90 protein-coding genes, 1 tRNA gene and 1 pseudogene (1 of these 92 running past the window's edge) are annotated in these 91,695 nt (G+C 65.4%); 51 read left to right on the top strand and 41 right to left on the bottom strand.

All coding sequences use genetic code 11. The features are described from left to right. Positions 1-113: 113 nt before the first annotated feature. Complete coding sequence (locus AC3WVS_RS22100) at positions 114-617, bottom strand: hypothetical protein (protein ID WP_010814761.1); 504 nt, start codon at positions 615-617, stop codon at positions 114-116. Positions 618-912: 295 nt separating this feature from the next. On the opposite strand from AC3WVS_RS22100, the gene secA reads away from it, so the two are divergent. The 5 genes and pseudogenes from secA to AC3WVS_RS22075 all read left to right on the top strand — a co-directional run. Next, positions 913-3,690 carry a preprotein translocase subunit SecA gene (gene secA / locus AC3WVS_RS22095; protein ID WP_492320376.1) on the top strand — a complete coding sequence of 926 codons (2,778 nt, stop codon included), beginning with the start codon at positions 913-915 and terminating at the stop codon, positions 3,688-3,690. Positions 3,691-3,853: 163 nt separating this feature from the next. Next, on the top strand, positions 3,854-5,080 hold the full coding sequence (gene argJ / locus AC3WVS_RS22090) for a bifunctional glutamate N-acetyltransferase/amino-acid acetyltransferase ArgJ (RefSeq protein WP_492320375.1): 1,227 nt from the start codon (positions 3,854-3,856) through the stop codon (positions 5,078-5,080). 42 nt (positions 5,081-5,122) lie between these two features. Then, the gene (locus tag AC3WVS_RS22085; protein WP_492320374.1) at positions 5,123-6,028 is read left to right on the top strand and encodes an ATP-binding protein; all 906 of its coding nucleotides are present in this window, start codon (positions 5,123-5,125) and stop codon (positions 6,026-6,028) included. After that, positions 6,025-6,471 (top strand): NUDIX domain-containing protein, encoded by a 447-nt coding sequence (locus AC3WVS_RS22080; protein ID WP_492320373.1) that lies wholly within the window; start codon positions 6,025-6,027, stop codon positions 6,469-6,471. Before AC3WVS_RS22085 ends, AC3WVS_RS22080 begins: the two co-directional genes overlap by 4 nt. 122 nt (positions 6,472-6,593) lie before the next feature. After that, positions 6,594-6,803: pseudogene (locus tag AC3WVS_RS22075) on the top strand (OPT family oligopeptide transporter); the annotation flags it as partial. Positions 6,804-6,833: 30 nt separating this feature from the next. Here the strand turns inward: AC3WVS_RS22075 and AC3WVS_RS22070 are convergent. The 6 genes from AC3WVS_RS22070 to pilB form a co-directional block, all read right to left on the bottom strand. Further along, entirely contained in the window at positions 6,834-7,022 is a 189-nt protein-coding gene (locus AC3WVS_RS22070) for a DNA gyrase inhibitor YacG (protein WP_013958063.1), read from the bottom strand. Between the two features lie 17 nt (positions 7,023-7,039). After that, entirely contained in the window at positions 7,040-7,798 is a 759-nt protein-coding gene (gene zapD, locus AC3WVS_RS22065; protein ID WP_035826777.1) for a cell division protein ZapD, read from the bottom strand. Between the two features lie 208 nt (positions 7,799-8,006). Further along, complete coding sequence (gene coaE / locus AC3WVS_RS22060; protein WP_492320372.1) at positions 8,007-8,633, bottom strand: dephospho-CoA kinase; 627 nt, start codon at positions 8,631-8,633, stop codon at positions 8,007-8,009. 63 nt (positions 8,634-8,696) lie between these two features. Further along, a complete protein-coding gene (locus AC3WVS_RS22055; RefSeq protein WP_492320371.1) occupies positions 8,697-9,611 on the bottom strand; it encodes a prepilin peptidase in 915 nt (304 codons plus the stop codon). A 3-nt stretch (positions 9,612-9,614) separates the two neighbouring features. Continuing rightward, on the bottom strand, positions 9,615-10,886 hold the full coding sequence (locus tag AC3WVS_RS22050) for a type II secretion system F family protein (protein ID WP_492320370.1): 1,272 nt from the start codon (positions 10,884-10,886) through the stop codon (positions 9,615-9,617). A gap of 65 nt (positions 10,887-10,951) precedes the next feature. Then, positions 10,952-12,676 (bottom strand): type IV-A pilus assembly ATPase PilB, encoded by a 1,725-nt coding sequence (gene pilB, locus AC3WVS_RS22045; RefSeq protein WP_492320369.1) that lies wholly within the window; start codon positions 12,674-12,676, stop codon positions 10,952-10,954. A gap of 220 nt (positions 12,677-12,896) precedes the next feature. Between pilB and AC3WVS_RS22040 the strand changes: the two genes are divergently transcribed. Then, complete coding sequence (locus AC3WVS_RS22040) at positions 12,897-13,055, top strand: hypothetical protein (protein ID WP_492320368.1); 159 nt, start codon at positions 12,897-12,899, stop codon at positions 13,053-13,055. 75 nt (positions 13,056-13,130) lie between these two features. On the opposite strand, the gene AC3WVS_RS22035 is transcribed toward AC3WVS_RS22040, so the two are convergent. Next, positions 13,131-13,207 (bottom strand) — tRNA-Pro (locus AC3WVS_RS22035). A 130-nt stretch (positions 13,208-13,337) separates the two neighbouring features. Next, positions 13,338-14,267: an octaprenyl diphosphate synthase gene (gene ispB / locus AC3WVS_RS22030; RefSeq protein ID WP_049800579.1), complete on the bottom strand. Its 930-nt coding sequence runs from the start codon at positions 14,265-14,267 to the stop codon at positions 13,338-13,340. Positions 14,268-14,797: 530 nt separating this feature from the next. Between ispB and rplU the strand changes: the two genes are divergently transcribed. The 4 genes from rplU to proB all read left to right on the top strand — a co-directional run bounded on the left by rplU (position 14,798) and on the right by proB (position 17,856). After that, positions 14,798-15,109 (top strand): 50S ribosomal protein L21, encoded by a 312-nt coding sequence (gene rplU, locus AC3WVS_RS22025; RefSeq protein WP_006576525.1) that lies wholly within the window; start codon positions 14,798-14,800, stop codon positions 15,107-15,109. A 39-nt stretch (positions 15,110-15,148) separates the two neighbouring features. Then, positions 15,149-15,409 carry a 50S ribosomal protein L27 gene (gene rpmA / locus AC3WVS_RS22020; protein ID WP_010814747.1) on the top strand — a complete coding sequence of 87 codons (261 nt, stop codon included), beginning with the start codon at positions 15,149-15,151 and terminating at the stop codon, positions 15,407-15,409. A gap of 133 nt (positions 15,410-15,542) precedes the next feature. Beyond that, positions 15,543-16,640: a GTPase ObgE gene (obgE, locus tag AC3WVS_RS22015; RefSeq protein ID WP_492320367.1), complete on the top strand. Its 1,098-nt coding sequence runs from the start codon at positions 15,543-15,545 to the stop codon at positions 16,638-16,640. Between the two features lie 97 nt (positions 16,641-16,737). Beyond that, positions 16,738-17,856 carry a glutamate 5-kinase gene (gene proB / locus AC3WVS_RS22010; RefSeq protein WP_492320366.1) on the top strand — a complete coding sequence of 373 codons (1,119 nt, stop codon included), beginning with the start codon at positions 16,738-16,740 and terminating at the stop codon, positions 17,854-17,856. 80 nt (positions 17,857-17,936) lie between these two features. On the opposite strand, the gene AC3WVS_RS22005 is transcribed toward proB, so the two are convergent. Both AC3WVS_RS22005 and AC3WVS_RS22000 read right to left on the bottom strand, forming a co-directional pair. Further along, the gene (locus AC3WVS_RS22005; RefSeq protein ID WP_492320365.1) at positions 17,937-18,518 is read right to left on the bottom strand and encodes a CNP1-like family protein; all 582 of its coding nucleotides are present in this window, start codon (positions 18,516-18,518) and stop codon (positions 17,937-17,939) included. Then, entirely contained in the window at positions 18,511-19,194 is a 684-nt protein-coding gene (locus AC3WVS_RS22000) for an RNA pyrophosphohydrolase (RefSeq protein WP_010814743.1), read from the bottom strand. Before AC3WVS_RS22000 ends, AC3WVS_RS22005 begins: the two co-directional genes overlap by 8 nt. Positions 19,195-19,386: 192 nt before the next feature. Between AC3WVS_RS22000 and AC3WVS_RS21995 the strand changes: the two genes are divergently transcribed. The 5 genes from AC3WVS_RS21995 (at position 19,387) to AC3WVS_RS21975 (ending at position 24,319) form a co-directional block, all read left to right on the top strand. Continuing rightward, positions 19,387-21,108, top strand: coding sequence for a proline--tRNA ligase (locus AC3WVS_RS21995; protein WP_035817091.1), 1,722 nt, complete (start codon positions 19,387-19,389; stop codon positions 21,106-21,108). 5 nt (positions 21,109-21,113) lie between these two features. Then, on the top strand, positions 21,114-21,857 hold the full coding sequence (locus AC3WVS_RS21990) for a lytic transglycosylase domain-containing protein (RefSeq protein WP_492320364.1): 744 nt from the start codon (positions 21,114-21,116) through the stop codon (positions 21,855-21,857). Beyond that, on the top strand, positions 21,854-22,747 hold the full coding sequence (locus AC3WVS_RS21985) for a 2OG-Fe(II) oxygenase (RefSeq protein WP_492320363.1): 894 nt from the start codon (positions 21,854-21,856) through the stop codon (positions 22,745-22,747). The genes AC3WVS_RS21990 and AC3WVS_RS21985 overlap by 4 nt, the downstream gene beginning before the upstream one ends. Further along, positions 22,744-23,574 carry an AraC family transcriptional regulator gene (locus tag AC3WVS_RS21980; RefSeq protein ID WP_492320362.1) on the top strand — a complete coding sequence of 277 codons (831 nt, stop codon included), beginning with the start codon at positions 22,744-22,746 and terminating at the stop codon, positions 23,572-23,574. The genes AC3WVS_RS21985 and AC3WVS_RS21980 overlap by 4 nt, the downstream gene beginning before the upstream one ends. Positions 23,575-23,656: 82 nt before the next feature. After that, positions 23,657-24,319 (top strand): LysE family translocator, encoded by a 663-nt coding sequence (locus AC3WVS_RS21975; protein ID WP_492320361.1) that lies wholly within the window; start codon positions 23,657-23,659, stop codon positions 24,317-24,319. Between the two features lie 3 nt (positions 24,320-24,322). Here AC3WVS_RS21975 and AC3WVS_RS21970 read toward each other — a convergent pair whose 3' ends face one another. Further along, positions 24,323-24,514 (bottom strand): hypothetical protein, encoded by a 192-nt coding sequence (locus tag AC3WVS_RS21970; RefSeq protein ID WP_492320360.1) that lies wholly within the window; start codon positions 24,512-24,514, stop codon positions 24,323-24,325. Between AC3WVS_RS21970 and AC3WVS_RS21965 the strand changes: the two genes are divergently transcribed. Then, the gene (locus AC3WVS_RS21965; RefSeq protein ID WP_492320359.1) at positions 24,513-24,674 is read left to right on the top strand and encodes a hypothetical protein; all 162 of its coding nucleotides are present in this window, start codon (positions 24,513-24,515) and stop codon (positions 24,672-24,674) included. The genes AC3WVS_RS21970 and AC3WVS_RS21965 overlap by 2 nt on opposite strands. 106 nt (positions 24,675-24,780) lie before the next feature. Then, on the top strand, positions 24,781-25,404 hold the full coding sequence (locus tag AC3WVS_RS21960; RefSeq protein WP_492320358.1) for a LysE family translocator: 624 nt from the start codon (positions 24,781-24,783) through the stop codon (positions 25,402-25,404). A gap of 88 nt (positions 25,405-25,492) precedes the next feature. On the opposite strand, the gene AC3WVS_RS21955 is transcribed toward AC3WVS_RS21960, so the two are convergent. Both AC3WVS_RS21955 and ffh read right to left on the bottom strand, forming a co-directional pair. After that, positions 25,493-26,035: a hypoxanthine-guanine phosphoribosyltransferase gene (locus AC3WVS_RS21955; RefSeq protein ID WP_492320357.1), complete on the bottom strand. Its 543-nt coding sequence runs from the start codon at positions 26,033-26,035 to the stop codon at positions 25,493-25,495. 55 nt (positions 26,036-26,090) lie between these two features. Beyond that, the gene (gene ffh, locus AC3WVS_RS21950) at positions 26,091-27,485 is read right to left on the bottom strand and encodes a signal recognition particle protein (protein ID WP_010814737.1); all 1,395 of its coding nucleotides are present in this window, start codon (positions 27,483-27,485) and stop codon (positions 26,091-26,093) included. Between the two features lie 141 nt (positions 27,486-27,626). On the opposite strand from ffh, the gene AC3WVS_RS21945 reads away from it, so the two are divergent. The 8 genes from AC3WVS_RS21945 to AC3WVS_RS21910 all read left to right on the top strand — a co-directional run bounded on the left by AC3WVS_RS21945 (position 27,627) and on the right by AC3WVS_RS21910 (position 39,579). Then, a complete protein-coding gene (locus AC3WVS_RS21945) occupies positions 27,627-28,565 on the top strand; it encodes a cytochrome C assembly family protein (protein WP_492320356.1) in 939 nt (312 codons plus the stop codon). A gap of 6 nt (positions 28,566-28,571) precedes the next feature. After that, positions 28,572-28,874 carry a PP0621 family protein gene (locus AC3WVS_RS21940; protein ID WP_010814735.1) on the top strand — a complete coding sequence of 101 codons (303 nt, stop codon included), beginning with the start codon at positions 28,572-28,574 and terminating at the stop codon, positions 28,872-28,874. After that, positions 28,871-30,976 carry a sensor histidine kinase gene (locus tag AC3WVS_RS21935; protein ID WP_492320355.1) on the top strand — a complete coding sequence of 702 codons (2,106 nt, stop codon included), beginning with the start codon at positions 28,871-28,873 and terminating at the stop codon, positions 30,974-30,976. The genes AC3WVS_RS21940 and AC3WVS_RS21935 overlap by 4 nt, the downstream gene beginning before the upstream one ends. 25 nt (positions 30,977-31,001) lie before the next feature. After that, positions 31,002-32,612, top strand: a complete 1,611-nt coding sequence (locus AC3WVS_RS21930; RefSeq protein ID WP_492320354.1) for a sigma-54-dependent transcriptional regulator — start codon at positions 31,002-31,004, stop codon at positions 32,610-32,612. Next, positions 32,609-33,226 (top strand): 1,6-anhydro-N-acetylmuramyl-L-alanine amidase AmpD, encoded by a 618-nt coding sequence (gene ampD, locus AC3WVS_RS21925; RefSeq protein WP_492320353.1) that lies wholly within the window; start codon positions 32,609-32,611, stop codon positions 33,224-33,226. The genes AC3WVS_RS21930 and ampD overlap by 4 nt, the downstream gene beginning before the upstream one ends. Positions 33,227-33,720: 494 nt before the next feature. Further along, positions 33,721-36,654: a ribonucleoside-diphosphate reductase subunit alpha gene (locus AC3WVS_RS21920; protein WP_492320352.1), complete on the top strand. Its 2,934-nt coding sequence runs from the start codon at positions 33,721-33,723 to the stop codon at positions 36,652-36,654. A 158-nt stretch (positions 36,655-36,812) separates the two neighbouring features. Further along, a complete protein-coding gene (locus AC3WVS_RS21915) occupies positions 36,813-38,000 on the top strand; it encodes a ribonucleotide-diphosphate reductase subunit beta (protein WP_492320351.1) in 1,188 nt (395 codons plus the stop codon). Positions 38,001-38,292: 292 nt separating this feature from the next. After that, on the top strand, positions 38,293-39,579 hold the full coding sequence (locus tag AC3WVS_RS21910) for a hypothetical protein (protein ID WP_492320350.1): 1,287 nt from the start codon (positions 38,293-38,295) through the stop codon (positions 39,577-39,579). A gap of 125 nt (positions 39,580-39,704) precedes the next feature. Here the strand turns inward: AC3WVS_RS21910 and AC3WVS_RS21905 are convergent, their stop codons facing one another. Then, the gene (locus AC3WVS_RS21905) at positions 39,705-39,920 is read right to left on the bottom strand and encodes a SymE family type I addiction module toxin (protein WP_492320349.1); all 216 of its coding nucleotides are present in this window, start codon (positions 39,918-39,920) and stop codon (positions 39,705-39,707) included. Between the two features lie 300 nt (positions 39,921-40,220). Then, entirely contained in the window at positions 40,221-41,063 is an 843-nt protein-coding gene (locus AC3WVS_RS21900; RefSeq protein ID WP_492320348.1) for a PGN_0703 family putative restriction endonuclease, read from the bottom strand. A 327-nt stretch (positions 41,064-41,390) separates the two neighbouring features. On the opposite strand from AC3WVS_RS21900, the gene AC3WVS_RS21895 reads away from it, so the two are divergent. Beyond that, the gene (locus tag AC3WVS_RS21895; RefSeq protein WP_492320347.1) at positions 41,391-42,404 is read left to right on the top strand and encodes a M35 family metalloendopeptidase; all 1,014 of its coding nucleotides are present in this window, start codon (positions 41,391-41,393) and stop codon (positions 42,402-42,404) included. Positions 42,405-43,327: 923 nt separating this feature from the next. Continuing rightward, the gene (locus tag AC3WVS_RS21890) at positions 43,328-43,849 is read left to right on the top strand and encodes a helix-turn-helix transcriptional regulator (protein ID WP_492320346.1); all 522 of its coding nucleotides are present in this window, start codon (positions 43,328-43,330) and stop codon (positions 43,847-43,849) included. Between the two features lie 386 nt (positions 43,850-44,235). On the opposite strand, the gene AC3WVS_RS21885 is transcribed toward AC3WVS_RS21890, so the two are convergent. Together AC3WVS_RS21885 and AC3WVS_RS21880 are read right to left on the bottom strand one after the other, a co-directional pair. After that, positions 44,236-44,799: a hypothetical protein gene (locus AC3WVS_RS21885; protein ID WP_492320345.1), complete on the bottom strand. Its 564-nt coding sequence runs from the start codon at positions 44,797-44,799 to the stop codon at positions 44,236-44,238. Between the two features lie 2 nt (positions 44,800-44,801). Next, positions 44,802-45,350: a PAAR domain-containing protein gene (locus AC3WVS_RS21880; RefSeq protein ID WP_492320344.1), complete on the bottom strand. Its 549-nt coding sequence runs from the start codon at positions 45,348-45,350 to the stop codon at positions 44,802-44,804. 296 nt (positions 45,351-45,646) lie between these two features. On the opposite strand from AC3WVS_RS21880, the gene AC3WVS_RS21875 reads away from it, so the two are divergent. The 4 genes from AC3WVS_RS21875 (at position 45,647) to AC3WVS_RS21860 (ending at position 47,884) form a co-directional block, all read left to right on the top strand. Next, a complete protein-coding gene (locus AC3WVS_RS21875) occupies positions 45,647-45,877 on the top strand; it encodes a hypothetical protein (RefSeq protein ID WP_492320343.1) in 231 nt (76 codons plus the stop codon). A 315-nt stretch (positions 45,878-46,192) separates the two neighbouring features. After that, positions 46,193-46,645 carry a hypothetical protein gene (locus AC3WVS_RS21870; RefSeq protein WP_492320342.1) on the top strand — a complete coding sequence of 151 codons (453 nt, stop codon included), beginning with the start codon at positions 46,193-46,195 and terminating at the stop codon, positions 46,643-46,645. Positions 46,646-46,701: 56 nt separating this feature from the next. Further along, positions 46,702-47,685 (top strand): phosphotransferase enzyme family protein, encoded by a 984-nt coding sequence (locus AC3WVS_RS21865; protein WP_492320341.1) that lies wholly within the window; start codon positions 46,702-46,704, stop codon positions 47,683-47,685. Positions 47,686-47,716: 31 nt separating this feature from the next. Then, positions 47,717-47,884 carry a hypothetical protein gene (locus AC3WVS_RS21860; RefSeq protein WP_492320340.1) on the top strand — a complete coding sequence of 56 codons (168 nt, stop codon included), beginning with the start codon at positions 47,717-47,719 and terminating at the stop codon, positions 47,882-47,884. 58 nt (positions 47,885-47,942) lie between these two features. Here the strand turns inward: AC3WVS_RS21860 and AC3WVS_RS21855 are convergent, their stop codons facing one another. Then, positions 47,943-49,496 carry an acyl-CoA synthetase gene (locus AC3WVS_RS21855; RefSeq protein WP_492320339.1) on the bottom strand — a complete coding sequence of 518 codons (1,554 nt, stop codon included), beginning with the start codon at positions 49,494-49,496 and terminating at the stop codon, positions 47,943-47,945. 348 nt (positions 49,497-49,844) lie between these two features. Here AC3WVS_RS21855 and AC3WVS_RS21850 point away from each other — a divergent pair, with 348 nt between their 5' ends. Then, positions 49,845-52,055 (top strand): penicillin-binding protein 1A, encoded by a 2,211-nt coding sequence (locus AC3WVS_RS21850; RefSeq protein ID WP_492320338.1) that lies wholly within the window; start codon positions 49,845-49,847, stop codon positions 52,053-52,055. A gap of 107 nt (positions 52,056-52,162) precedes the next feature. Here the strand turns inward: AC3WVS_RS21850 and AC3WVS_RS21845 are convergent, their stop codons facing one another. The 3 genes from AC3WVS_RS21845 to dapA form a co-directional block, all read right to left on the bottom strand. Then, positions 52,163-52,369, bottom strand: a complete 207-nt coding sequence (locus AC3WVS_RS21845) for a helix-turn-helix domain-containing protein (protein WP_492320337.1) — start codon at positions 52,367-52,369, stop codon at positions 52,163-52,165. Positions 52,370-52,449: 80 nt separating this feature from the next. After that, positions 52,450-53,634: an IQM protein middle domain-containing protein gene (locus AC3WVS_RS21840; RefSeq protein ID WP_492320336.1), complete on the bottom strand. Its 1,185-nt coding sequence runs from the start codon at positions 53,632-53,634 to the stop codon at positions 52,450-52,452. A gap of 472 nt (positions 53,635-54,106) precedes the next feature. Then, entirely contained in the window at positions 54,107-55,003 is an 897-nt protein-coding gene (dapA, locus tag AC3WVS_RS21835; RefSeq protein ID WP_492320335.1) for a 4-hydroxy-tetrahydrodipicolinate synthase, read from the bottom strand. Positions 55,004-55,407: 404 nt separating this feature from the next. Here dapA and AC3WVS_RS21830 point away from each other — a divergent pair, with 404 nt between their 5' ends. The 10 genes from AC3WVS_RS21830 to AC3WVS_RS21785 all read left to right on the top strand — a co-directional run bounded on the left by AC3WVS_RS21830 (position 55,408) and on the right by AC3WVS_RS21785 (position 63,319). Continuing rightward, on the top strand, positions 55,408-55,869 hold the full coding sequence (locus AC3WVS_RS21830; RefSeq protein ID WP_492320334.1) for a lysozyme inhibitor LprI family protein: 462 nt from the start codon (positions 55,408-55,410) through the stop codon (positions 55,867-55,869). A 4-nt stretch (positions 55,870-55,873) separates the two neighbouring features. Then, the gene (locus AC3WVS_RS21825; protein ID WP_492320333.1) at positions 55,874-56,653 is read left to right on the top strand and encodes an N-acetylmuramoyl-L-alanine amidase family protein; all 780 of its coding nucleotides are present in this window, start codon (positions 55,874-55,876) and stop codon (positions 56,651-56,653) included. A gap of 233 nt (positions 56,654-56,886) precedes the next feature. Further along, a complete protein-coding gene (locus AC3WVS_RS21820; RefSeq protein WP_492320332.1) occupies positions 56,887-57,825 on the top strand; it encodes a LysR family transcriptional regulator in 939 nt (312 codons plus the stop codon). Positions 57,826-57,887: 62 nt separating this feature from the next. Next, complete coding sequence (locus AC3WVS_RS21815; protein ID WP_492293737.1) at positions 57,888-58,853, top strand: Bug family tripartite tricarboxylate transporter substrate binding protein; 966 nt, start codon at positions 57,888-57,890, stop codon at positions 58,851-58,853. A 76-nt stretch (positions 58,854-58,929) separates the two neighbouring features. Beyond that, positions 58,930-60,165, top strand: a complete 1,236-nt coding sequence (locus AC3WVS_RS21810; protein ID WP_492320331.1) for a CaiB/BaiF CoA transferase family protein — start codon at positions 58,930-58,932, stop codon at positions 60,163-60,165. Then, a complete protein-coding gene (locus AC3WVS_RS21805; RefSeq protein WP_492320330.1) occupies positions 60,162-60,977 on the top strand; it encodes an enoyl-CoA hydratase/isomerase family protein in 816 nt (271 codons plus the stop codon). The genes AC3WVS_RS21810 and AC3WVS_RS21805 overlap by 4 nt, the downstream gene beginning before the upstream one ends. A gap of 314 nt (positions 60,978-61,291) precedes the next feature. Then, positions 61,292-61,765, top strand: coding sequence for a cupin domain-containing protein (locus AC3WVS_RS21800; protein ID WP_492320329.1), 474 nt, complete (start codon positions 61,292-61,294; stop codon positions 61,763-61,765). Positions 61,766-62,124: 359 nt separating this feature from the next. Beyond that, positions 62,125-62,409 (top strand): hypothetical protein, encoded by a 285-nt coding sequence (locus AC3WVS_RS21795; protein ID WP_492320328.1) that lies wholly within the window; start codon positions 62,125-62,127, stop codon positions 62,407-62,409. Positions 62,410-62,411: 2 nt separating this feature from the next. Continuing rightward, positions 62,412-62,933, top strand: a complete 522-nt coding sequence (locus tag AC3WVS_RS21790; RefSeq protein WP_492320327.1) for a helix-turn-helix transcriptional regulator — start codon at positions 62,412-62,414, stop codon at positions 62,931-62,933. A gap of 224 nt (positions 62,934-63,157) precedes the next feature. After that, on the top strand, positions 63,158-63,319 hold the full coding sequence (locus tag AC3WVS_RS21785; RefSeq protein ID WP_492320326.1) for a hypothetical protein: 162 nt from the start codon (positions 63,158-63,160) through the stop codon (positions 63,317-63,319). A 58-nt stretch (positions 63,320-63,377) separates the two neighbouring features. Here AC3WVS_RS21785 and AC3WVS_RS21780 read toward each other — a convergent pair whose 3' ends face one another. Beyond that, positions 63,378-63,926, bottom strand: a complete 549-nt coding sequence (locus AC3WVS_RS21780; RefSeq protein ID WP_492320325.1) for an ureidoglycolate lyase — start codon at positions 63,924-63,926, stop codon at positions 63,378-63,380. 347 nt (positions 63,927-64,273) lie between these two features. Here AC3WVS_RS21780 and AC3WVS_RS21775 point away from each other — a divergent pair, with 347 nt between their 5' ends. Together AC3WVS_RS21775 and AC3WVS_RS21770 are read left to right on the top strand one after the other, a co-directional pair. Next, positions 64,274-65,608, top strand: coding sequence for an MFS transporter (locus AC3WVS_RS21775; protein ID WP_492320324.1), 1,335 nt, complete (start codon positions 64,274-64,276; stop codon positions 65,606-65,608). 91 nt (positions 65,609-65,699) lie between these two features. Then, complete coding sequence (locus AC3WVS_RS21770) at positions 65,700-66,407, top strand: FadR/GntR family transcriptional regulator (protein WP_492320323.1); 708 nt, start codon at positions 65,700-65,702, stop codon at positions 66,405-66,407. Between the two features lie 12 nt (positions 66,408-66,419). Here AC3WVS_RS21770 and AC3WVS_RS21765 read toward each other — a convergent pair whose 3' ends face one another. The 4 genes from AC3WVS_RS21765 to AC3WVS_RS21750 all read right to left on the bottom strand — a co-directional run bounded on the left by AC3WVS_RS21765 (position 66,420) and on the right by AC3WVS_RS21750 (position 71,024). Then, on the bottom strand, positions 66,420-67,922 hold the full coding sequence (locus tag AC3WVS_RS21765) for a methyl-accepting chemotaxis protein (protein WP_492320322.1): 1,503 nt from the start codon (positions 67,920-67,922) through the stop codon (positions 66,420-66,422). A gap of 225 nt (positions 67,923-68,147) precedes the next feature. Continuing rightward, complete coding sequence (locus tag AC3WVS_RS21760; RefSeq protein WP_492320321.1) at positions 68,148-69,191, bottom strand: TauD/TfdA family dioxygenase; 1,044 nt, start codon at positions 69,189-69,191, stop codon at positions 68,148-68,150. Positions 69,192-69,227: 36 nt separating this feature from the next. Next, positions 69,228-69,998 carry a class II aldolase/adducin family protein gene (locus AC3WVS_RS21755; RefSeq protein ID WP_492320320.1) on the bottom strand — a complete coding sequence of 257 codons (771 nt, stop codon included), beginning with the start codon at positions 69,996-69,998 and terminating at the stop codon, positions 69,228-69,230. 27 nt (positions 69,999-70,025) lie between these two features. After that, positions 70,026-71,024 (bottom strand): tripartite tricarboxylate transporter substrate binding protein, encoded by a 999-nt coding sequence (locus AC3WVS_RS21750; protein WP_492320319.1) that lies wholly within the window; start codon positions 71,022-71,024, stop codon positions 70,026-70,028. A gap of 243 nt (positions 71,025-71,267) precedes the next feature. Here AC3WVS_RS21750 and AC3WVS_RS21745 point away from each other — a divergent pair, with 243 nt between their 5' ends. Further along, complete coding sequence (locus tag AC3WVS_RS21745; protein ID WP_492320318.1) at positions 71,268-72,167, top strand: LysR family transcriptional regulator; 900 nt, start codon at positions 71,268-71,270, stop codon at positions 72,165-72,167. 23 nt (positions 72,168-72,190) lie between these two features. Here AC3WVS_RS21745 and AC3WVS_RS21740 read toward each other — a convergent pair whose 3' ends face one another. Continuing rightward, positions 72,191-73,183, bottom strand: a complete 993-nt coding sequence (locus AC3WVS_RS21740) for a Bug family tripartite tricarboxylate transporter substrate binding protein (RefSeq protein ID WP_492320317.1) — start codon at positions 73,181-73,183, stop codon at positions 72,191-72,193. 285 nt (positions 73,184-73,468) lie between these two features. On the opposite strand from AC3WVS_RS21740, the gene AC3WVS_RS21735 reads away from it, so the two are divergent. Continuing rightward, positions 73,469-73,912, top strand: a complete 444-nt coding sequence (locus AC3WVS_RS21735; protein ID WP_492320316.1) for a thioesterase family protein — start codon at positions 73,469-73,471, stop codon at positions 73,910-73,912. A 55-nt stretch (positions 73,913-73,967) separates the two neighbouring features. Here the strand turns inward: AC3WVS_RS21735 and AC3WVS_RS21730 are convergent, their stop codons facing one another. Together AC3WVS_RS21730 and AC3WVS_RS21725 are read right to left on the bottom strand one after the other, a co-directional pair. Beyond that, the gene (locus tag AC3WVS_RS21730; RefSeq protein ID WP_492320315.1) at positions 73,968-74,867 is read right to left on the bottom strand and encodes a recombination-associated protein RdgC; all 900 of its coding nucleotides are present in this window, start codon (positions 74,865-74,867) and stop codon (positions 73,968-73,970) included. A 107-nt stretch (positions 74,868-74,974) separates the two neighbouring features. Continuing rightward, a complete protein-coding gene (locus AC3WVS_RS21725; RefSeq protein ID WP_492320314.1) occupies positions 74,975-75,553 on the bottom strand; it encodes a BPSL1445 family SYLF domain-containing lipoprotein in 579 nt (192 codons plus the stop codon). 203 nt (positions 75,554-75,756) lie between these two features. On the opposite strand from AC3WVS_RS21725, the gene AC3WVS_RS21720 reads away from it, so the two are divergent. Beyond that, positions 75,757-76,179 (top strand): hypothetical protein, encoded by a 423-nt coding sequence (locus AC3WVS_RS21720; protein ID WP_492320313.1) that lies wholly within the window; start codon positions 75,757-75,759, stop codon positions 76,177-76,179. A gap of 22 nt (positions 76,180-76,201) precedes the next feature. On the opposite strand, the gene AC3WVS_RS21715 is transcribed toward AC3WVS_RS21720, so the two are convergent. From AC3WVS_RS21715 to AC3WVS_RS21705, 3 genes are all read right to left on the bottom strand, one after another. Further along, on the bottom strand, positions 76,202-77,035 hold the full coding sequence (locus AC3WVS_RS21715) for an aldo/keto reductase (protein ID WP_492320312.1): 834 nt from the start codon (positions 77,033-77,035) through the stop codon (positions 76,202-76,204). A gap of 99 nt (positions 77,036-77,134) precedes the next feature. Further along, entirely contained in the window at positions 77,135-78,526 is a 1,392-nt protein-coding gene (locus tag AC3WVS_RS21710) for a GntP family permease (RefSeq protein ID WP_010813171.1), read from the bottom strand. A 204-nt stretch (positions 78,527-78,730) separates the two neighbouring features. Next, on the bottom strand, positions 78,731-79,123 hold the full coding sequence (locus tag AC3WVS_RS21705; RefSeq protein ID WP_492320311.1) for a tautomerase family protein: 393 nt from the start codon (positions 79,121-79,123) through the stop codon (positions 78,731-78,733). A 130-nt stretch (positions 79,124-79,253) separates the two neighbouring features. On the opposite strand from AC3WVS_RS21705, the gene AC3WVS_RS21700 reads away from it, so the two are divergent. Together AC3WVS_RS21700 and AC3WVS_RS21695 are read left to right on the top strand one after the other, a co-directional pair. After that, positions 79,254-80,126 (top strand): LysR family transcriptional regulator, encoded by an 873-nt coding sequence (locus AC3WVS_RS21700; protein WP_492320310.1) that lies wholly within the window; start codon positions 79,254-79,256, stop codon positions 80,124-80,126. A gap of 193 nt (positions 80,127-80,319) precedes the next feature. Further along, entirely contained in the window at positions 80,320-82,443 is a 2,124-nt protein-coding gene (locus AC3WVS_RS21695; protein ID WP_492320309.1) for a TonB-dependent receptor, read from the top strand. A 135-nt stretch (positions 82,444-82,578) separates the two neighbouring features. Here the strand turns inward: AC3WVS_RS21695 and AC3WVS_RS21690 are convergent, their stop codons facing one another. Next, on the bottom strand, positions 82,579-83,043 hold the full coding sequence (locus AC3WVS_RS21690) for a DUF2147 domain-containing protein (RefSeq protein ID WP_492320308.1): 465 nt from the start codon (positions 83,041-83,043) through the stop codon (positions 82,579-82,581). On the opposite strand from AC3WVS_RS21690, the gene AC3WVS_RS21685 reads away from it, so the two are divergent. Beyond that, positions 83,032-83,289, top strand: a complete 258-nt coding sequence (locus AC3WVS_RS21685; protein WP_492320307.1) for a hypothetical protein — start codon at positions 83,032-83,034, stop codon at positions 83,287-83,289. The genes AC3WVS_RS21690 and AC3WVS_RS21685 overlap by 12 nt on opposite strands. A gap of 1,281 nt (positions 83,290-84,570) precedes the next feature. Further along, positions 84,571-85,155: a histone H1-like DNA-binding protein gene (locus tag AC3WVS_RS21680; protein WP_492320306.1), complete on the top strand. Its 585-nt coding sequence runs from the start codon at positions 84,571-84,573 to the stop codon at positions 85,153-85,155. Positions 85,156-85,442: 287 nt separating this feature from the next. Here AC3WVS_RS21680 and AC3WVS_RS21675 read toward each other — a convergent pair whose 3' ends face one another. From AC3WVS_RS21675 to accB, 7 genes are all read right to left on the bottom strand, one after another. Then, positions 85,443-85,910, bottom strand: a complete 468-nt coding sequence (locus tag AC3WVS_RS21675; RefSeq protein ID WP_492320305.1) for an outer membrane lipoprotein — start codon at positions 85,908-85,910, stop codon at positions 85,443-85,445. A 37-nt stretch (positions 85,911-85,947) separates the two neighbouring features. After that, positions 85,948-86,895 carry a carbohydrate kinase family protein gene (locus AC3WVS_RS21670; RefSeq protein WP_035817163.1) on the bottom strand — a complete coding sequence of 316 codons (948 nt, stop codon included), beginning with the start codon at positions 86,893-86,895 and terminating at the stop codon, positions 85,948-85,950. Positions 86,896-87,039: 144 nt separating this feature from the next. Beyond that, positions 87,040-87,540 carry a thiol peroxidase gene (gene tpx / locus AC3WVS_RS21665; protein WP_010813180.1) on the bottom strand — a complete coding sequence of 167 codons (501 nt, stop codon included), beginning with the start codon at positions 87,538-87,540 and terminating at the stop codon, positions 87,040-87,042. Between the two features lie 99 nt (positions 87,541-87,639). Next, the gene (locus AC3WVS_RS21660; protein ID WP_492320304.1) at positions 87,640-89,133 is read right to left on the bottom strand and encodes a DUF3426 domain-containing protein; all 1,494 of its coding nucleotides are present in this window, start codon (positions 89,131-89,133) and stop codon (positions 87,640-87,642) included. Between the two features lie 9 nt (positions 89,134-89,142). Continuing rightward, positions 89,143-90,045 carry a 50S ribosomal protein L11 methyltransferase gene (gene prmA / locus AC3WVS_RS21655; protein ID WP_492320303.1) on the bottom strand — a complete coding sequence of 301 codons (903 nt, stop codon included), beginning with the start codon at positions 90,043-90,045 and terminating at the stop codon, positions 89,143-89,145. Positions 90,046-90,088: 43 nt separating this feature from the next. Next, positions 90,089-91,441 (bottom strand): acetyl-CoA carboxylase biotin carboxylase subunit, encoded by a 1,353-nt coding sequence (accC, locus tag AC3WVS_RS21650; RefSeq protein ID WP_010813183.1) that lies wholly within the window; start codon positions 91,439-91,441, stop codon positions 90,089-90,091. A gap of 246 nt (positions 91,442-91,687) precedes the next feature. Next, on the bottom strand, positions 91,688-91,695 hold the 3' portion of the coding sequence (gene accB / locus AC3WVS_RS21645; RefSeq protein ID WP_492320302.1) for an acetyl-CoA carboxylase biotin carboxyl carrier protein. Its footprint extends 457 nt past the window's final position; 8 of the gene's 465 nt are visible here — the last part of the coding sequence; its start codon lies beyond the right edge, outside the window; it ends in the stop codon at positions 91,688-91,690.

The following is a 91,695-nucleotide window of genomic DNA, read 5'->3' as shown; positions in this document are numbered from 1 at the left end:
GCGCACGGATCGTTAAGTCGCGACCTTCTCGCTACACCGTTCGGTACCTGAAGAAGGACCTTAACTGAACGGCATTAGACCCGAGGGTCGGCTTTTTCGTGTTCGGCACCGGGCTAGCGGTGATGGGCGAGCAGCGTATTGAGCGCGTCGCGCAGCGGCGAATCCGGCAGGCTGCGCGCCAGCTGGTCGAGGTTGGCGAGTCCTGTGGGCGTCATGCGGCCGCCGGTGCGCTGGCGTTGCACGGGCTCCACTTCCCAGTCCGCGTGGCGCGACACCTCCGGCTGCACCCGCACCCGGATCGCGGTGATGTGCGAGCCGCGCTGCTGCAGCCGTGCCAGCAGCGTCGGCACCACCTGGCGCACGCGGGCAGCGGCGGCGCCGTGCGCGGCCAGCAACAGCAGCACCTGGGCGTTCGGGTCGGTGGCGTCACGCTTGACGCCGGCCACGGCCAGGCCGTCGCGCATGCCGGCGGGCAGCAGTGCCAGCACCTCGGCCTCAAGCACCGACAGCTGGCGCGCGGTCTGCATCAGCGTCGAAACCGGGCCGGCCTTGGCCAGCCAGTCGTTGAGCGGCTTGGCGGCGGGGGTCTGCAGGGCGTGATGGGTGAAGCGGCGCATGCATGCATTCTAGCAAGGGGCGCGGGGGCCGCCTTGCCCGACTGCGGATTGAAGCTGCGGCGGCCGCCCCAAACTGTGGCTGACGGGGCGCGCGGGCAATCATGAGCACGACACGCGTGGTCAACATTCGGCAGGCTTGCCTGCCCTTGCGGGATGGGGCCAGGCGCGTTCCGGCCGTGACCCCGGCACATGATAAACTCGGCGTTTTGCGCCAATCTATCCATTCCTCGCCCGGCCGCCGGAGCAGCCCGCATCCCTGGGGTGCCACCCGGTTCCGCGCAGGTGAAAGCAATCGATGATCACCGGCCTTCTCAAGAAAGTCTTCGGCAGCCGCAATGAGCGGCTGATCAAACAATATCGCCGCACGGTGGCGCAGATCAATGCGCTGGAGCCGAAGTTCGAGCAGCTCTCGGACGACGAACTGCGCGGCATGACGGAGACCTTCCGGCAGCGCCACGCCGGCGGCGAATCGCTCGAGGCGCTGCTGCCCGAGGCCTTCGCCGTCTGCCGCGAGGCCAGCAAGCGTGTCATGAAGATGCGCCACTTCGACGTGCAGCTGATCGGCGGCATGGTGCTGAACGACAACAAGATCGCCGAAATGCGCACCGGCGAAGGCAAGACGCTGACCGCGACGCTGGCCGTGTACCTGAATGCCATCACCGGCCAGGGCGTGCACGTGGTCACCGTCAACGACTACCTGGCGCAGCGCGATGCCGAGTGGATGGGCCGGCTGTACAACTTCCTGGGCCTGTCGGTGGGCGTGAACCTGTCGCAGATGCCGCACGATGCCAAGCAGGCGGCGTACAACTCGGACATCACCTACGGCACCAATAACGAGTTCGGCTTCGACTACCTGCGCGACAACATGGTCTACGACCCGTCGCAGCGCGTGCAACGCCCGCTCAACTACGCCATCGTCGATGAAGTGGACTCGATCCTGATCGACGAGGCCCGCACCCCGCTGATCATCTCCGGCCAGGCCGAGAACCAGACCGACCTGTACCAGCGCATGAACGGCATCCCCAAGCTGCTCGAGCGCCAGATCGGTGAAGAGAAGGCCGACGGCACCGGCGTCGAGAAGCCGGGCGACTACTACGTCGACGAGAAGGGCCACCAGGTCTACCTGACCGAAGCCGGCCACGAGAAGGCCGAAGAGATCCTGTCGCAGCAAGGCCTGATCGGCGAGGGCGAGTCGCTCTACGCGCCGCAGAACATCACGCTGATGCACCACCTGTACGCCGCCCTGCGCGCGCACAGCCTGTTCCATCGCGACCAGCACTATGTGGTGCAGAACGACGAAGTCGTGATCGTCGACGAGTTCACCGGCCGCCTGATGACCGGCCGCCGCTGGTCCGACGGCCTGCACCAGGCCGTGGAGGCCAAGGAAGGTGTCACCGTCCAGCAAGAGAACCAGACGCTGGCGACGATCACCTTCCAGAACTACTTCCGCATGTACAACAAGCTGGCCGGCATGACCGGCACGGCTGACACCGAAGCGTATGAGTTCCAGGAGATCTACGGCCTGGAAGTGGTGGTGATCCCGACCAACCGCCCGGCCCAGCGCAAGGACCAGCAGGACCAGATCTACAAGACCGGCAAGGAGCGCTATGACGCCGTGGTGCGCGATATCCGCGACTGCTACGAGCGTGGCCAGCCGGTGCTGGTGGGCACCACCTCGATCGAGACCTCGGAATACCTGTCGGGACTGCTCGATCGCGAGCAACTGCCGCACCAGGTGCTCAATGCCAAGCAGCACGCGCGCGAAGCCGAGATCGTGGCCCAGGCCGGCCGCCCCAAGATGATCACCATTGCCACCAACATGGCCGGCCGCGGTACCGACATCGTGCTGGGCGGCAATGTGGAGAAGCAATCCGGCTTTATCGAGGCGGACCCGAACCTGTCCGACGCCGAGAAGGCCGCGCGCATCAAGCAGCTCGAGGATGAGTGGCATTCGCTGCACGAGCAGGTCAAGGCCGCCGGCGGCCTGCATATCGTCGGCACCGAGCGCCATGAGTCGCGCCGTATCGACAACCAGCTGCGCGGCCGTGCCGGCCGCCAGGGCGACCCGGGTTCGTCGCGCTTCTACCTGTCGCTGGACGACCAGCTGCTGCGCATCTTCGCCGGCGACCGCGTGCGCGCCATCATGGAGCGCCTGAAGATGCCCGAGGGCGAGCCGATCGAAGCCGGCATCGTCACGCGCTCGATCGAATCGGCGCAGCGCAAGGTCGAAGGCCGCAACTTCGACATCCGCAAGCAGCTGCTGCAGTACGACGACGTCGCCAACGACCAGCGCAAGGAAATCTACAAGCTGCGCAACGACGTGCTGGAAGCCCAGGATGTCGGCGACATGGTGACCAACCTGCGCGAGAGCGTGCTGGTTGAGCTGTTCCGCGACCACGTGCCGGCCGACACCATGGAAGAGCAGTGGAACATCGCCGGCCTGGAAACGCGCCTGCGCGAGGACTGGGGCCTGGAAGTGCCGCTGGCGCAGACCATCGAGGGCGCGCAGAGCATCGAGGACGAAGAGCTGCTCAACCTGATCATGAAGGCGGCCGCGGAGCGCTACGACGGCAAGGTCGCGATGGTCGGCCGCGAGTCGTTCGCCGGCTTCGAGCGCTCGGTCATGCTGCAGAGCATCGATACGCACTGGCGCGAGCACCTGGCCGCGCTGGACCACCTGCGCCAGGGCATCCACCTGCGCGGCTATGCGCAGAAGGATCCCAAGCAGGAATACAAGCGCGAGTCGTTCGAGCTGTTCGCGCGCCTGCTGGACCTGATCAAGAACGAAGTCACGCGCGTGACCTTCAACGTGCAGATCCAGTCGCCGGAAGAGCTGGAGCAGGCTTCGGAAGAGATCGAGGAAGGCCTGTCGCACCTGGAGAACATCCAGTACAAGCACGACGAGTTCGCCGAAGGGCGCGAGCCGGTCGAGGAAGCGCCGTCGCCGCGCACCGGTGCGGCCATGGCCGCCGCCGAGCTGGCGCTGGCGGGCATGCCCAAGGTCGGCCGCAATGACCCGTGCCCGTGCGGCTCGGGCAAGAAGTTCAAGCAGTGCCACGGCAGGCTCAGCTGAACTGAGCCCGGCCGGGTACCCGGCATGACGTCGTTCCCGCTGTGTGGGGAGTGACGCGAAAGGAAACGACATGCCCGCCCTTAGCGGGCATGTTCGTCTGATGACAAGCAAGTTGCGAGCAGAAGCCGCAAGCAGATAACGCAAGCAGGAAAGAGGAGTCCACATGCCCGTCAATCTTCCGCTGCCCCAGGCAGAGAACCTGAAATCCGTCGCCGGCGTGGAGCTGGGCTGGGCCGAGGCGGGCATCCGCAAGGCCAACCGCAAGGACGTGCTGGTGGTGCGCGTGGCCGATGGCAGCACCGTGGCCGGCGTCTTCACCAGCAACCGCTTCTGCGCCGCGCCGGTGCAGGTCTGCCGCGAGCACCTGGCCGCTGGCAAGGGCATCCGCGCGCTGGTGGTCAACACCGGCAATGCCAACGCCGGCACCGGCGAACCGGGCCTGGCCAATGCCCGCGCCAGCTGCGACGCGCTGGCAGCGCAACTGGGCATCGCCGCCGAGCAGGTGCTGCCGTTCTCGACCGGCGTGATCCTGGAACCGCTGCCGGTCGACCGCCTGGTGGCCGGCCTGCCCGCCGCCATCGCCAACGCGAAGCCGGACAACTGGCTGGCCGCCGCCGAAGCCATCATGACCACCGACACGCAGCCCAAGGCCGCGTCGCGCACGGTGCAGATCGACGGCAAGACCGTGACGCTGTCGGGCATCAGCAAGGGCGCCGGCATGATCCGCCCGAACATGGCGACCATGCTCGGCTTTATCGCCATGGACGCCGCCGTGGCCCAGCCGGTGCTGCAGGCGCTGGTCTCCTACGCCGCCGACCATTCGTTCAACAGCATCACCATCGACGGCGATACCTCGACCAACGACTCGTTCGTGCTGATCGCCACGGGCAAGTCCGGCGCCGTGGTCGAGCGCGCCGAAGGCCCTGCCTTCGAGGCGCTGCGCGACGCGGTGACCGCGCTGGCGCAGGAACTGGCGCAGATGATCGTGCGCGACGGCGAAGGCGCCACCAAGCTGATGACCATCCGCGTCGAAGGCGGCAAGGACGTCGCCGAGTGCCGCCAGATCGCCTATGCGGTGGCGCACTCGCCGCTGGTCAAGACCGCGTTCTATGCGTCGGACCCCAACCTGGGCCGCATCCTGGCCGCGGTCGGCTACGCCGGCGTGACTGACCTCGACGTCGGCCGCGTCAACCTGTGGCTGGACGATGTCTGGGTGGCCCGCGACGGCGGCCGCAACCCCGACTACCGCGAGGAAGACGGCCAGCGCGTGATGAAGCAGGCCGAGATCACCGTGCGCATCGCGCTCGGCCGCGGCAAGGCCGAAGCGACGGTCTGGACCTGCGACCTGTCGCACGACTACGTGTCGATCAACGCGGATTACCGCTCATAACTGCCAGCAACACGCTGACCCCTACTGCCACACGCCCCTGCCATGTCTGACCTCGCCGCCCGCCTCGACAACTTCCTCGCCCGACTCGAACAATGGCTGCCGCCGCAACTGAGCGACGCCGACTGGCAGGAGGCCGTGGCGTTCCGCTGGCGCAAGCGGCAGAGCCTGTTCGGCAATATCGGCTACCTGCAGCCGGTGCGCCAGCTGCCGCCGATCCACCTGGACGACCTGAAGAACATCGAGCGCCAGAAGGACGCCATCGTCGCCAACACGCGCCAGTTCGTGAGCAAGCTGCCGGCCAACAACGTGCTGCTGACCGGCGCGCGCGGCACCGGCAAGTCGTCGCTGATCAAGGCCTGCCTCAATGCCTTCGTCAGGGACGGGCTGCGGCTGGTCGAGGTGGACAAGGATGACCTGGGCGACCTCGGCGATATCGTCGAGCTGGTTGCGCAGCGCCCCGAGCGCTTCGTGATCTTCTGCGACGACTTGTCGTTCGAAGAAGGCGAGTCGGGCTACAAGTCGCTCAAGTCGGCGCTGGACGGCTCGGTGGCGGCGCAGTCGGACAACGTGCTGATCTACGCCACCTCCAACCGCCGGCACCTGCTGCCGGAGTACATGAAGGACAACGAGACCTACCGTCACACCGACGATGGCGAGATCCATCCCGGCGAAGTGGTGGAAGAGAAGATTTCGCTGTCCGAGCGCTTCGGGCTGTGGCTGTCGTTCTACCCGCCCAAGCAGGACGAATACCTGGCCATCGTCGGCCACTGGCTCAGGCACTTCGGCTGCACCGACGAGGACATCGCCGCGGCGCGCGGCGATGCGCTGGTGTGGGCGCTGGAGCGCGGCTCGCGCTCGGGCCGCGTGGCGTGGCAGTTTGCGCGCGACTGGGGCGGCAAGCATGGCAAGCCTTATATCGCCGACGTGGACGGCGACGCCAAGGCATGAGCGCATCCATGCAAAGCCCCGCAGACACGGCCGGCAATTCTCCGCGCAAAGTCACCGAGGTCGCCGTGGGCGTGATAGTGCAGCCCGACGGCCGCTTCCTGTTGGCGCAACGCCCTGCGGGCAAGCCCTACGAGGGCTATTGGGAATTCCCCGGCGGCAAGCTGGAGCCCGGTGAGTCGGTGGAGGCAGCACTGGCCAGAGAACTCCATGAAGAGCTGGGCCTTGATGTAACGCAATGCGAGCGCTGGCACATCCTTGAACATGACTACCCGCACGCCTATGTGCGGCTGTACTTTTGCAAGGTCACGGCCTGGCGGGGCGATCCCATCGGCCGCGAAGGCCAGGCCTTCTCCTGGCAGCAGACGCCCGTGACAGTCGGGCCGCTGCTGCCCGCCACCATTCCGGTGGTGGAATGGCTTGCCGAGGAAGCGCGCGACAGCTGACCTTGCCCTTTGCCGCCGGTGGGCTGCGCCTGCTGGCCGAGGGCGCCAACTTCTGGCTGTCGGCCGGGGCCTCGGTGGTGCGGCTGTCGACGCGCTTCTCGCTGGCGCTGGAACATGCCGAGCGACGCGGCACGCTGCTGGCCTCGGGCCTGATCGTGGGGGAAAGCCTGGTCGGGGTGATGCTGGCCGCGCTGATCGGCCTGTCGGGCAAGGATGCGCCGCTGGCGCTGGTCGGGGCCGGGTTTGAAGCGACCGCGCAGTGGCTGGGCCTGGCGGTGTTCGCACTGGTGTGCGTGGGCTTCTACCGCCGCGTGCTGGCGGCGGCGCACTGAACCACGGGGGGCGCTGAAGGCGCGGGCGCTTCAGTCGTCCTCGTCTTCAGGCTGGTCGGCGGAGGTTTCGCCCGGCTTGCCGCCGATCACGTATTTCTCGGACGCCCAGGCGCCGAGATCGATCTGCTTGCAGCGCTCGGAACAGAAGGGCCGGAATTTGTTGTCGGGCACCCAGGCCACCTCGGTGCCGCAGGTGGGGCATTTGACGACAGCAGGCATAGCGTTCAGCGCAGGCTTCAGAAATTGCAGAGTTTCAGCAGGAACGGGATATCCGCATCGACCGAGCGCGGACGCAGGTCGCCGTCCTGCTGCGTAAAGCGCACCCACAGCATGTACTTGTTGGCGCTCATCTCCGGGATAAACGCCAGCAGCGAATCGTCCAGGTAGACCTGCATCAGCTGGTAGCTGCGTCCGGACAGCATCTGCTGGTAGCTGCCGCCGGTGGCGATCACCTTGCCGCTCTGGCCGGCTTCGCGCAGCAGGCGCAGCACGATGGTGGTGCCCATGCGCAGCGACAGCAGCGGACGTACCCACTTCAGGATATCGGCGCGGCGGTCTTCGGCGGGGCGGTGCTGCCAGGCATAGTAGGCCGGCAGGTCGAACTCGCAGGTGCCGCCGGGAATGATCGCGCGGCTGCGGATGCTGGTCAGCCACTCATTGTCGGCCAGCAGCTGGCCGGCCTTGCCCACGGTCTGGTTGAGCATGGCGATGCCTTGCTCAATCTCGCCGATGATGGCGTCCAGCGCCTCCTGGTCGATCTGCGGGCTGGCACGCAGCGGCGCCAGTGCCTGGCGCTGGCGTTCCAGTTCCTTGATCAGGTCGGTCTTGAGGTCGGCGCGGCCGGCCACGTCGATGATCTCGAACAGCGTGGTCAGCGCGACATGGTGCTGGTGGGCATGATCCTGGCCGAGAAAGTATTCCAGCCGATCGAACAGGTCCTCCAGGCGCAGGAGTGTCCTGATGCGTTCGTTGAAAGGGTATTCGTACAGAATCAAGTGCAATGTCCGTGCAGGGCGTCGGGCGCTTCAGGAGCGGCCCGGTGCAGAATGAGGCCCGGGAAATGCCGGAAGGGGCGATATATGACAGGCGGTTGCCGGCAGTATGCGGTGATTTCCCCGCATATTCCAGCGCATTCTATGCGAGACAAGGGCCGAGGACAATGTCGCGTGCATGATGCAATGCGCCGGCGCGCCGGGTTGCGCGTTATGGATGGACCCTGGCCGCCGCCGACAGTTCACGATAGTAGCGGTCGAGCCGGTCTACCTGGTCCACCAGCGCCTCAACCGGGCCGTCGTTGTCGATGACGTCGTCGGCACATGCCAGGCGCGCGGCGCGGGTGGCCTGTCTGGCCATGATGGCCTGCACCTGCTCGCGGCTGAAGCCGTTGCGCGACATCACGCGCGCAACCTGGGTGGCCTCGGTGCAGTCCACCACCAGCACGCGGCCCACGCGCTCGCGCCATGAGCCCGATTCCACCAGCAGCGGCACCACGTAGATCAGGTACGGATGCTCGCCGGCATCGCGGATCGCGTGGGCGCGCTCGGTAGTCAGCGCACGGATCAGCGGGTGGGTGATGGCTTCAAGCCGCGCCTTGGCTGCGGGGTCGGCAAACACCAGTGCGCGCATCGCGTCGCGGTCCATGGCGCCGTCGGGGCGCAAACAGGCCGGGCCGAAGGCCTCGACCAGTGCCGGGATGGCGCGCCCGCCCGGGGCGGTGATCTCGTGCGCGAGCAGGTCGGTGTCGATGATCGCGGCACCGCGCGCGGCAAACATGTCGGCCACGCGGGTCTTGCCGCTGCCGATGCCGCCGGTCAGTCCGATTTCCAGCATGTGAGGCTCTGTTGACGATGTTGCCGCAACGATACCAGCTTCAGCGGAGATCGTCGGACACCGTCATGGCCATGCAAACAGCGGCAGCACGCCGGGGCCGAACAGCAGCACCACCACGCCGGCCAGCGCGATGAAGGGCCCGAACGGGAACGGCGTGTCGCGTTCCTGGCGGCGCAGCGCGATATTGGCCAGCCCGAACAGCACGCCGACCACCGACGACAGCAGCACCAGCGCCGGCAGCGCCTGCCAGCCGAACCAGGCGCCCAGTGCCGCCATCAGCTTGAAGTCGCCAAAGCCCATGCCTTCCTTGCCGCGCACGAGCCGGAACAGCCAGTAGGCCGTCCACAGCACCAGGTAGCCGGCAGCCGCGCCGATCACGGCGTCGGGCAGCGCCACGAACACGCCGCCCAGGTTCAGCAGCAGGCCCAGCCACAGCAGCGGCAGGGTGATCTGGTCCGGCAGCAGTTGCGTATCGGCATCGATCATGGTCAGCGCCAGCAGCGCCCACACCAGCACCAGCGCGGCCAGGGCCTGTCCGCCGGGGCCGAAGCGCCACGCCGCCAGCGCGCTCAGCACGCCACAGGCCAGCTCGACCAGCGGATAGCGCACACTGATCGGCGCCTTGCACGCCGAGCAGCGCCCGCGCAGGAGCAGGTAGCTCAGCACCGGCACGTTCTCCCAGGGTGCAATCGCGTGGCCGCAATGCGGGCAGGCCGAGCGCGGCACCATCAGGTTGTAGCGGCCGGGGTAGGGCAGCGGGTCGCCGCGCAGCTCGGCGATATAGTTGGCCTCGTCGCGCTCCATCATGCGTGGCATCCGGTGGATGACCACGTTGAGGAAGCTGCCGACCACCAGCCCGAGCAGCGCGGCGGCCGCCACCAGGAAGGCGGGCGGCAACGCCGTCAGCGCCTCGACCAGCGGCGCGCCGCCGGTGGAGGCCGACGAAGGGTAGGGAGAAGCAGACCACGCAGGCAACATCGCTTACACCACCTGTCCCAGCTTGAAGATCGGCAGGTACATCGCCACCACCATGCCGCCGATCAGCACACCCAGCACCACGATGATCAGCGGCTCGATCAGGCTGGAGATCGCGGCGACGGCATCGTCGACCTCGCGCTCGTAGAACTCCGCCACCTTCAGCAGCATGTTGTCCAGCGCGCCGGACTCCTCACCGATCTGCGTCATCTGCAGCACCATGTTGTCGAACACATGGGTGGCCTGCATCGCGTTGGTCAGGCTGGTGCCGATGCGCACCGATTGCTCGATCTCGCGCGTGGCGTCGTAGTAGACCCAGTTGCCGGCCGCGCCGGCCACGGACTCCATTGACTCCACCAGCGGGGTGCCGGCGGCGAACATGGTGGCCAGCGTGCGGGTCCAGCGCGCGATCACGGCCTTGCGGAACAGGCTGCCGAAGATCGGCAGCTTCAGCAGCGTGCGGTCGGTGGCGCGCTGCACCTTCTCCGATTTCTTCAGTGCGCGCAGGTAGAAGGAGATGCCGGCCACCGGCACCCCGATCACCAGGTACCAGTACTGGACAAAGAAGTCCGAGATGGCGATCACCAGCAGCGTCGGCGCCGGCAGGTTGGCGCCGAAGCTGGAGAACACGCCCTTGAACGCCGGGATCACGAACAGCATCAGGATCACGGTCACGGCAAAGGCCACCGTCAGCACCGCGATCGGGTAGATCATCGCCGACTTGATCTGGCCTTTCAGCGCGATGGTCTTTTCCATGTAGAGCGACAGGCGCTCCAGCAGCGAGTCCAGGATACCGCCCTGTTCGCCGGCATCGATCAGGTTGCAGTACAGCGTATCGAAGTACTTCGGATGGCGCCGGAATGCCGCGGCCATGCTGCTGCCGGCCTCGATGTCGAAGCGGATGTCGGACAGCAGCTGGGTGAAGTTGGGATTCACGTGGCCACGCGCGATGATGTCGATCGACTGCAGCAGCGGAATGCCGGCCTTGAGCATGGTCGACAACTGCCGGGTGAAGTAGGCGATGTCCTTCTCGGTGATCTTGCGCCCGCGCGCGGCCTTGCGCTTCTTCAGCTTGACGATGGTCAGGCCCTGCTTGCGCAGCGTGGCGGTGACCTCGGCCTGGTTCTCGGCGCGCAGTTCGCCGGTGAAGGTCTTGCCCTTGCGGTCCTTGCCTTCCCACTCAAAGATGTACTGGGTGGGTGCCTTGCGCCCCTTCCCTGATTTCGCCCGTGACGGTGCCGCCGTCCGGGCGCTCGCCGCTGGTGCACGCGTCGCCATGATATTGACCCCCGATGTAAATGACGCTTGTTCTGCGTCTTGTATTTACGTTGTGTCCTGCTTCCCTAAGTGTTTGTTGTCGCCAGCACTTCTTCGAGTGACGTGACGCCCTGCTTCACCTTCAGCAGCCCCGCTTCGCGCAACGATAGCACGCCGTCCTTGTGCGCCTGCTCGGCGATTTGCAGTGCCGTTCCGTGCGTCAGGATGATCTCCTGCATGGCCTCGGTGATCGGCATGACCTGGTAGATGCCGCAGCGGCCCTTGTAGCCGGTGCCGTTGCAGCGCTCGCAGCCGACCGGGTGGTAGGGCTGCCAGCTGCCGTCCAGGTCTTGTTCGCGGAAGCCCGCCTCCAGCAGCGCCTCGCGCGGGATCTCGCCCTCGCGCTTGCAGGTGCACAGCCGCCGCGCCAGCCGCTGCGCGGTGATCATCAGCACGCTCGAGGCAATATTGAAGGCCGCCACGCCCATGTTCATCAACCGCGTCAGCGTGGTCGGCGCATCGTTGGTGTGCAGCGTCGACAACACCAGGTGACCGGTCTGCGCGGCCTTGATCGAGATGTCGGCGGTTTCCAGGTCGCGGATTTCGCCGACCATGATGATGTCCGGGTCCTGCCGCAGGAACGAACGCAGGGCCGCGGCAAAGGTCAGGCCCGCCTTGTCGTTGACGTTGACCTGGTTGATGCCGGGCAGCTGGATTTCCGCCGGGTCCTCGGCGGTGGAGATATTGATGTCGCCCTGGTTGAGCAGGTTCAGGAAGGTGTACAGCGACACCGTCTTGCCGCTGCCGGTGGGGCCGGTCACCAGCACCATGCCGTAGGGGCGCTTGATCACGTCCAGCAGCAGCGCCTTCTGCTCGGGCTCATAGCCGAGCTGGTCGATGTCGAGCTTGTCGGACGAAGATTCCAGGATCCGCATCACGATCTTCTCGCCGAACAGCGTCGGCAGCGTCGACACGCGGAAATCCACTGCCCGCTCGACCGTCTCCTTGGCGTCCTTGTCCTTGGGCAGGGCAATCAGCAGCTTCATGCGGCCGTCCTGCGGCACGCGCTTTTCAGAAATATCCAGGCGCGACAGCACCTTGATGCGGGTGGCGATCTTGTCGCGGATGTCCAGCGGCGGGCGCGCGACCTCCTGCAGCACCCCGTCCACGCGGAAGCGGACGCGGTAGAAAGTCTCGAACGGCTCGAAGTGCAGGTCGGACGCGCCGCGATGGAAGGCCTCGGTCAGCAGCTTCTGCAGGAAGCGCACCACCGGGGCGTCGTCGATATTGTCGGCGGTGGTGCGGTTGCGCTGGTTGCCGGCCGCGGCCACCGGATCGTATTCGATCATCTTGCGCTCGGCCTGCACCGGCGAGATGTTCTTCAGCGTGCCCAGGGCCTCGCCGGCGGAGCGCACGTGCTTCATCAGCTTGTCGTGCTCGACCACCACCGCTTCGACCGGCAGCTTGTACTTTTCCTTGATCGCATCCAGCCCGGCCTGGTTGGACGGGTCGGACATCGCCAGCACCAGCCGGTTCTCGCGCCGGCCCAGCGGCAGCAGCCGGTGCGCGTGGAATTCACGGTTGCCGGCCAGCAACGGCGGCACCTTGGTCAGGTTGTACTGGGCCAGGTCCAGCAGCGGCAGCTGGTACTTGTCCGCGGCAAACAGCGCCAGGTCGTGCGCGCTCATGGTGCCGCTGCCGACGATCTCGTCGATCAGCTGCGACTGCTTTTCACGCGCGGCCTGCTCCAGCTGAGCAAGCAGGGCGGGCGCGATACGCCGGCTCTGGGCCAGGGCAAGACCGAGTGTCATGGCAGGTGCGCTGTGCGGTGCGGTTAGGCGGTGGCGGATGCCACGCAGGCGGGGCGGACGGACCCACGTCCCCGGATCGGGGCAGTTTGCCGCCGGGGTCACTTTTTGTAAAGCCGACGCGGGCGCGGTGTTGGCGTTTGCGCGACACGGGCGCAACCCTACTTGCGCGGGGAAGAAGCGGCGTTTCAGGCAGCTTCCTTGCGAGCGGGGTGGTGTCCTTTTGAGAGGAATCCCTGCCCTCGCCTTTTCAATTGCCACCTTCCGGCGGCTGGTGCGCGACGGCAAGCTCGCGCCCCATGCGGAAGTGGGTCGTAGCCAGCTGTTTTCCGCGGCCGACCTGAAGGCATTCAAGCGTCAGCGCAAGGCGATCAAGGGATGAGTTGCCGGAGGATCGGGGAGGGGGGCAGAAAGACAAAAGGCCGAACCAACTGACGTTGATTCGGCCTTTTAAATCTGGTCGGGGTGAGAGGATTCGAACCTCCGGCCTCTACGTCCCGAACGTAGCGCTCTACCAGGCTAAGCTACACCCCGATTTGGTTTGCTGGCAAACGTCTGACCGTCTGCAGCAAAGAATGTAAGTTTAGCAGCGTTTTTTGGGGAATGGAAGAGGGCGAGGAAAATCGCCGTTCAGCCCGCTTCCGCTGCCTTCCCCGCGGTTGCGTCAGGACTGCCGTTGCAATGAGAACGCGCAGAGCTGGATCAGGGTTTCCTTCAGTTCCGACGGCGGGAACTGCCGTGCCGCCTGTTCGGCGGCTTCAGCCTCGCGCCGTGCGGCTTCGAAGGTGACGTCCAGCGCGCCACTGGCGTGGATTGCGGCAAACACGGCATCGAAATGCTCGGTGCCGCCTTGCACGATGGCGTCGCGCGCGAGCTGGCGCTGTTCGGGCGTGCCGTGTTCCAGCAGGTGCAGCAGGGGCAGGGTGGGCTTGCCTTCGCGCAGGTCGTCGCCGGCGTTCTTGCCCATCTGCTCGGCGCTGGCGGTGTAGTCCAGCATGTCGTCGATCAGCTGGAAGGCGGTGCCGATGCGGCGGCCATACTCTGCCGCCGCTTCTTCCATCTGGGCGTCGGCGCCGGCCAGCACGGCGCCGAGTTGCGCTGCGGCCTCGAACAGCTTGGCGGTCTTGTAGCGGATCACCTGCAGGTAGCGTTCGACGGTGACGTCGGGGTCGTGCATGTTCAGCAGCTGCAGGACCTCGCCCTCGGCGATCACGTTGGTCGCGTTGGACAGGATCTCCATGATGCGCATGCTGCCGGCATCGACCATCATCTGGAACGCGCGCGAATAGAGGAAGTCGCCCACCAGCACGCTGGCGGCGTTTCCGAACACGGCATTGGCGGTATCGCGCCCGCGCCGCAGCTCGGACTCGTCGACCACGTCGTCGTGCAGCAGGGTGGCGGTGTGGATGAACTCCACCACGGCGGCCAGCTCATGGTGGCGGTTGCCGTCGTAGCCCATCGCGCGCGCTGTCAGCAGCAGGATCACCGGGCGCAGGCGCTTGCCGCCGGCACCGATGATGTATTCGCCGATCTGCTCGATCAGGGGGACTTCAGAAGACAGCCGCTGGCGGATAACAGCATCGACCGCGCGCATGTCTGCAGCGACCGGGGCAAGCAAGGCAGTGGCGGAAGGCTGGGACAAGATGATCACCGTTACGCAAAACCGGACGATTATATGCGATGCGCGTAGCGTTCTACGTATGGCGCGCTTCTAAAGATTCGCGCTCAGGGTATGCGCTCAGGGTGTTCGCAAGGCGCGCAACTATAATGCAGCCATGAACAAGCCCGTGCCTCGTCGCCACCTGCGCCGCACCGCCCTTTGGGTGGCGTTTGCTGCACTGGCGGGATTCCTGCTCGCCGACCTGACCTGAGCCAGGGCGCGGCCCCATTGTGGCGATGCCGCCGCACACAGGCTATGTGCCTGTTTTCTTTGCCCTTTTCCCGGATCTCGTTTACAATTCCCGGTTTCCTCCGGTAGCTGCGCTCGCTTTGCGGGTTCTGACCGGCGGGAGATAACCGGGCCGCATTGAGCCCATCCAGGCGCCAGGCCGTGCGATTGACCGGCCGCGCAGGGTGCGCCAGTGCCGGCATACGGCGTTTTATTCACATCCGAGAGGTTCGACAATGTACGCGGTCGTAAAAACCGGCGGCAAGCAATACAAGGTTGCTGCTGGCGAAAAACTGAAAGTAGAACAGATACCGGCAGACATTGGCGCAGAAATCACGCTCGACCAGGTGCTCGCAGTGGGCGCCGGCGACCAAATCAAGTTTGGTACGCCGCTGGTTAGCGGGGCTTCCGTCAAGGCTACCGTTATCTCCCAAGGTCGTCACGACAAAGTGAAGATCTTCAAGATGCGCCGTCGCAAGCACTACCAGAAGCGTCAGGGCCATCGTCAGAATTACACCGAACTGCGCATCGAAGCGATCGTTGCCTGATCGATCGAGCGTAACCAGGTAAAGCGACAGGAGTAAGACATGGCACAGAAAAAAGGCGGCGGTTCCACGCGGAACGGCCGTGATTCCGAATCGAAGCGTCTGGGCGTGAAAGTGTTTGGTGGCCAGGCCATCAACGCCGGCGGCATCATCATCCGCCAACGCGGTACTCGCGTGCATGCCGGCGACAACGTCGGCGTGGGCAAGGACCACACGCTGTTTGCCCTGGTGGACGGCCACGTGCAGTTCGCCGTCAAGGGCCCTGCCAAGAAGCAGCAAGTCAGCGTCGTTCCGGCGGCCTGATAACAGCCTTTGCAGGATGAAGGCCCCGCAACGCTTGCGGGGCCTTTTCTTTTCTGGCGACAATGTCAGTTCGCCAGCCCGGTTGGAGGCTTCCAGCCGCTGATCCGCCGATCCATCACGGAAACCCATCATCATGAAGTTCATAGACGAAGCCCGAATCGAAGCCATCGCCGGCAACGGCGGCAATGGCAGCGCCTCGTTCCGGCGCGAGAAGTTTGTGCCCTTCGGCGGCCCGGATGGTGGCGATGGCGGCCGCGGCGGCAGCGTGTTCGCCGTGGCGGACCGCAACATCAATACGCTGATCGACTTCCGCTACGCCAGGAAGCACGTGGCCCGCAACGGCGAGAACGGCCGCGGCTCCGACTGCTACGGCGCGGCGGGTGAGGACATCACGCTGCGCATGCCGGTGGGCACGCTGATCACCGACATGGACACTGGCGAAGTCATCGCCGACCTGACCGAGCACGGCCAGCGCGTGTGCCTGGCCGAAGGCGGCATGGGCGGTTGGGGCAACCTGCATTTCAAGTCCAGTACCAACCGCGCGCCGCGCCAGCAGGTGGACGGCAAGCCGGGCGAGCGCCGCATGCTCAAGCTCGAGCTCAAGGTGCTGGCCGACGTCGGCCTGCTGGGCATGCCCAACGCCGGCAAGTCGACCTTTATCTCGCATATCTCCAACGCGCGCCCGAAGGTGGCGGACTATCCGTTCACCACCCTGCACCCGAACCTGGGCGTGGTGCGCGTGGACCATGAGCAATCGTTCGTGGTTGCCGACATTCCCGGCCTGATCGAAGGCGCGGCCGAAGGCGCGGGCCTGGGTCACCAGTTCCTGCGCCACCTGCAGCGCACCGGCCTGCTGCTGCATATCGTCGACCTGGCACCGTTCGACGAGGCAGTCGACCCGGTGTCCGAGGCCAAGGCCATCGTCAACGAGCTGAAGAAGTACGACGAAACCCTGTACGACAAGCCGCGCTGGCTGGTGCTGAACAAGCTCGACGTGGTTCCCGAGGACGAGCGCGCGGCCCGCGTGAAGGATTTCATCAAGCGCTACAAGTGGAAGGGGCCGGTGTTCCAGATTTCGGCGCTGACCGGCGAAGGCTGCCGCGAGCTGATCTACGCGATCAAGGACCACCTGCAGGCGATCAAGGCCGAAGAAGCCGCGGCGCTGGCCGAGCCGGACATCCGGCTGGACGAGCGCCTGCACAACGTCGACCAGGGGCCGGGCGAGGCATAAGCCGGGGCCGCCGCTGGCGCCCCACCACAGAAGAATACCCACGGACAATTCGGGCGCGGCGCCCGCCGCCGGCTGCCCGGGAGACAGGATTCCCGTCATGCAATCGGTCATCGCGCAGGCAAAGCGCATCGTCGTCAAAGTCGGCTCCAGCCTGGTCACCAACGACGGCAAGGGGCTGGACCACGACGCCATCGCCCGCTGGGCGGCCCAGATCGCCAAGCTGCGCGTGGCCGGCAAGGAAGTGGTGCTGGTCAGCTCCGGCGCCATCGCCGAAGGCATGCAGCGCCTGGGCTGGGTGCGCCGCCCGAAGGAAATCCATGAGCTCCAGGCCGCCGCCGCCGTCGGCCAGATGGGCCTGGCGCAGGTCTATGAGAGCCAGTTCGACCGCTACGGCATCCGCACCGCGCAGGTGCTGCTGACCCACGCCGACCTGGCCGACCGCGAACGCTACCTCAACGCCCGCTCGACCCTGCTCACGCTGCTGTCCCTGGGCGTGGTGCCGATCATCAACGAGAACGACACCGTGGTCACCGACGAAATCAAGTTCGGCGACAACGACACGCTGGGCGCGCTGGTGACCAACCTGATCGAAGGCGACGCGCTGGTGATCCTGACCGACCAGCGCGGCCTGTACACCGCCGACCCGCGCAAGGACCCGGCCGCGCAGTTCGTGGACGAGGCCCTGGCCGGCACCCCCGAGCTGGAAGCCATGGCCGGCGGCGCCGGCACGTCGATCGGGCGCGGCGGCATGCTGACCAAGATCCTGGCGGCCAAGCGCGCGGCCAAGTCCGGCGCCCACACCACCATCGCCTCCGGGCGCGAGGCCAATGTGCTGGAGCGCCTGGCCGCGGGCGAGGCCATCGGCACCCAGCTGCTGGCGCCGACCGGGCGGCTCACGGCGCGCAAGCAATGGATGGCCGACCACCTGCAGCTGCGCGGCCGGGTCGTGATCGACAACGGCGCGGTCGAGAAGCTCACCAGCGGCGGCAAGTCGCTGCTGCCGATCGGCGTGACGGAAGTGCAGGGCGAGTTCGCCCGCGGCGAGGTGATCGCGTGCGTCGACGCGCAGGGCAAGGAGGTGGCGCGCGGCATCACCAACTATTCCAGCGCCGAGGCGCGGCTGATCGCGCGCAAGCCCTCGTCCGAGATCGAGTCCGTGCTGGGGCACCTGAACGAGCCCGAACTGATCCATCGCGACAACCTGGTGCTGGTCTGACGGGCATACAGGCCGGGCGCAAATAAAAACGGCGGGGCTGCCAGGCAGTCCCGCCGTTTTTTATGTCGACGCTGCGCGCTTCAGCGCTTGCGCGGCGCGCGCGATTGCAGGTCGCGCACCATGGCGTCGGCGGTGCCGGCCACGGTACGGCCCTCGCAGAAGAAATCGATCGCCAGCGTGGCGGCATAGGCATTGCGCACGCCAGTCTCCATGCGGTGCCAGGTCTCGCCGTAGTCGCTGCTGTTGGGCACCCATTCCGTCGCGCCCCTGGGCAGCGTGGCGTAGAGCTTGCGCTCGAACGCATCGCAGCGCAGGCCTTCGAAGGTCACGTTGCGCGCGCCGCTCTGGCTGGTGGTGACGACCGTGTAGCGCACCACGTTGTCCTTGCCGACCGAGACCGACTTGCCGTCCACCGCGAACGACAGCGAGCCGGTGCCCGACACCGAGAACGGGATCAGGTTGGCGTCCTGCGGTGGTGCCGGCAGCATCGCCTTGGCCTCTTCAAAGGTCTTGGGCGCGAACGGGTTGAGCCAGGTGCTTTCTTCCTCCGCCATCTCCTTGCCGGTGGTCTTGCAGCCGGCCAGCGCAAGGCTGGCCGCGGCAATCAGCAATCCGGCAGCGGTCAGGCCGCGGCGGTGGCCCAGGCCGGTGAAACTAGTCATCAGTGCTCCGTGAGGTGGAAACCGGCGTTGCCGGTGAATCGTGCTCGGTCGCGTGCGCGGCCTCGGCATTGCAGTCGGCGTCGGCCTGCTGTGCCTGCTGGGCACGGCTGAGCGCCTGGCTGCGCGGCCCGCCATGCCGGCCATGCATGCCGTGGGGGCCGTGCGTGCCGTGTGTGCCATAGGGACTCAGCGGCACACGCGCGTGCCGGTTCAGGAAGCGTGACAACTCCGTCAGCGCCAGCTGGTAGACATCGCGCTTGAACTCGATCACCGCCTCCAGCGGCACCCAGTAATGACTCCAACGCCAGGCGTCGAATTCAGGGTGCTCGGTGGCACGCAGATGGATGTCACAGTCCCTGCCGGCCATGCGCAGCAGGAACCAGATTTGTTTCTGGCCCTTGTAGTGGCCGCGGATCTCGCGGCGGATGAACTTGTCCGGCACCTCGTAACGCAGCCAGTCGCGCGTGCGACCGACGATCCTGACGTGCTCCGGAAGCAGGCCGATTTCCTCATGCAGTTCGCGGTACATGGCCTGTTCAGGCGTTTCGCCGTACTTGATGCCACCTTGCGGGAACTGCCAGGAGTGTTCGCCGATTCGCTTGCCCCAGAAAACCTCGTTTCGTGCGTTGAGGAGGATGATGCCGACGTTCGGGCGAAAGCCTTCACGATCGAGCATGACTGCACCTCGAATCCTTTAGAATTACGCTGATTATAAAGGAAGCGCGCAGCCGGGCCCGGACCGGGGGATGCTGGTTTTCCCCGAGCGGAAGGGCAGTTTCAGGCGCGTGCCCACAATTCAGCGCCGCCGGCCCCCGGATTTTGCCGGGACGGATTTTCCCGAACCCGGCGGCCCAGAGAGAAATTACGGATGAAAGCCTCGCAATTCTTCATTTCCACCCTCAAGGAAGCGCCCGCCGACGCGGAAATCGTTTCGCACAAGCTGATGATGCGCGCCGGCATGATCAAGAAGCTGGGCGCCGGGATCTACAACTACATGCCGATCGGGCTGCGCGTGATCCGCAAGGTGGAGAACATCGTGCGCGAGGAAATGAACCGCGCCGGCGCGGTGGAGCTGTCCATGCCGGTGATCCAGCCGGCCGAGCTGTGGCAGGAAACCGGCCGCTGGGACAAGATGGGGCCCGAGCTGCTGCGCCTGAAGGATCGCCATGAACGCGATTTCGCGGTCCAGCCGACCTCGGAAGAGGTGGTGACCGACATCGCCCGCTCGGAAATCCGCAGCTACAAGCAGCTGCCGGTCAATTTCTACCAGATCCAGACCAAGTTCCGCGACGAGCGCCGGCCGCGCTTCGGCATCATGCGCGGGCGCGAGTTCACCATGAAGGATGCCTATTCCTTCGACCGCGACACGGACGGCCTGCGCAAGTCGTACGAGAACATGTACGACGCCTACGTGCGCATCTTTCGCCGCTTTGGCCTGGAATTCCGCGCCGTGGCGGCCGACAACGGCGCCATCGGCGGCTCGGGCTCGCATGAGTTCCATGTGATCGCCGACACCGGCGAAGACGCCATCGTCTACTGCCCGACCTCGGACTACGCCGCCAACATGGAGGCCGCCGAGGCGCTGCCCCTGCTGGCCGAGCGCGCCGCGCCCAAGGAAGACCTGGTCAAGACCTTCACCCCGGAAAAGGTCAAGTGCGAGCAGGTGGCGGAATTCCTGAACATCCCGCTGGAGCGCAACGTCAAGTCGATCGTGCTGGCCAAGGACACCGAAGCGGGCGCCGAGATCTGGCTGCTGCTGATCCGCGCCGACCACGAACTGAACGAGGTCAAGGCGTCCAAGGTGCCGGGCCTGGCCGACTTCCGCTTTGCCACCGAGAACGAGATCGTCGACGCCTTCGGCTCGCCACCGGGCTACCTGGGCCCGATCGACATGAAGAAGCCGGTCAAGGTGGTGGCCGACCGCACCGTCGCCAACATGAGCGATTTCGTCTGCGGCGCCAACTATCGCGACTACCACTACACCGGCGTCAACTGGGGCCGCGACCTGCCCGAGCCGATCGTGGCCGACCTGCGCAACGTGGTCGCCGGCGACGCCTCGCCGGACGGCCAGGGCACGCTGGAAATCTGCCGCGGCATCGAGGTGGGCCACGTGTTCATGCTGGGCACGCGTTACTCGGAATCGATGAACGCCACCTTCCTGGACGAGAACGGCAAGACCCAGCCGATGCAGATGGGCTGCTACGGCATCGGCGTCACCCGTATCCTGGGCGCGGCGATCGAGCAGAACTTCGATGAGCGCGGCATCATCTGGCCGGCCGCGATCGCGCCGTTCGCGGTGGTGATCTGCCCGGTGGGCTACGACCGCTCCGAAGCCGTCAAGGCCGAGGCCGACCGCATCCATGCCGAGCTGCTGGCCGCCGGCGTGGACGTCATCCTGGACGACCGCGGCGAGCGCCCGGGCGTGATGTTTGCCGACTGGGAGCTGATCGGCGTGCCGCACCGCGTGGTGGTGGGCGACCGCGGCCTGAAGGAAGGCAAGGTCGAGTACCAGGGCCGGCGCGACGCGCAGGCCACCGCCGTCAGCGTGGCCGACGTGGTCGGCCACGTGCGCAGCCAGCTGGCGAACTGAGCCCCATGCGCGCCGCCCGCGGCATGACCGGTGCCGCCCGCCGCTGCGCGGGCGGGCTGCTGCTGGCCGTCGCGGCCATGGCAGCCCACGCCGGCGCGCAGAAGGAAGAAGACCTCGCCGATTCCGTGCGCGGCGCGCTGGCCGCCGCCATTGCCGATGACCGGCCCACGCGGCCGGTATTCGCGTCCGGCGGCGAGCGCCTGGCCTACCTGAAATGGCTGGGCGAGATGTCCGCCCGCCTGGCCTCGCGCATCCCCGAGCCGCAGGTGCGCGTGGAACTGATCGAGGTGGCCTACTACGAGGCCAAGCGCGCCGGGCTGGAGCCCGCGCTGGTGCTGGGCCTGGTCCAGGTCGAGAGCAACTTCCGCAAGTACGCGATCAGCTCGGCCGGCGCGCGCGGGCTGATGCAGGTGATGCCGTTCTGGGTGCGCGCCATCGGCGACAGCGACCCGCGCAAGCTGTTTCACCTGCAGAGCAATCTGCGTTACGGCTGCACCATCCTGCGCTACTACCTGGACCGCGAGCAGGGCGACCTGTACCTGGCGCTGGGCCGCTACAACGGCAGCCGCGGCCGCCCCGAATACCCGAACGCGGTGCTGGCGGCGTGGAAGCGCTGGCAGTATTCCGAAGCCACGGTTACCGTTGCCGGCGACCCCGAGATCGCGCCGTCGCGCCCGCGCGCACCGGTGTCCGAGCCGCCTGCCCGCAACCCGTTCTCGTCGCAACGCGTCGCTGCCAATCCGTCATGATCCGCGAAGCCTCCGTTGCCGGCGGCAAGACCGGCTACACCGAATCCTCGCCCGAACTTGAACAATGGCTGGCCCGGCATATCGCCCAGGGCTTTGCCGCCGATGCGCTGGTGTTGTCGATGCTGCGCTCGGGCTATGACGACGCCTTTGCCCGCCAGGCCGTGGCCGCGGCCTTTGCACAAGACGCCGGTGGTGCCGCGCCGGTCCGGCCTGCGCCGGCCCGCCCTGCCGCTGCCGCCGGCACGCCCGCGGTCTACGCGGCCGATGGCGGCGACCGCCAGGTCCCGATCCTGTTCCGGCTGGCGTCGCCGCAGGTCCAGCTGTTCCAGCAACTGCTGACCGACGACGAGTGCGATGCCCTGGTGGCGCTGTCGCGCGGCCGCCTGGCGCGCTCGCCGGTGGTCAACCCCGATACCGGCGACGAGAACCTGATCGACGCCCGCACCAGCATGGGCGCGATGTTCCAGGTGGCCGAGCACGCCCTGATCGCGCGCATCGAGGCGCGCATCGCCGCCGTCACCGGCGTGCCCGCCGAGCACGGCGAAGGGCTGCAGATCCTCAACTACAAGCCCGGCGGCGAATACCAGCCGCACTTCGACTACTTCAACCCGCAGCGCCCGGGCGAGGCGCGGCAGCTGTCCGTCGGCGGACAGCGCATCGCCACCCTGGTGATCTACCTGAACACGCCCGAGGCGGGCGGCGCCACCGCGTTCCCGCGCGTGGGGCTGGAGGTGGCGCCGGTCAAGGGCAACGCGGTGTACTTCAGCTACCTGCTGCCCGACGGCACGCTGGATGAACGCACGCTGCACGCCGGCCTGCCGGTGGCATCCGGCGAAAAGTGGATCGCCACCAAATGGCTGCGCGAACGCCCGTACCGCAGCGAGGGGTGAGCCACCCCATGGCCGCGCCTGCGGCCACCCGCTGGTGGGCCGATCCCGCGCTGGCGTTCGCCGAAAGCCGGCGCGCCAGCCACAGCAGCGCCGGCTACCTGCCGCATACCCATCCCACCTTGTCGGTCGGCGCCGTCGACAGCGGCACCAGCCGCTTTGCCTGCGGCGACGAAGCGGCGCTGATCGGGCCCGGCGCGGTGGTGGTGATCCCGGCGGGCCAGGTGCATGCCTGCAATCCCGTGCCGGACGGGCGCTGGAGCTACCAGATGCTGCATTTCGATCCGGCGTGGGTCGCCTCCGTGCTGGATGAGGACGGCGCGGCACGGACCGCGCTGCCGGCGTGCGTGACGGAGTCGCCGCCGGTCTACGGGCTGGTCTGCGGGCTGAACCGCGCGCTGTTCTCGGCTGCGGACAGGGTCGAGAAGGAGGCCGCGCTGGTTGCCTTCATCGGCGACCTGCATGCCGCCATCGATACCGGCGCGGCCACGCAGACAATGCCGGCGCCCGCCGCCGTCTCCGCACGGGTGTCGCAACTGTGCGAGCTGCTGCGCGCACGCCATGCCGAACGGCTGCCGCTGGCCGAACTGGCGCACACCTGCGGCCTGAGCCGCTATCACCTGATCCGTGCCTTCCGCGCCGAGACCGGCATGACGCCGCACGCCTACCAGCTCGACCTTCGCATCCAGCACGGGTGCCGCCTGCTGCGGCAGGGCGCGGCGCTGGCCGAGGTGGCGCTGATGCTGGGCTTTGCCGACCAGAGCCACTTCCAGCGCGCCTTCAAGCAGCGCGTGGCCATGACGCCGCGCGGCTACCAGCGCGCTGCCTGACCTGGCCTGCCGCCACAGCAACTTTCTTCAAGACCGCTCGCATCCCCGCGCACGACACTGCTGGCTCTTCACGGAGGGTCGCATGGACATGTCTTTCGATCTCGGCACGCGCGCGCTGCCCTGGCAGCAGTTCGCCATGGTGGCTGGCGCGCATGCGCTGGCGCTGCTCAGCCCGGGGCCGGACTTTTTCCTGGTGGTGCGCAGCGCGCTGGTGCACGGGCCACGGCGTGCCAGCGGCGTATGCCTGGGCATCGCGCTCGGCAATGGTGTCTTTATCGGCCTGGCGCTGGCCGGGTTTGCCGCGATGCGCGACTATCCGCTGCTGTTCGCGGCGTTGCAGTGGGCGGGCTGCGCCTACCTTGCATGGCTGGGCTGGCGGCTGCTGCGCGCCAGTGGCGACGTGGCCATTCCCGCGGCGGACGGCGCCGCGCGCGCCGCGCCCGCGCCGTGGCTCGCCCAGCTGGCCAGCGGGTTCCTTTCCGCCGTCCTGAATCCCAAGAACGGGCTGTTCTATGCCAGCCTGTTCTCGGTGCTGGCCGCCAGCCGCACCCCGCCCGCGGTGCAGCTCGCCTACGGCGCATGGATGTTTGCCGTGGTGCTGGGCTGGGACCTGCTGGTGGCGCATGGCATCGGGCATCCGGCGGTGGCGGCGCGCTTCGGGCGCTCGGCGCGGTGGGTGGAGCGGCTGACCGGCGCCGTGCTGTGGCTGCTGGCGCTGGCCGTGGCCTGGCACGCTGCCCGCTGAGCGTCACGGCGGCTCCGGCGCGGCGCCGTGACGCAATACGCGCCGCAGGGCCTCATCGTCCAGCCGCTGCATGCCGTGCATCCAGCCGCCGAGCAGCGTCAGCAACTCCAGCAGCGCATCGATGCGCGCCAGCAGGTGGGGGGCGTCCTCAGCCGCGCCGGCTTCCTGCCGCATCGAGCTGGAGGCGCGCGACATGGCGTCGGCCTTCCGCTACCTGGAAGCATTGCAGGCCGCGCCCGGCCTGGCCGCGACGCTGACGCAGAGCGCGATCAAGGCAAACGATCCGCAGCAGCCGCTGGCGGTGAAAGCTGCGCGTTTCATTGGTGCGCAAGTCCATCAGCCCGAAGCAAGCTGACCGGCGGCCGGCGGCATCCCTGTATCGGCGTATTTTCATCAAAGTGTACCGGTACTGTACCGTTGGCTGACCGTAGACTGATTCCCCGAATGCCCTGGAGTCAGTCATGGAAGTATCCCAACTCGCCGCCGGAACCGGTGTCTTCGCCGCCTTTGCCGGCTTTGCGCTGGTGTCGTCGATCACCCCTGGTCCCAACAACACGATGCTGCTCGCCTCGGGCGTGAACTTCGGCTTCGTGCGCACGGTGCCGCACCTGCTCGGTGTCAGCATTGGCTTTGCGCTGATGGTGGGGCTGGTCGGGCTGGGGCTGGGATCAATGTTTCACGCCTTCCCGTGGACCTGGCAGGTGCTGCGCGTGGTGGCGACGGTCTACCTGATATGGCTGGCGTGGAAGCTGGCCACCGCCGGCGGCGTGCAGGACCAGCAGGTGGCGCGGCCGATGGGCTTCTGGGCCGCGGCGGCGTTCCAGTGGGTCAATCCCAAGGCGTGGGTGATGGCGGTGGGCGCGTGCAGTACCTACGTGCTGCACGGCAACCTGTGGCTCAACGTGCTGCTGCTGGCGGGGATCTTCGGGGTGGTGAACCTGCCCAGCGTGGCGATGTGGGCACTGTGCGGCTCGGCGCTGCGGCGCTGGCTGGCGCGTCCGCGGGTGCTGCGCGCGTTCAATATCGGCATGGCCTTGCTGCTGCTGGCCTCGTTGTGGCCGATCCTGGCGCCGCACCAGGCCTGACCAATGGGGTTGCTCCCCTCCCCATGAACCGATTGTTTGCTCCCTCTCCCGCTTGCGGGAGAGGGAGCAAACCGAGAGGCGACCTAAATCACACCAGCGCGCGGATCGAGTCCAAGTTACGCCAGTAGCCCTTGGCATCCATGCCGCACCCAAACACATAGCGGTCCGGCACGGCAAAGCCGCAGAAGTCCGGATGCATGGGCTTGATCTTGGTCAGCGTCTTCTCGCACAGCACCGCGGCATGGAATTCCTTGGCGCCCATGTCCATGATGCGCTCGCGGATCGCGGCCATGGTCTCGCCTTCATCCAGGATGTCGTCCAGCACCAGCACCACGCGGTCCTTGACCGACTCGCGCGGGGCCACGCGCCACTGCATCTCGCCGCCCACGGTCTTGTTGTTGTAGCGCGAGAGGTGGATGTAGTCGAACTCCAGCGGGAAGGCCAGCTTGGGCAGCAGCATGCCGGTGAAGACCACCGCGCCGCCCATCACCGACAGCACCAGCGGGAAGGCATCGCCCATCTTGGCGGTGATTTCCGTGGCCATGCGGTCCAGCGACTCCTGGACTTCCGCGGCGGAGACGATTTCTTCGGAGTTGGCCCACAGCTCGCGGGCCTGTACGGCGCTCATCATGATGTCTTTCCTGTTCTTTTGCGGGGGAGGCAAGTCGGGGTGCGACGGACGGATTCTAGCGGTTGAAGAGGCCCTTCATGCCGCCCTTCATCGCGCCCATCTGGCGCATCATCTTCATCATGCCGCCGCCCTTGAGCTTTTTCATCATGGACTGCATCTGGTCGAACTGGTTGAGCAGGCGGTTCACTTCCTGCACCGGCACGCCGGCGCCCGCGGCAATGCGGCGCTTGCGGCTGGCCTTGATCAGCTCGGGCTTGGCGCGCTCGGTCGGCGTCATGCTGTTGATGATGCCTTCCATGCGGGCCACCTGCTTCTCGGCCTGGTCCATGTTGGCGCCCTGCGCCTGCTGGGCGAACTGCGCCGGCAGCTTGTCGACCAGGCTGCCCAGGCCGCCCATCTTCTTCATCTGGCCGATCTGGGCCTTGAAGTCTTCCAGGTCGAAGTCACCGGTCTTCTTGATCTTCTTGGCCAGCTTCTCGGCCGCTTCCATGTCCACGCCGCGCTGGGCTTCCTCGACCAGCGCGAGGATGTCGCCCATGCCCAGGATGCGCTGGGCCATGCGGTCGGGGTAGAAGGGTTCCAGGCCGTCCAGCTTCTCGCCCACGCCGACGAACTTGATCGGGCGGCCGGTGATATGGCGTACCGACAGTGCCGCGCCGCCGCGCGCATCGCCGTCCAGCTTGGTCAGCACCACGCCGGTCAGCGGCAGGGTGTCGTTGAAGGCCTTGGCGGTGTTGACGGCATCCTGGCCGAGCATGGCGTCGACCACGAACAGGGTCTCGGCGGGCTTGAGCTCGGCGTGCAGCGCGGCGATTTCCTGCATCATCAGCTCGTCGATACCGAGCCGCCCGGCCGTGTCGACGATCAGCACGTCGTGGTAGTGCTTGCGCGCCCAGTCCACCGCCGCGCGGGCGATGTCCGCCGGCTTCTGGTCCGGCTGCGACGGGAAGAAGTCAGCGCCGACTTGCTCGGAAACCGTCTTCAGCTGGGCGATAGCGGCGGGGCGGTAGACGTCGCACGAGACCGTCAGCACCTTCTTCTTTTTGTTTTCCTTGAGCCACTTGGCCAGCTTGCCCACGGTGGTGGTCTTGCCGGCGCCCTGCAGGCCGGCCATCAGGATGATGGCGGGCGGCTGCACGGCCAGGTTCAGCTCGGCTTCCTTGTTGTTGCCGCTGGCCGCGTCGGCGCCGCCGATCACGGCGGTCAGCTCGCGCTGGACCACGCCGACCAGGGCCTGACCCGGGGTGAGGCTGCTGACAACCTCCTCGCCCATGGCCTTTTCCTTCACGCGGGCAACGAATTCGCGCACGACCGGCAGCGCCACGTCGGCTTCGAGCATGGCAAGGCGCACTTCGCGCAGCATCTCGGCGGTGTTGGCCTCGGTCAGGCGCGCCTCGCCGCGCATGGTCTTGACCACACGCGCCAGGCGTTGAGTGAGATTGTCCAGCATGGCAGGAATCGGGGGAGAAGTCGGAGCAGGGCTCGGGGCTGAAATCGGAGGCAGTCTTGCACACGGGGCGGACCTGGAACACCGGTTACACCGGTTCAAGCGGGCCGCCACCGTCCGTGGGCACTAAGGTAAACTGCGTAAATGGTCATTGTACTGTATGCCCTGACGGCACTTCTCTATTGCGGCCTGGCCTTTCACGGCTGGGCCACGCGCCACCCACGCGTTGCCACCGCTGCCGGCCCGGCAGGGGGGGCGAGCTCGGCCGTGCTGGTGGCCGGCGGCGGCCCCATCCCCCCGGCGGGCGGCGCGCACGGCGAAGGGCGCCCGGCCTGGTGGCACGTGCTGATGCTGGCGGCGCTGGCCAGCCACGGCATGCTGCTGCATGAAACCATCTTCCCGGCCGAGCGCATGATGTTCGGCTTTGCCTTTGCGCTGTCGGCCATGCTGTGGCTGGGCGTGGGCATCTACTGGATAGAAAGCTTCTTCTTCTCGCTGGCGGGCTTGGGGCTGATCGTGATCCCGGTGGCGCTGGTGGCCAGCCTGATGCCGCTGGCCTTCCCCGGCTCGCAGATCCTGGGCTACGCGGCGCGGCCGCTGTTCAAGCTGCATTTCATCATCGCCAACGTGGCCTACGGGTTGTTCACGCTGGCGGCGTTCCATGCCTTCCTGATGCTGCTGGCCGAACGGCGCCTGCATGGCTTCCGGCACGCGCCGGCGCGGCCGCCGGAGCAGCAACCCAGCGAATGGCTGGGCCGCTGGCTTGACCTGCTGCCGCCGCTGCTGACGCTGGAGAAGCTGCTGTTCCGGCTGATCGGCGCCGGCTTTGTGCTGCTGACGCTGACCATCGGCTCGGGCCTGCTGTTCTCTGAAGACCTGTTCGGCCGCGCCTTCCGGCTGGACCACAAGACGGTGTTCGCGCTGATCTCGTGGGCCATGTTCGGCGGCATCCTGGCCGGGCGCATCTTCCGCGGCTGGCGCGGCAAGGTGGCGCTGCGCTGGGTCATCGCCTCGTTCGGCATCCTGCTGCTGGCCTATGTCGGCAGCCGTTTCGTGATTGAAGTCGTCCTGCATCGCCTCTGATTCCCCATGGCACGTATCCTGATCCTGCTGGCCGTGGTGCTGGGCGTCATCTGGTGGCTGCGCGCCCGCGCCGAGGCCCGGCTGGCTGAACACCGCGCACGCCAGGCCCGCGAGGCCAGCGAGCGCACTGCCGCCGCCGGCCCGGCCGACGCCACCGCCGAACCGATGGTCCAGTGCGCCCAGTGCGGCGTGCACCTGCCGCAGGGCGAGGCCATTGCCTGGCGCGGCCTGCATTACTGCCGCCGCAGCCACCTGCCGGACGAAAGCCGGGCCGAGGGCAGCGACAGCAGCAGCGGCCCCCGCCCATGACGGAGCCGGCGTCGTCGGGCTGGCAGCGGCTGAACGCCTGGCGCGGCCTGGCCCAGCTGTGGCGCCAGCCCGAACCGCCTGACTTCCACTGGCGCCTGCTGCGCTATTTCTGCTGGACCCGCGTGGCCGTGGGCCTGCTGCTGGTCGGCTTTGCGCTGATGCGGCGCGGCGAGCCGGCATCCGTCTCCGCCATCACGAATGCGATCCCGCCCGTGCCGTTCGACCTCGGGGGCCTGGGCGGCATCGAGCACGCGGCGGCCATGACCATCGCCGTGCCCTATCTTGGCATTGCCGTGGCGATGCTGGCCGGCACGCTGTGGCGCCGGCACTTCCACCTGCGCGTGCGGGTGCAGGTGCTGGCCGACCTGGCCCTGCTGGCGCTGGTCTTCAGCGTGCTGGGGCGGGGCGGGCAGGCCGAGGGCCTGGCCATGATCTTCCTGCTGCCGGCGCTGGAAGCCGGCGCACTGACTAGCCTGCTGTTCGCGTTGTTTGCCGCGTCGATCTCCGCGCTGGTGGTGATGAGCGGGCCCTTCATGCACACCATCCTGCTGCGCCAGGCCGATGCCGGGCTGCTGGGCTCGGGCCTGTTCGGCCTGGTGTTCATGATCGCGGCGCTGCTGATGTATATGCTGGCCAACCGCCAGCTCGCGCAGGAGCGCCTGGCGCTGGCGCGCGAGCAGGAGCTGCGCCTGCAGCAGCTGGTCAACCGGCTGATGGTCAACGACATGCAGGACGGCGTGATGCTGGTGCGCGCCAACGGCGCGGTGGTGGCCGCCAACCCCGCGGCGGTGGTGCTGCTGGGCGTGCAGCCGCATGAGCGCATCTACTCGCGCCGGCTGGGTGGCGCGGCAGGTCAGGGCGGAGAAGCTGTGCTGTTCGACCTGCGCCGCATCCCGCGCCTGCAGCCGCTGATGGAGATGCTGCGCGACTGGCTGCACAGCAAGGACGACGTGCCGCGCATCCTGCAGCTGCTGCCGATGGCGTCCGGCACCGCGCTGGCCGACGGCACTATGCAGCACACCCGGCTGCGGCTGCGCTTTGTGCTGCCGGGGCTGGCAGGATTGCGCTCGACCATGGCGCATGGCCGCACCGTGCCGGCCACGCTGGATACTGCCGCCTGGAGCGAACTGTCGCCCGAAGCCGCCGGCCGCCTGCGCCTGGCCATCGCCCAGAACGAGGCCATGGCCTGGTCGCAGGAGGATGAGGCCCTGTTGCGAAACGAGATGCGCGACACCGTGCTGGTCCATATCGAAAGCTGGGAACGCATCGCCGAGCAGGTGCAGCAGGAAAAGCTGGCCGCCATGGGCCGGCTGGTGGCCAGCATCGCTCACCAGATCCGCAACCCGCTGGCAGCGATCAGCCAGGCCAGCGAACTGCTGGGCGACTCTGGCCGGCGCGATCCCGGCGCGCAGGACCATGGCGGCGCCGACGTCGATATCGACGCCCGCCTGCTGCGCATCATCAACGACAACGTGCGCCGGCTGGACCAGGTGGTGTCAGACGTGCTGCAGATGTCGCGCCGCCCGCGCACCGGCCGCAGCACCGTGCACCTGGCGCAGGCGCTGCCCGAGATCGTCGAGCGCTGGCGCGCCGAAATGCGCTCGCGCCGCCCGCGCGCCGGCGAGACCCGCCCGGCGGGCCGGGCCGACATCAACGCCAATGCCATCCGGCTGACCGTGGACGTGGCCCAGCCGGTGGTGTTCGACGCCTCGCAGCTGCAGCAGGTGCTGGGCAACCTGCTGGACAACGCCTGGCGCTACTGCAGCCGGCTGCCGGGCTCGATCCGGCTGCTGGCGCATGCGCTGGACCAGCACCATGCCGAGCTGATCGTCTGGAACGACGGCGCGGAAGTGGCGCGCGAGCACCAGCGCAGCCTGTTCGAACCGTTCTTCACCAGCAACGCCCAGGGCACCGGGCTGGGCCTGTTCATGGCGCGCGAGCTGTGCGGCGCCAATGACGCCCAGGTGCGCTACGGCGCCATCGCCTTGCCGGCGCTGCTAGAGCGCACCGGCATGCTTGCCGCCGCCGCGCGCGATACACTGCCGGCCAAGGCGTTCGTGCTGACGCTGCGCATCGAGAGTGCCGATGCGGCCGCCGCCTGACCTGTCCCAACCCAGCCACCACCCCATGCCACCCCGAATGTCCCGAGCGCCCGATCCCATCCTGGTCATCGACGACGAGGCCGACCTGCGCGAGCTGCTGGACATCTCGATCCGCCGCATGGGCCATGACGTGGTGCTGGCCGGGTCGCTCGCCGAGGCGCGCGAGAAGCTGGCGCAGGGCCGCTACAGCCTGGTGTTGACCGACATGCGCCTGGGCGACGGCCTGGGCATCGAGATCGTGCGCCAGCTGTCGGCCGCGCCGGAGCGCATCCCGGTGGCGGTCATCACCGCCTACGGCAGCGCCGACAACGCTGTGGAAGCACTCAAGGCCGGCGCCTTCGACTACATCGCCAAGCCGGTCTCGCTGGAGCAGCTGCGCAGCCTGGTGCTGAACGCGCTGGGCCGCCAGCAGCGCGACAGCACCGATGCCGAAGCCGCCGCGGCCGAGCAGGCCGCAGACCGCGCCGCCGCCCTGCTTCCTGGCCATTCCGCCGCCATGCAGGAGGTGCGCCGCTCGCTGTCGCGGCTGGCGCGCAGCATGGCGCCGGTGGTGATCAGCGGCGAATCCGGCAGCGGCAAGGAGCGCGCCGCGCGCGCCATCCACGCCACCAGCGGGCGCGCCGCGCATCCGTTTATCGCCGTCAACTGCGGCGCCATCCCCGAGAACCTGATGGAGTCCGAGTTCTTCGGCCATGTCAAAGGCGCCTTCACCGGTGCCGACGGGGAGCGTGGCGGCTTCTTCCAGTCCGCCAACGGCGGCACGCTGCTGCTCGACGAGGTGGCCGACCTGCCGCTGCCGATGCAGGTCAAGCTGCTGCGCGCGCTGCAGGAGCGCCGCGTGCGCAAGATCGGCGCCAGCCGCGAAGACGCCGTCGACGTGCGCGTGATGTGCGCCAGCCACAAGGACCTGGCGGCGATGGTGGCGGCCGGCCAGTTCCGGCAGGACTTGTACTACCGCCTGAACGTGCTGGCGCTGCGCATGCCCACGCTGCGCGAGCGCGGCGAAGACATCCCGGTGCTGGCGCACGCCATCCTGGACCACCTGGCGGTGCGCTACGGCGACCCGCGCCCCAGGCGGCTGTCGCCGGCGGCGCTGCAACGGCTGGTGGCCTATCCCTTCCCCGGCAATGTGCGCGAGCTGGAGAACCTGCTGGAGCGCGCCTACGCCTTTGCCGAGAGCGAAGAGATCGAGCTGGCCGACCTGGGCCCGCTGGACGCCGGCGCCGAGCGCGCCGGGCTGATGCATGCCCCGGCGCCGGCGATGGCGCCCACCAACTATTCCGCCCCCTGGGGCGCCGCAGGCATGTGGGCGCCAGTGCCGCCGGCCGCCGCGCCCGCGCCGGCCCCGGCAGAGCCGCCCCCGGCCAGCGCGCCCGAGCCCGAGCCCGCCGGCGATCCCGCCGAACGCGCCTGCCGCGGCATCGTCTTCCCGATCGACCTGCAAGCCAGGCTGGAAGCCGTGGAGCGCGAGCTGATCCTGCAGGCGCTGGCGCAGACCAACTTCAACCGCACCGCGGCCGCGCCGCTGCTGGGCCTGAACCTGCGCCAGCTGCGCTACCGCATCCAGCAACTGGGCATCCGCGAAGCCATGGACGCCGCCGACCGTAGCACCGTGGAAGGCGAGGGCACGCCATGACCAAGCCCGCGCACCGCTACCTGCCCGATGCCGACGGCTGGGTCCCCGCCGCGCGCCGCGTGCCGTCGCCCAACTTCGACGCGCGCCCGGCCGGCATGCCGGTGGACCTGGTGGTGCTGCACAACATCAGCCTGCCGCCTGGCCAGTTCGGCAGCGGCGACATCGAGGCCTTCTTCCAGAACCGGCTCGATCCCAACAAGCACCCGTTCTTTGCCACCATCCACCAGGTGCAGGTGTCCGCGCACTTCCTGGTCACCCGCGAGGGGGAGCTGGTGCAGTTTGTCCCATGCACGCAGCGGGCCTGGCACGCCGGGCAGTCAGACTTCTTCGGCCGTGCCCGCTGCAATGATTTTTCCATCGGCATCGAGATCGAGGGCTGCGACGACCTGCCGTTCACCCTGGCCCAGTACGACACCGTGGCCGCGCTGGTGCCCGCGCTGCTGGCCGCCTACCCGGTGCGCGCGATTGCCGGCCACAGCGACATCGCCCCGGGGCGCAAGACCGATCCCGGCCCGCATTTCGACTGGGCGCGCTTTGCCAGGCAGGCGGGCGTGGCGCCGGGCATGTTGCCCTACCAGTGCCCGGGCGCGGCTGGCCAGGTGACGAATCCTTAACCTCATTCCCCATCCCCGTGCGCCCCGTTCCGGCGCACATGCCCCACCTCCGGGTGGGGCTATCGCAACGTCGCAACAATCAAAAAAATTTTTGTGAAATGTGCAGTTGCGAACGGTCTGACGAAAACCCTTGCGAGTACTAGGCTTGCGGGCATGTGGCGTTGCCGCATCGGCGCCACCGCCCCCGAAAAAGCGCTTGTCAAGACTGGTCATTCGGATTCGTTTCACTATACTTAGCCCAGTTTCACGCATCACACACTATATCTAGTAGTCAAACCGGGGAGCCGGCCCAAGGGTGAGTCAGGGATCACGAAGTTCGTGCATCGTCTCGAAACCGCCCGCTAAGGCCAGCGAATCACAAGAGTCCCTGGCGAAATGTCCACGCAAAGGCAGTCTGTCCGCCCCCGACTTCACGCCGGGAGGGACGTTCTTTTCGCCGCATTTCGCCAGGGACTCTTTTGTCTCTTATTTCCAGGGTAAAAACAGGAGTTCTCATGCAAACGGCCCAGAACGAAATCACCACGGGTGGCGCCGCCGCCGGTATCGCACCGACCGCGCAGCAGACCCCCGCCAACGCCGCCAATACGAACTACCCGGATCACAAGATCATTCGTCGCAATGGCGCCGTGGTGGCTTTCGAGCCGTCCAAGATCGCCGTTGCCATGACCAAGGCCTTCCTCGCCGTGAACGGCGGGCAGGGCGCCGCGTCCGCGCGTGTGCGCGAGATCGTCGAGCAACTGACTGACAACGTCGTGCGCGCGCTGGTGCGCAGCCGCCCCAACGGCGGCGCCATCCATATTGAAGACGTGCAAGACCACGTGGAACTGGCGCTGATGCGCTCGGGCGAGCATGAAGTGGCCCGCGCCTACGTGCTGTACCGCGAGAAGCGCAAGGCAGAGCGCGCCAGCGCCAGCGCCGAGGCCGTGGCCCGCGTGCAGGAAGGCGGCGTGTCGGTCAACGTGACCGACGCCGGCGTGACCAAGCCGCTGGACATCGTTGCCCTGCACGACCTGCTCGACACCGCCTGCGCCGGCCTGGGCAAGGCCGTCAGCGCCGAGCCGATCCTCAAGGAAACGCTCAAGAACCTGTACGAAGGCGTGCCGATGACGCAGGTGTACGACTCCGCCATCCTGGCCGCGCGTACCCTGATCGAAAAGGACCCGGACTACAGCCAGGTCACTGCCCGCATCCTGCTGCACACCATCCGCAAGGAAATCCTGGGCGCCGAAGTGACGCAGGCCGAAATGACCACGCGTTACGCCGAGTACTTCCCGAAATTCATCGCGCGCGGCATCAAGGCCGAGCTGCTGGACGAGAAGCTGGCCACCTTCGACCTGGCCCGCCTGGGCGCCGCGCTGGACGCCGGCCGCGACTTCCAGTTCAACTACCTGGGCCTGCAGACGCTGTATGACCGCTACTTCCTGCACATCGACGAGACCCGCATCGAGATGCCGCAGGCATTCTTCATGCGCGTCGCCATGGGCCTGGCCCTCAACGAAACCGACCGCGAAGCGCGCGCCATCGAGTTCTACCAGCTGCTGTCGTCGTTCGACTTCATGTCGTCCACGCCGACCCTGTTCAACTCGGGCACCCAGCGCTCGCAGCTGTCGTCGTGCTACCTGACCACCGTCTCGGACGACCTGGAAGGCATCTACGAAGCGCTCAAGGAAAACGCGCTGCTGTCCAAGTTCGCCGGCGGCCTGGGCAATGACTGGACCAACGTGCGCGCGCTCGGCTCGCACATCAAGGGCACCAACGGCAAGAGCCAGGGCGTGGTCCCGTTCCTGAAGGTGGTGAACGACACCGCCGTGGCCGTGAACCAGGGCGGCAAGCGCAAGGGCGCCGTCTGCGCCTACCTGGAAACGTGGCACCTGGACATCGAAGAATTCCTGGAGCTGCGCAAGAACACCGGCGACGACCGCCGCCGCACCCACGACATGAACACGGCCAACTGGATTCCGGACCTGTTCATGAAGCGCGTGATGGAAAACGGCGAATGGACGCTGTTCTCGCCGTCCACCTGCCCGGACCTGCACGACAAGGTCGGCAAGGCGTTCGAGCAGGCCTACCTCGGCTACGAAGCCAAGGCCGCCAGCGGCGAACTGAAGCTGTTCAAGAAGATCCCGGCCATGCAGCTCTGGCGCAAGATGCTGGGCATGCTGTTCGAAACCGGCCACCCGTGGATCACCTTCAAGGATCCGTGCAACATCCGCAGCCCGCAGCAGCACGTCGGCGTCGTCCACAGCTCCAACCTGTGCACGGAAATCACGCTGAACACCAATGACAGCGAGATCGCCGTCTGCAACCTGGGCTCGGTCAACCTGGTCGCCCACCTGGCCAAGCAGGCTGATGGTTCGTACGCGCTCGACCACGCCAAGCTGCAGAAGACCATCCGCACCGCCATGCGGATGCTCGACAACGTCATCGACATCAACTACTACGCTGTCGAGAAGGCCCGCAACTCCAACCTGCGCCACCGTCCGGTCGGCATGGGCATCATGGGCTTCCAGGACTGCCTGCACGTGCTGCGCACGCCGTACGCCAGCGACGCCGCGGTGAAGTTCGCCGACAGCTCGATGGAAGCCGTGTGCTACTACGCCTACCAGGCCTCCACCGAACTGGCCGAAGAGCGTGGCCGCTACGAGACCTACACCGGCTCGCTGTGGGACCGCGGCATCCTGCCGCAGGACTCGCTCAAGCTGCTGGCCGAAGAGCGCGGCGGCTACCTGGACGTGGACCTGTCCAGCACCATGGACTGGGACAGCCTGCGCGCCCGCATCAAGCAGCACGGCATGCGCAACTCGAACTGCATCGCGATCGCGCCGACCGCCACGATCTCGAACATCATCGGCGTGTCCGCGTGCATCGAGCCGACGTTCCAGAACCTGTACGTCAAGTCCAACCTGTCGGGCGAGTTCACCGTGGTCAATGACTACCTGGTGCGCGACCTGAAGGAACGCGGCCTGTGGGACGAAGTGATGGTCGCCGACCTGAAGTACTTCGACGGCTCGCTGTCGCGCATCGACCGCATTCCGCAAGACCTGCGCGACATCTACGCCACCGCGTTCGAAGTCGAGCCGACCTGGCTGGTGGAAGCTGCCAGCCGCCGCCAGAAGTGGATCGACCAGGCCCAGTCCCTGAACATCTATATGGCCGGCGCCTCGGGCAAGAAGCTGGACGACACCTACAAGCTCGCCTGGCTGCGCGGCCTGAAGACTACGTATTACCTGCGCACGATGGCTGCCACGCACGTGGAGAAGTCCACCGTGTCGCGCGGCTCGCTGAACGCGGTGTCGTCGGGCAGCGATAGCAGCTCCGCTATGGACGCCGCTGCCGCATCGGCCCCGGCCATGCCGGAAGCGGAAGGCGCGGTCTGCACGATGCGCCCGGGCGACCCCGGCTTCGAAGAGTGCGAAGCCTGCCAGTAAGGCAAAAAAAGACTACAGAGCAAAAATCCACCCCCTGTTTGCTCCCCTCTCCCGCATGCGGGAGAGGGGCGGGGGTGAGGGCCGGCGCATCAACGAAGTGAAGCGTCAAACCTGACCAACCACCGCGCCCCCCAAACCGAATCACGGAGAACCACATCATGCTGAGCTGGGACGACGACGTTCAAGCCACTCCGCAGGCCGCACCGCAGCCTGCCCTGCAACCCGCTGCATCGGCTGCCACCGCTGACCAGCAAGGCGTCCTGCCGCCGAGCGCCACGCAAGCCGGCGTCCTGGGCAACAACCCCAACGCCGCCGCCGCGCAAAGCAACCGCCGCGTCAACGCCGCCGACAAGCGCGTCATCAACGGCTCGACCGACGTCAACCAGCTCGTCCCGTTCAAGTACAAGTGGGCGTGGGAAAAGTACCTGGCCGGCTGCGCCAACCACTGGATGCCGCAGGAAATCAACATGTCGCGCGACATCGCGACGTGGAAAGACCCCAACGGCCTGACCGAAGACGAGCGCCGCATCATCAAGCGCAACCTCGGCTTCTTCGTCACCGCCGACTCGCTGGCCGCCAACAACATCGTGCTGGGCACCTACCGCCAGATCACCGCGCCGGAATGCCGCCAGTACCTGCTGCGCCAGGCCTTTGAAGAGGCCATCCACACGCACGCCTACCAGTACATCGTTGAATCGCTTGGCCTGAACGAAGCCGAGATCTTCAACGCGTACCACGAAGTGCAGTCGATCCGCGACAAGGACGAGTTCCTGATCCCGTTTATCGACACGCTGACCGATCCGTCGTTCAAGACCGGCACGCCGGAAAACGACCAGAAGCTGCTGAAGAGCCTGATCGTGTTCGCCTGCATCATGGAAGGGCTGTTCTTCTATGTGGGCTTCACGCAGATCCTGGCGATGGGGCGGCAGAACAAGATGACTGGGGCGGCGGAGCAGTATCAGTACATCCTGCGGGATGAGTCGCTGCACTGCAATTTTGGGATTGACCTGATTAACCAGATCAAGCTGGAGAATCCGCATCTTTGGACGGCGGAGTTCAAGGCTGAGATCACGGAGTTGTTCAAGAAGGCTGTTGATCTTGAATATCGCTATGCTGAGGACACCATGCCGCGTGGCGTGTTGGGTCTGAATGCGCCGATGTTTAAGTCTTACCTGCGGTTTATCTGCAATCGTCGTTGCCAGCAGATCGGCCTGGATCAGCTGTTCCCGAATGAAGAGAATCCGTTCCCGTGGATGAGCGAGATGATCGATCTGAAGAAGGAACGGAACTTCTTTGAGACTCGGGTTATTGAGTATCAGACGGGTGGGGCGTTGAGCTGGGATTGAGGTTGTTTTATTTCAGTTAGTGAATAGGCTAAATTCAGGACGAAAATGGGGGCAATGGCTCCCATTTTTGCGACTGGAGATTAAACGGCGCTATCGACTAGAAGTGGGCCTTCGCGAAAATCAGGTTCTTGGCGCCTCAAGCCTACCCATCAAATCAGAACGCAGTCGGAGCGTCTAGGTCCGCTAACAATCGGTTCAGGATGCTAGACGAATTTTGCATATTGCCACCCGTGATGTCGTATGCTGTTGGTCAAGGTGGGGCGATATTTTCCTATTGGGAGAGCGGACCAGTATGGCAGCAAAAGATGTTGATCAAACGGCAAGTGATGGGGTGAGAGAAGCGACCGATAGAGGGACTCGATCGGCAGCGAAGAAGATTGTGCCGAAGGTATCGAAATCACTAAAATCGGATCCAATCGCAGAACATAACGCCCGAGTTGCGGCAGCCGTCCAAAAGAAGGCCGCTCGCGGTTCACGCCCTTTCCCTGCTTGCCCATTCGAGGAGGCTGTACTCTTCGCAAAGCAGATGTACGAGTTCGGGGCGGGTCGTTCAGTTCGAAAGATTTCTCTGTTCGACCATATAGGCAAATCACCAGATAGTGGCCCTTCGCGACAGTTGATTACTAACTCAGGGAAGTACGGTCTGACCAAGGGCGGCTACCAAGCGGAGGTACTTGAACTCACCCCCGAGGGGGTTAAGGTCGTAGACCTAGATCAGCCTCAACGCGAGCGAGCGAAGGCGCGGATATTTCTGGCGCTGGAGAACATTCCCGTATTCAAGAAGCTGTACGAAGACTTTGTGGGGGGTAAGCTTCCGCCTAAGGGAGCGTTGATCGATGTCGTGAAGGCTCAGGGAATCAGCAGCGATCTCGCTGATGAAGCGGTCGAAACTTTCACCGTTAACCTTCGCGATGTGGGATTGTTGCAATCTCTCGCGGGTGCTGAGCGAATTATCACGATCGACCACTATCTTGACTCACTCCCACAGGCGAGTGTTACTCAGCAAGTGCGATCGGCTGCTAGTCAAGGGAGCGGCTTCGCGATAGGAGCAGAGACCTCGGGGGCGTTGGTGACGTCCGATCAAGCGCGGTATGAGACTGCTTGCTTTTACATAACTCCTATCGGATCTGCGGGCTCTGACGAACGAAAGCACTCGGACCTGATGCTGGGTTCTATCGTAGAGCCTGCTCTTGAAGGATTTGGACTCACTGTTGTCCGCGCTGATCAGATTGACAAGCCAGGCACCATCACTCGTCAGGTTTTTGACTATCTCTTGCGAGCCCGGCTTGTCGTGGTTGATCTTTCGTTCCACAACCCGAATGTGTTCTACGAACTTGCAGTTCGCCATGCCGCTCGCTTGCCAGTCGTACAGATCATTCGTACTGCCGACAGAATTCCATTCGATGTAAATCAGATGCGGACAATCGCAATCGACACCACTGATATCTACAGCCTAGTCCCACAGTTGCAATCATACGTCGCGCAGGTCGCCAGCCATGTCAGGCGAGCCCTCCAAGATCCAGATGCCGTCGATAATCCCCTTGCCACGTTTTACCCTGCGTTTCGCGTACAAATCTAAACTTGGCATTGGCGAGACATGAGGGGCGGGGGCAGAGCCTTTTGCCCCAATGTACGCTTCTTTTGTAGGCAGACGGCTTTGGGGTCACCGACAGCCGTTTTGCCCGCGCCAGTTAGACCTCGCTGCTACGCCACCCAGATCATAATGCGTTTGCGTAGCACTTTGACCTTCAGCGATTGCCCGACATTGAACCCTGCCTTTTCTAACCAAACACCGCGCAGTCGAATCCACGGAATTGCCCGCAGGCCGGTAAAGCCATTGCTGTTGTCTGGAACGACGGGAAAGTAGGAGCGGCTAATCTTGACAGTGCGAATGGGTGTTGGCGAATTTCGTTTCGTCATGACAATCCTTGCGAAGATTGTTAAGTTCGCCCCTGCTCAGAGGGCGGCCAGGTACGTGAACACCGCTCGCAAACGGCCCGCATGTTTCCCCTTTCGGGTCTTGTATCGATGCGCGCTACCCGGCCTTAGCGGAAGCTATGGACGAGAAAACACCGCAGTCTGTCGGGTGCGGTGAGGCCGTTGCGAGTGGTGTGTTCAGCACCAACGGCAAGGCTAAGAGTTGCAAATACTGCCGCCAATGAGACGACTCTGCATTGTGTTACCGCAACCCACGTCCCGATGCCAGCAGTTCCCAGTCATCTAGTCCATCGACTGTCGGAAGTACCTTTCCCCCAAATAGTCGAGATAGGTCCGATACTCTGGCCGACAAGCTGAACAAAGCTCCCCGAAGATCGCCTGGTAACTGATGGCTTTGAACCTCAGTTCATCGCCAATCAGCCCTTGGAACCTCCGGATCTCGTCCCGATGACGCTCGCCGTGTGGTCCCGGCCAATCGAAGTACACGTACCGCAGCACCCAACGGTCTCCGTACTGACGAGCAAGCGCAAGGGCATGCTTAAGTAGCTGAGGCGCGCCAATGTGCCGGAACGCTTCCCGGCCGTCTTGCAGGGCTTCTGCGAGCGCCTGTGCCCGCGGCAACTCGACCTCTTCCCAGCGCCGACGCCCTTTTGCAAGGTATGGCGGCCTGAACGCCTCACCCACCTGCGTTGCCTTGCCACGCAGCCATTCCGTGAACTTGCTCTCCACGCCGGCCATGACGCCGTTCGCCAGTGGCAGGCACACATCCAGGTTGGCGTGACTGTCGACGCCGGTGGAAAGTTTGGATTCGAATAACGCTGCGGTGGAGCAGGAGGGTAGCGCCAGCGCTTTCATCAATGGCGTGGCATCCGCGCAATCGGTCCAGAAATCGAAGATGTTCGCGGCCAGCGCAGAAGACGAATGCAAGGCTCGCATCTTTGCCGGCCTGTCTCCACGCTCCAGCAGCTCGCCACCATTGCCATTTGCAAACGCCGCTAACGTTGCTGGCGAAAGTGGTCGCATCAGATTCAGGTCCAGATGGGAGACATAACCGCGTGCGTCAAAGGCGATGCCCCGGTTCGCTGCCCATTCCTGCTGTTCCCTACAAATGGCTGTTACAGACATGAATCGTCTCCGTCGAGCGCGTTCCCAAGCTGACCGGCGGTCATGCAAGGGATCATGGTTACAGATGGCGATTGTTTATCAGTTGAGAAGGGCAGGGAATCCGCCGAATGGTGGAGCGGGAAATATGCGCTAGCCGATGTCCGACATCGTCCCGCCAACGAGCCAACGTGTTATCGCGACCTCTGACCATGGCTCCATCACCCGCGGCGCCCCCGGCCAACACAGTGCTGACGCGCCCCTCGTGTCTTTGGGATCTTGATCTGCCGTAAAGACAGCACTACGTACGCCACGTATAGAACCTCAGCCCAACGACAAAAGGAGAGGACCATGGCTGATGTTCGAAATGCACTCCGAGACGGGGACGCGACAAGTACCGGCGGAACGCTCATCGGTACCGGCGACATGTGGCACCACAACGTTCGTGTAGCCGTGGACGGAGATTTCGCCACGTGCCCTGTGTGCAAAATGGGTGGAAGGGTGGTCAATGACTGCTATCCGGCCTTTGACCTGATGGGCAAGCAGATACTCGTCGAAGGGGCGCGGGTGTATTGCTCTTGTGCCGTTAAGCCATTTGTCATTCCTTCCCAAAACAACTTCACCATAGAGGTGAATCAAGGAACATCCATTGCAGGCGCGTCATGGAAAGAAGCCAACGCGCCGCAAACATTCAACAAGCTTTCGGAAGGCGTTACCGGCAACGAGCACACTTCGGACGAGGCAAGGATCTGCCCGAGTATGAGCAATGAAATGTTCCACAAGATAATGAGTCGGCTTCGTGATAAGGCGGTTCGCCTTTTAGGCGACCGCCTCGGCGAACTTGAGCGATGGAGCCGTGCGGATCAGGACAAGGTCAGTCTATGGTTCGGCTCTGCATTGCCCGAAACGCGAACTACCCTGCTCGACGGTCTCGTCCGGATCCGCGAAATTATGAAAGGCTTGACGGCAAAGAACTACGAGCGAAGCACGCCCGAAGCGCTTGCGCGGGTCGGATGTGTACCACGATCCGGGTCAGGGCAAATTCCCGCTTCTGCGAGCGTTTGCAAGCCGGACGGTACCTACACGATCTTCATCGGCGACATATTCTGCTCCCAACCAGATGAAAACAATCGCTATGACGGCATGCCTCTTGCAAAGGACTCCAAGCTGGTAACGTTGATTCACGAGGTGTCGCATTTTCCCGCTGCGATGAATACAGATGACCACTGGTACAGTATGACGCGCTCGCAGGAGCGGGCGGCTGCCCGCGATATGTTCTGCTTGAGCAATGCCGACAATATTGCCGCCTACGTGGTGAACATCCCGAACTGGAACGGGGATAAGCCGATTTGGAGGCAGCAATGAAGAGGATTCTCGTCTTGTTGGCACTCCTGCTTGCCACGCCCATACCTTCCTTCGGCTGCAGCTTGGGTAACCTGGAGTTGGATCCCATCTTCGAGCCGGGTGCTTCTCGTTTGTCTGCGCAAGAGATGCTGCGATTGGCCGACTGGCGGTCTGAACTGAGGCTCAGGTTTCCAAATGCGGGCGAGTTCTACGTTGAGGTCCAGGCAAACAAAGCTGCGGGCGTACCCGCTCGGCTTGCGGAAATCCGGCGGATACACCTAATGGAAGCCCTCCGGAACCTCGGCGTCGGGGTGGCTGATATCCAGGTGTCCAGAGTTGTCGAGAGAAGCGTTGACCCAGCGCACCTGGCAAGAACGGACCTGAAGCCGCAGGTAGTCCGCTACATCAATACTGCCGCTATTGCGATCAACCCCAGATGCCCACATGCTTGTTGTCCGGGGCCACAACCTATCCGGCACTGATCCAAGTATCAGGAGTGTCGTGGACCTCGGCTTCGCTCGACGGTGTCGTGTTGCTGCATGACATATCGACATGGGTCGGCGCGGCCGAGTTCTTGGAATGGTGCACATGATTTGAGGCCCGTCACCCGGCACGGATTTCGCATCTGGAGGGGACGCGGTTCAATCCGCCGAACCTTGCGATCAGCGCTGCGTTGAACCTCCGGGGCGTGGCGATGGGGCGCACGGCTATGGTCTGTGACGAGATCAGGGGCGGACGGCTGGTGAATGTCTTTGGCAAGCACGTACGCGCGCCGACGCGCCACATGCTGCTTTGCTCGTGATCCTGAGGATCGGCGTGTGACGATCTTCTCGACGTGAATGAAGAGCGGGCACGCCTAAGGTCGCCTCTATTGCCCCCGCAATAACAAGGAATGCCGCTGCGTGAATGACGACGCCCCATACATTGCAGACCAAGAAATAGCCATGGAATACGCCTTCACTTTCAGATTCCTGCTGTCGCAGGTCGACCACGACATCGAAGCACTGGCCGAACGCCTGGGCGAGGCAGGTTGTGATGACGCACTCGTGGGTACCGGCCTGCCAGGACGCGTGGCGTTGTCATTTGTCCGCGAGGCAGATTCCGCTAAGTCGGCCATGGTAAGCGCCCTTGCCGATGCCCGGCGCGCCATGCCGTCCGCGACGCTGATCGAAGCGGTTCCCGATCTGGTGGGACTCACCGATATCGCCGATGCCGTCGGCATGTCCCGCCAGAACATGCGCAAGTTGATGATCGGCTATCCCGAGTCTTTCCCGGCGCCGGTGCATGAAGGCAGCACCACACTCTGGCACTTGCTGGATGTGCTGGTATGGCTGGATCAGCGCGATTACAGCATTGACCCGATCCTTCTGGATGTCGCCGGCACGGCCATGCAAGTCAATCTTGCCCGGTGCGCCAGTCAGGTGGTGCCTGCCATGGCGCGGGAGTTTCGGGCGCTGGTGGGGTAGGGGCAACGCACTGGAAGACACCCAAGTGTTCGACAGCCGGGGGCGGGCGAGGGAGTCGACCAAGAACGGCGAATCACTCAGCGCTTCCGAACAGACCAATTCCCAGTGGTGGATCAAACGAATCGGCTTCATCGGTCCAACCGTCGAGGTTGCCGCATTTCATCCGGTAGGAAACTACAGCTTTCGTCTCGACGTTGACCAGTCGGCATCGTGTGCCCGGCGGAGCGGTTCCCTTGAAAGGCCCGTGCCGCTGCAATACGTCAAGCGGGTTATCGTGCAGCGGAACGGGGGCTACTGCCGTTCGCCCCGCGACGTCGATGACATAGCCGCTGAACCAAGCGTATGCGAGGCACAACGCAGCAGCACATGCACTCCAGATGAATACCCTACCAATTGCCGGACGCGCCACCCTCGTAACCCTTCCCGTAGAACCTACGTTCGATAAGCCTGTTTGACTTTTCCAGTGCGGCGAGCAACTCCGCAGGGGATACTGGCGTCGGAAAATAGCGGGGGTCATGCGCCATGATGCCAATCATCTCCAGCACATCCGCGACATTCGAACTACATGAGTTATTGAGCACACTATACTCTGCGTCTACCATCACCCGTCTGTCCAGTTCATCGCGGAGAATGGTCTTCTCGCGCGGGGTAACCCATAGGTACAGCCCAGCCACATCGCGCTTGACCCTTTGCGTATTGCTCTTAAGGTATTCCGAAAGCGAGCCCTTGTAGTACCGTTCATGCGCTCGGCTGTACACCGTACCGTCGATTCCTATTGCAACGTGTCCGAAGGCGGAGGCAGGGCGTGGCAAGCTATCGAAGACAAACACTTCTACGTACTCTCGCTCGATATAGACTGACTTCGGTTCGTCATTACTGGCAGGTGTAGTCGTGCGCGTGGCGACCTTTGTCATCCGCTTGCCGTTTGGGGAAATGATCGTATTGGTCATGCTCATCCTTCCACATAAATTGCGACGTCTTCCGATTGCGCGACACTTGATAGCAGGTGGGTACGGCCATCGGCATCTGTCGTGCCATGTTCAACTTCACCATTTCCTCGCTTGATCGCGTAAGCAATATTCGGAACTGGATCCTGCGAGCTCCCGTCGCGAATAACATAGCGCTCGTCATATGCAAGCCCCAAAACACTATCTTCAGATGCTCCGCCATGGACAGCGTTACTCGCAATCTGTGCTTGGCCGTACCCGCTGCGAGAGACCTCGATCGTGAAATCGTGCTGGGTATGGAGAACGACGGGCCTGTTTGCGCACCTGCAATTGACGCGGGCGCCACTCACTAGGATTTGTTTGCCGAGAATGTCGAAAGCCGGGTAGCAATCGTTCATCACCGATCCGGTTGATTTGCAGGCCGGACACGTCGCAATGTCCCCTTCCACGCCGACGCTCACGCCATGGTGGATCATGTGGTTTGTATGGGCGATGAGTTGGCCACCTGTAGTGGTTGGGTCGCCATTCTTTAGTGCGTAACGAATATCTGGCATTGGTTCCCTTCGGCTGGAAGAAGCTCCATCAAGCGTGACAGAGCGCCACCATGGGATAGAACCGCGCGAACGTTGCGACGTCAATAGAGAGAACATCTTCCGCGGCGCCCGATCAACGCAGTGCCGGGGTACCCCCACGCATCTTCGGGATGTTGATCTGCCGTAAAGACAGCACTAAATACACCGCGTATAGAGCTTCTGCGCAACTTCGAGATGAAGGCCCGGATGTGCGATCAGTTCTGCATCGCCGATGCGAACAACATTGCAGGCTATATCGTCAACATCGGAGATTGATCATGCTGCGAAGACTCACCGCTGCCCTGCTGTTCAAGTGGTGCAGCCCCACATTCCCTTGCGCGCTGATCGGCCTCGAGCACGAACTCAGCTTTGGCAACGCCGACAGCGTCTTGCCGGCAGCGGAAGTCCGCAAGCTGGCCGAGTGGAACGCAAGAATGAAGAGAGCTTTCCCAGTGGAGGGCAATATGCCGTCTTTGTCAGGCGAGCATACAGCGGACGGCCATCGATGAATCTAGCCATGATGCGCCTGGAAAGCGCCAAGGCAGCTTTGGGGGCCATCGGTCTGGTGCCGGAGCGGATCGAGCATTCGGAAATCGATACCGCGATTCTTGAGCTTCGGACCAGTGGTAAGAGCGTGGGTCCAGTAAGCGAGGTCTATGTAGCATTTCAACCGGCCTGTCCGCATCCGTGTTGCCTTGGGCCACAGCCAATCCGGTAGAAACCAATCCCGGGACTGGAGGGACCTTCTTGTACAAAAGGAGGCCAGACAAATGAAATAATTTGCTTGCAAGATACCCGGCCTTGCCCTGTCTTCGGTGCTGCTAATGGGTGCCGGAGTCCTGGCCGTACTCCTATATCCATTCTCGCTCTCAAGCGACAATACGACGATCGATGTCATCTACATGCAGTACGCCTGCGGGGACTGCTACGTACAGTACCGGGTGCTAAAGGCTGGTGGAGAGGGTGGCCAGATGCAAGCCAGAACGTTCGATAACGAGAACGATACCCCGACGCGGTTCATTGGCTGGGATGTCGTTGTTCTATACAAGGGCTCTGACCAGCCGCTTATCAAGTACGTGGACCCAAGCACCGCCTCACGCAATGACTGCATGAGCCCCGTCGTCCGGTTGCGGGGGCGGTTCAAGCGCAAGCTGATTAACATGCTCTTCTACACCGGCGACAGATACGATGGCATCTACTTTGATGCAGACACCGCATCGATCGTCCCGAACGGCATCCACGGCTGCAGGCCGAGTCGCGGGGCGTCGATCCGATAGTCTATCGATCCGTAGGGCGCTCCCCGGTCCTTGCCGTGAGACAGGTCGCATAGGCCATGACCATTGATCACGAAACCAAATCGGCTGGCGACGTCGCAATGGTGCGGCGGGCCGTCGCAACCGTCTACGGCATAGACGCGATCGAAGTGCATGAAGTCGTGCACGGGGTGAATCGAACATTCTCGCTGACGGATTCCGCCGATCGGACCTACTACCTTCGTCTGTACAGAACCCATGGACGAGGCGAAGTCGAGATCGACGCCGAGCTGCGTTTGCTAGCGCGAATCGAGCGGGATGATCTGCTGGAAGTATCGAGTGCACATTCAACGCTCCGGGGCGGAAGGCGCTTTCGTCTTGCCTTGTCGGACGGTGCTATACGTCATGCAGCTTTGTTTGACGCGGCAGTGGGACGTCCTGTGGAGATGACCTGTGATGATCTCGCTGCAGCCGCGAACGCGCTGAAGCGTCTTCATGCGCAGCCTGCGTTGGGCGAGCTCGCACCAAGCAGACATATTGCAGAGCTTGGTGAGGCATATCGGACGCTGAACCGTTTGGCCGAAGCGTTCGCCTTTGCCGGTAGCGCAGCAGCGACAGTCAGGGACCGTTGCAAGCACTTGGCGGCTGCCGGTTGGCCGCCTGCCGGTATGCCCATCGGCTTCTGCCATGGCGATTTCCGAATGGCGAATATGCGGATCGAAGGCAGGCGAGTCACGTTGTTCGACTTCGACGACTGTGGATGCGGGCCGCAATGGTTTGACCTGGCCACCATTGGATGGTGGCTCGAGACCGAAGGCCGAGACGATTCAGCGTCTTTGTGGCGTGCGTTCGTCAATGCCTATATGCCAGCGTTGTATGGCTCCCCGGGGTTTCGCCATTCGATCCCTGCTCTGGTCCTGCTTAACGAGATCAGGTCGATCGGCATTCTCCTTGATTACTGTCTACTGGAGGAGACCACTTGGCGCGAGCTGTGCAAACGTGTGGATGATCTGAGCTACCGCGCAGTGTCAGGTCAGTTGGCCATTGACCGTTGGTTCGCGTAAGCAAGAAGGAAATACCAGCGAAGGGGCTCTCATGAAGATTGAGATCCGCACTGCGAGGCATAGCGATCTCGAATGGTACAAGCTTCTGCATTCCGACGAGGCGTTCAACCGATGGATCGCGCGAAGCATCAACGATCCGCAGTCCATGGAGAACGTCCCGGCCAGATTTGTCGGCGAGCGTATCGTTGGTGCTACTTGATACAGCGTTGTACAAAGTGCCTTCCCGGCACACGTTCGGGAGGTGGGCACCCATTCCGCTAGTTGACGTTGCGCCCCTTCCCATCCCAGTACGGCGCCCGCAACTCCCTCTTGAGAATCTTGCCCGCAGCGGACAACGGCATCGCGGTACGGAACTCCACCGACTTCGGGCATTTATAGCCCGCGATGAACTGCCGGCAGTGCTCCCTGATCTCGTCTTCGCTCACCGCTGCACCTGGCTTGGCAACAACGATCGCATGCACGGACTCGCCCCATACCGGATGGGGGATGCCAATGGCTGCGCACATTGCCACGTCGGGATGGCGGCCAATGGCATTCTCGACTTCTGCCGAGTACACGTTCTCGCCGCCGCTGACGATCATGTCCTTCAGGCGGTCGACAATGAAGATATGGCCCTCTTCATCCATGTATGCGCCATCCCCGGTGTGGAGCCAGCCGTCGCGCAGGGCGCGGGCAGTTTCCTCGGGCTTGTTCCAGTAGCCACGGGTGACGCTCGGCCCGCGAACGATCAGTTCGCCCACCGAGCCGCGGGGCAGTTCTGCGCCATCGGCATCGACAATCTTTACGGCGAGTCCGTATGCCGGCCTGCCGACCGAAAGATGCAAGCCGAGTGTGCGGGCGGCCTCGCCATGGTTCTCGGGCGGATTCGTGCAGACAATCATGGTCTCTGTCAGCCCGTATGAGTGCGCAAAGTCCACACCCGGCAGCTTTGCCAATGTCTGCTCAAGTACCGATGCAATGATCGGCGATGCGCCATAGCCGATCCGGCGCAGGGTGGAAAGGTTGCGCTTGCCGAAATCCGGGTGCTGGATCAGCATCTGGATCATTGTCGGCACGAGGCCGAGATCCGTGATGCCCTCGCGTTCGATGGTCTCGAGCGCCTCGCCTGCTTCGAACGACGGCACGATGACGTGAGTCTCGCCGGCGATGAATTGCATCAGCAGCCGGTTCATCGCTGCGATATGAAAGAAGGGGCCGGAGTGCAGCACGCGGCCGTTCCGGATTGGCGGCGTATCGGCCATGCGCTGGATGCAGCCAGTCCACAGGCTCATGTGGGTCATCATGACGCCCTTCGGGAAGCCGGTGGTGCCGCCTGTGTACATCACAATGGCGAGGTCTTCGTAGCCGCGATGGGCATCGTTGGCCGGCGCCGCTTCTCGAATCAGCGTGTCGAACGACAGCATGCCGGCGGGCGCCTCGCCATCGCCGGCATGGATCAGAATCGGTGAGCGCCGGGCGGTCGTGCGGATGCCATCCGCCATGTGCAGGAAGTTGTCGTCGACGATCAGGATGCCGGTGTCGCAGTCATCGAGGGAATAGACCACTTCCGGCACGCTCCACCGCGAGTTGACCGGATTCAGCACACCGCCGCCCCACCAGACGGCCATCGCATATTCGAGATAGCGGTCGGAGTTGAGCGCAAGCATTCCGACCCGGTCGCCGCGCCCCATGCCCAGGGTCTGGAGCGCACCCGCCAGTCTGGCAACGCGGTCACCGAACTCGCGGAATGTGCGCTGGCGCCCGCGGAAGATCGTGGCCACTTTCTCCGGCGATTGCTGAAGGGATCGGTGCAGGGTATCGGTCAGGTTCACGGGAGATGCTCCGTCATGTCATGCTGCAAAGAGAAGCGATTGAACCATCGGGCACGGACTTGCGGCACAGGGTTATCCCGGTAACGAAGGCTGCCCCACCCGATCCGGGTTGGGCGAGCGTGGCATGCGTTCGTGCCGCGGGACGCAAGCAACTCTGTCCTGATCGTCGACACGCCGACGTAGGCATACGCAGGCTCTCCCAGCTCGATGCTGCGATATGTCCAGAACCTTAGCCACCCGAAACAAATGTAATCGTCTGTTAATGCCACGTGCCACCGCTCTGCTTTGGTATCAAAAGCGCGCTTCCCCTTTGGTACGATCCCGCTCTTTCCGCCAGCGCCCGCCATCGTGAATCGCCGCCATGTATCGTTGTTTCGTGAATATTGCGCACGGTGGCTCGCACGCATCCCACCGCTCTGCGCCGCCGGCAGCACCATAGCCAGACGCGGTTTCAACGGCGCGATGCGCCGCCTTCGTCACCCGACGCGACGCGGCATCGTGCTGACGCTCGCCGCATTGCCGGCGCTGTTCCTGCTATATGTGCTTGCGCTCGTGCCATTCACGCCGGGCATCGGAGACATTCGCAAAGCCCGTGTCGACCGGCCAGCGTTGATTGTGTCGGCCGACGGCAGGCTGATAGACGAATTCAAACCGGCCAATCGCGAGTGGGTGTCGCTCCGGCGGATATCGCCGTACATGGTGGAAGCGTTGATCGCAACTGAAGACCGGCGCTTCCGTGAGCATTTCGGCATCGACTGGATGCGTACTGCGTCGGCTGCGCTGCATACGCTTTCCGGTGACCGGCAGGGCGGCTCGACGATCACGCAGCAGCTCGCGCGCAACCTGTATCCCGAGGAGATCGGCCGCGCACCGACCCTCGCGCGCAAGCTCAGGGAAGCGATCACGGCGTTCAAGATCGAAGCCGTGTACAGCAAGGATCAGATCCTCGAGACGTACCTGAATACAGTGCCTTTCCTGTATAACGCCTACGGCGTGGAAATGGCCGCACGCACCTATTTTGGCAAATCGGCCCATCAGCTCGACATTCTCGAGAGCGCAACGCTAGTCGGCATGCTGAAGGCCAACAGCACTTACAACCCTGTGCTCAATCCCGATCGCGCGGTGCAGCGGCGCAATACCGTGCTCGGGCAGATGAATAAGTATGGGAAGCTCAATGCCGATGCCTATAACTGGTTGAAGCGACAACCGCTCAACGTCAATTTCGCATTGCAGACCGCGCAACCGGGCGCTGCGCCGCATTTTTCGGCGCAGCTGCGCAAGTGGCTGATCGCGTGGGCCGATCGCAACGGCTACAACATCTATGCCGACGGGCTGGTCGTGCGCACGACTCTGGATTCCCGTCTGCAGGCGATGGCAACGCAGGCGGTGGACTGGCAGGCGAACCAGTTGCAATGGATCGCGAACGAAGCCTGGAACGAACGCACGGGCTGCTGGCCGGGCAACGAACTGTTCCAGGCATTCATCCGGCAAACGCCCGACTATCGCGCTGCACGCGATGCTGGCCGATCGGACCTGGCAGCACTCAGGAAGCTCGCCACGAACCCTGCCTTTGTCCGCGCGCTTTGCCGGAGCAAGACTCAGGTCCAGGCCGGCTTTGTCGCGATCGATCCACGCAACGGCGATATCAAGGCATGGGTCGGCAGTCGCAATTTCAGCGATGCACCGTTCGATCATGTGCAGCAGGCACGGCGTCAGCCGGGTTCGACATTCAAGCCGTTCGTCTATGGCGCGGCGTTCGCGGACGGGGCGCGGCCGAGCGATACGATCGTAGACCGGAACGTCGTCATTCCACTGGCCGGGGATGCGGTCTGGCGGCCTACCGATGCGGAACCGCCCACCGGCCGGCCGATGACGCTGCGCGACGCGCTGGCGTATTCGCGCAACCGCGTAACCGCGCAGCTCATGCAAAAGGAAGGCCCCGAGAAGGTCGCACGGCTCGCGCGCGCGATGGGCGTGCGCGAGAGTCCGCTCGAAGCGGTGCCGTCGCTAGCGCTCGGCACTAGCCCGGTCACGCTCAAGGAAATGGTCTCCGCGTATAGCACGATCGTGAACCGCGGAGCCTATATCGAACCGCGCATGGTCACTCGCATCGAGGATCACGACGGCAAGGTGCTCGCCGAGTTCGCGAAGGCAGCGCCAGAGCAGGCACTGCCCGCCGGTGCAGCGCAAACGCTCGTCGACGTGATGCGCGACGTCGTCAGCCGGGGCACCGGCGCGGGTATCCGGACGCGCTTCGGGATTCGCGCCGACGTGGCCGGCAAAACGGGCACGACGCAGGACAACACGGATGGCTGGTTCATCCTGATGCATCCGCAACTGGTCGCGGGCGCGTGGGTGGGTTTCGACGATGGGCGTGTGACGCTCGGCAACGATTGGGGGCAGGGCGCGCGCAGTGCCCTGCCGATGGTGGGCGCGTTCTACGACATGGCGTTGCGCGCGCGGGCGATCGATCCCGATGCGCGGCTCGGCCCCGAGAGCCGGCCGTCTCGCACGGTCCGTGCGCAACGGCATCGGCAGTTCCTCTTCTGGAGGTTCTGATGTCGGGCGTTCGCAACGCTCAGAGAATGCTCTTGAACGCTTGCCGTTCGCGATGCGATATACGCGATCGGACGCCTGGACCAGCGCATGGCGATGCGTAATCACGATTAGCGTTGGTACCCGTTGCCGGACGCGTGCGAAGATTCGCGCCTCGCGTTCTGGGCCACGTAGCGCAGCACGGCTGCCTCGAAGACTTCTGCCTTGCCGGCAGAGCGGGTGTAGTAGGTTTTCTTGGAAATGCCGGCGGCGGCAATGGCCTCCACGCTGGTGGCGCCAAAGCCATGCTCGATGAAGAGCCGGGCGGCGTGAACCATGCACTACACCTCTGGCTGTGGCCGATCGCAAGCGGCTGTCCAGGGGCTTAGCCAGCTCTCAGCCATTTGTAGGCTCAACCTTACAATGGCCCGCCGTTGTCCCATCCGCGGCTCGGCTCGGCGACGGGCTCTGATTGAGGAGCGGTCGCTGGCTTCCTGCCACTCTTCCATCCGCGACTTGGCTCGGCTGCAGGCTCAAGTCGAGGCGGCGGGGCGTGGCGGTTCGCTCGCGGCCTGCCAGGCGGCGGGGTCGGAGCGGTCGCTTGCCCCGGCGCGCAAAGGGCGGCGACAGAATCGCGCTCGTCCCCTGTAGCCGTATGGACGATCGCTGTTGCTTCGTCCATGTTCAGGTCATCATCCGCTAGTACGCGCAGACATTCGATTAGATTTTCTCTGGTAGGGCGATAGTGCCCACTGGCGTTGGAGATTTCGCGAAGGATGCCATTTTCGACCACAATCTCGCCAGCGCAGATCACATTATTGCCAGCATTGAGCGACGAGTGATTGAATTGCGAGCTGACGTTGCCGACCAGGCGCCCGTTTTCGGTGCTGTTCTGCACGAACAGGTTTCCGTAGAGATCCATGGCATAGATCGTGATGCCCCTGGGCGTCGAATACCAGGCACCGTTGCGGCTAAGCCGCCCATTTGACACGGTAAGCATCGTTCCAAGGCGCTCATGCTTGCGCATATAGTGGACATACATGCTTTGGCTTGAGATGGGAGCCAGCTTCTCGTAGGCAGTGAAGTCCTCTGGCCTGAACTGATCGAACTGTCGACCTTGGACCAACGGAGATGGCTGCCTTGTGTGAGCATCATGGGCGAAGCTTCCGCCCACCGGCGAAATCGTCTGGTCCAATCCATACGTTCCCGCACGGCGAAACTGGTCCCTGGCTTGATTGAACAGCACTCGCTCGACGGAGTAGCCAGCTTGAAGGGGAACTCCTGTGCGGGGGCCGGAGAGTTGCTTCTTGCGTTCGAACTGCTCGTAGCTCATAAGTAAGAGCACCTGCTTGCGAAGGTCCCGCACAGCAACGCTTCGCAACGCGCTGTTCGTCGATTCTTTCCCCGCCTTAATCTTTATCCACTCGTCACACGCACCCAAGAGGGTGCCAAGATGCTGCATACGCCCATCTGCTGTCGGCGGTGGATTGGTCACCCATGCTTCCAGCAGCATGTCGATTTTCAGTAGCTTCCTCCTGCCTCGGAAGCCGGAAAGTTTGGTCTTACTCTTAAATGCCTCCAGACTGATCAGGGTGGGTTTCATGTGGTGCCTCTTGTAGACTGGAATGATGAGCAGTGCTAGCGCCGGCTTTCGCGCAGCGCTATTGGCTCAGCGAAGGTAGTCCATCATGAGTCCGCACCAGGCCCTGTGCAATACCTGGAAACTGGTAGTAGTGAATGCACCCATTACCAGTGAGAGGACGGCAAGGCCGGGGAACAGGAGTCCGATGGCAACAAAAAAAGTTCTTCGAAGAATTCCGGGGAAGGCTGCGCGGATTTTGAGGAAGCAGGCCAAACTTGTGCGGCGCTATGCCGCTCAGGAAGCTGACGCGTAACCCGTCGGGCCGTCGCGAGAAACACCGCTACAAACAGGCAGACACCAATGGCGTAGGAGAGAGACGCCCGCAACCGTTCGCCCGGCCGGCGCAGATCTATTTCAAGATCTGACCAGAAATAGATCCGTCGCCCTTTGCCGGATGCGGTGGTGACCGTACGCCTAGCGCTAGCCTGCGCAATTACAACGCATTCGCGTGTACCAGGTCCAAGGCCTCACACGTCATTGCCAATTGCTCGGCGAGCACGGTTGAAGCCGACGTCATTGGCAAACGCAGTTCATCAGCCAGCCACCCGTGCCTGGCCAGTAACGTCTTGATCGGACCTGGGTTAGGTTCTGAAAACATGAGCCGAATCAGAGGCATTAGGGCATGGAAAAGGCGGCGTGCGACGCTCAAGCGCTGCTCAGCCACAGCGCGCCACAACGCCGAGAAGAGATCAGGCCGAATGTGAGCGGACGCAACGATGGCGCCCTGACCGCCCATGCACAGGGTGGCAAGCAGTTGGTGGTCCTCTCCCGCGAGGACAGCCAGGCGGCCATCGGCGATTAACGCCTGTGTGGTTTCAGCGTTACCGCCGCAGTCCTTGATACCCCGAATATTGCCGTGATCCGCCAACGAGAGCAGCGTTTCGGCGCTGAGCGTCACACCGGTTCGGTAAGGGATGTCATACAGCACCAGCGGTGCCGTAGATCTATCGGCCAGCTCGCAAAAGTACTTCTTCAATCCTTCCTGCGACGGTCTTATGTAGTACGGGGCAGGCGCCAAGATTCCCGCCAGCGGACGTTCGTCAATCCTGTCCAGACGGCTCAGTACATCCCGGAGATTGTTGCCAGCCAGGCCCATCATGACCGGCAACTCCCCGGCCTCGGCCAGCACGGTATCCAGAACGGCCAACTGTTCCGCCTCATCGAGCGCGGCGGCTTCGCCGGTGCTGCCGCACACCACCAACCCCGCCAAGCCGCTGCTGCGGTAATGGGCCACTAGCCGCCGCAGCGCGACGTGATCAACCTCATGGTTGCGAAAAGGCGTGACCAGGGGTAGCCAGATACCACGATAGAGAGACTTCATTTCTTGCATTGCATGCTCCGGATCGACCGATTCGGAAACCGCACAGGCAAGCGACAGAGCAAGAGGTGCTCAAGACAGTAAGGGAGGGATTGGCAGACCGTCTTCTACACTGATGCTGTTCCGTCGCTCAACTGACGGAACAGCACGCTCCGGTCAGATGAGCGACTGTTTTTTGGATTTGGCGCGCGCGCCCCACTGCGGCTGGTTCGCAGTGAGATCAAGGATGAGGAAGGCAGGGCGGCGGCTCATGGTTTCGTCAATCTATCCGCTTTGCCGCAATCTCGTCAAGCCTGGCTTGGACGGACTCCTTCCAAAGGGGGCGACATACCAGCTTGGCACAATGTGAAACCCCATCGGAAGGGTATCGTTCAAAGGCAGCACCAGATGCGGCGGCAAGTTGCCGCAGATACACTATGCGCACCCGTTCAGCCAGCCAGGCGGTATCGCTCGGGTGCATGCAGGAAATCCAACCTTTTCTCCATACGAAACCGATGAAAGCCATCCTTTCTACTCTGACCCTTGCTCTGCTGGCCCCGGTCGCTGCCCAGGCCGCCAACGAATGCGACAAGTACCGCACCAGCTACGACAAGACCTACTGCTTCGCCAAGCTGTTTCTGGAATCCGACAAGGAACTGAACGGGAGCTACAACGAACTGCGTGGCATGGTTGGAGACAGCGTGAAACAGAAGCTGAAGGACACTCAACTGGATTGGATCAAGTACCGCGACGCGTCATGCGAGTCGGGCGGCGCGATTGACGTGGATTGCAACTACCGCGTGAACCGCGAGCGTGCTGAATACCTGCGCGACCGGGTGCGCGAATGCAAGGCGGGCACCTGCCGCAACGACATGATCGCCAAGAAGGCCTGGAACTGATCCGATGGCGCCGGTGATCTCCGCCAGGCGCCGCGCGCTGCTGGCATGGCTGGCAGCTTGCCTGCCCGCCCTCGCCATCGCTTCGCCGCCAGCCATCGGCACGCGTCCGGCCCGCATCGTCATCGATCCCGGCCACACACCGGCGCAGGGCGGCGCACTGGGCGTGCGTGGTATCCGCGAGGTCCGCTACAACGACGGCCTCGCTTCGCTGCTGGTACAGGCGTTCACACAGGCCGGGTTCGAGGTGGTGCTGACCCGCGGACCGGGCGACAACGTGTCGCTGGAAGAGCGCGCCCGCTTCGCCAACGAGCGGCAGGCCGACCTGTTCCTGTCGATCCACCACGACTCGGCGCAGTTGCAGTACCTCGAAAAGGTCGCAGTCGGCGACCACGATGCATATCGGACCACCCGGCCCATTTCCGGCTATTCGATCTTCGTGTCGCAACGCAATGCGCACTACGCGCAAAGCCTCGCCGTTGCGCAGATGCTGGGGGCGGAAATGCACAAGCTGGGCCGGCCACCGACGCTGCATCATGCGGAGCCAATCGAAGGCGAGTCACGGGAGTTACTGGTGCCAGATCTCGGCATCTACCGCTTCGACGATCTGGTTGTCCTCCGAAAAGCCGAGATGCCCGCCGTGCTGTTGGAAGCGGGTGTCATTGTTGATCCCGCAGACGAGGGTTACGTTAGTGATCCGGGAAATCAGGTCCGCATTGTCCATGCCATCGTCACGGCGGTGCGGGGGTATCTAGCGACGGCTCGGATCGGCTACGCACAACAGTGACAAGGCAGCGGCTGCGGTTTTGGGGGATTTGGGCAACGACTCCGTCTTCGGCCTTCCGAAATGCGGCATCACGCCGCGGCCCTCATGGCTGTAAGGCGCCTGGCGGGGCATCGATTCGATAGCCGTTTTTGCTCGCGAGGTTACGTGGGAAATCCATAGTTGTCTGCGTCGTTGGATAAGTGGAGAATCGCCATTGCCCCCCCGCCACGCCGCCCACCTAAGCGCCGACCATCGTGACGTCCACCGCTCCTTCGCGCACTACCCGCCTGCACTTCGACCTCACCACCGTCCAGCTCTTCATCGCCGTATCCGACTTCGGCAGCATCACCCGCGGCGCCCAACGCCTCCACCTGGCCCCCGCAGCCGCGTCCCGCCGCATCCTCGAACTGGAAGCCCAACTGGGCGTCTCCCTCTTCGAACGCCTGCCCCACGGCATGGCCCTGACCGAAGCCGGCCGCGCATTGCTGGCCCACGCCCGCGGCATCACCCACACCGTCCAGCGCATGCAGGACGACGCCGCCTCCTTTGTCGGCGGCGACCTGGGCGTAGTGCGGGTAGCCGCGCCCAAATCCGCCGTCATCCAGTTCCTCCCCTTCGACATCCAACGCTGCGCCACCGCCTGCCCCGGCGTGCGCATCGACCTGCAGGAAATGAACAGCGCGGAAGTCCAGCAGTCGCTGCGCCGCGGCACCGTTGACATCGGCATTTACGACGGCAGCCTGGGCGTGATCGACCTGCCGACCACGCCCTTTCGGAGCGACGAACTGGTGCTGGTGGTGGCGCGCGGCCATGCGCTGGCGCGGCGCCGCAAGGTCACGCCGGACGACGTGCTGGACTGCGACCTGATCGTGCTCAGCGAGAGTTCGGCGATCTCGATCGTGCTGGAGCGGCTGGCGGAAGAGGCCGGCCGCGTGCTGCGCATGCGCATGCGCGTGGGCGGTTTCGACAGCATGGCCGCGCTGGTGGCGCAGAACCTGGGCGGCGGGGTGATGCCGGAGGCGATCGCGCGCGAGGTGGCGGCCGGCAGCCGCTTTGTGCGGCTGCCCATTGCCGCGGCCTGGGCGCAGCGGCAGTTTGTGCTGTGCCATCGGCCCCATGGGGCACTTTCCTCGGCGGCGCTCAGCGTGCTGGCGGTGCTTGCGCAAAACGCGAAACCAGAATCCCCCAAATAGCGATAGCCCGCGGCGGGTGCATTGCGGATGATGGCTCCATAACTACAGGACGGAGACACGCAATGCAGCGCAGACAATTCATTGTGGCGGCAGCGGCCGGGCTGGCGATACCCAGCCTGGTGCGCGCCGCCGACATCGCCGGCCCGGTGCGCATTGTGGTGGGCTTCGCCCCCGGGGGCGGCACGGATGTGCTGGCACGCGTGATCGGGCAGAAGCTGGGGGTCATGTGGAACACCAGCGTGCTGGTGGAGAACAAGCCCGGCGCTACCGGCGCCATCGCCGCCGCCTATGTGGCCAAGCAGCCGCCTGACGGCACCACCTTGCTGATGGCGCATGTGAACAGCCACGCGATCGCCCCGGCGCTGCTGGACGTCAAGTACGATCCGCGCGCCGACTTCACGCCGATTTCGATGGTGGGCGTCACGCCCAATATGCTGACCTGCCGTCCGGAACAGAAGGTGCGCAGCGTTTCGGACATCGTGGCGCTGTGCCGGCAGAAGCCGGGGAAGATCTCCTTTGGTTCGTCCGGTATTGGTTCGGCGCAGCACCTGGCGCTGGAGATGTTCCGGTTGCAGGCCAGGCTCGATGTGGTGCACGTGCCTTACAAGGGCTCGGGCCCGCTGGTCGCGGACCTGATCGGCGGCCAGATCGACTATGCGTTCGACACCATGACCGCCGCCACGCCGTTTATCCAGCAGGGCAAGGTGATCGCGATTGCGCAGACCCGCCTGAAGCGCGCGGCCAGCCACCCCAATGTGCCGACGCTGGCGGAGTCCGGCTTCCCCGGCCTGGACGCGGCGTCGTGGTACGGCCTGGTGGGCCCGAAGAACATGCCGCCGGCGCTGGTGCAGCGCATGAACGCCGACGTCAACCGCGTGCTGGCCATGCCCGATGTTGCCGAGCGGCTCAAGAGCTTTGGCGCCGAGGACTCAGGCGGATCGAACCAGCAGTTCGCCGCCTTCATCGCCTCTGAGTCCACCAAGTGGGCCAAGGTCGTGAAGGACGCCGGCGTAAAGGCCGAGACCTGAGCGCCGCAAGCCAATGGCCGAGAGCCGACGCACGCGCGCACGCTGCCCCATCCATCTATCCAGGAAGAAGCATCCCATGACAGATTTCCGCGACTCGGGCGCACAGGCGCCTGCCTCCACCTTGCCGCTGGCCGGCGTGCGCGTGCTCGACGTCAGCCAGGTCATGGCCGGGCCCTACGCCTGCATGCTGCTGGCTGATCTGGGCGCCGACGTGATCAAGATCGAACCGCCCGATGGCGGCGACCAGACGCGCGGCGCGATGGGTTTCAAGATGAAGGGCTCGGACAGCATGGGCTTCCTCAACATGAACCGCAACAAGCGCAGCGTCACGCTGGATCTGAAGACCGATTCCGGCCGGCAGGTGCTGTATCGCCTGGCGGAAACGGCCGACATCCTGGTGGAGAACTACCGCCCCGGCGTGATGAAGCGCCTGGGGATCGACTACGAGACCCTCGCCAGGATCAATCCGAAGCTGGTCTACTGCAGCATCTCGGGCTTTGGCCAGAGCGGGCCGTGGGCCGCGCGGCCGGGCTTTGACCTGATGGCGCAGGCGATGTCGGGCGTGATGAGCGTCACCGGCTACCCGGGCGGCGCGCCGGTGAAGGCGGGCGTGCCGGTGGCCGATATCGGCTGCGCGCTGTTCGCGACCTACGGCATGCTGTCTGCCTACATCGGCGCCAGGGAGACGGGCAAGGGGCAGTATGTCGATGCGTCGCTGTTCGACTCCGCGCTGGCGTTCTCGGTATGGGACACCTGCGAATACTGGGGCACGGGCCGCGAGCCCGAGCCGCTGGGCACGGCCAACCGCATGAGCGCGCCTTACCAGGCGATGAAGTCCGCCGACGGCTACTTCGTCATGGGGGCCACCAACCAGAAGCTGTGGCAACTGCTGTGCAACACGCTCGACCGGCCCGACCTGCTGGCGGACGAGCGCTTTGCCACCGTGGCGCTGCGCCTGGCCAACCGGCAGGCACTGATCGCGATGCTGGAGGAGAGCTTCGTCAAGGAGAGCAGCGACTACTGGATCGAGCGCCTGCTCGGCGTCGGCATCCCGGCCGGGCCGATCCTGACCTACCCGCAGGCCTTCGACAGCGAGCACGGCCGCCACCGCCAGATGCGCATCGAAATCGATCATCCGATCGAGGGCAAGGTGCCCAATATCGGCTTCGCGGTGAAGATGGGCGGCACGCCCCAGCAGGTACGGCGCCCGCCGCCGCTGCTCGGCCAGCACACGGAAGAAATCCTGGCGGAGCTGGGTATCCCGAAGGACGAACAACAGTCGCTGGCTGTAGCCGGCGCATTCGGATCATGAAGCCCGCGCTGCCGCCGGAAGGCGGTCCCGGCAACGACGGGCAGGTCACACTCACGATGCAGGGGCAGGTCGCAACGCTGACGTTCGACCGTCCCGCCGCGCGCAATGCGATGACGTGGGCCATGTACGAGCAACTTGCCACGCATTGCCGCGCGCTTGCAGCGCAAGGCAATGGGGGGGCGCGCGTGGTGGTGCTGCGCGGCGCGGGCGGAGAGGCCTTTGTCGCAGGTACTGACATTGCGCAGTTCCAGCAGTTCTCCAGCGGCGAGGACGGGGTGGCCTACGAAGCGCGCATCGACGAAGGCGTCCGCCTTGTCGAGCAACTGCCGATGCCAACGGTAGCGGTTATCGAAGGCTGGGCGGTGGGTGGGGGCCTGGCCATCGCTACGGCGTGCGACTTCCGTGTCGCGACGTCCAAGGCCCGCTTTGGCGTGCCGATTGCGCGCACGCTGGGCAATACGCTGTCGGCGCAGAACCTTGCCAAGCTGCGTGCGGCCTGGGGGCTGCAACCGGTGCGCCGCATGCTGCTGCTGGCGCAGATCCTCGACGCCGAGACCGCGCTCGCGTGCGGGTTTCTTGAGGGTGTGTACGCTGCCGACGCGCTGGAGGCCGAGGTCGTCTCGCTATGCGACCGGCTTGGCGCGCTGGCGCCTGTCACGCAGACGGTGGTCAAGGAGGCGTTGCGGCGCCAGACCGTGCAGTCGGTGGCCGACACGGATGACCTGGTGCGGTTGTGCTACGGCAGCGGTGACTTCCGGGAAGGGGTGGATGCGTTCGTGAACCGGCGCCCGCCGGTATGGAAAGGCAGTTGAACGTCCTGGCCTTGTACGCCAGCCGCCGGTGTTTCACAATTGAAACCATCCGGCTGATTTACCGTGCAACCGACACATCGCGCGAGCGTCACGCGCCCGCTCGTCAGCCTCCCGCCACGGGTGGCCCGCGATATGCATCACATTATTGCTATGGGCGATAAAGACGCTCGAGCCTGCATGCCTGAACCTGTGCCATGCAGTGGGTGTCACCAGCGCGGCTGGCGGTGGAATCGGTGCAAGATGGCATCTGTAAGGTCTGTGCCATCGCCGCGCCGCTTCAACCGTCTGGTTGCCCTCTCAGGAAGGAGCGCGCCATGAAGAACAAGCTTCCCCCGATTGCCACACTGGCCTTCGGCGTCTGCCTGACGATGTCTGCGGCATCGGCCGCCCCGCCGGGCGACATGGTCATGGTCACCGCCGACGAGGTCAAATGGGCGGACCTGCCACTGATACCGGGTGCCAAACTTGCCGTCCTCGAGGGGAAAATGGACAAGAAAGCGCCGTTCACGGCCCGGATCAAGCTGCCCGCGGATGCCAAGGTGCCGGCGCACTGGCACCCAGGCGTGGAGCGGGTGACCGTGCTTTCCGGGACGTTCAACTATGGCATGGGCGACAAGCTCGAACCGGAAAAGACCTCGCCGCTCGGCGCCGGCAGCCTGATTGTCATGCCACCCAAGATGCGCCACTTTGGCTGGACCAAGGAAGAAACCATTATCCAGATCAATGCGTCGGGGCCCTGGGCTTTCAACTTCGTCAACCCGGCTGATGATCCCAGGAAGAAGAAGTAATGCCATGTTGCATGGGCTATGGATGTCTCTGCCATGACATGTGCGCGATTCAATGGCTGGCGGTGAGCCTTGCACACCGCCAGCTACTCGCGCAAGTTTGTCGAAGGCGCGAAATCCGAAGGCCTGGTTGAGGCGGCGCTCGAACGCGCCGCGTTGCGCGGAGTCGTTGCCACTCCGCGTGAATAGTATGCCCTGACACCTGCATCACCCGGCTACGACTTCGTTTCCGCCGTTTCCAGAGTCCTCTCAATGCCCGCTCGGGCACGTCCAAAGACAATGCTCAGATCCACTCGGATTGTGCTTATTTTCTGGTTGTCACTTGACAACCAATCATTGCGCATCTAGTCTCGGAGACACGAATGACCCGCGCCAGGCACCCAAAGAAGGAGATTGAGGCCGCACTCAGGCATGCAGAGCTGCATGGCTGGCGTGTCGAGCAGGCGAAGGGCAACGGTCATGCGTGGGGCCGTATCTACTGCCCCGACAACGACAAGGAATGCCGCTGCGGCGAGTTCTGTGTATCCAGCGTCTGGAGCACGCCGAAGAATCCGGGCAACCACGCCAACGCCATCCGGCGGATCGTGGACAACTGCTCGCATCAGCGGGAAGTGACAACGCTGCGCGTGCTGCAATTCAGGACATGACCATGGAATACGCCTTCACCCTCAAATTTCACCTGTCGCAGGCGGACGGCGATACCGATGCGCTGGTCGAACGCCTGGCCGAGGCGGGGTGTGATGATGCGCTGGTGGGCACTGGCCTGCCGGGCCGCGTGGCGCTGGCGTTTGTCCGCGAGGCGGAGTCGGCGCGGGCGGCCATGGTGAGTGCTCTTGCCGATGCCCGCCGCGCCATGCCATCGGCCACGCTGATCGAGGCGGCGCCGGACCTGGTCGGGCTGACGGATATTGCCGAGATGGTTGGCGTGTCTCGCCAGAACATGCGCAAGCTGATGCTTGGCTACCCGGATTCCTTCCCGGTGCCGGTGCATGAAGGCAGCAGTTCGCTGTGGCACTTGCTGGACGTGATCGTGTGGCTGGGGCAGCGCGGCTACGACATCAAGCCGGAGCTCCTTGAAATCGCGGCCACGGCGATGCAGGTGAACCTGGCCAAGTGCGCCAGCCAGGTGGCACCGGCGACGGCGCGGGAGTTCCGGTCGCTGGTGGCTTAGCGGTCGGCCGTCGACTCCGCTTCCCGGCCCATCCTTTTCGGGTGGTGGTACGAATCCCGGCCTTTGGCCGAGATGCCCGGACAACCGCCCTAGCCGGGCACCACAACCAGAAGTGGAGACAAGATGGCCGAATCAGACGTGAAAGCAGTGATGGGCGAGTTCTTCGCCGTGATGAGTCCGTCTGGACCCTGCCCACCGGCGAATCCGACCCGCATGGACGGGTTGTGCGCGGCAAGGCTGCCGCCACGGCATACCTGAGGCAGCGCTTCTTTGAAGACAAGGCCAATGCGCCGGTGCTGTCCGGGGTCAAGCTTGAGTACACCGGTGATCTGATCCGCTCGAAGGAGGCCTACTGGAAGCAGGTCTCCTGGCCGGACGCCAAGTAAGCGCGACGGGCTGCAACGGCCCTGCTGCAACCGCGGCCTGCCGCGGTCGCCTCCACACTCACGCGGCGTGTAGCGCCGACGGGAGTTCCAGTAGCAACGGCTGCGCCAGCGTGCACTCCTCGCAGTTGTTGCCATCCCCGCCGCGATCGATCACGGCAAAGCGCGCCGGCGCGCCCACGGCCAGCAGCATGTGGTGCCAGACCCCGCGGCGGTAGTTGACGCCCTGCCGCCCGTTGGTGATGAAGGCGCGCAGCGAAGCGGGATCCAGCACGTCACCAGCTGGCGCCACCACTATCACGAAGGGCTGCTCCGATAGCGGGATAAAGGCCTGGCTGCCGAGCGGATGGCGTTCCAGTATTGCGATCTCCAGCGGATACGCGTAGGGCTTGGCCTCGAACAGGTTGATCAGGGCCCGGCCACCTTCCAGTTCCACGGCAGCCAGGTCATGGTGCCGCGTGACCATGCCGCCGTTGATCGGAAAGGCGCCGGGGTCGCCGGCGGGGCGCGCCTCGATCACGTCACCGAACGGCGCAAAGGCGGCCGCGCTCAGCGGCTGCGCAAGCAGGCGCACCAGGACTGATTCCATGAGCGGGGGCGTCGTATCCATCAAAGTCTCCTGAACTGAAGGTCGGGGCCGGCAAGCGGTGGTCTGTGCTGTGGCACGCATCATGCGGTCCATCCGTAACTGGTCAGACCAGTTTGGCCGGATTTTGCAGCAAGTCACGTTTCCGCACAAGTAGCTGTTGTCGGCAGGAACTCAGCCCCAACCGTGGCTCCCGCCCGAATTGTCATGCAGATTCGGGCTTTCCCCAGTCCAATCGATCCTTGACACCGGCTTGGTGCCTCCCTACGATTCGGCATCAACTGGTCCGACCGGTATGACTATAGGGCTTCATGCCGAACGCGATCCAGGCCGTGCCATGCCGATGACTCGAACAAACCAAGGAGACTTCCATGATTCCGACTGAAACCGCCCATGCCGGGCCGGATGCGATTTCCGTGCCGCAGGCGCAGGCACAGGCCAGGGAGGACGCGGTGTACCGCAAGGTTGCCTGGCGGCTCCTGCCGTTCCTGATGCTGTGCTACGTGGTGGCCTACCTGGACCGGGTCAACGTGGGCTTTGCCAAGCTGAGCATGCTGGCCGACCTGCAGTTCAGCGAGGCGGTCTACGGGCTGGGCGCCGGCCTGTTCTTCATCGGCTATTTCTTCTTCGAGGTGCCCAGCAACCTGCTGATGCACCGCATCGGCGCCAAGGCCACGATCTCGCGCATCATGATCCTGTGGAGCCTGATCTCCGCGGCGATGATGTTCGTGCAGACCAGCACGCAGTTCTACGTGCTGCGCTTCCTGCTGGGCGCGGCGGAGGCGGGCTTCTATCCCGGCATGATCCTGTACCTGACCTACTGGTTCCCGTCGCACCGGCGCGCGCGCATGGTGGCGCTGTTCATGGCGGCGATTCCCATCTCTGGCATCTTTGGCGGGCCGCTGTCGGGCTGGGTGATGGAGGCCATGCATGGTGTCAACGGCCTGCGCGGCTGGCAGTGGATGTTCGTGATCGAGGCCGTGCCGTCGTTGCTGGTGGGCGTGGCCGTGCTCTGGTACCTGGACAACAACATCCAGTCCGCACGCTGGCTGACGGCCGATGAAAAGGCGCTGCTGGAGCGCAATATCGCCGCCGAGAATGCGCAGAAGTCCGCCCATATGTCGCTGCGCACGGTGGTGACGGACCCGCGCGTGCTGAAGATGACGATGATCTGCTTCTGCACGGTGATGGGCCAGTACGGGCTGACCTTCTGGCTGCCCTCGCTGATCAAGCAGACCGGCGTGAAGAGCGTGCTGGACGTGGGTCTGCTGACCGCGATCCCGTTTGGCGTGGCGGTGTGTTCGATGATCCTGGTCAGCCGCAGCTCTGACCGCATGCGCGAGCGCCGCTGGCACCTGATCGTACCGTTCTGCTGCGCGGCCACGGGCCTGGTTCTGAGCGCCGTGTTCAGCCACAACACCGCGCTGTCGCTGGCCGCACTGGCGCTGGCCGCCGGTGGCAGCCTGGCCACCTCGCCGCTGTTCTGGAGCCTGCCGACCTCCATCCTGTCGGGCGTGGGCGCGGCGGCGGGCATTGCGCTGATCAACTCGTTCGCCAACCTGGCCGGCTTTATCAGCCCGTACATGATCGGCCTGATCAAGGATGCCACCCAGAGCACGGACGCCGCGATGTTCGTGCTGGCGGCCGTGCTGCTGTGCGGCGCGCTGCTGACCTATTCGGTGCCGGCGAAGCTGGTCAACAAGTAAGGGGCGGGGCAGGCCGGTTTGTCGGCTAGAATTTCCGGCAACTGGCTTCGCGCCCCTTGTGCGTCACCTCTTACTGGTCACCCCCTCACGTATGACAGGATCTTCCACCTCCGTCGCCAACCAGGCTGTCAGCCTTATCCAGCAATGGGTGCGCGACGGCACGTTCCCCGCGGGCACGCTGCTGCCGGCGCAGCGGGAACTGGCGGAGAAGGTCGGCATCAGCCGTGCGTCACTGCGTGAGGCGATCTCTACCTTGCAGGGGATGGGCGTGGTGGTGTCGCGCCCGGGCAAGGGCGTCTACGTGACGGCCGCCGGCGACAGCGCCGCGGCCACGCCGCCCTGGCGTTTTGCTGCCACGCATTCGCTGATCGATATCTACCAGCTGCGCTTTGCGCTGGAAGGGCTGACCGCACGCCTGGCAGCGCTGGCCATCTCTGAAAAAGAGATCGAACAGCTGCGCCAGAACGCGGCCACGATGCAGCGCGCGATCGAGGCGGATGCGTATGACGAAGCCTCGCAGCTCGACTACGAATTCCACACGCTGATCGTCACGGTGTCCGGCAACCAGGTCATCCGCGAGATCCTGCGCGAAAGCGCCGAGGTGATGCGCGAGAGCCAGCGCCTGCCGTACTATCGGCGCGGCGCGCGCAATGCCACCTTCACCGAGCACAGCGCCATCATCGAGGCGCTGGCCGCGCGCCAGCCGGAGCAGGCGCAGCGTGCGATGGAGCGCCACATCATGCTGGCGGCGCGCCGTGCCGGCGTGCATTTCCCCACGGGGGACGAGAAAGAGGATTGAGGCGAGCGGGCGCTAGCCCAGTCGGAATACGCCCACCGCCCGGTTCAACCCCTCTGTCTGCTCCCGCTGCACCCGCGCAGCTTCGGCCGCACCGGCCACCAGTTCCGCATTTTCTTCGAACGCCGCCTGGATCTCCGCCACGCGCCGTGCCATCCCCTCGATGCCGCTGCGCTGGTCGTCGCCCAGCGTCGCGAGTTCTTCCACCAGCGTGGCGAGCCTGCCGATGCTGGCCACCACCTCGTTCATGGTCTCGCCGGTATGGCCGACCAGCTCGGTGCCGGCGTGGGCGCGTTCGACCGAGGTATTGATCAGCCCACGGATTTCCTTGGCCGCGGCGCCGCAGCGATGCGCCAGTTGGCGGACCTCGCCGGCCACCACCGCAAAGCCCTTGCCGTGCTCGCCCGCGCGCGCGGCCTCCACGGCGGCGTTCAGCGCCAGGATATTGGTCTGGAAGGCAATGCTGTCGATCACGCCGATGATCTCGGTGATGCGCCCGCAGGCCTCGTTGATCTCGCCCATGGTGTGGATCACCGACAGGATCTCGCCGCTGCCGCGCGCGACCACGGTGCTGGAGGCCCCGGCCAGTTCGCAGGCGCCGCGGGCCTGGTCGGCGCTGGCGCGGGCGGCCTGGGTCAGCGCCTGCATGTCCTGCATGGTGTGCGCGACGGTGCGCGCCTGTTCGTCGGCCCGACGGGCCACGGTGGCGCTGGTGTCCAGGATGTTGCCAGCCGCGTCGGCCACGGTGCCGGCGGTGTTGCGCACTTGCAGCAAGGTCTGGCGCACGGTGTCCAGCGTCTTGCGGAAGGCGCGGGCGAAGTCGCTGTCCGGGTGGGTGCCGTCGGCGGTCAGCGTCAGGTAGCCGGGTTCGCGCTCGATGCCCGCGGCCAGAGCGCTCAGCTCATCGGTGGAATGGGCATCGCGCTCAAGCCGCCACGCGATCACGCACAGCACGCCGGTCTGCACGATGACGAAGGCGGCGTGGAACAGCACCATATTGAAACTGGGGTCGGTGAAGCAGATGGTGTTCCAGCCCCACTGCTGGAAGAAGTTGAAGCTCAGGTGATGCAACGCGATCACCGCGGCCGCCAGCAGGATCACGCGGAAGTCGCGGTAGGCCAGCAGCAGCGACAGCGAGACGAACACCAGGAAGTGGAATTCCACCTGCCCGTGCGCCTGGTGGATCAGCAGTGCGACGAAGAGCATCAGCAGCACGGCCAGCGCCAGCCGCGTCGCCAGGCGGGCGGGCAGGGTGACCGCCATCAGCGTGCCGAGCAGCGCCATCGGCAAGCCCAGCGTCAGCGTCAGCGCGGTCGACCCATAGTGATTGCCGACGATCAGCGACAGCAGGCCCAGCACCCACAGCATGGCCGTCATCAGCTGGTCTGCGCGATGATGCACGCCTTGCAGCAGCGGGGTGTGCGGCGCGGCTGGCGCAGAAACGGAACTGCCCGCGGCACGGCGGGCAGGGATGGTCGCGGACAGCCGTCCGGACAGGGCGTGGTCAGCGCTGGTCATGGTTCCCTCGCAGCGTAAGTCGAGAAGACGCTGCACCCCGTCCCGCCTGATGGCTTATTGTTTTAATGTCTTAATTTATGGTGTTGCGCGGCAGATTATATCGACGCCTGCCGGCTGGGACAGGCCATGGCGCAGCCACGCAACACTGCGGGCAAATTGCTGCAATTGAGTGATGTTCGGGGCCGGCGCCAGGCGCTACGATGTCCCGGCGCGGCCCGCGGCGCTTTAATCCAGCAGCGCCACCTGGACGTCGCGCGTGCCCTGGTACGGGTTGCGGCCGTGCCAGACCTGCAGGTTGTCCAGCACCATCACGTCGCCATCGCGCCAGGGCCAGCAGTAGGTGGCCTGGTCGCACAGCTGGTCGATATGCGCGCGTTCGGCATCGGTCAGGCGTTCGCCATTGCCCAGCGTGGCGCCGGTCGGGTACTTCTGGCGCTTGCGCCGTTCCAGGTCCTGCTCGGGGTTCTCCACCTGCGGCACCATATGCAGGATCGACCGGTACAGCTTGCGGCCGGTCTGCGGATGCACCACGAACGGCTCCAGCGCATTGAGCACGGTCAGGCTGCCGTCTTCATGCCAGACCGGTTCCAGCCCGCGCTCGGCGCACAGCCGGTTCACCTCGGCCGGGTCCTCGGTATGGAAGGACTGGTTCCAGCCGCGCTCGTCCATATGCGCGTAAGAGGCATCGTCGGCATCGCGCCGCGGGCCGAAGTTGATCGCGGTGCGGCTGCCCAGCGTGGCGAGCCTGCCGGCCAGTTCCGGATCCATGCGCTCGGCCAGGTGGCGCACATCGGTGATCAGGGTTTCGCCGCCCACCTCGGCGGTCTTGCGCGAGAAGAAGGCGATGCGGCGCGGGTAGTCGCGGCGGTAAGCCATTTCGGAATGCACCGCCAGGCGCACGCTGGCCGACAGCCGCGTGGCTTCCATCACGCGGCCGCTGATGGTTTCGCGCGGGGCGCGGCCGCCGGCGTAGCCACCGTCGAAGGCCGGAAACTGCTCGATGAAGTCGGCAAAGTCCTCGGTGCCGGCGGTCGGGAAGCCGCGCAGCACGATCCCGCCATGTTCCAGGATCAGCGCGTCCAGCGCCGGGCGCACCGTGCGCGACCACTGGCGGAACTGCGCGCGGTCCAGCAGGCGTTCGCCGGCCGGTTCGATGAACAGCGGCGGGCGGCCGGGCTGCAGCACGTGGCAGCGCACATCGGGGCCAAGGGCGGGAACGGCTACTGCGAAGGTTGCCGCATCGGCGGCGGCGGCGGTGGCTTGGGTCATGTTGTCTCCAGTCTTGTGATCAGGTCGAAGGCGGGGTCAGTGCCGGTAGGACGGGTCGATGCGATCCAGCTCGCGCCGCACCGCCGCCCATTCGCGGTCGCCGCGGATGGCAACGCGGCCGAAGGCCTTGCGGCTGGCTTCCAGCGATGCCTGCGACGGCATCACCAGTTCGCCGCCGGCCATGGCATCGACCTGGATCTTGCAGGCCGATTCCAGCCAGTAGATATTGAAGAAGGCTTCGGCGATGGTGCGCCCGCATACCAGCAGGCCGTGGTTGCGCAGGATCATCGCGTTGTGCTGGCCCAGGTCCTGCACCAGCTGGCCCTGCTGGGCCAGGTCGACCACCGGGCCGGAGAAGTCGTGGTACGCAATGCGCCCGTAGAACATATGCGCGTGCTGCGACACCGGCAGCAGGCCGCAGGCCATCGCCGATACCGCCGACGATGCGCGCGTATGCGTGTGCAGCACGCACAGCGCGTCATGGCGCGCGGCGTGCACGGCGGTGTGGATCACGTAGGCGGCGGGGTTCAGGCCCAGCTCTCCGGCATCGCCCTCGGGCTGGTGGACGATGTCGCCGTTCAGGTGGATCTTGTACAGGCTGGACGCGTTCACTTCCTGGTACAGCAGCCCGTAGGGGTTCAGCAGGATGTGCTCAGGCTCGCCCGGAACGCGCGCGGTGATGTGGTTGTAGATCAGGTCGGTCATGCCGTACCGGTGGATGGCGCGGTAGAGCGCGGCCAGCTCGATGCGGGTGGCCCATTCGGCGTCCGAAATGGCGGCGGGACGGATGGGATCGGCTTCGCTCATGCGATGGCTCCTTTGCGTGCGTAGGGCTCAGTCCAGCCGGATGCCGAGTTCGGCCACCAGCCGCTTGTCGCTGGCGAATTGCGAAGCGGCGTAGTGCTGGTAGTCGGCGGTATTCATATGGCGGTTGGGCATCGATTCGGATTCGAGCGCGCGCAGGTAGGCCGGGTCCGATGTGGCCTGGCGGAAGGCATCGTGCAGCGTGGCGACCACCGCTGGGTCCAGCGCGCGCGGGCCGGCGATGCCGACTTCGGACTGCACCGTGATGTCGTAGCCCAGCTCGCGCAGCGTGGGCACGGCCTGCCAGCGCTTCAGGCGCTGCGGCTCGGCCACGGCCAGCAGGCGTACCTTGCCGGCTTCGGCCATGGCGCCCCAGCCGGCTTCGATCATTGCGTCGACATGGCCGCCCAGCAGCGCGGACAACGCATCGGCGCCGCCCTTGAAGGGGATGAAGTTGAGCTTGATGCCGGCCTGCTGTTCCAGCCGGCGCACGGTGATCTGGCCGAGCGAGCCGGTGCCGACCGATGCCACGTTGACCTTGCCGGGGTTGGCGCGCGCGTGCCCGACGAAGTCGCCAAAGCGCGTCCAAGGCGAGCCCGCTGGCACCGCGATCCCATACACATAGCTGGTCAGGCCGATGATGTAGGTGAAGTCCTTGATCGCGTCGTAGTTCACCGGCTGCAGGTGCGGCAGGCGGAACAACGCCGGCGTGATCAGCGCCAGCGTGTAGCCGTCGCGCGCCGCGCTGCGCGCCATCGCGGCGGGCCCGAGCGTGCCGCTGACGCCGGGCTGGTTCTGGATCACGATGGGCTGGCCCAGGGTCTTCGATGCCGCCAGGCACAGCGCGCGCATCTGCACGTCGGTGGCGCCGCCGGCGGTGAAGGGCACGATCAGGGTGATGGGGCGCGCGGGCCAGGCCTGGGCGCGCACAGTGGCGGGCAGGCTGAGCATGGCCAGGGCGGGGGCGAGCGCGGCGGCCGGCATGGCCTTGAGCAGCGTGCGCCGGCGGGCGTCGGGTTGGCGGGGCATGTGGTCTCCTTGTTGGTCTACGGCAGTACAGGTGCCGGCGTGGTTGCCGGATGCGTTCGAGGTGTCCCGTGTGTCCGGGCTCTGATCGATCGCCGACTTGTGCGGCCGCGGAAAAGTCTATGGCGCAAGCCCGCGCGCATTGATGCCGGCGCCCGGCAAATCGATTCCGAACGGGAATCGCGGACTAAAATGCTCCCGCCATCGCGGCAACATCGCGCTATATCGGCCAACCACTGGAATCGCATGAAGACCGAAGACCTCAGACTGTTCCTGGCGGTGGCCGAGCACGGCAACCTGCACAAGGCTGCCGGCACGCTTGGGCTGACCCAGTCGTCGCTGTCCAAGGTATTGGCGCGGCTGGAGGGCGAGGCCGGACTGCAGCTGTTCGAGCGCATGCCGCGCGGCGTCATGCTGACGCCGGTGGGCCACAAGCTGCTGGCGCACGCGCGGCGCATCGTGCTGGCCAATGACGATATGGAGAACGAGATCAACGACGAGCGCCAGGCGCGCGTCGGCCAGGTGCGCGTGGCGACGCTGCCGCACGTGGTGCCGTCGCTGTTCTCGCCGCTGCTGGAGCAGTTCCTGGCCAGCCGGCCGCTGGCCAGGTTCTCGATCAGCACGCACCTGAGCCCGCAGCTGATGGCCGCGCTGCAGGGCGGCGAGGTGGACCTGGTCTGCGCCGCCATGCCGGACGGCGAAACCGATGGCGTCGAGTACCTGCCGCTGGGCGCGCTGACGCTGCAGGTGGTGGCGCGCACGGGGCATCCGCGGCGGGCGCGCTTCCGCTCGCTGGCCGATCTGGTTGACGAGCACTGGGTGGCGCCCGCCACCTCGCTCTATGTGCGCAGCGGCTTCGAGGGGCGCTTCACCAGCCGGGGCCTGCCGCCGCCGCGCGTGACCGTGGAAAGCACCAGTTCGTCAGTGTCATTCGCGGACCTGCTGCGCAACACCGACCTGCTCGGCATCATGCCGCAGCGGCTGCTGGGCCAGGCGGTGGCGCAGGGCCTGGAAGCCGTGGAGGGCGACGGCATGTGCTGGCAGTATGAGCTGGCCGTGTTCTGGCGATCCAGCGCCTACCTGTCGCCGCTGTGCCGCGACTTCCGCGACGCGCTGGTGCGCTGGTGCGGGGAAGCCGGCATCTGAGCCGATGCCGGCAGCACCATGCCTCAATCCAGCCGGATATTGTTCTCCTTGATCACGTTGCCCCAGTAAGCCTGGTCCGCTCTGGCCGTTGCCGCGAACGCCGCCGGCTGCGTCGTCTTGACGATCAGCCCCAGCTCGGCCAGGCGCTGGCGGATGTCCGGCGCGGCCATCACCGTTTCCACATCGGCCGAGACCTTGTCGACGATGGCCTGCGGCGTGCCGGCGGTGGTGAACAGGCCCAGCCAGGCCGGGCCGTCCAGCCCCTTGTAGCCGAGTTCCTGGAAGGTCGGCACATCCGGCAGCATCGGCGCGCGGGTATTGCCGGTGACCGCCAGCGGCTGGAGCTTGCCGGTGCGCGCATGCTGGCGCACCGTCATCGGCGACAGCGTTCCCAGCGAGATCTGGCCGCCGATCAGGTCGGTGGCGATGGGGGCTTCGCCCTTGTACGGGACATGGACCAGTTCGGCGCCCGCTCCCTTTAGGAAGACCTGCATGTAGAGATGGGCGCCGGTGCCAATGCCATAGGTGCCATAGGAATACTTGTCGGGCTGGGACTTGGCCAGGCTGACCATCTGCGGCAGCGTGCGCGGCATGGCGCTGCTGGCGGTCAGCACCAGGCTCGAGGTGCACAGCTGGCAGATGGCGGTCAGGTCGCGCAGCGGATCGAACGGCGGCTTGGCCACCATATAGGGCGTCTGCACCAGGCTGGGCAGGCCCAGCAGCAGCGTGTAGCCGTCCGCCGGCGCCTTGGCGACCACGTCGGCGCCGATCATGCCACCCACGCCGGGGCGATTCTCGACGATCACCGGGCGCTGCCACAGCTTGCTGAGCGGATCCCCCAGCGCGCGCGCCAGCACGTCGGTGGCACCGCCGGGCGGGTAGGGCACCACCAGCCGCACCGGGCGCGACGGGTAAGCCTGCTGGGCCCACGCCCGGCTGATTCCAAGAGTCGAGGCGGTGGCTGCCAGGGAACCTGCTCCCAGCCAGTGCAGGGCTTTGCGGCGGTCGGCTTGCATGGTGTTTCCTCCAGTCGTTGACATCGTGTCGGTGCGCGGTACGGGTGCGCCAGGGGCGCCAGTGACCACGGCAACCCGCAGCCTACGAGGCAGCGCCATGGCGGGGCATCGGCGGGATGGACGAAAAGAGTGGGGAGTACTTACCCGGGGACATGTGCGGGAGGGTTTATGCGGCAGTGCCGCAATCCGAGCCGGCATTTCCCTTATGATGGGCGCCGCCGCCGTCTCTGCCGCTTGCCTGCCTGATCCCGTGCGGCGTCCGATCCATTTCTTGCTTGATCCATCATGGCCCGCCTCAAACTCGACCTGCCTGCCGACCAGTTCTGCTACGCCACGCACCTGACCGTGCGCGTGACCGACATCAACTCGGCCAACCACCTTGCCAACGATTCGATGATCTCGATGATCTCCGAGGCGCGGGCGCGCTTCCTGTATGAATTCGGCAGCGAGGACGTGCGGCAGGAAGGCGTCGGCATCATCGTGACCGACCTGGCCACGATGTACCGCAACGAGGCGCATGCGCGCGACCAGCTGCAGTTCGAGGTGGGGGTGATGGACTTCAACAAGTACGGCGGCGACATCATCTTCCGCATCACGCGGCCGGCCGACGGCACGCTGATCGCGATGGCCAAGTCGGGCTTTGTCTTCTTCGACTACGTGGGGAAGAAAGTGGTGGCGATGCCGGCGGGGTTTGCCGGGCGGTTCCCGAAGGTGAACTGGGTGGAGTAAGCGCCTGCGTGGCGCTGTCCTTCAACAGCGCCACGGTTCCTGCAAGAGATTCGGCTTACGCCTTGCGCTCGCCGCCCAGCGCCTCGGTGAGGTCGCCGAGCATGCCGGAGAGTTCGCCGGCCATCATGGTGAAATCGGCGTCGAAGCGCTCGTCTTCATCGTGCGCCGTGCCGTCGGCCTGTTCCTTGATCACGTCCAGCGGCACCACCTTCTTCACCACCAGCCCGTCCGTCAGCACGAACGAGACCCGGTCGTTCCACGTCATCGCCAGGCGCGTGCAGCGCTTGCCGGCGGCGATATGGCGGCGCAGGTCTTCCGGGTCCAGCGGATGGCGCACGTAACGCACGGTGGCCTTGCTTTCCGCGCCGGACTGCAGCTCGATTTCCTGGTCGACAGTGAAGCCGCCCGGTGCCGCATCGCCGGCCAGCCATTCGGTCATGGCCGCCACCGGCGACTGGTTGACGTGCAGGTTGATCAGCGGCAGCGGATCCAGTGCCTTGAACAGCATGCCGCGCACTTCATCGGCCTTGGCCGTGGCGGCGGCGTCGATGGCAAGCCAGCCGTTGTCCGGGTCGATCCACACACGCGTGTCGCGGCGGATGCTGAAGGCGCGCGGCAGCAGTTCTTCGGTGACCTGCTCCTTCAGTTCCTTCATTTGCTTGCGGCCCGGCTTGTAGCCTTGCTGCTCTTCGATTTCCGCGGCGCGGGCGCGCGTGACCTGGTTGACCACGGTGGTGGGCAGCAGCTTCTTTTCCGTGCGCAGCGTCAGCAGCATCTGGCGGCCGACGGTATGGACCAGCGGGCCGTTGTCACGCGGCGAGGCCCAGCCCTGGGTTTGCATCTCGAGGCTGGTACCGGGGAAGAAGGCGTGCTTCGCCAGGCTGGCTTCAACCTCGTCGGCGCTCAGCGACCACGGGGCGGAGAAGCGATGGACCTGCAGATTCTTGAACCACATGGGAATTCGGCCAAAGGGACGAATTCTATCCTCTCGCGGCGCACGGCCGCAAAAAAGAGGGCGCCGCGCAGCACGCCGGCCGCGCGACGGTCACCGAGAGCCCGCCCTTACAGGTCGAGCTTGCTGATCTTGCTGCCCTCGAAGCTCAGGCCCGCCATCAGGCCGGCATTGGTCATGACGAAGCCGACGATGGGCTGCTGGCCGGTGTTGGTGTCCAGCACGCCGTTGGCGCCGACTGTCGCCAGGGCCACGGTGGCATCGACGCCGGCGGTCCAGCCGCTGCTGCGCACGAACTTGTCGTAGGCATCCGGCGTCAGGAACATCAGGATCACGGACTTGGACTGCGCACCGATCTGCCAGCCGACCGAGCCGGAAATCAGGCGGTAGTAACCGCGCGTGGCGCCGCCCGAGCGCAGGGCACCGTCGCCATACTCGCCGCCGACGATAAAGCCGGCCGACAGCGTCTTCGGGAACACCAGGATGCCGCGCGCGCGGTTGCCTAGCTCGCGCGAGCCCTGGACCGAGCCGTACAGGCGCGACAGCGTGGCGTCCACGCCGGAGTCCAGCTCGCGCCGGCGTGCGGCCTTGTCGGTGGGAGCATCGGGCTTGGTGGTGGTGCAGGCACCCATGGCCAGGCTGCCGAGGGCCAGACCCGCGCTGGCCGAAAGGAAGGTTCGACGTTTCATCTCGTCTCCTTGTGTTGTTGTCGTCTTTGAAGCATAGGCGCCGGAAGCACCCGGGCAAATACCGGACCGCGCAGAGACGTTTCCATTTGTGACGAAGGTGGTGCCGGGAGGCCATTCGCGGCAAGAATAGCCAGTCTTGCGCCCGGAACGTCCCATGGCTACACATGGGACGGCCCAATGCGCCGTGACAGCATCATCCAGCCATGAAAAAACTCCTGACCGCCCTGCCGCTGGCCTTCCTGGCCGCGTGCGCTTCACATCCTTCGGGTTCTTCCAATGACGCCGGCGCCGCGGGTGCCGGATCGGCGTCGGCCGTCGACAGCAGCGGCTGGCAGGCGCTGCGCGCCAAATACATGGATTGCGCGCAGAAGAAGGCCAACGATAACCTGTCGGCCAAGGGCCAGCCCAAGGACGTGGCCAACCTGGCGCTGGCCGCGTGCGAGCCTGAGCTGGGCGCCATGCATGATTCCTTCCGCACCTACCTGGATGGGCAGATGTCGTCGTCGCACGGCAAGACCAGCGCGCGCCAGGCAGCGGCGCGCGTGACCACCGACACCCGCGAGAAGGCGCGCAGCTACCTGGTGCGCTACGTCGAGCGCGAGCGCTACGTGGCCCGCGTGCCCTGAGCGCACGCGCCCGGCAGCCTGCTCAGAGCATTTCCAGCGGGCCCGGGCCGTCGGGCGGCGGGAAGATGCGGTCGAGCTCGGCCAGCTGGGCGGCCGACAGCATCTGCGACAGCGCCCCCAGGTTCTCCTGCAGGCGCTCGCGCCGGCTGGTCTTGGGGATGGCGATGACGCCGTCCTGCGCCAGCAGCCAGGCCAGCGCCGCCTGTGCCGCCGTCATGCCGTGGTCGCGCGCAAAGCGCTTCAGACCGGGGTTGCCCAGCAGGCGTGACTGCTCGATCGGCGAATAGGCCATCACCGGCACGCCGCGCTGGCGCAGCCACGGCAGCAGGTCCCATTCGATGCCGCGCCGGCCCAGGTTGTACAGCAGCTGGTTGGTGGCCAGCCGGTCGCCGCCCGGCGCGTCCCACAACGCCTGCATATCGGACAGGTCCAGGTTGCTCACGCCCCAGCGGCGGATCTTGCCGTCGCGCTGCAGTGCCTCCATGGCCTGCACGGTCTCTTCCAGCGGCACGCCGCCGCGCCAGTGCAATAAATAGAGGTCGATGCGGTCGGTGCGCAGCCGCTTCAGGCTGCGCTCGCAGGCCTGCACGGTGCCGCGCCGGCTGGCGTTGAAGGGATAGACCTTGCTGACGAGGAAGGCCTCGTCGCGGCGCCCGGCGATGGCCTCGCCGATCATCTCCTCGGACTGGCCCTCTCCATACATCTCGGCGGTATCGATCAGCCGCAGGCCAAGGTCCAGGCCCAGGCGCAGCGTGGCGATTTCTTCGGCGCGCGCGGCGCGCGACTCGCCCATATTCCACGTTCCCATGCCGAGCGCCGGGACGCGCTCGCCGTCGGGCAGGGTGACTTGCTTCATGTGTCGGCTTCCTGGTTTGCCGGGCCAGGTGCCGGGCGGCACCCAACCACACTAGTTAACAACACCTGGAATGTACAAGCCGCGCGGGCCGGGATTGCTTCAGACCAGTCCGGTCAGAAAATACACCGAGATGACGAAGAACACCGCGGCGGTCTTGATCATTGTGACGGCGAAGATATCGCGGTAGGACTCGCGGTGGGTCAGGCCGGTCACCGCCAGCAGCGTGATCACGGCGCCGTTGTGCGGCAGCGTGTCCATGCCGCCGCTGGCCATCGACACCACGCGGTGCAGTACTTCCAGCGGGATCTGCATGGCCTGCGCGCCCGCGATAAAGGTCTGCGACATCGCAGCCAGCGCAATGCTCATGCCGCCCGAGGCCGAGCCGGTGATGCCGGCCAGCGTGCTGACCGAGACCGCGGCATTGACCAGCGGGTTGGGAATCGCGCGCAGCGCGTCGCTGACCACCAGGAAGCCGGGCAGGGCGGCGATGACCCCGCCGAAGCCGTATTCCGATGCGGTATTCATCGACGCCAGCAGCGCGCCGCCGACGGCGCCCTTGGTGCCCTCGGCAAAGCGCTCGCGCAGGGCGCCGAAGGCGGTCACCAGCACCACGGCGATGCCCAGCAGCAGCGCGCCTTCCACCGCCCAGATCGCGGTCACGCTGGCGATCTTGGTTTCCACCGGCTTGGGCAGGCCCGGCAGCGCCACGCTGTTGGAAGGGCCATACCAGAGCGGGATCATCCGCGTCAGCCAGAAGTTGGCCACGCCCACCACCACCAGCGGCAGCAGCGCCAGCAGCGGGTGCGGCAGCTTACCGGACTGGCTGCGCTCCGGCTCGTTGCGCAGGTTGGTGCCGTAGCCTTCGCCACGCGCCGCGGCGGCGCGACGGCGCCATTCCAGGTAGCTCAGGCCCACCACCAGGATAAACAGCGAGCCGGCCACGCCCAGCACCGGTGCGGCCCAGGACGTGGTGTTGAAGAAGTTGGTGGGGATGATGTTCTGGATTTGCGGCGTGCCCGGCAGCGAATCCATGGTGAACGAAAACGCGCCCAGCGCGATCGCGCCCGGCATCAGCCGCTTGGGGATGTTGCTCTGGCGGTACAGCTCGGCCGCAAACGGATAGACCGCGAACACCACCACGAACAGCGACACGCCGCCATAGGTCAGCAGCGCGCACACCGTGACGATCACCGCGTTGGCGCGCGAGCGGCCGATATAGCGGATCGCCGCGGCGACGATGGACTCGGAAAAGCCGGACAGCTCGACCACCTTGCCGAACACCGCGCCTAATAGGAACACAGGGAAATACAGCTTCACGAAGCCGACCATCTTCTCCATGAAGATGCCGGTGAAAACCGGCGCAACCGCGGACGGGTCGGTCAGCAGCACCGCGCCCAGCGCGGCGATGGGCGCGAACAGGATCACGCTGTAGCCGCGGTACGCGGCGAACATCAGAAAGGCAAGGGCTGCCAGCACGATCAGAAACGACATCGGATCTCCTTCAGGGTTGCCTTGTCCTGAGGTGCGGTCCGTTGCCGCGCGGGGGCTGGCGCTTGTGGCGCCTTGTCTTGCGTCAGTCCATCAGGAAAAGGGATCAGCCGGCGACTGTGCCACAGCTTGGCCCGCGGCGAAACCTCCGGTCTCGCCGCGGGGGCACTGGGATGACAGCGGCCTGCATGAAGGAGATACGCCGTTTCAGCCGTGCTGGTGGCGATACTCCTGCGTGCGCCCGCCGTAGCCATAGGCCGCGGCGCGGGCGTCGATCACGTGCACGTACGACACCGGATGCAGCTTGCCCAGCAGCCCCGACATGGTCTCGAACACGGCCTCGATGAACTGCGCCTTCTCCGCCTTGGTATTGGTTTCATCGGTCACGCTGATGTCCAGGTGGAAGGCGTTGCGGCCCTGCTCCGACAGCGGCACGTCGGCGATGATCCAGCTGTCGTGCGGGATGTACTGGACCGTGATGGCAATCACGTCGCGCTTCTTGCCGAGCACGCGCTCGGTCAGGTCGGCGATCGCCCTGGCGCTGCGGCGGGTGAGGGCGGCATCGGGTTGGCCGGACAGGTGCAGGACGATGTGGGGCATGGCTGGCTCCTTGGCTTTGCGTGGGTGGGTGATGCCATGGTAGGGGGTGGTGTAGTATCGGAAAAGCGGGAATATCCGATGCGGACCATCGAGTTATCCGAAGTAACGCCACCCTTGCCGGAGCCTTGCCATGCGTGGATTCGAAACCGACCAGTTGCGCACCTTTGTCACGGTCGCGGACAGCGGCAGCTTGTCGGCGGCGGCGCCCAGGCTGTTCTTGTCGCAGTCCTCGGTCAGCGAGCAGCTGCGCAAGCTGGAGGAGCGCGCGGGCGTGCCGCTGCTGTCGCGCGGCCGGCATGGCGCGGTGCCGACGCCGGCCGGGGAGCGGTTGCTGGAACACGCGCGGCGGATCCTGGCGCTGAACGAGCTGGCCCTGCAGGAGCTGCGCGGCCACGCGCTGGCGGGCGAACTGCGGCTGGCCGTGACCGACTACTTCCGCCCGGGCGAGATCGCCGGCATGCTGCGGCGCCTGCGCGAGCGCTACCCGTACCTGCGCCTGCACGTGACGGTGATGAAGAGCGCGGCGATCGATGCCGCCGCGGAGATGGACACCTTCGATATCGGCCTCAGCATGCGCCTGCCGGGCACGCGCGGGCAGCGCACGCGTGGCACGGTGCTGCGGCGCGAGCCGCTGGCCTGGGTGGCCGCGCCGGCCGAGGCCGACAGCCTGTCCGCGACGCTGCCGCTGGTGCTGCTGCCCGATACCTGCTCGCTGCATCAGTACGTGGTGCAGCTGCTGCTGCGCAAGCGCCTTCCGTTCGAGATTGCGCACTCCGCGTCGGGCGTGGCGGGGCTGCATCTGGCACTGGCGGCGGGGCTTGGGATGTCGTGCCTGAACGCCTCGGCGATCGGCCCCGGCGTGGCGCCGCTGGACGCCGCCACCATTGCACGGCTGGGGCTGCCGCGGCTGCCTGAGGCGGAGTTTTTCCTGCTGCCCGCGCGGCGCGGGGAGTCAGCGTTTGTAGCCGAGGCGCGCGATGCGCTTGCCGGGCAACTGGGCTAAGGGACGGGCATCCAGTACGACACCTCAAGTCGAGGGAATCGATCACAAGACGGACTGTGGTAACCGCCACTTGTGTCGAAAGCAACATATATTGACCGCGAATAGGAATAATTCGCAATCTCGTTGACCCTGACAATCCTGTAATCGATAATGCGCCCGCGTTTTCAAAACTATTACAGCCGATTACAGTGAAATGAGAATAAAACTTCACCCGATCTGTGCCGCGGTGGCGGGGAGCTTCGTATTTCAACCGATGCTGACGTGGGCCCAGGCCGCGCCAGACGCTTCGGCGCAGTTGCCTGAGGTCACGGTCAGGGCCGATGTCAGCCGCGAGCTTGGCACCGGCTATAACCCGCCCAATGCGGTCAGCGCGACCAAGACCGAGGCGCCGCTGCGCGACATCCCGCAGACCGTCAACGTGGTCACCGCCGATGTCATGCGCGACCAGCACGCCACTTCGATGCAGGATGCACTGAAGAACGTGCCGGGCGTGTCGTTCTCCCACGGCGACGGCCAGCGCGACCAGGTGTCGATCCGCGGCTTTTCCGCCATTGCCGACCAGTTCGTCGACGGCATCCGCGACGATGCGCTGTACTTCCGCGACATGTCCAATGTCGACCGCGTCGAAGTCATCAAGGGTCCCGCGGCGGTGCTGTACGGGCGCGGCTCGTCGGGCGGCCTGATCAACCGCGTGACCAAGAAGCCGGGCATCGACGTCACCGACTTCGCGCTCAGCTATGGCATGTGGGCCGACCGCCGCGCCGAAGCCGACGTGGGCCGCGTGTTCGCCGACGGCGCCGCCGCCTTCCGCGTGACCGGCGCGGTGGAGAAGGCCAACAGCTACCGCTCGCAGCAGTTCCTGGACCGCTCGGCGATCGCGCCGTCGCTGGAGCTGCGCATCGCTCCCGAAACCACCGTGCTGTTCCAGGCAGACTACCTGGAAGACCGCCGCGTGACCGACTTCGGCATCCCGGCCTACAAGGGACGCCCGGTGGACGTGCCGGCCTCGCGCTACTACGGCGCGGCCAACGCGCGCGATGCCGACTACTCGCAGTCGCGCGTGTTCTCCGGCACCGCCACGGTCAACCATCGCTTCAATGAGAACTGGTCGATCCGCAACGCCACGCGCTACTACCACTACTCGCTGGACCGCAACAACACGCTGACCAACACGGTGAACGAGGCGGCGCGCACCCTCACCATGAACCACGGCAATGTCCGCCGCGAGGAACATGGCTGGTTCAACCAGACCGACCTGACCCAGAAGGCCACCTTCCTGGGCATGAAGCACGAGATCCTGTACGGCATGGAGATCGGCCAGCAGAACAAGGACCAGGTCAACAACACCAAGCCGGTGGTCGGCGCAAACGGCCTGCCGATCGCTTTCGACCTGTTCAACCCGGTGTTGGTGGCGCTGCCGCGCCAGGCACCCGGCACGCCGGGCACGTCGAACCTTGGCGTGTTCAATACCCTCGCGTTCTACACCCAGGACATGATCACCTTCAGCGAGCAGTGGAAGGCGCTGCTGGGCGTGCGCTACGACAACTTCCAGCAGGAGACGCAGAACCGCATCGCCGGCCAGCGCAACCTGTCGCGCACCGACACCGCCTGGAGCCCGCGCGCCGGCCTGGTGTGGCAGCCGTCGAAGTCGCAGTCGTACTACGTGTCCTGGAGCAAGTCGTTCCAGCCCTCCGGCGAGGCTTTCGCGCTGGCGGCCAACAATGCCGACCTGGCACCGGAGACCACCAACAACACCGAGGTGGGCGCCAAGTACGACTGGCTGAACGGCAAGGCGAGCACGACGATCTCGGTGTTCAGGCTGGAGCGCAGCAATATCAAGATCGCCAACGCCACCAACACGGCGCTGCTGCCGATCGGCGAGCAGCGCACCGACGGCATCGAGATCTCCGGCGCGGCTGAACTCGGCGGCGGCTGGCGCATGCTGGCCGGCTACGCCTACCTGGATGCCACCGTCACCAAGTCCACCGCCGCGCTGCAGGGCAAGCGCGCCACCATCACGCCGCGCCACTCGGGCAACGCGTGGCTGACCAAGGACCTGGGCCACGGCTTCGGCGTTGGCGCCGGCCTGAACCTGGTGGGCGCGCGCTATGCCGACCCGCTGAACACCGTGACGCTGCCCGGCTATGTCACCGCCGATGCGATGGCCTGGTACCGCCGCGGCGCCTTCGAGGCACAGCTGAACCTGTACAACCTGTTCGACAAGGGCTACATCGTGTCCGCGCATGGCACCAGCCCCAACCTGAACATGCCGGGTGCCCCGCGCAGCGTGATGGCCACCCTGCGCTACCGGATGTAAAGCGCAGCATCGTGGACAAAAAAACCGGGCGGTGATGAACCGCCCGGTTTTTTTTCGACTGCCGTTTCTCCTTCGGCGGGGACACGCAACGGCATGCCCCGGAGAAACCCTGAGTCCCGCGTCGTGCCAGCAGGGTCAGTGGTCGCGTTCCCAGGTCTGGGTGCGGCCGATCAGGCTGATGCCGATGAAGCCGCGCACGTTGAGCTTGTTGCCGTCCTCGGCCAGCGACACCTTGCTCTTGTAGACCTTGCCGTTCTCCGGATCCAGGATCTCGCCGCCGCTCCACTCGTTGTCGCCGGTCTTGCGCAGGCCAGAGAGGATGGTCATGCCGATGACGGGCTGGTCCTTGCGTGCGTCGGTGCACTTGTCGCACACGCGCGGCTTGCCATCGCTCTCGACGAAGGTCTTGACCAGGCGTCCGCTGAAGACGCCGTTCTTCTCGGTGATCTCCACCAGCCCGCGCGGCTTGCCGGTGTTGTCGTCGATGGTCTTCCACATGCCGCTGGGCGTGGCCTGCGCCATCGCCGCGGCGCTGCCGAGCAGGGTGGCGGCAAGCACGGCGGCGCGCAGGGTCGAAGCAAGGGGGGAATGGATGCGCATGATGTCTCCTTTGAGGTTCGTAGCCACGCCAATCTACTGGCGCCGGGAGCGCGCCGCAATCCGGCGCGGCGCGGCGCTCGCCTTTCCGCCGCCATCGCCTGCTACCCGGAAAACCGCATGCAGCCGCCGTTTGCGGGTTATTGTGATGCAGCAAAAGGTGCCGGCGGGCGGGCGCTGAAGCAATCCTCTAAGCGGACGTACGACGCGCTGCCGGCAGGGCGAGGCGAGTGGTGCGGAGAGTCGTGAGGGTGAGAGCGCGAACACGCGAGGCACGGCGCGCGCGATCCGGATCGCTCGGCAAGCGCGCGGATCGAACACCCATGCCGATGGCTTGATCGAAGCGTCTGCCGAAGTGTTGCCGCGATGCTTCGCGAGCGTCGCGGCTTGGCTCGATCGCAACGCTTTGATGACCTCGCGATGCCTTCGCGCTGTTGCGTCGATGCAAACCGTTGCGTGCACGCATCACTCTTGGACGGTGTGTGCGACGGTGCCGCGCGAAGCGCGAAGCGAGCATGGCCGCGGCTTGCTCGCATGGCGGCGCGTGCGTGCGCTGCCGACTGTGCAAAGCATGCAGGGCGGGTATCGCGCAGCGCGGCGCGCGCGCGATCAGGAACGCGTCCGCGTGAGTCGACGGCAGCCGCGCGCGCATCTGTGTATCGCCCGCAAAGCCTTTGTCCATGCGGCTTTTCGGAAAACGCGATGACGCGCGCAGCGGCGTTGCGCAGTGGTCAGGCGCGCGTTGCGATGCTGGTCGTCGGGGTTTGTCGCGGTGTGTAAAAGCTGCGATGCGCGGTGTGTGCGATGGGGCGTCGCACTGTGTGTGCGAGCGTGCGAAACGAACATCCGCACCAGCGTGCGAGCGACGCGTTGCGATGCTATCGGCAACGTCTTCGTGACACCGCGCGTGAGAACTAGTTCGAGCGATACATGCAGGCAAGTTTTTTTGCACTTTTTTCTTAACATCATCGTGCAAACGAATTATGATTCGCCTTGACAAGAGTCTCACTTCATTGCAGAGAAGCAGGAAGCAAGATGGAACGACGAGCGCGATGCGCGCTTCGATGCAGTGACGAAGGTAGTAGCTGAGGAGCACGAGAACTTTGACGCAGACCAGGCCGGACCGGCTTCTTAAAACGCGTGCAGTCTCCCTTGGTCCATTAACGGGTTGGACCCGCTACCACCGAATGAATGCCGCCTGCCGTGCGCGAGGCCAAGCCCGCACCGCAGGCCAGCTGTCCGATATCTCCTCATTTCTGGCCGTGCGCCGGCTCAACGGGCGGTGCGGGCTGATCGAATATTCCAGGGCGCGGCACGTGCCCGAGACCCGCTTGCGGGCTCGCTCCGGCCGCCAAGTCACCGCCAGGGGCGGTGCGCCTGCAACCAAATTCATTAGCGTGCAGCAGTGGTCGGGCCGCACGCCGATGAATCGCTCGCTCGACTGGGGCCGCGCTGCTGTAATGCGCCTCGGGTCGGTCGGGTCGCCAACTTAGGTCATTCGATATTCACTCTCTAGTGAAGGAGTTATCCATGGCAACTGCTGCAAAGAAAAAGCCGGCGGCTAAGAAGGCCGCCAAGCCGGCCGCCAAGAAGGCTGCTGTGAAGAAGGTAGCCGCCAAGAAGGCAGCACCGGCCGCCAAGAAGGCACCGGCCAAGAAGGCCGCTGTGAAGAAGGTCGCCGCCAAGAAGGCACCGGCCAAGAAGGCCGCCGCCAAGAAGGCACCGGCCAAGAAGGCCGCGGTGAAGAAGGTAGCCGCCAAGAAGGTAGCGACCAAGAAGGTTGCAGCCAAGAAGGCCCCGGCCAAGAAGGCCGCAGTGAAGAAGGTAGCCGCCAAGAAGGTCGTGGCCAAGAAGGCTGTCGCCAAGAAGGCTCCGGCCAAGAAGGCTGCAGTGAAGAAGGTTGCTGCCAAGAAGGCTGCACCGGCCAAGAAGGCTGCCGCCAAGAAGCCGGCTGCCAAGAAGGCTGCTGCCAAGAAGCCGGCTGCCAAGAAGCCGGCTGCCAAGAAGGCTGCCGCCAAGCCTGCCGCGGCCCCTGCCGTTGCTCCCGCTTCGGCTGCCAAGACCGCGCTGAACCCGGCTGCTGCCTGGCCGTTCCCGACGGGCAACCGTCCGTAAGCTGCTCCGCCACGGAGTGGACCTTACACGTTCCGCAAGGAACCGCACCGGCACGCAGCGCGTGCCCGCATGACCGGATACTGCGTATCCGGTCCGCAAGACACCAGGTCTTGCCGACCCGCCGATGGCATCCGCCCGGCGGGTTTTTTCATGGGCGCGCGCCCGCGCGCGGAGCGGTCCGCCGCAATGTTACGGAATTGCAAAGCCGAAAAGAAAAAGCGCCGCGACCCTTGCGGGTGCGGCGCGCTTTGCTGCGCTCTGGCGCGGCCCTGCGGGGCCGCGAGGGCTCAGTGCGTGACCCGGGTCACGCCGCCGGAGGACAGCAGCCGCACGCGTTCGCCAGGGCGGAAGGCTTCGTCGGCCTCCTGCGTGATCGCGCGCATCTCGCCGTTGTCCAGGCGCACGGTGATTTCCAGCCCGCGGCGCTGGTTGATCTTGTTCTCGGCCGCGCTGCCGGCAATGCCGCCGAGCACCGCGCCAAGGATCCCGGCCGCCACCGCGCCGTTGCCGCCGCCGATGGTGCTGCCGGCGGCAATGCCGCCGATGGCACCGCCCGCGAGCGTGCCGGCGCCGCTCTGGCCACCCTGGATGGTGACCTCGCGGATGCCTTCGACCACGCCGTAGCGCACGGTCTGTTCGCGCTGCGCCTGGCCGGTGCCATAGACGCTGCTGGAGTTGGATTGCGTAGCGCAGCCGGCAACCAGGGCGGTGACGGCAAGGACGGCAACGGCACCGCCACGTAGCTTGTTGTTCATGTCGTTTCCCGAGAAGAAGCCACGCGCTGGCCGCAGGTCAGGCGTAGCGGTACCCGAATGCAGACTGGAACCGGTTGCCGATTTCCTCGCGCGACAACCAGTGATTCTGCGGACCCTGTTGCGCGATCTTGACCGAACCCATCAGCGATGCCAGGCGGCCAGTCGTTTCCCAGTCTAATCCGTTTTCAATGCCGTAGAGCAGGCCGCCACGGAAGGCGTCGCCACACCCGGTCGGGTCCACGATGCGCTCGGCCGCAACCGCCGGAATCGCGTACTGGCGACCATCGGCAAAGATGCTGGCGCCGCGCTCGCCGTGCGTGACGATGAAGGCACGAACCTTGGCGGCAACCTCGGCGCTGGTCCATGCGGTGCGGGACAGCAGGACCTGCGCCTCGTAGTCATTGACTGTCACGTAACTGGCGAGTTCAACGAACTCGCGCAGGTCTTCCCCGTTGAACAGGGGCATCGCCTGACCCAGGTCAAAGATGAATGGCACGCCGGCTTCGGCGAACTGGCGCGCGTGGTGCAGCATGCCCTCGCGGCTGTCGGGCGCGACGATGCCCAGGCCCGGCGCGCTGGCGCCGCCGAGCGCATCCTTGACGTGGTTCAGCTGCGACTGGCTCATTGCGCCAGGGTGGAAGGCGGTGATCTGGTTGTTGTCCAGGTCGGTGGTGATCATGGCCTGCGCCGTGAAGGTCTCCGGCAGCACGCGGATGTGGCCGGTGGCGATCTCCAGCTTGCGCAGGTAGTCCAGGTAGGGTTCGGCATCGGCGCCGACGGTGGCCATCACCACGGGATCGCCGCCCAGCATCTTCAGCGTGTAGGCGATGTTGCCGGCGCAGCCGCCGAACTCGCGGCGCATGCCGGGCACCAGGAACGAGACGTTCAGCATGTGGATCTGGTCCGGCAGGATGTGTTCACGGAAGCGTCCGTCGAACGTCATGATGGTGTCGTAGGCGACGGAGCCGCAGATCAGGCTGGCCATGCTCTCTCCAGGTGTTGGGGTGATTGGGTGGAACGGAGCCCTTGCGGGCAGTATCGGTCGGGCAGAAAACAAAAAGCGGCCGCCCCGGGATGCGGGCGGCCGCTGCCGTCCGGGAACCCGCGGGTTCCCGGGCGTGCCGCTGATTTACTTCAGCGCGGCCAGGGCGGCGTCGTAGTCCGGCTCGGTCTTGATTTCCGGCACCAGCTGGCTGTACTTGACGGTGTCGTTCTCGTCGAGCACCACCACGGCACGTGCGGTCACGCCGGCCAGCGGGCCGGACTTGATGTCCACGCCGTAGTTGCCCTTGAACTCGGCGCCGCGCATGGTCGACAGCGGCACCACGTTGGCCAGGCCTTCAGCGGTGCAGAAGCGGCCCATGGCGAACGGCAGGTCGGCCGAGATCGTCAGCACCACGGTGTTGGCGAGGCCGCTGGCGGCTTCATTGAACTTGCGCGCGGAGGCCTGGCACACCGGGGTATCCAGGCTCGGCACGATGTTCAGCACCTTGCGCTTGCCGGCGAAGTCGGCCAGCGTGACGTCCTTCAGGTCCTTGCCGACCAGCGAGAAGGCGGGGGCCTTGTCGCCGGCTTGCGGGAACTTGCCTGCGACTTCGATGGCGTTGCCGCCGAGGGTGACGTTGCTCATGTCTACTCCTTGTTGTCTGATGGATTTCCGGTTCGTGTCCGGAGCGGGGGGCGCGGCCTGCCGCCGGACTCGGATTCGGTCCGGCGGCGGGCCAGGGATTCAGGGGTAAAAAATCAGCACGCGATAGTTGGCTGGCGCCTGCTGCGTCCGGAATCGTACCCGAACCGGCAGCTCCATGCCCGCGCGAAGACCCTGCGCGGCAAAGGCCTTTTGCGACGGCTCCAGGTACTCCGCGGGTTGCAGCACGCGGCGCAGCAGCAGCTGGTCCTGCAGGTCGGTCATCACCAGCTCGATCGCGGGCAGGGCGGTGCTGGCGCGGCCCAGGTTGCGCAGCGTGACCGCCAGCAGGTAGGTGTCGCCGTCTTCATCCTGGCGCTGCAGCTGCGAGGTCTCGATGCGCAGCGCATCGATGTCGCGCCACGGCGGCACGTCGCAGCCCAGCGGCGCGCAGGCGGCCTCGAGTGCCGGGCGCAGCATCGGGAACTGGCCGGCCAGCTGGCTGCGCGCCAGGTAGACCACTTGCACGGCCGCGGCGATGGCAAGCACGACGGCGGCCACGCGCCAGGCGGAGCGGGGCACCGTCACGGGCTTGCGGGGCTGCCGTTCGCGTTCGCGCTCACGCGCGTGGCGCAGGAAGTCGGGGGCGAAGACCGGGCCGGCCGGTGCTTCGGTGCGTGCCCAGCGGCGCGTGGTCTGCTCGCGCGCGACGGCGCCGCCGGTGACGCTGGAGGGCTGTCCGGTGTCGGGGGCGTTGCCGTCGTCGCCAACGGTGGGTGAGGCGGGCGCGGCAGGCGAGGCGGCACGGCGGGCCGATGCCTCATCCGGCCATGCGGTCGGCTCGGACCCGGCATCGGCTGACGCCGCGCGCAGGAACTCGCTTGCGCTGGGGATGTTGGCCGCGGGTGTCACCGGCGCGGGCCCGGCGTCAGCATCAGCGGGTTGCGGTGCTGCCGGTGCCGCCGCAGCGGCCGGGGAGGGGGCCGGTGCGGCCGGGGTATCGAGCGCGCCGTGATCGAGTGCCGGCCAGGCGGACGCGGACGCCGCTTGTGCCCGCTGTGCCGGCGCATCCTCGGCGGGTTCCGGTGCCGTGACGGGGGCGGGCTCGGCCGCCTCCGGGCCGGCAGCCTGGCGTTCCGCCTCGCGTGCATCGCGATGGGCGACGGCTTCGTTGGCTTCGCGCAGCGCCTGTTCGATCTCGGCGTCTTCCATGCCAGTGGGTGCCGGCATGGCCATGTCCTCCGGCGACGACATCAGCATCGTCGGCGCATCCAGCGCCGGCACGTCATAGCCGGGGTCGATGGTCGGGGTGAAGGCAGGCTGCGGCGCAGGCGCGGCTTCCGCCGATGCGGGCGGCGCCGGGGGAGCGGGAGGGGCGGCCGGCGAAGCTGCCGCAGACGGCGCCGACGACGCCGACGACGCCGATGATGCAGCGCCGGCCGGCAGCGGAATCTCGATCAGGTGCTCGCGCGCGTCGAACACCGTTTCGCACTGGCCGCAGCGCACCAGCCCCTGGCGCAGGCGCAACTGGTCGGCGACCAGCCGGAAGGCGGTGCGGCAGGCCGGGCAGCGCGTGACTAGCTTGACGGCGGCCATCGGTGTGAATCAGGGTCGGGCGCCGCGGGTGCCATGCAGGCACACCCAGCCTTCCTCGCTGCGCCACACCGTCAGCGGCAGCCAGGGCGCGTAGGCCGCGGCGACTTCATCGGCCTGGCGCTCCAGCACGCCGGACAGCACCAGCCGTCCGCCGGCGCGCACGCGCGCGCTCAGCATGGCGGCCATCAGCTTGAGCGGATTGGACAGGATATTGGCGACCACCAGGTCGTAGCTGGCCTCGGACACCGATTCGGGCAGCGCGAACGAGGCTTCCACGCGGTTGCGCTCGGCGTTGTAGCGCGACGCTTCCACCGCGTTGGGATCGATGTCGATGCCGACGGTATCGCCAGCGCCCAGCTTGCGCGCCACGATGGCCAGGATGCCGGAGCCGCAGCCGTAGTCGAGCACGGTTTCGCCCGGCTTCAGGTTCTGCTCCAGCCACTGCATGCACAGCCGCGTGGTGGGATGGCTGCCGGTGCCGAAGGCCAGGCCGGGGTCCAGCTCCAGCACCACGGCATCGGGCTCGGGTGCGTCGTGCCACGACGGCACCACCCAGATGCGCTCGCCGATGCGGATCGGCTCGAACTGGGATTGCGTCAGCCGCACCCAGTCCTGGTCCTCGACCGCGCGCAGCTGGTAGGCCGGCACCGGGTCGATGCCCAGCTGGTTGGCGGCTGCCGCCACCACCACGGCCGGATCGGCATCGTCGCCGAACAGCGCCACCACGCGCGAGCGGTTCCACGCGAGTTGCTTCGGTTCCAGCCCGGGCTCGCCAAAGAGCGGCTGCTCGTCGGGCGTGTCGGCATCGGCGTCTTCCACCGAGACCGACAGCGCGCCGAGGTCGAACAGGGCATCGGACCAGGCTTCGGCCTGGTCCTGCGCCACTTCGATCACACATTCCTGAAATGCCACGGGCTTCCTTGCTTGCTGCTTGTGTATTGCGGGTAACGTTGCGTCAGGCCTTCGCGCGCTCCGCCAGGCGATGCTCGAGGTAGTGGATGCTGGTGCCGCCTTCAACGAAGTTGGCATCCATCATCAGCTCGCGGTGCAGCGGCACGTTGGTCTGGATCCCGTCCACCACCATTTCCGACAGCGCGATGCGCATGCGGGCAATGGCCTGCTCGCGCGTGGCGCCGTAAGTGATGATCTTGCCGATCATCGAATCGTAGTTGGGCGGGACGAAGTAACCATCATACGCGTGCGAGTCGACCCGCACACCCGGGCCGCCGGGCATGTGCCAGGCGGTGATGCGGCCCGGCGACGGCGTGAACTTGAACGGATCCTCGGCGTTCACGCGGCATTCGATCGCGTGGCCACGGAACTGCACATCCTTCTGGCGCAAGCGCAGCTTCTCGCCGAAGGCGATGCGGATCTGCTCCTGCACGATGTCGATGCCGGTGATCATCTCGGTGACCGGGTGCTCGACCTGCACGCGCGTGTTCATCTCGATGAAGTAGAACTCGTTGTTCTCGTACAGGAACTCGAACGTGCCGGCGCCACGGTAGCCCATCTTCTTGCAGGCCTCGGCGCAGCGGTCGCCGATGCGCTCGATCAGGCGGCGCGGAATGTGCGGTGCGGGAGCTTCCTCGATCACCTTCTGGTGGCGGCGCTGCATCGAGCAGTCGCGCTCGCCCAGCCAGATCGCCTGGCGGTGCTGGTCGGCGAGGATCTGGATTTCCACATGGCGCGGGTTCTCGAGGAACTTCTCCATGTAGACCTCGGGATTGCCGAAGGCGCGGCCGGCTTCTTCACGCGTCATGTTGACGGCGTTGATCAGCGCGGCTTCGGTGTGCACCACGCGCATGCCGCGGCCACCGCCGCCGCCGGCGGCCTTGATGATCACCGGGTAGCCCACGCGGCGCGCGGTGGCCAGGATTTCCTTGGGGTCGTCGGGCAGGGCGCCGTCTGAGCCGGGCACGCACGGCACGCCGGCCTTGATCATGGCTTGCTTGGCCGACACCTTGTCGCCCATCAGGCGGATGCTGTCGGCGGTCGGGCCGATAAAGACGAAGCCGGATTTCTCCACGCGCTCGGCAAAATCGGCGTTCTCGGACAGGAAGCCGTAGCCGGGGTGGATGGCCTGCGCGTCGGTCACTTCGGCGGCCGAGATGATGGCCGGCATGTTCAGGTACGACAGCGGCGACGGGGCCGGGCCGATGCAGACGGCTTCGTCTGCCAGGCGTACGTACTTGGCCTCTTTGTCGGCCTCGGAGTACACCACGACCGTCTTGATGCCCAGTTCGCGGCAGGCGCGCTGGATGCGAAGAGCGATTTCGCCGCGGTTCGCGATCAGAATTTTTTCAAACATGGTCTCTCTCTGCGAGAACAGTAGCGGTCCCGCTGCGCGCCGCAATGGCACGCCGGGCGCACGGCCCGGGGGCTGTTGCCGCCGCGGCCGCCATACTGCGCGGAACTGCATGGAACTGCACGGAACGGGCCGCGAAGCCCACAACGTCCCTGGCGCCAAACAACGCCATGGCTTGCCGCGCGGGCGCTGCTGCGGGGGCCACTTGCGTGGCCGGTGGCAGCGTGCGGCGTGGCATGCCGGTCAGGATCAGCCGA

The organism is Cupriavidus sp. CPT47-8839-RL05A, assembly GCF_058792255.1.
This window is presented reverse-complemented; position numbering and strand designations above follow the sequence as displayed.

Excerpts from the sequence above, each read along its gene's own strand:
- AC3WVS_RS22100 (WP_010814761.1), bottom strand. The coding sequence starts at position 617 with ATGCGCCGCTTCACCCATCACGCCCTGCAGACCCCCGCCGCCAAGCCG.
- secA (WP_492320376.1), top strand. The coding sequence starts at position 913 with ATGATCACCGGCCTTCTCAAGAAAGTCTTCGGCAGCCGCAATGAGCGG.
- argJ (WP_492320375.1), top strand. The coding sequence starts at position 3,854 with ATGCCCGTCAATCTTCCGCTGCCCCAGGCAGAGAACCTGAAATCCGTC.
- AC3WVS_RS22085 (WP_492320374.1), top strand. The coding sequence starts at position 5,123 with ATGTCTGACCTCGCCGCCCGCCTCGACAACTTCCTCGCCCGACTCGAA.
- AC3WVS_RS22080 (WP_492320373.1), top strand. The coding sequence starts at position 6,025 with ATGAGCGCATCCATGCAAAGCCCCGCAGACACGGCCGGCAATTCTCCG.
- AC3WVS_RS22070 (WP_013958063.1), bottom strand. The coding sequence starts at position 7,022 with ATGCCTGCTGTCGTCAAATGCCCCACCTGCGGCACCGAGGTGGCCTGG.
- coaE (WP_492320372.1), bottom strand. The coding sequence starts at position 8,633 with ATGCTGGAAATCGGACTGACCGGCGGCATCGGCAGCGGCAAGACCCGC.
- AC3WVS_RS22055 (WP_492320371.1), bottom strand. The coding sequence starts at position 9,611 with ATGTTGCCTGCGTGGTCTGCTTCTCCCTACCCTTCGTCGGCCTCCACC.
- AC3WVS_RS22050 (WP_492320370.1), bottom strand. The coding sequence starts at position 10,886 with ATGGCGACGCGTGCACCAGCGGCGAGCGCCCGGACGGCGGCACCGTCA.
- pilB (WP_492320369.1), bottom strand. The coding sequence starts at position 12,676 with ATGACACTCGGTCTTGCCCTGGCCCAGAGCCGGCGTATCGCGCCCGCC.
- ispB (WP_049800579.1), bottom strand. The coding sequence starts at position 14,267 with ATGCGCGCGGTCGATGCTGTTATCCGCCAGCGGCTGTCTTCTGAAGTC.
- rplU (WP_006576525.1), top strand. The coding sequence starts at position 14,798 with ATGTACGCGGTCGTAAAAACCGGCGGCAAGCAATACAAGGTTGCTGCT.
- rpmA (WP_010814747.1), top strand. The coding sequence starts at position 15,149 with ATGGCACAGAAAAAAGGCGGCGGTTCCACGCGGAACGGCCGTGATTCC.
- obgE (WP_492320367.1), top strand. The coding sequence starts at position 15,543 with ATGAAGTTCATAGACGAAGCCCGAATCGAAGCCATCGCCGGCAACGGC.
- proB (WP_492320366.1), top strand. The coding sequence starts at position 16,738 with ATGCAATCGGTCATCGCGCAGGCAAAGCGCATCGTCGTCAAAGTCGGC.
- AC3WVS_RS22005 (WP_492320365.1), bottom strand. The coding sequence starts at position 18,518 with ATGACTAGTTTCACCGGCCTGGGCCACCGCCGCGGCCTGACCGCTGCC.
- AC3WVS_RS22000 (WP_010814743.1), bottom strand. The coding sequence starts at position 19,194 with ATGCTCGATCGTGAAGGCTTTCGCCCGAACGTCGGCATCATCCTCCTC.
- AC3WVS_RS21995 (WP_035817091.1), top strand. The coding sequence starts at position 19,387 with ATGAAAGCCTCGCAATTCTTCATTTCCACCCTCAAGGAAGCGCCCGCC.
- AC3WVS_RS21990 (WP_492320364.1), top strand. The coding sequence starts at position 21,114 with ATGCGCGCCGCCCGCGGCATGACCGGTGCCGCCCGCCGCTGCGCGGGC.
- AC3WVS_RS21985 (WP_492320363.1), top strand. The coding sequence starts at position 21,854 with ATGATCCGCGAAGCCTCCGTTGCCGGCGGCAAGACCGGCTACACCGAA.
- AC3WVS_RS21975 (WP_492320361.1), top strand. The coding sequence starts at position 23,657 with ATGGACATGTCTTTCGATCTCGGCACGCGCGCGCTGCCCTGGCAGCAG.
- AC3WVS_RS21965 (WP_492320359.1), top strand. The coding sequence starts at position 24,513 with ATGGCGTCGGCCTTCCGCTACCTGGAAGCATTGCAGGCCGCGCCCGGC.
- AC3WVS_RS21970 (WP_492320360.1), bottom strand. The coding sequence starts at position 24,514 with ATGTCGCGCGCCTCCAGCTCGATGCGGCAGGAAGCCGGCGCGGCTGAG.
- AC3WVS_RS21960 (WP_492320358.1), top strand. The coding sequence starts at position 24,781 with ATGGAAGTATCCCAACTCGCCGCCGGAACCGGTGTCTTCGCCGCCTTT.
- AC3WVS_RS21955 (WP_492320357.1), bottom strand. The coding sequence starts at position 26,035 with ATGATGAGCGCCGTACAGGCCCGCGAGCTGTGGGCCAACTCCGAAGAA.
- ffh (WP_010814737.1), bottom strand. The coding sequence starts at position 27,485 with ATGCTGGACAATCTCACTCAACGCCTGGCGCGTGTGGTCAAGACCATG.
- AC3WVS_RS21945 (WP_492320356.1), top strand. The coding sequence starts at position 27,627 with ATGGTCATTGTACTGTATGCCCTGACGGCACTTCTCTATTGCGGCCTG.
- AC3WVS_RS21940 (WP_010814735.1), top strand. The coding sequence starts at position 28,572 with ATGGCACGTATCCTGATCCTGCTGGCCGTGGTGCTGGGCGTCATCTGG.
- AC3WVS_RS21935 (WP_492320355.1), top strand. The coding sequence starts at position 28,871 with ATGACGGAGCCGGCGTCGTCGGGCTGGCAGCGGCTGAACGCCTGGCGC.
- AC3WVS_RS21930 (WP_492320354.1), top strand. The coding sequence starts at position 31,002 with ATGCCACCCCGAATGTCCCGAGCGCCCGATCCCATCCTGGTCATCGAC.
- ampD (WP_492320353.1), top strand. The coding sequence starts at position 32,609 with ATGACCAAGCCCGCGCACCGCTACCTGCCCGATGCCGACGGCTGGGTC.
- AC3WVS_RS21920 (WP_492320352.1), top strand. The coding sequence starts at position 33,721 with ATGCAAACGGCCCAGAACGAAATCACCACGGGTGGCGCCGCCGCCGGT.
- AC3WVS_RS21915 (WP_492320351.1), top strand. The coding sequence starts at position 36,813 with ATGCTGAGCTGGGACGACGACGTTCAAGCCACTCCGCAGGCCGCACCG.
- AC3WVS_RS21910 (WP_492320350.1), top strand. The coding sequence starts at position 38,293 with ATGGCAGCAAAAGATGTTGATCAAACGGCAAGTGATGGGGTGAGAGAA.
- AC3WVS_RS21905 (WP_492320349.1), bottom strand. The coding sequence starts at position 39,920 with ATGACGAAACGAAATTCGCCAACACCCATTCGCACTGTCAAGATTAGC.
- AC3WVS_RS21900 (WP_492320348.1), bottom strand. The coding sequence starts at position 41,063 with ATGTCTGTAACAGCCATTTGTAGGGAACAGCAGGAATGGGCAGCGAAC.
- AC3WVS_RS21895 (WP_492320347.1), top strand. The coding sequence starts at position 41,391 with ATGGCTGATGTTCGAAATGCACTCCGAGACGGGGACGCGACAAGTACC.
- AC3WVS_RS21890 (WP_492320346.1), top strand. The coding sequence starts at position 43,328 with ATGGAATACGCCTTCACTTTCAGATTCCTGCTGTCGCAGGTCGACCAC.
- AC3WVS_RS21885 (WP_492320345.1), bottom strand. The coding sequence starts at position 44,799 with ATGACCAATACGATCATTTCCCCAAACGGCAAGCGGATGACAAAGGTC.
- AC3WVS_RS21880 (WP_492320344.1), bottom strand. The coding sequence starts at position 45,350 with ATGCCAGATATTCGTTACGCACTAAAGAATGGCGACCCAACCACTACA.
- AC3WVS_RS21875 (WP_492320343.1), top strand. The coding sequence starts at position 45,647 with ATGCTGCGAAGACTCACCGCTGCCCTGCTGTTCAAGTGGTGCAGCCCC.
- AC3WVS_RS21870 (WP_492320342.1), top strand. The coding sequence starts at position 46,193 with ATGGGTGCCGGAGTCCTGGCCGTACTCCTATATCCATTCTCGCTCTCA.
- AC3WVS_RS21865 (WP_492320341.1), top strand. The coding sequence starts at position 46,702 with ATGACCATTGATCACGAAACCAAATCGGCTGGCGACGTCGCAATGGTG.
- AC3WVS_RS21860 (WP_492320340.1), top strand. The coding sequence starts at position 47,717 with ATGAAGATTGAGATCCGCACTGCGAGGCATAGCGATCTCGAATGGTAC.
- AC3WVS_RS21845 (WP_492320337.1), bottom strand. The coding sequence starts at position 52,369 with ATGGTTCACGCCGCCCGGCTCTTCATCGAGCATGGCTTTGGCGCCACC.
- AC3WVS_RS21840 (WP_492320336.1), bottom strand. The coding sequence starts at position 53,634 with ATGAAACCCACCCTGATCAGTCTGGAGGCATTTAAGAGTAAGACCAAA.
- dapA (WP_492320335.1), bottom strand. The coding sequence starts at position 55,003 with ATGCAAGAAATGAAGTCTCTCTATCGTGGTATCTGGCTACCCCTGGTC.
- AC3WVS_RS21830 (WP_492320334.1), top strand. The coding sequence starts at position 55,408 with ATGCGCACCCGTTCAGCCAGCCAGGCGGTATCGCTCGGGTGCATGCAG.
- AC3WVS_RS21825 (WP_492320333.1), top strand. The coding sequence starts at position 55,874 with ATGGCGCCGGTGATCTCCGCCAGGCGCCGCGCGCTGCTGGCATGGCTG.
- AC3WVS_RS21815 (WP_492293737.1), top strand. The coding sequence starts at position 57,888 with ATGCAGCGCAGACAATTCATTGTGGCGGCAGCGGCCGGGCTGGCGATA.
- AC3WVS_RS21810 (WP_492320331.1), top strand. The coding sequence starts at position 58,930 with ATGACAGATTTCCGCGACTCGGGCGCACAGGCGCCTGCCTCCACCTTG.
- AC3WVS_RS21805 (WP_492320330.1), top strand. The coding sequence starts at position 60,162 with ATGAAGCCCGCGCTGCCGCCGGAAGGCGGTCCCGGCAACGACGGGCAG.
- AC3WVS_RS21800 (WP_492320329.1), top strand. The coding sequence starts at position 61,292 with ATGAAGAACAAGCTTCCCCCGATTGCCACACTGGCCTTCGGCGTCTGC.
- AC3WVS_RS21795 (WP_492320328.1), top strand. The coding sequence starts at position 62,125 with ATGACCCGCGCCAGGCACCCAAAGAAGGAGATTGAGGCCGCACTCAGG.
- AC3WVS_RS21790 (WP_492320327.1), top strand. The coding sequence starts at position 62,412 with ATGGAATACGCCTTCACCCTCAAATTTCACCTGTCGCAGGCGGACGGC.
- AC3WVS_RS21780 (WP_492320325.1), bottom strand. The coding sequence starts at position 63,926 with ATGGATACGACGCCCCCGCTCATGGAATCAGTCCTGGTGCGCCTGCTT.
- AC3WVS_RS21775 (WP_492320324.1), top strand. The coding sequence starts at position 64,274 with ATGATTCCGACTGAAACCGCCCATGCCGGGCCGGATGCGATTTCCGTG.
- AC3WVS_RS21770 (WP_492320323.1), top strand. The coding sequence starts at position 65,700 with ATGACAGGATCTTCCACCTCCGTCGCCAACCAGGCTGTCAGCCTTATC.
- AC3WVS_RS21765 (WP_492320322.1), bottom strand. The coding sequence starts at position 67,922 with ATGACCAGCGCTGACCACGCCCTGTCCGGACGGCTGTCCGCGACCATC.
- AC3WVS_RS21760 (WP_492320321.1), bottom strand. The coding sequence starts at position 69,191 with ATGACCCAAGCCACCGCCGCCGCCGCCGATGCGGCAACCTTCGCAGTA.
- AC3WVS_RS21755 (WP_492320320.1), bottom strand. The coding sequence starts at position 69,998 with ATGAGCGAAGCCGATCCCATCCGTCCCGCCGCCATTTCGGACGCCGAA.
- AC3WVS_RS21750 (WP_492320319.1), bottom strand. The coding sequence starts at position 71,024 with ATGCCCCGCCAACCCGACGCCCGCCGGCGCACGCTGCTCAAGGCCATG.
- AC3WVS_RS21745 (WP_492320318.1), top strand. The coding sequence starts at position 71,268 with ATGAAGACCGAAGACCTCAGACTGTTCCTGGCGGTGGCCGAGCACGGC.
- AC3WVS_RS21740 (WP_492320317.1), bottom strand. The coding sequence starts at position 73,183 with ATGCAAGCCGACCGCCGCAAAGCCCTGCACTGGCTGGGAGCAGGTTCC.
- AC3WVS_RS21735 (WP_492320316.1), top strand. The coding sequence starts at position 73,469 with ATGGCCCGCCTCAAACTCGACCTGCCTGCCGACCAGTTCTGCTACGCC.
- AC3WVS_RS21730 (WP_492320315.1), bottom strand. The coding sequence starts at position 74,867 with ATGTGGTTCAAGAATCTGCAGGTCCATCGCTTCTCCGCCCCGTGGTCG.
- AC3WVS_RS21725 (WP_492320314.1), bottom strand. The coding sequence starts at position 75,553 with ATGAAACGTCGAACCTTCCTTTCGGCCAGCGCGGGTCTGGCCCTCGGC.
- AC3WVS_RS21720 (WP_492320313.1), top strand. The coding sequence starts at position 75,757 with ATGAAAAAACTCCTGACCGCCCTGCCGCTGGCCTTCCTGGCCGCGTGC.
- AC3WVS_RS21715 (WP_492320312.1), bottom strand. The coding sequence starts at position 77,035 with ATGAAGCAAGTCACCCTGCCCGACGGCGAGCGCGTCCCGGCGCTCGGC.
- AC3WVS_RS21710 (WP_010813171.1), bottom strand. The coding sequence starts at position 78,526 with ATGTCGTTTCTGATCGTGCTGGCAGCCCTTGCCTTTCTGATGTTCGCC.
- AC3WVS_RS21705 (WP_492320311.1), bottom strand. The coding sequence starts at position 79,123 with ATGCCCCACATCGTCCTGCACCTGTCCGGCCAACCCGATGCCGCCCTC.
- AC3WVS_RS21700 (WP_492320310.1), top strand. The coding sequence starts at position 79,254 with ATGCGTGGATTCGAAACCGACCAGTTGCGCACCTTTGTCACGGTCGCG.
- AC3WVS_RS21695 (WP_492320309.1), top strand. The coding sequence starts at position 80,320 with ATGAGAATAAAACTTCACCCGATCTGTGCCGCGGTGGCGGGGAGCTTC.
- AC3WVS_RS21685 (WP_492320307.1), top strand. The coding sequence starts at position 83,032 with ATGGATGCGCATGATGTCTCCTTTGAGGTTCGTAGCCACGCCAATCTA.
- AC3WVS_RS21690 (WP_492320308.1), bottom strand. The coding sequence starts at position 83,043 with ATGCGCATCCATTCCCCCCTTGCTTCGACCCTGCGCGCCGCCGTGCTT.
- AC3WVS_RS21680 (WP_492320306.1), top strand. The coding sequence starts at position 84,571 with ATGGCAACTGCTGCAAAGAAAAAGCCGGCGGCTAAGAAGGCCGCCAAG.
- AC3WVS_RS21675 (WP_492320305.1), bottom strand. The coding sequence starts at position 85,910 with ATGAACAACAAGCTACGTGGCGGTGCCGTTGCCGTCCTTGCCGTCACC.
- AC3WVS_RS21670 (WP_035817163.1), bottom strand. The coding sequence starts at position 86,895 with ATGGCCAGCCTGATCTGCGGCTCCGTCGCCTACGACACCATCATGACG.
- tpx (WP_010813180.1), bottom strand. The coding sequence starts at position 87,540 with ATGAGCAACGTCACCCTCGGCGGCAACGCCATCGAAGTCGCAGGCAAG.
- AC3WVS_RS21660 (WP_492320304.1), bottom strand. The coding sequence starts at position 89,133 with ATGGCCGCCGTCAAGCTAGTCACGCGCTGCCCGGCCTGCCGCACCGCC.
- accC (WP_010813183.1), bottom strand. The coding sequence starts at position 91,441 with ATGTTTGAAAAAATTCTGATCGCGAACCGCGGCGAAATCGCTCTTCGC.